The 112,532-nt window shown below is 68.2% G+C and carries 103 protein-coding genes and 4 tRNA genes (1 of these 107 cut by a window edge); 68 read left to right on the top strand and 39 right to left on the bottom strand.

Annotated features, from left to right (window positions below):
• Positions 1-200: the 3' portion of a hypothetical protein gene (locus MRBLWH3_RS18240; protein WP_363435095.1), read on the top strand. 61 nt of this gene lie to the left of the window's left edge; 200 of the gene's 261 nt are visible here — the last part of the coding sequence; the start codon falls outside the window, past its left edge; it ends in the stop codon at positions 198-200.
• Positions 201-407: 207 nt separating this feature from the next.
• Here the strand turns inward: MRBLWH3_RS18240 and MRBLWH3_RS18235 are convergent, their stop codons facing one another.
• Together MRBLWH3_RS18235 and MRBLWH3_RS18230 are read right to left on the bottom strand one after the other, a co-directional pair.
• Complete coding sequence (locus tag MRBLWH3_RS18235) at positions 408-971, bottom strand: hypothetical protein (protein ID WP_363435092.1); 564 nt, start codon at positions 969-971, stop codon at positions 408-410.
• Positions 971-1,168, bottom strand: a complete 198-nt coding sequence (locus MRBLWH3_RS18230) for a hypothetical protein (protein ID WP_363435090.1) — start codon at positions 1,166-1,168, stop codon at positions 971-973. The genes MRBLWH3_RS18235 and MRBLWH3_RS18230 overlap by 1 nt, the downstream gene beginning before the upstream one ends.
• 824 nt (positions 1,169-1,992) lie before the next feature.
• Between MRBLWH3_RS18230 and MRBLWH3_RS18225 the strand changes: the two genes are divergently transcribed.
• The 7 genes from MRBLWH3_RS18225 to MRBLWH3_RS18195 all read left to right on the top strand — a co-directional run bounded on the left by MRBLWH3_RS18225 (position 1,993) and on the right by MRBLWH3_RS18195 (position 10,475).
• A complete protein-coding gene (locus tag MRBLWH3_RS18225; protein ID WP_363435087.1) occupies positions 1,993-3,417 on the top strand; it encodes an FAD-binding oxidoreductase in 1,425 nt (474 codons plus the stop codon).
• Positions 3,418-3,500: 83 nt separating this feature from the next.
• Positions 3,501-5,162: an ABC transporter substrate-binding protein gene (locus MRBLWH3_RS18220; protein WP_363435085.1), complete on the top strand. Its 1,662-nt coding sequence runs from the start codon at positions 3,501-3,503 to the stop codon at positions 5,160-5,162.
• Positions 5,163-5,227: 65 nt separating this feature from the next.
• Positions 5,228-6,250 carry an ABC transporter permease gene (locus tag MRBLWH3_RS18215; protein ID WP_363435083.1) on the top strand — a complete coding sequence of 341 codons (1,023 nt, stop codon included), beginning with the start codon at positions 5,228-5,230 and terminating at the stop codon, positions 6,248-6,250.
• On the top strand, positions 6,247-7,092 hold the full coding sequence (locus MRBLWH3_RS18210) for an ABC transporter permease (protein WP_363435080.1): 846 nt from the start codon (positions 6,247-6,249) through the stop codon (positions 7,090-7,092). Before MRBLWH3_RS18215 ends, MRBLWH3_RS18210 begins: the two co-directional genes overlap by 4 nt.
• 22 nt (positions 7,093-7,114) lie before the next feature.
• On the top strand, positions 7,115-8,740 hold the full coding sequence (locus tag MRBLWH3_RS18205) for an ABC transporter ATP-binding protein (protein ID WP_363435077.1): 1,626 nt from the start codon (positions 7,115-7,117) through the stop codon (positions 8,738-8,740).
• A gap of 15 nt (positions 8,741-8,755) precedes the next feature.
• Complete coding sequence (locus MRBLWH3_RS18200) at positions 8,756-9,961, top strand: PLP-dependent aminotransferase family protein (RefSeq protein WP_363435075.1); 1,206 nt, start codon at positions 8,756-8,758, stop codon at positions 9,959-9,961.
• Positions 9,962-10,016: 55 nt separating this feature from the next.
• Positions 10,017-10,475, top strand: coding sequence for a protein adenylyltransferase SelO family protein (locus tag MRBLWH3_RS18195; RefSeq protein WP_363435073.1), 459 nt, complete (start codon positions 10,017-10,019; stop codon positions 10,473-10,475).
• Positions 10,476-10,573: 98 nt separating this feature from the next.
• On the opposite strand, the gene MRBLWH3_RS18190 is transcribed toward MRBLWH3_RS18195, so the two are convergent.
• Complete coding sequence (locus MRBLWH3_RS18190) at positions 10,574-10,756, bottom strand: helix-turn-helix transcriptional regulator (RefSeq protein WP_116195901.1); 183 nt, start codon at positions 10,754-10,756, stop codon at positions 10,574-10,576.
• Between the two features lie 95 nt (positions 10,757-10,851).
• Here MRBLWH3_RS18190 and MRBLWH3_RS18185 point away from each other — a divergent pair, with 95 nt between their 5' ends.
• Together MRBLWH3_RS18185 and MRBLWH3_RS18180 are read left to right on the top strand one after the other, a co-directional pair.
• On the top strand, positions 10,852-11,448 hold the full coding sequence (locus tag MRBLWH3_RS18185) for a helix-turn-helix domain-containing protein (protein ID WP_363435069.1): 597 nt from the start codon (positions 10,852-10,854) through the stop codon (positions 11,446-11,448).
• Positions 11,423-12,556: a tyrosine-type recombinase/integrase gene (locus MRBLWH3_RS18180; protein ID WP_363435066.1), complete on the top strand. Its 1,134-nt coding sequence runs from the start codon at positions 11,423-11,425 to the stop codon at positions 12,554-12,556. The genes MRBLWH3_RS18185 and MRBLWH3_RS18180 overlap by 26 nt, the downstream gene beginning before the upstream one ends.
• Here MRBLWH3_RS18180 and MRBLWH3_RS18175 read toward each other — a convergent pair.
• Positions 12,547-13,035: a YajQ family cyclic di-GMP-binding protein gene (locus tag MRBLWH3_RS18175; RefSeq protein WP_159842269.1), complete on the bottom strand. Its 489-nt coding sequence runs from the start codon at positions 13,033-13,035 to the stop codon at positions 12,547-12,549. The genes MRBLWH3_RS18180 and MRBLWH3_RS18175 overlap by 10 nt on opposite strands.
• Before the next feature lie 263 nt (positions 13,036-13,298).
• Here MRBLWH3_RS18175 and MRBLWH3_RS18170 point away from each other — a divergent pair, with 263 nt between their 5' ends.
• The 7 genes from MRBLWH3_RS18170 (at position 13,299) to MRBLWH3_RS18140 (ending at position 20,389) form a co-directional block, all read left to right on the top strand.
• On the top strand, positions 13,299-14,528 hold the full coding sequence (locus tag MRBLWH3_RS18170) for a sugar ABC transporter substrate-binding protein (RefSeq protein ID WP_363435062.1): 1,230 nt from the start codon (positions 13,299-13,301) through the stop codon (positions 14,526-14,528).
• Between the two features lie 82 nt (positions 14,529-14,610).
• Positions 14,611-16,230 carry an ABC transporter permease subunit gene (locus MRBLWH3_RS18165; RefSeq protein ID WP_363435059.1) on the top strand — a complete coding sequence of 540 codons (1,620 nt, stop codon included), beginning with the start codon at positions 14,611-14,613 and terminating at the stop codon, positions 16,228-16,230.
• A 115-nt stretch (positions 16,231-16,345) separates the two neighbouring features.
• Positions 16,346-17,242 carry a sugar ABC transporter permease gene (locus tag MRBLWH3_RS18160; RefSeq protein ID WP_363435628.1) on the top strand — a complete coding sequence of 299 codons (897 nt, stop codon included), beginning with the start codon at positions 16,346-16,348 and terminating at the stop codon, positions 17,240-17,242.
• A 106-nt stretch (positions 17,243-17,348) separates the two neighbouring features.
• Positions 17,349-17,849: an FBP domain-containing protein gene (locus MRBLWH3_RS18155; protein WP_363435056.1), complete on the top strand. Its 501-nt coding sequence runs from the start codon at positions 17,349-17,351 to the stop codon at positions 17,847-17,849.
• Positions 17,846-18,757, top strand: coding sequence for a PfkB family carbohydrate kinase (locus tag MRBLWH3_RS18150; RefSeq protein ID WP_363435053.1), 912 nt, complete (start codon positions 17,846-17,848; stop codon positions 18,755-18,757). The genes MRBLWH3_RS18155 and MRBLWH3_RS18150 overlap by 4 nt, the downstream gene beginning before the upstream one ends.
• Positions 18,758-18,846: 89 nt before the next feature.
• Positions 18,847-18,931, top strand: a tRNA-Tyr gene (locus tag MRBLWH3_RS18145).
• Between the two features lie 57 nt (positions 18,932-18,988).
• On the top strand, positions 18,989-20,389 hold the full coding sequence (locus MRBLWH3_RS18140; RefSeq protein ID WP_363435051.1) for a hypothetical protein: 1,401 nt from the start codon (positions 18,989-18,991) through the stop codon (positions 20,387-20,389).
• A gap of 11 nt (positions 20,390-20,400) precedes the next feature.
• Here the strand turns inward: MRBLWH3_RS18140 and MRBLWH3_RS18135 are convergent, their stop codons facing one another.
• Entirely contained in the window at positions 20,401-21,993 is a 1,593-nt protein-coding gene (locus tag MRBLWH3_RS18135; protein ID WP_363435048.1) for a phytoene desaturase family protein, read from the bottom strand.
• A gap of 100 nt (positions 21,994-22,093) precedes the next feature.
• Between MRBLWH3_RS18135 and MRBLWH3_RS18130 the strand changes: the two genes are divergently transcribed.
• The 5 genes from MRBLWH3_RS18130 to MRBLWH3_RS18110 all read left to right on the top strand — a co-directional run bounded on the left by MRBLWH3_RS18130 (position 22,094) and on the right by MRBLWH3_RS18110 (position 25,924).
• Positions 22,094-22,900, top strand: coding sequence for an inositol monophosphatase family protein (locus MRBLWH3_RS18130; RefSeq protein WP_363435046.1), 807 nt, complete (start codon positions 22,094-22,096; stop codon positions 22,898-22,900).
• 351 nt (positions 22,901-23,251) lie between these two features.
• The gene (locus MRBLWH3_RS18125) at positions 23,252-25,033 is read left to right on the top strand and encodes a M23 family metallopeptidase (RefSeq protein WP_363435044.1); all 1,782 of its coding nucleotides are present in this window, start codon (positions 23,252-23,254) and stop codon (positions 25,031-25,033) included.
• A 62-nt stretch (positions 25,034-25,095) separates the two neighbouring features.
• Positions 25,096-25,167, top strand: a tRNA-Thr gene (locus MRBLWH3_RS18120).
• A 34-nt stretch (positions 25,168-25,201) separates the two neighbouring features.
• Positions 25,202-25,275 (top strand) — tRNA-Met (locus MRBLWH3_RS18115).
• A 97-nt stretch (positions 25,276-25,372) separates the two neighbouring features.
• A complete protein-coding gene (locus tag MRBLWH3_RS18110) occupies positions 25,373-25,924 on the top strand; it encodes a hypothetical protein (protein ID WP_363435042.1) in 552 nt (183 codons plus the stop codon).
• Between the two features lie 128 nt (positions 25,925-26,052).
• On the opposite strand, the gene MRBLWH3_RS18105 is transcribed toward MRBLWH3_RS18110, so the two are convergent.
• Positions 26,053-26,232, bottom strand: a complete 180-nt coding sequence (locus MRBLWH3_RS18105; protein WP_363435039.1) for a hypothetical protein — start codon at positions 26,230-26,232, stop codon at positions 26,053-26,055.
• A 108-nt stretch (positions 26,233-26,340) separates the two neighbouring features.
• On the opposite strand from MRBLWH3_RS18105, the gene MRBLWH3_RS18100 reads away from it, so the two are divergent.
• Complete coding sequence (locus MRBLWH3_RS18100; RefSeq protein ID WP_363435034.1) at positions 26,341-26,844, top strand: hypothetical protein; 504 nt, start codon at positions 26,341-26,343, stop codon at positions 26,842-26,844.
• A gap of 372 nt (positions 26,845-27,216) precedes the next feature.
• Here the strand turns inward: MRBLWH3_RS18100 and MRBLWH3_RS18095 are convergent, their stop codons facing one another.
• From MRBLWH3_RS18095 to MRBLWH3_RS18065, 7 genes are all read right to left on the bottom strand, one after another.
• Positions 27,217-27,402, bottom strand: coding sequence for a hypothetical protein (locus tag MRBLWH3_RS18095; RefSeq protein WP_363435032.1), 186 nt, complete (start codon positions 27,400-27,402; stop codon positions 27,217-27,219).
• 48 nt (positions 27,403-27,450) lie between these two features.
• The gene (locus tag MRBLWH3_RS18090; protein ID WP_363435029.1) at positions 27,451-28,692 is read right to left on the bottom strand and encodes a Fic family protein; all 1,242 of its coding nucleotides are present in this window, start codon (positions 28,690-28,692) and stop codon (positions 27,451-27,453) included.
• A 365-nt stretch (positions 28,693-29,057) separates the two neighbouring features.
• The gene (locus MRBLWH3_RS18085) at positions 29,058-29,315 is read right to left on the bottom strand and encodes a hypothetical protein (protein ID WP_363435027.1); all 258 of its coding nucleotides are present in this window, start codon (positions 29,313-29,315) and stop codon (positions 29,058-29,060) included.
• Positions 29,312-29,911 (bottom strand): hypothetical protein, encoded by a 600-nt coding sequence (locus tag MRBLWH3_RS18080; RefSeq protein ID WP_363435024.1) that lies wholly within the window; start codon positions 29,909-29,911, stop codon positions 29,312-29,314. Before MRBLWH3_RS18080 ends, MRBLWH3_RS18085 begins: the two co-directional genes overlap by 4 nt.
• Positions 29,912-30,012: 101 nt before the next feature.
• Entirely contained in the window at positions 30,013-33,330 is a 3,318-nt protein-coding gene (locus MRBLWH3_RS18075; RefSeq protein WP_363435021.1) for a tape measure protein, read from the bottom strand.
• On the bottom strand, positions 33,327-33,695 hold the full coding sequence (locus tag MRBLWH3_RS18070; protein WP_363435018.1) for a hypothetical protein: 369 nt from the start codon (positions 33,693-33,695) through the stop codon (positions 33,327-33,329). Before MRBLWH3_RS18070 ends, MRBLWH3_RS18075 begins: the two co-directional genes overlap by 4 nt.
• A gap of 2 nt (positions 33,696-33,697) precedes the next feature.
• A complete protein-coding gene (locus MRBLWH3_RS18065; protein ID WP_363435015.1) occupies positions 33,698-34,117 on the bottom strand; it encodes a helix-turn-helix domain-containing protein in 420 nt (139 codons plus the stop codon).
• Between the two features lie 155 nt (positions 34,118-34,272).
• Here MRBLWH3_RS18065 and MRBLWH3_RS18060 point away from each other — a divergent pair, with 155 nt between their 5' ends.
• The 3 genes from MRBLWH3_RS18060 to MRBLWH3_RS18050 all read left to right on the top strand — a co-directional run bounded on the left by MRBLWH3_RS18060 (position 34,273) and on the right by MRBLWH3_RS18050 (position 35,489).
• Positions 34,273-34,458: a hypothetical protein gene (locus MRBLWH3_RS18060; RefSeq protein WP_363435012.1), complete on the top strand. Its 186-nt coding sequence runs from the start codon at positions 34,273-34,275 to the stop codon at positions 34,456-34,458.
• Complete coding sequence (locus MRBLWH3_RS18055; RefSeq protein ID WP_363435009.1) at positions 34,455-34,952, top strand: hypothetical protein; 498 nt, start codon at positions 34,455-34,457, stop codon at positions 34,950-34,952. The genes MRBLWH3_RS18060 and MRBLWH3_RS18055 overlap by 4 nt, the downstream gene beginning before the upstream one ends.
• Before the next feature lie 111 nt (positions 34,953-35,063).
• Positions 35,064-35,489: a hypothetical protein gene (locus tag MRBLWH3_RS18050; protein WP_363435007.1), complete on the top strand. Its 426-nt coding sequence runs from the start codon at positions 35,064-35,066 to the stop codon at positions 35,487-35,489.
• A 59-nt stretch (positions 35,490-35,548) separates the two neighbouring features.
• On the opposite strand, the gene MRBLWH3_RS18045 is transcribed toward MRBLWH3_RS18050, so the two are convergent.
• The 6 genes from MRBLWH3_RS18045 to MRBLWH3_RS18020 all read right to left on the bottom strand — a co-directional run bounded on the left by MRBLWH3_RS18045 (position 35,549) and on the right by MRBLWH3_RS18020 (position 38,181).
• Positions 35,549-36,100 (bottom strand): hypothetical protein, encoded by a 552-nt coding sequence (locus MRBLWH3_RS18045; RefSeq protein WP_363435004.1) that lies wholly within the window; start codon positions 36,098-36,100, stop codon positions 35,549-35,551.
• An 11-nt stretch (positions 36,101-36,111) separates the two neighbouring features.
• A complete protein-coding gene (locus tag MRBLWH3_RS18040) occupies positions 36,112-36,363 on the bottom strand; it encodes a hypothetical protein (protein ID WP_363435001.1) in 252 nt (83 codons plus the stop codon).
• 165 nt (positions 36,364-36,528) lie between these two features.
• A complete protein-coding gene (locus tag MRBLWH3_RS18035) occupies positions 36,529-36,933 on the bottom strand; it encodes a hypothetical protein (RefSeq protein ID WP_363434998.1) in 405 nt (134 codons plus the stop codon).
• Positions 36,930-37,712: a helix-turn-helix domain-containing protein gene (locus MRBLWH3_RS18030; protein WP_363434995.1), complete on the bottom strand. Its 783-nt coding sequence runs from the start codon at positions 37,710-37,712 to the stop codon at positions 36,930-36,932. Before MRBLWH3_RS18030 ends, MRBLWH3_RS18035 begins: the two co-directional genes overlap by 4 nt.
• Positions 37,712-37,930: a helix-turn-helix transcriptional regulator gene (locus MRBLWH3_RS18025; protein ID WP_363434992.1), complete on the bottom strand. Its 219-nt coding sequence runs from the start codon at positions 37,928-37,930 to the stop codon at positions 37,712-37,714. Before MRBLWH3_RS18025 ends, MRBLWH3_RS18030 begins: the two co-directional genes overlap by 1 nt.
• Entirely contained in the window at positions 37,930-38,181 is a 252-nt protein-coding gene (locus MRBLWH3_RS18020) for a helix-turn-helix domain-containing protein (RefSeq protein WP_363434990.1), read from the bottom strand. The genes MRBLWH3_RS18025 and MRBLWH3_RS18020 overlap by 1 nt, the downstream gene beginning before the upstream one ends.
• Positions 38,182-38,300: 119 nt before the next feature.
• On the opposite strand from MRBLWH3_RS18020, the gene MRBLWH3_RS18015 reads away from it, so the two are divergent.
• The 3 genes from MRBLWH3_RS18015 (at position 38,301) to MRBLWH3_RS18005 (ending at position 40,025) form a co-directional block, all read left to right on the top strand.
• Entirely contained in the window at positions 38,301-38,729 is a 429-nt protein-coding gene (locus tag MRBLWH3_RS18015) for a helix-turn-helix domain-containing protein (protein ID WP_363434987.1), read from the top strand.
• 71 nt (positions 38,730-38,800) lie between these two features.
• Complete coding sequence (locus MRBLWH3_RS18010; RefSeq protein WP_363434984.1) at positions 38,801-39,949, top strand: tyrosine-type recombinase/integrase; 1,149 nt, start codon at positions 38,801-38,803, stop codon at positions 39,947-39,949.
• Positions 39,940-40,025: transfer RNA gene (locus MRBLWH3_RS18005), tRNA-OTHER, on the top strand. Before MRBLWH3_RS18010 ends, MRBLWH3_RS18005 begins: the two co-directional genes overlap by 10 nt.
• Before the next feature lie 415 nt (positions 40,026-40,440).
• Here MRBLWH3_RS18005 and MRBLWH3_RS18000 read toward each other — a convergent pair.
• Positions 40,441-41,385: a DUF1254 domain-containing protein gene (locus MRBLWH3_RS18000; protein ID WP_363434981.1), complete on the bottom strand. Its 945-nt coding sequence runs from the start codon at positions 41,383-41,385 to the stop codon at positions 40,441-40,443.
• Between the two features lie 613 nt (positions 41,386-41,998).
• Between MRBLWH3_RS18000 and MRBLWH3_RS17995 the strand changes: the two genes are divergently transcribed.
• From MRBLWH3_RS17995 to MRBLWH3_RS17975, 5 genes are all read left to right on the top strand, one after another.
• A complete protein-coding gene (locus tag MRBLWH3_RS17995) occupies positions 41,999-44,725 on the top strand; it encodes a helix-turn-helix transcriptional regulator (RefSeq protein ID WP_363435625.1) in 2,727 nt (908 codons plus the stop codon).
• A 115-nt stretch (positions 44,726-44,840) separates the two neighbouring features.
• The gene (locus MRBLWH3_RS17990; protein WP_363434978.1) at positions 44,841-45,665 is read left to right on the top strand and encodes an alpha/beta fold hydrolase; all 825 of its coding nucleotides are present in this window, start codon (positions 44,841-44,843) and stop codon (positions 45,663-45,665) included.
• 23 nt (positions 45,666-45,688) lie between these two features.
• Positions 45,689-46,540 (top strand): alpha/beta hydrolase, encoded by an 852-nt coding sequence (locus MRBLWH3_RS17985; RefSeq protein WP_363434975.1) that lies wholly within the window; start codon positions 45,689-45,691, stop codon positions 46,538-46,540.
• Positions 46,541-46,549: 9 nt separating this feature from the next.
• Positions 46,550-47,353 (top strand): MBL fold metallo-hydrolase, encoded by an 804-nt coding sequence (locus MRBLWH3_RS17980; RefSeq protein WP_363434973.1) that lies wholly within the window; start codon positions 46,550-46,552, stop codon positions 47,351-47,353.
• Positions 47,354-47,367: 14 nt separating this feature from the next.
• Positions 47,368-48,198: an alpha/beta fold hydrolase gene (locus MRBLWH3_RS17975; RefSeq protein ID WP_363434971.1), complete on the top strand. Its 831-nt coding sequence runs from the start codon at positions 47,368-47,370 to the stop codon at positions 48,196-48,198.
• A gap of 837 nt (positions 48,199-49,035) precedes the next feature.
• On the opposite strand, the gene MRBLWH3_RS17970 is transcribed toward MRBLWH3_RS17975, so the two are convergent.
• Positions 49,036-50,016 carry a glycoside hydrolase family 43 protein gene (locus tag MRBLWH3_RS17970; RefSeq protein ID WP_363434968.1) on the bottom strand — a complete coding sequence of 327 codons (981 nt, stop codon included), beginning with the start codon at positions 50,014-50,016 and terminating at the stop codon, positions 49,036-49,038.
• A gap of 798 nt (positions 50,017-50,814) precedes the next feature.
• Here MRBLWH3_RS17970 and MRBLWH3_RS17965 point away from each other — a divergent pair.
• Complete coding sequence (locus MRBLWH3_RS17965; RefSeq protein WP_363434966.1) at positions 50,815-55,038, top strand: glycosyl hydrolase family 95 catalytic domain-containing protein; 4,224 nt, start codon at positions 50,815-50,817, stop codon at positions 55,036-55,038.
• Between the two features lie 828 nt (positions 55,039-55,866).
• Here MRBLWH3_RS17965 and MRBLWH3_RS17960 read toward each other — a convergent pair.
• The 5 genes from MRBLWH3_RS17960 to MRBLWH3_RS17940 all read right to left on the bottom strand — a co-directional run bounded on the left by MRBLWH3_RS17960 (position 55,867) and on the right by MRBLWH3_RS17940 (position 62,946).
• The gene (locus MRBLWH3_RS17960; protein WP_363434963.1) at positions 55,867-57,897 is read right to left on the bottom strand and encodes a beta-galactosidase; all 2,031 of its coding nucleotides are present in this window, start codon (positions 57,895-57,897) and stop codon (positions 55,867-55,869) included.
• Positions 57,890-59,650, bottom strand: a complete 1,761-nt coding sequence (locus MRBLWH3_RS17955) for a glycoside hydrolase family 35 protein (protein WP_363434960.1) — start codon at positions 59,648-59,650, stop codon at positions 57,890-57,892. Before MRBLWH3_RS17955 ends, MRBLWH3_RS17960 begins: the two co-directional genes overlap by 8 nt.
• Positions 59,651-59,721: 71 nt before the next feature.
• Complete coding sequence (locus MRBLWH3_RS17950) at positions 59,722-61,065, bottom strand: ABC transporter substrate-binding protein (protein WP_363434957.1); 1,344 nt, start codon at positions 61,063-61,065, stop codon at positions 59,722-59,724.
• Positions 61,066-61,132: 67 nt separating this feature from the next.
• The gene (locus MRBLWH3_RS17945) at positions 61,133-62,002 is read right to left on the bottom strand and encodes a carbohydrate ABC transporter permease (protein ID WP_363434954.1); all 870 of its coding nucleotides are present in this window, start codon (positions 62,000-62,002) and stop codon (positions 61,133-61,135) included.
• Positions 62,003-62,010: 8 nt separating this feature from the next.
• Positions 62,011-62,946: a carbohydrate ABC transporter permease gene (locus tag MRBLWH3_RS17940; RefSeq protein WP_414685387.1), complete on the bottom strand. Its 936-nt coding sequence runs from the start codon at positions 62,944-62,946 to the stop codon at positions 62,011-62,013.
• A 105-nt stretch (positions 62,947-63,051) separates the two neighbouring features.
• Between MRBLWH3_RS17940 and MRBLWH3_RS17935 the strand changes: the two genes are divergently transcribed.
• Together MRBLWH3_RS17935 and MRBLWH3_RS17930 are read left to right on the top strand one after the other, a co-directional pair.
• Positions 63,052-64,095 carry a LacI family DNA-binding transcriptional regulator gene (locus tag MRBLWH3_RS17935; RefSeq protein ID WP_363434948.1) on the top strand — a complete coding sequence of 348 codons (1,044 nt, stop codon included), beginning with the start codon at positions 63,052-63,054 and terminating at the stop codon, positions 64,093-64,095.
• A 149-nt stretch (positions 64,096-64,244) separates the two neighbouring features.
• Entirely contained in the window at positions 64,245-67,697 is a 3,453-nt protein-coding gene (locus tag MRBLWH3_RS17930; protein ID WP_363434945.1) for an OmpL47-type beta-barrel domain-containing protein, read from the top strand.
• Positions 67,698-68,373: 676 nt separating this feature from the next.
• Here MRBLWH3_RS17930 and MRBLWH3_RS17925 read toward each other — a convergent pair.
• The 3 genes from MRBLWH3_RS17925 to MRBLWH3_RS17915 all read right to left on the bottom strand — a co-directional run bounded on the left by MRBLWH3_RS17925 (position 68,374) and on the right by MRBLWH3_RS17915 (position 73,909).
• Complete coding sequence (locus tag MRBLWH3_RS17925; protein WP_363434942.1) at positions 68,374-69,918, bottom strand: alpha-L-fucosidase; 1,545 nt, start codon at positions 69,916-69,918, stop codon at positions 68,374-68,376.
• Positions 69,919-69,974: 56 nt separating this feature from the next.
• Entirely contained in the window at positions 69,975-72,311 is a 2,337-nt protein-coding gene (locus MRBLWH3_RS17920) for a glycosyl hydrolase family 95 catalytic domain-containing protein (protein ID WP_363434939.1), read from the bottom strand.
• Positions 72,312-72,868: 557 nt separating this feature from the next.
• Positions 72,869-73,909: a LacI family DNA-binding transcriptional regulator gene (locus MRBLWH3_RS17915; RefSeq protein WP_363434936.1), complete on the bottom strand. Its 1,041-nt coding sequence runs from the start codon at positions 73,907-73,909 to the stop codon at positions 72,869-72,871.
• A 336-nt stretch (positions 73,910-74,245) separates the two neighbouring features.
• On the opposite strand from MRBLWH3_RS17915, the gene MRBLWH3_RS17910 reads away from it, so the two are divergent.
• Together MRBLWH3_RS17910 and MRBLWH3_RS17905 are read left to right on the top strand one after the other, a co-directional pair.
• Entirely contained in the window at positions 74,246-75,262 is a 1,017-nt protein-coding gene (locus tag MRBLWH3_RS17910; RefSeq protein WP_414685386.1) for an aldo/keto reductase, read from the top strand.
• Positions 75,259-76,584 (top strand): L-fuconate dehydratase, encoded by a 1,326-nt coding sequence (locus MRBLWH3_RS17905; RefSeq protein ID WP_363434931.1) that lies wholly within the window; start codon positions 75,259-75,261, stop codon positions 76,582-76,584. Before MRBLWH3_RS17910 ends, MRBLWH3_RS17905 begins: the two co-directional genes overlap by 4 nt.
• Here the strand turns inward: MRBLWH3_RS17905 and MRBLWH3_RS17900 are convergent.
• Positions 76,542-77,285, bottom strand: a complete 744-nt coding sequence (locus tag MRBLWH3_RS17900) for a FadR/GntR family transcriptional regulator (RefSeq protein WP_363434928.1) — start codon at positions 77,283-77,285, stop codon at positions 76,542-76,544. The genes MRBLWH3_RS17905 and MRBLWH3_RS17900 overlap by 43 nt on opposite strands.
• Positions 77,286-77,477: 192 nt before the next feature.
• On the opposite strand from MRBLWH3_RS17900, the gene MRBLWH3_RS17895 reads away from it, so the two are divergent.
• Together MRBLWH3_RS17895 and MRBLWH3_RS17890 are read left to right on the top strand one after the other, a co-directional pair.
• Entirely contained in the window at positions 77,478-77,612 is a 135-nt protein-coding gene (locus MRBLWH3_RS17895; protein ID WP_363434925.1) for a hypothetical protein, read from the top strand.
• 196 nt (positions 77,613-77,808) lie between these two features.
• Entirely contained in the window at positions 77,809-78,132 is a 324-nt protein-coding gene (locus MRBLWH3_RS17890) for a carboxymuconolactone decarboxylase family protein (RefSeq protein WP_363434923.1), read from the top strand.
• A gap of 22 nt (positions 78,133-78,154) precedes the next feature.
• Here MRBLWH3_RS17890 and MRBLWH3_RS17885 read toward each other — a convergent pair whose 3' ends face one another.
• Positions 78,155-80,398: a LuxR C-terminal-related transcriptional regulator gene (locus tag MRBLWH3_RS17885; RefSeq protein WP_422656403.1), complete on the bottom strand. Its 2,244-nt coding sequence runs from the start codon at positions 80,396-80,398 to the stop codon at positions 78,155-78,157.
• Positions 80,399-80,542: 144 nt separating this feature from the next.
• Here MRBLWH3_RS17885 and MRBLWH3_RS17880 point away from each other — a divergent pair, with 144 nt between their 5' ends.
• Positions 80,543-81,157, top strand: a complete 615-nt coding sequence (locus MRBLWH3_RS17880; RefSeq protein WP_363434920.1) for a DUF1349 domain-containing protein — start codon at positions 80,543-80,545, stop codon at positions 81,155-81,157.
• Between the two features lie 13 nt (positions 81,158-81,170).
• On the opposite strand, the gene MRBLWH3_RS17875 is transcribed toward MRBLWH3_RS17880, so the two are convergent.
• Positions 81,171-81,647: a winged helix-turn-helix transcriptional regulator gene (locus MRBLWH3_RS17875; protein ID WP_363434917.1), complete on the bottom strand. Its 477-nt coding sequence runs from the start codon at positions 81,645-81,647 to the stop codon at positions 81,171-81,173.
• Between the two features lie 102 nt (positions 81,648-81,749).
• Between MRBLWH3_RS17875 and MRBLWH3_RS17870 the strand changes: the two genes are divergently transcribed.
• The 5 genes from MRBLWH3_RS17870 to MRBLWH3_RS17850 all read left to right on the top strand — a co-directional run bounded on the left by MRBLWH3_RS17870 (position 81,750) and on the right by MRBLWH3_RS17850 (position 85,253).
• Positions 81,750-82,271, top strand: coding sequence for an SRPBCC family protein (locus MRBLWH3_RS17870; protein WP_363434914.1), 522 nt, complete (start codon positions 81,750-81,752; stop codon positions 82,269-82,271).
• A 40-nt stretch (positions 82,272-82,311) separates the two neighbouring features.
• Positions 82,312-83,142, top strand: coding sequence for a zinc-ribbon domain-containing protein (locus tag MRBLWH3_RS17865; RefSeq protein WP_363434911.1), 831 nt, complete (start codon positions 82,312-82,314; stop codon positions 83,140-83,142).
• 60 nt (positions 83,143-83,202) lie between these two features.
• A complete protein-coding gene (locus MRBLWH3_RS17860) occupies positions 83,203-83,409 on the top strand; it encodes a hypothetical protein (RefSeq protein WP_341997298.1) in 207 nt (68 codons plus the stop codon).
• A 74-nt stretch (positions 83,410-83,483) separates the two neighbouring features.
• On the top strand, positions 83,484-83,717 hold the full coding sequence (locus MRBLWH3_RS17855; RefSeq protein WP_363434908.1) for a hypothetical protein: 234 nt from the start codon (positions 83,484-83,486) through the stop codon (positions 83,715-83,717).
• 165 nt (positions 83,718-83,882) lie between these two features.
• Entirely contained in the window at positions 83,883-85,253 is a 1,371-nt protein-coding gene (locus MRBLWH3_RS17850) for an MFS transporter (RefSeq protein WP_363434905.1), read from the top strand.
• 72 nt (positions 85,254-85,325) lie between these two features.
• Here the strand turns inward: MRBLWH3_RS17850 and MRBLWH3_RS17845 are convergent, their stop codons facing one another.
• Together MRBLWH3_RS17845 and MRBLWH3_RS17840 are read right to left on the bottom strand one after the other, a co-directional pair.
• Positions 85,326-85,748, bottom strand: a complete 423-nt coding sequence (locus tag MRBLWH3_RS17845) for a hypothetical protein (protein ID WP_363434903.1) — start codon at positions 85,746-85,748, stop codon at positions 85,326-85,328.
• Positions 85,749-85,752: 4 nt separating this feature from the next.
• A complete protein-coding gene (locus tag MRBLWH3_RS17840) occupies positions 85,753-86,505 on the bottom strand; it encodes a CDP-alcohol phosphatidyltransferase family protein (RefSeq protein WP_363434901.1) in 753 nt (250 codons plus the stop codon).
• A gap of 20 nt (positions 86,506-86,525) precedes the next feature.
• Between MRBLWH3_RS17840 and MRBLWH3_RS17835 the strand changes: the two genes are divergently transcribed.
• From MRBLWH3_RS17835 to MRBLWH3_RS17800, 8 genes are all read left to right on the top strand, one after another.
• Positions 86,526-87,557: a zinc-dependent alcohol dehydrogenase gene (locus MRBLWH3_RS17835; protein WP_363434899.1), complete on the top strand. Its 1,032-nt coding sequence runs from the start codon at positions 86,526-86,528 to the stop codon at positions 87,555-87,557.
• Positions 87,554-87,949 carry a 6-pyruvoyl trahydropterin synthase family protein gene (locus MRBLWH3_RS17830; RefSeq protein ID WP_363434896.1) on the top strand — a complete coding sequence of 132 codons (396 nt, stop codon included), beginning with the start codon at positions 87,554-87,556 and terminating at the stop codon, positions 87,947-87,949. The genes MRBLWH3_RS17835 and MRBLWH3_RS17830 overlap by 4 nt, the downstream gene beginning before the upstream one ends.
• Before the next feature lie 56 nt (positions 87,950-88,005).
• Complete coding sequence (locus tag MRBLWH3_RS17825; protein ID WP_363434893.1) at positions 88,006-88,959, top strand: glycosyltransferase family 4 protein; 954 nt, start codon at positions 88,006-88,008, stop codon at positions 88,957-88,959.
• Positions 88,956-89,792: an SAM-dependent methyltransferase gene (locus MRBLWH3_RS17820; protein WP_363434890.1), complete on the top strand. Its 837-nt coding sequence runs from the start codon at positions 88,956-88,958 to the stop codon at positions 89,790-89,792. Before MRBLWH3_RS17825 ends, MRBLWH3_RS17820 begins: the two co-directional genes overlap by 4 nt.
• The gene (locus MRBLWH3_RS17815) at positions 89,780-90,733 is read left to right on the top strand and encodes a lysylphosphatidylglycerol synthase domain-containing protein (RefSeq protein ID WP_363434888.1); all 954 of its coding nucleotides are present in this window, start codon (positions 89,780-89,782) and stop codon (positions 90,731-90,733) included. The genes MRBLWH3_RS17820 and MRBLWH3_RS17815 overlap by 13 nt, the downstream gene beginning before the upstream one ends.
• Positions 90,730-91,473, top strand: a complete 744-nt coding sequence (locus MRBLWH3_RS17810) for a RibD family protein (protein WP_363434886.1) — start codon at positions 90,730-90,732, stop codon at positions 91,471-91,473. The genes MRBLWH3_RS17815 and MRBLWH3_RS17810 overlap by 4 nt, the downstream gene beginning before the upstream one ends.
• A complete protein-coding gene (locus MRBLWH3_RS17805; protein WP_363434884.1) occupies positions 91,470-93,110 on the top strand; it encodes a CDP-alcohol phosphatidyltransferase in 1,641 nt (546 codons plus the stop codon). Before MRBLWH3_RS17810 ends, MRBLWH3_RS17805 begins: the two co-directional genes overlap by 4 nt.
• 69 nt (positions 93,111-93,179) lie before the next feature.
• Positions 93,180-93,674 (top strand): GNAT family N-acetyltransferase, encoded by a 495-nt coding sequence (locus MRBLWH3_RS17800; protein ID WP_363434882.1) that lies wholly within the window; start codon positions 93,180-93,182, stop codon positions 93,672-93,674.
• Positions 93,675-93,697: 23 nt separating this feature from the next.
• Here MRBLWH3_RS17800 and MRBLWH3_RS17795 read toward each other — a convergent pair whose 3' ends face one another.
• Positions 93,698-95,080, bottom strand: a complete 1,383-nt coding sequence (locus MRBLWH3_RS17795; RefSeq protein ID WP_363434879.1) for an alpha/beta fold hydrolase — start codon at positions 95,078-95,080, stop codon at positions 93,698-93,700.
• Between the two features lie 154 nt (positions 95,081-95,234).
• Here MRBLWH3_RS17795 and MRBLWH3_RS17790 point away from each other — a divergent pair, with 154 nt between their 5' ends.
• The 6 genes from MRBLWH3_RS17790 (at position 95,235) to MRBLWH3_RS17765 (ending at position 101,270) form a co-directional block, all read left to right on the top strand.
• Positions 95,235-97,454, top strand: coding sequence for a heavy metal translocating P-type ATPase (locus tag MRBLWH3_RS17790; RefSeq protein WP_363434876.1), 2,220 nt, complete (start codon positions 95,235-95,237; stop codon positions 97,452-97,454).
• Positions 97,455-97,540: 86 nt separating this feature from the next.
• A complete protein-coding gene (locus MRBLWH3_RS17785; RefSeq protein ID WP_363434874.1) occupies positions 97,541-98,410 on the top strand; it encodes a DUF2510 domain-containing protein in 870 nt (289 codons plus the stop codon).
• Complete coding sequence (locus tag MRBLWH3_RS17780; protein ID WP_363434871.1) at positions 98,407-99,246, top strand: sulfite exporter TauE/SafE family protein; 840 nt, start codon at positions 98,407-98,409, stop codon at positions 99,244-99,246. Before MRBLWH3_RS17785 ends, MRBLWH3_RS17780 begins: the two co-directional genes overlap by 4 nt.
• A gap of 9 nt (positions 99,247-99,255) precedes the next feature.
• Positions 99,256-99,705 carry an FAS1-like dehydratase domain-containing protein gene (locus MRBLWH3_RS17775; protein ID WP_363434868.1) on the top strand — a complete coding sequence of 150 codons (450 nt, stop codon included), beginning with the start codon at positions 99,256-99,258 and terminating at the stop codon, positions 99,703-99,705.
• A complete protein-coding gene (locus tag MRBLWH3_RS17770; RefSeq protein ID WP_363434865.1) occupies positions 99,702-100,115 on the top strand; it encodes a MaoC/PaaZ C-terminal domain-containing protein in 414 nt (137 codons plus the stop codon). The genes MRBLWH3_RS17775 and MRBLWH3_RS17770 overlap by 4 nt, the downstream gene beginning before the upstream one ends.
• A gap of 18 nt (positions 100,116-100,133) precedes the next feature.
• The gene (locus tag MRBLWH3_RS17765; protein ID WP_363434862.1) at positions 100,134-101,270 is read left to right on the top strand and encodes a UDP-N-acetylmuramate dehydrogenase; all 1,137 of its coding nucleotides are present in this window, start codon (positions 100,134-100,136) and stop codon (positions 101,268-101,270) included.
• Positions 101,271-101,815: 545 nt separating this feature from the next.
• On the opposite strand, the gene MRBLWH3_RS17760 is transcribed toward MRBLWH3_RS17765, so the two are convergent.
• Together MRBLWH3_RS17760 and MRBLWH3_RS17755 are read right to left on the bottom strand one after the other, a co-directional pair.
• The gene (locus tag MRBLWH3_RS17760; RefSeq protein ID WP_363434859.1) at positions 101,816-102,544 is read right to left on the bottom strand and encodes an endonuclease domain-containing protein; all 729 of its coding nucleotides are present in this window, start codon (positions 102,542-102,544) and stop codon (positions 101,816-101,818) included.
• A gap of 498 nt (positions 102,545-103,042) precedes the next feature.
• A complete protein-coding gene (locus MRBLWH3_RS17755) occupies positions 103,043-104,263 on the bottom strand; it encodes a pyridoxal phosphate-dependent aminotransferase (RefSeq protein WP_363434856.1) in 1,221 nt (406 codons plus the stop codon).
• 151 nt (positions 104,264-104,414) lie between these two features.
• Between MRBLWH3_RS17755 and MRBLWH3_RS17750 the strand changes: the two genes are divergently transcribed.
• The 7 genes from MRBLWH3_RS17750 (at position 104,415) to MRBLWH3_RS17720 (ending at position 109,149) form a co-directional block, all read left to right on the top strand.
• Positions 104,415-104,753, top strand: coding sequence for a hypothetical protein (locus MRBLWH3_RS17750; protein WP_363434853.1), 339 nt, complete (start codon positions 104,415-104,417; stop codon positions 104,751-104,753).
• Positions 104,754-104,872: 119 nt separating this feature from the next.
• Positions 104,873-105,766: an ABC transporter ATP-binding protein gene (locus MRBLWH3_RS17745; RefSeq protein WP_363434850.1), complete on the top strand. Its 894-nt coding sequence runs from the start codon at positions 104,873-104,875 to the stop codon at positions 105,764-105,766.
• On the top strand, positions 105,763-106,629 hold the full coding sequence (locus tag MRBLWH3_RS17740; protein ID WP_363434847.1) for an ABC transporter permease: 867 nt from the start codon (positions 105,763-105,765) through the stop codon (positions 106,627-106,629). The genes MRBLWH3_RS17745 and MRBLWH3_RS17740 overlap by 4 nt, the downstream gene beginning before the upstream one ends.
• 69 nt (positions 106,630-106,698) lie before the next feature.
• Positions 106,699-107,955: a sensor histidine kinase gene (locus tag MRBLWH3_RS17735; protein WP_363434844.1), complete on the top strand. Its 1,257-nt coding sequence runs from the start codon at positions 106,699-106,701 to the stop codon at positions 107,953-107,955.
• Positions 107,952-108,584, top strand: coding sequence for a response regulator transcription factor (locus MRBLWH3_RS17730; protein WP_363434841.1), 633 nt, complete (start codon positions 107,952-107,954; stop codon positions 108,582-108,584). Before MRBLWH3_RS17735 ends, MRBLWH3_RS17730 begins: the two co-directional genes overlap by 4 nt.
• Before the next feature lie 10 nt (positions 108,585-108,594).
• The gene (locus MRBLWH3_RS17725) at positions 108,595-108,837 is read left to right on the top strand and encodes a FitA-like ribbon-helix-helix domain-containing protein (RefSeq protein WP_363434838.1); all 243 of its coding nucleotides are present in this window, start codon (positions 108,595-108,597) and stop codon (positions 108,835-108,837) included.
• 189 nt (positions 108,838-109,026) lie between these two features.
• Positions 109,027-109,149, top strand: a complete 123-nt coding sequence (locus MRBLWH3_RS17720) for a Wadjet anti-phage system protein JetD domain-containing protein (protein WP_363435619.1) — start codon at positions 109,027-109,029, stop codon at positions 109,147-109,149.
• An 85-nt stretch (positions 109,150-109,234) separates the two neighbouring features.
• Here MRBLWH3_RS17720 and MRBLWH3_RS17715 read toward each other — a convergent pair whose 3' ends face one another.
• Both MRBLWH3_RS17715 and aceB read right to left on the bottom strand, forming a co-directional pair.
• Positions 109,235-110,830 (bottom strand): isocitrate lyase, encoded by a 1,596-nt coding sequence (locus MRBLWH3_RS17715; protein ID WP_363434835.1) that lies wholly within the window; start codon positions 110,828-110,830, stop codon positions 109,235-109,237.
• Positions 110,831-110,886: 56 nt separating this feature from the next.
• Positions 110,887-112,527 carry a malate synthase A gene (aceB, locus tag MRBLWH3_RS17710; RefSeq protein ID WP_363435616.1) on the bottom strand — a complete coding sequence of 547 codons (1,641 nt, stop codon included), beginning with the start codon at positions 112,525-112,527 and terminating at the stop codon, positions 110,887-110,889.
• Between the last annotated feature and the right edge of the window lie 5 nt (positions 112,528-112,532).

Here is a 112,532-nt window from a genome sequence, read left to right as displayed (position 1 = left end):
CCGTGCCCCCGCTCGTCGAACTCGAGGCGATCACGTCCGAGCGCGACGGCATCGGCATCCCCGCCCGGGTCAGCGTCACGGTCGCCGATCCGATCCGTGCGATGACGCCTCGCAGCATCGGACTTCGCCCCAGACTGGCCCAGACAAGCAGGGACCAGACGACGGCTCGCGACCGCGACCGCGATCGCGACATCGGCTAATCCGATCCCATCTCAACCCGTAGTCGACCGGCCTCCGAAATCGTGACAACGCCCGCAGGCCAACCGCTACCGGGCGCTGCCCGGACAGGGATCCCGACGCACGTGACAGTCCCGCTTGCGGGCATTGCCCGAATACGGATCCCAATGGCACGCGCTAACCCTCGCACGAATCGGACCGCATCCGTTCATTGCCCGTAGAAGGATCGGTTAACCGTCGAGGTGGATACTCGTCGCGCAGATCGCCGTCGTGTCTGGGAAGTCCATCCCCGACGACGGACCAAGTTCCGCGACGCACGCCATCACGTCCATCGGCGCGACGCCGGTGAGATTGTCCGTCACTTCTAGCACCGCGCTCCACGCGCGCGAGTAGTTCTCATCGGAGATCGGTGTGTTCGTCGCAGCGAGCGCGGCATCCGTCGCAGCCTTGACGGTGTCGTAGGAGTACGCGCCGCGGAGAACGACCCGCGCTTGCTCGATTGGATCGCTCGATCCGCCAGAGCCTCCGCCGCTGTTCCCGCCCGGCGACGGTCCGCTCGTCGTTGTCGTCGAAGAGTCGCCGCCGTTCGACGCACTCCCGATCGCGTTCCCGATGACCGGAATCAGGATCGCGAGCACGATCACGACGATCACACCAAGGCAACCGATCGCGAAGCAGCCCATGCTCTTCTTAGGCGGCACCTTGGCATTCGGCGGAACGCTCCCACCCGGAACGGCAGCGGGCGGAACCGGGCGCGCAGCGGGGCGCTCGTCGTACGGACGCGGCTCACTCATCAGATGGTCTCGATCACCGCAGTGAGTATGACGCTGTGCATCGAGCCACTGATGTGGAACGTGATGATCCGGCAGGGCGGATAGCCCTCCAGCGCCGCTCTGAGCTTCTCGACCGCCGCGCCCTCGAACGACCCTCCGCGCGCTGGCCTGTAAGGGCCGGTGATGACGAGAATGTCCTGCTGCGGGATGAGTGGCACGGCGGCCTCCTGTCGGGTGAAAACTCCTTCATCCTGCCCGATCTATGCGCTGCATCAGTTGGACATCAGACTGCGTCGGGTCGCCGCGTGCCCCAAGACCCACGTGATGACGTCGATCGAGAGAGTCGTGGTGACCGGGAGCGTCTGCAGAGGCCTGGCTTTCACTCTGCCCGGTCAGGGATCCAGCCCGCGCGTGCACTCGATGCCTCGCACCTTGCTGCCCTTGCCGTGCTGACTGTTCGCTGCTCAGACGAAGCCCCCGCTCGACCAGGTCGGGCGGGGGCTCGCTTTGGTATTTCAACGATCGTGGGTGCTCATAATCAACATCCTTCCGTTGGGGACCTTGAGGGTAGCCGGCGAGCGCCGGCATGGCAAGATTTCAAGCTCACTACGTCGAGAGGTCAGCCCGCATCTCAAGCGGGGAGAATCGGATCACGTGAGGGTGACCGGCATGCTTGACACGATTGGGCGGCCCCCTCAGCGGGCATGCAGACCGCCGTCGCGACACCTCGGCGCGCGGAGGAATCCTCGCGATTGCTGACGAGTTAGCGCGCTCCCCCAAAATCACGCATCGCCAGCTGAGCTGGTGTTCCGCGCCGCGCCCAGGACGAATTGCACCCCGGGCGCCCGACACCTGGCCAACGAGCCGAGTCCAACAGATGTCGCCGCATGACGGTGTGCGACGAGGCGTGACCTACTCGGACGTCGCGTGACATGCGTCTGCGCACGGCCCCGAGGACCTCTCGTACCTTCTGGGGAAGCCGCGGAGGGGTACCTGCTCCGCTCAGATTCCCTGCGATCAGTATCCCTGCGAAAGGCACCCCATGGCTGCTCCGGCTCCCGTCAGCGAACCCACCGCGCATACGAGTGCGCTCGGTGCCGTGCTCGACGACCTCGCCACCAGCTTCCCGCACATCGCGGTACTCGCACCATCAGTCGAGACGGTCGGCTACCTCGACGACGCCGCGACGCGGCGTGCGCACGGGGACGCGGCATCCGGTCCGGCCGTCGCGCTCCCCTCGACTGCCGAGGAGGTGCAGGACGTCGTCCGGGCGGCAGCGCACCACGGCGTGACGATCGTGCCCCGGGGCGCGGGAACGGGCCTGTCCGGCGGCGCCTCCGCGACGGCGGGACAGCTCGTGGTGTCGACGGAGCGACTCGACCGCATCGTGGAGGTCGCCCCGCTCGACGAGGTCGCGATCGTTGAGCCGGGTGTGCTCAACGCCGCGCTCAACGAGCACCTCGCCCCGTGGGGTCTGTTCTACGCGCCGGATCCCGCGAGCTACGAGATCTCGACGATCGGCGGAAACATCGCCACCAACGCCGGAGGCTTGCGCTGCGCGAAGTACGGCGTGACGCGCGAGTCGGTGCTCGCTCTGGATGTCGTCCTCGCCGACGGCGAGCTGATCACCATCGGTCACCGATCGATCAAGGGCGTTACGGGGCTCGATCTGGTGTCTCTTTTCGTGGGCTCGGAGGGGGTGCTCGGGATCGTGGTGCGCGCGACCGTGCGGCTGCGCCCGACTCCGGTCGCCCGCCGCACCGTGTCGGCGTTCTTCGACACGACCGAGGCCGGGGCATCCGCTCTGTCCGCCATCACACGCAGCCCGGTGCGTCCTGCCGTCATCGAGTTCCTGGACGGCCGCACCCTCGTGAACATCGATCGCCACCGCGGCACGGGTCTGAGCCGCCGGGGCGGCTCGCTGCTGCTGATCGAGCTCGATGGCTACGGGATCGGCGAGCAGTTCGCCGACCTCCGCGATGCGCTCGAAGCCGTCGGCGGGCGGGTGCAGCAGGAGGAGGATGCCGAAGCCGAGGCCCTCTGGGCGCTGCGCCGAGGCGGCCGCGGCTTCGACGAGCGTTCGTGGTTCGTCGGCGGCGATATCGCCGTGCCGAAGTCGCGGATTCCTGACATCTACGCCGCCCTACCGGAACTCGAGCAGCGCTTCGGCGTCGAGATCGGGGCAGTTGCGCATGCCGGCGACGGCAACCTGCACCCCGTCATCACAAAGGCGATCCCCGACGGCGCCGACCCGCTGAGCCCGCCGGCGGAGCTGCACGACGCCGCCGACGCGCTGGTGCGTCTCGCGCTGTCGCTCGGCGGGACGGTCAGCGGCGAGCACGGCATCGGCACCGTCAAGCGCGAGCTCGCCGCGCTCGAGCTCTCGCCTCGCAATCGCGAGGCGCAACTCGCGGTGAAGGCGGCCTTCGATCCGTTCGAGCTGCTCAACCCCGGCAAAGCCCTCTGACCCCTCGACCCCGGGCCGACCGGTCCCGATCACGTCGGCGACGCTCCATAGCCGATCCCCACCCCGCACAGCAAGGACACAGCATGACCACCCGAACCAGACATCCGCTCCAGCGGGCCGCGCTCACTGTCACCACGGCGCTCGCCACCATCGCCCTGATCGCGGGCTGCGCCAGCGGCATCGCGCCGCAGGCGAGCACCGGCTCCGACGAGCCCCAGGAAGGCGGCGACATCACCTTCCTCATCGACTCGCTCGGCGCCACCTGGATCCCCAACTCCAGCTCGATCTCGAGCTACCAGGGCCACGTCTGGGGGCACGTGACCGACAAGCTGATCTACGTCGACGGCGAGGGCGAGCTCAGCCCCTGGGTCGCCGAGAGCTGGGAGCAGAACGACGCCGCAACGGAGTTCACCATCCACTTGAAGGCCGGCGTCACGTTCTCCGACGGCACACCGCTGGATGCCGCGGCCGTCGTCGCGAACATCGACATCTGGGCCAAGGGCGCACCCGACAAGGGCATCGCCCGCATCGGCCTGTTCCCCTCGGCCAACTACGTCGGGGCCGAGGCCGTCGACGATACAACGGTCAAGGTGACGTTCTCCAAGGCGACGCTGAGCTTCATCCCCACGCTCGCTTACCACGGCTCGATCCTCATCTCGCCGGAGACCCTCGCCCTTCCAGCAGAGGAGCAGGCCGACCTGTCGAACGACATCGGCAGCGGCCCTTTCGTGGTGGAGTCGTGGAAGGAGGGCGACAGCGTCGTGCTCAAGAAGCGCGATGACTACGACTGGGGCCCGGAGGCGCTCGACCACACCGGCCCGGCCTACCTCGACTCGATCACCTACAAGATCGTCGCCGAGCCCACGCTGCGCACCGGGTCCGTCCAGTCCGGGCAGGCGGATGTCGCGTACAACGCGTCGCCGCAGGAGCTCGACGCCCTGAAGGACGAAGGCTTCTTCGTCTCGGTACCCCGCTACCTCGGGTTCGTCAACGGCTACGCGCTCAACGTCACGGCCGCACCGTTCGGCGAGGAAGCGGTGCGCCAGGCGTTCTCTCACGGCATCGACCGCGACGAGATCCTCTCCACCGTCTACACCGAGGACTGGCATGCCGCCGAGTCGTTCGTGCAGAGCAACGTGCCGGAGGCGACCGACCACACTGACGCGTTCGCCTACGACCCGGAGGAGTCCGCGCAGCTGCTCGACGACGCCGGCTGGGTCGAAGGCGCCGACGGCGTGCGCGAGAAGGACGGTCAGCGGCTCGCCCTGACGCTGTACGCGAACCCGTACCTCGCCACGTCGAAGGCGATCGACGAGCTCGTCGCCCAGCAGCTCGCAGAGATCGGCTTCAAGGTCGACATCGAGGCGTACGACGTGGTCACCTACGGCGAGAAAGTCATCAACAACAAGACCCTCGCCGCCACGGAGATCACCCGCAGCTTCGTCGACATCGGCACCATCCCCGGTGTGCTGACGGCCAGCAACCCGGGTGACGAGGACTGGTTCAAGGTCGGCACGAGCGACGCGACCCTCAACGACCTCTCGGCCCAGGTCGCGTCGGCCACCGACCGCGACTCCCGCGCGGCCGTGTTCGACGACCTGCAGCAGTACGTCCTCGAGAAGGGCTACTTCGTGCCGATCACACAGATCGTGCAGCGCGTGTACGTGCAGACGCCGGACCTGCACGACGTCACCTACAACGGCCTCGCCTACGCGAACTACTACACCGCCTGGGCGGACCGCTGATCCCGCTGGGGCGCCGCCGCGCACGGCGGCGCCCCAGCACCCCTTCGACTTCCGAGGATGCCGAGATGAAATCCCCTTACGCGCGGTTCGCGCTCTCGCGCACGGCGCAGGCGGTCGTCGTGGTACTGCTCGCCTACGTCTTCACCTTCATCGTGATCAGCGTGCTTCCCGGCGACCCGGTGTCGAGCACACTGAAGAGCCCCGACAGCGGGTTCACGCAGGACGACATCGATCGCATCATCGCCTACTACGGGCTCGACGAGCCGCTGCTCACCCAGCTGTGGACCGCGCTCACCCGATTCCTCATCGGCGACTTCGGCATCTCGCTGCGCTCCAACCTGCCGGTCAGCCAGCTCATCGCCGAGGCGCTGCCCTCTACGCTCATCCTCGCCACGACGGCACTCATCGTCGCGATCATCCTCGCGGCACTCATCGCGTGGGGCACGCAGGTGCTCCCCGGGGAGTACGGGCAGGGCCTGCTCCGCGCACTGCCGTCGCTGTTCCTGTCGGTGCCGAACTTCGTCATCGGCCTCCTGCTCATCCAGGTGTTCGCCTTCGGCCTCGGACTGTTCCGCATCATCGACGCCGAGAGCCCGTGGTCCACCTTCTTCGCGGCGGTGGCACTCGGCATCCCCGTCTCGGCGCAGCTCGCCGAGGTGCTCATCGCCAACCTGGACCATGAGTCGCGCCAGGAGTACGTGGCCGTGGCCCGCTCGCAAGGCCTGCGCCGCACCCGCCTGTTTGCCCGGCACCTCGTCAAGCCTTCCGCACTGCCCACTATCACGGTGCTGGCGCTCATCGTCGGCGAGTTGCTCGGCGGCTCGCTCATCACGGAGACCATCTTCGGACGCACCGGCATCGGCACGCTCGTTCAGCGGGCCGTCGCCAGTCAAGACTTGCCGGTGCTGCAGGCCGTCGTTTCGCTCGCCGCCGTCGTCTTCGTGGTCGTGAACCTCATCGCCGACCTCGCCTACCCCCTGCTCGATCCGCGCGTGAGCCTCGAGCACAGCCTCCGCTCGCGCGACTCCGACCCCACCACCGAGCAGCCGATCCGGACCACTCTCCAGGAGGAGGTGAGCGTCATATGACCGGCGCAGCCCTCACGATCAGACGCCACATCACGGCCACCCACGCCCTTGCGACGGTCGTCCCGCCGACCGTCATCGCCTCGTTTCTCGCCCTGGCGGTCGTGATCGCCTGGTCGACGGTGCCCACGCTCTTCACGTCGTACGACCCCGCGGCCGGCGTCCCGGCCGACAAGTTCCTGCCGCCCAGCCTCGAGCACTTCTTCGGCACCGACCAGCTGGGCCGCGACCAATTCGCCCGCGTCGTATTCGGCACGCAGTCCTCCGTGCTGAGCGCGCTCGTGGCTGTGGGGATCGGGGTCTTCGTGGGCGGTGCGATCGGTCTGGTCGCGGGCTTCTTCGCGGGGTGGACGGATGTCGCGCTCGCACGCGTCGTCGATGTGCTGCTCGCGATCCCCAGCTTCCTGCTCGCCGTCGTGATCGTCAGCTCGCTCGGCTTCCAGACCATCAACGCCGCCATCGCTACGGGCGTCTCGGCGGTCGCAGTCTTCGCGCGCGTCATGCGGTCCGAGGTCATCAAGACCCGGCGCGCGGTCTTCGTCGAGGCATCCGCTCTGCAGGGAGGCTCCCGCGGCCACATCCTGTTCCGACATGTGCTGCCCAACGCCTCTCGCTCGGTGCTGACGCTCGCCGTGCTGCAGTTCGGCCTGTCGATCCTCGTGATCGCGGGACTCGCGTTCCTCGGCTACGGCGATCCGCCACCCGCGTCGGACTGGGGCCTGCTCATCTCGTCGGGCAAGGACTACCCCCGCGCGCCGTGGCTGGTCCTGTATCCCGCGCTCGTCACCGTCGCCACGGTCCTCTCGATCAACCGCATCAGCCGCTGGCTGCGCAAGACCTCCTGACCGCCCGACAGAAGGATCGCCCATGACCTCTCCCGACCTCCTCCGCGTCGACGGCCTGTCGGTCTCGTACGGATCGACGCCCGTCGTCTTCGACGTCGGCTTCCGCCTGGCGCGCGGTGAGAGCCTCGCGCTGATCGGTGAGTCCGGATCCGGCAAGTCCACGATCGCGCGCTCGATCCTGCGGCTGCTGCCCGACGGATCGCGGGCGCGCGGACGCGTCGAGTTCCAGGGAACAGAGACGCTCGCGCTGCCCGAGCGCCGCTTCCGGCCGCTGCGCGGCCGGCAGATCGGCTTCGTGCCGCAGGACCCGGCGAACGCACTCAATCCGGTGCGCCGCATCGGGGCGCAGGCGCACGAGGCTGCGGCGCTCGTCGAGCCCCGCGATGCGAAGGCTCGACGGCTGCTGATCCTCGACACGTTCGAGAAGGTCGGGCTCCCCGACCCGCAGCGGGTCTACGACTCCTACCCGCATCAGCTGTCGGGCGGCATGCTGCAGCGCGTGCTCATCGGCCTCGCGCTGATCCCGGCGCCCTCGCTCATCGTGGCCGATGAGCCCACCAGCGCGCTCGACGTCACGATCCAGAAGCGCATACTCGACCTGCTGACCCAGCTGCAGACCGAGCGCGGCATCGGCCTGCTGCTGATCACGCACGACCTCGCCATCGCCGGGGAGCGCACCGACCGCATCGTGGTCCTGAAAGACGGCCGCGTCCAGGATGCCGGGGCCACCCGTGACGTCTTCGCCCAGCCCGGTTCGGACTACACGCTGCGACTGCAGGCGGATGCTCCCGCCCTCAATCCGGAGCGCTACGCGCCGCTCCGCGCGCAGCGGTTGCCCGAAGTCGGTCCGCCGCTGCGCATCGAGGTGTGCGGCCTCACGAAGACGTTCTCCGCCGACGGGAGGGCATTGAAGGCCCTTGACGACGTGTCGTTCGCCGTGCCCGCCGGCACCACCCATGCCCTCGTGGGCGAGTCCGGCTCCGGCAAGACGACCGCCCTCCGGACCCTCCTCGGCCTCGAGCGGCCGGATGACGGCGCGCTTCTCGTCGACGGGGACTCGGTCGTCGATCGCAGCGCGGAGGCGGTCCGCGGCATCCGTCGTCATCTGCAGCTCGTGTACCAGAACCCGTTCACCTCGCTCGACCCCGCGTGGCGCGTCGGCGCCATCGCGCGCGAGCCGCTCGATCGGTATCGCGTCGGCGCGCGTCGCGAACGGGCCGCCCGCGTGTCGGAGACGCTCGCCGCCGTCGGCCTGACGCCCGCCCACGCCCGGCGCCGGCCCGCCGAGCTGTCGGGTGGTCAGCGGCAGCGCGTCGCCATCGCGCGCGCGCTCGTGCTCGAGCCCGACGTCATCGTGCTCGACGAGCCGACGAGCGCCCTGGACGTCAGCGTGCAGGCCGACATCCTCGATGTGCTGCTGACGCTGCAGGCCGAGCGCGGGCTCACGTACCTCTTCGTCTCGCACGACCTCGCGCTCGTGCGGCAGGTCGCCGACTCGATCTCGGTGCTGCGCAGCGGCCGAGTCGTCGAGAGCGGCCCCGTCGAGCGGGTCTTCTCCGACCCGCAGGACGAGTACACGAAGACCCTGCTGTCGGCGATCCCGCGTCCGGAATCGCGCATCCCCACCGAACTCGCTCGCACCGCCTGAGAACTGGAGTCTGGAATGACCCTCGACACGCTGCCCGCACTCGATCGCCGCACCGCGCTGGTGAGCGCGTTCACCGCTCCGAAGGGCTTCGGCGACCAGACGCTCCGCGAGCGCCGAGCCGATGCGATCGAGCTGCTCGGCGGCATCCCGGATCCCGCCGTGCTGCCCGCGCGCGAGCTCGCCGAGGCGACCGCTCGTGTGCTGTCACAACCCGGACTGCCGGCACTGCAGTACTCGCGGACGGAGGGTATTCCGGCGCTGCGGGAGTGGATCGCGGCCCGCGAGGGCGTGCCGGTCTCGCGCATCGTCGTGACCAACGGCGGCTTCCACGGGCTCGCGCTCGCGATCCAGACGACCGTCGAGCGCGGCGACCTCGTGGCGGTCGACAACCCGATCTTCCCGCTGTTCCTGCGGGGCCTCGAGCTGTCGGCTGGGCGCACGCTTCCGGTGCGGGTGGGTGCGCACGGCATCGACATCGAGGAGCTGAGCGGGCTCCTGAAGGGCGGCGCGCGTCCGGCGGCGCTGTACACGGTGCCCGACTTCCACAACCCGACGCAGGGATCGCTGCCGCTCGAGGGCCGCCGCGAGCTGGTGCGGCTCGCGGAGCACTACGGCTTCGTCGTGTTCGCCGACAACCCCTATCGTGAGCTGCGGTTCAGCGGTCGGGCGCCGAAGGAGGAGCCGTTCAACCACTCCGAGCGCGTCATTCACATCAACACATTCACGAAGACCCTCGGCCCCGGACTGCGGCTGGGATGGCTCGTGCTGCCGGAGTCGCTGACGCCCGACATCGTCGCGCTGCGGAGCCGTCAGGACTCGCACTCGTCCACGTTCGTGCAGGCCGTCGTGGCCGAGCTGCTGACGCAGGATCCCGGCCTCTTCGATCGGACCCTCGACCGCGCGCGGGCGACGTACGCGTCGCGTGCCCGCACGCTCGCGGAGGCGATCGATCGGGAGGCGCCCGGTGCCTTCGACGTCGAGGTGCCCGGCGGCGGCCTGTTCCTGTGGCCGCGGCTGCGTGATGCGAGCGTCGACGCCGACCGCCTCGCCGCCGACGCGAGCGCCGAGGGCGTCGAATATCAGCGCGGCGCCTTCTTCCCCTCAGGACCCGGGACGGATGCTGCACGCCATCTGCGACTCGCCTTCGGGGACACTTCTCAGGACCAGCTCACTGAGGCCGCGGCGCGGCTGGGACGCGCGCTGCAGCGACAGCGCGCGTGACCCTCGCGCATGAAGCGCCGGTGCTCGAGCGCGTCTGGGCGGAGGCCTTCCCTCAGTGGGGGGGGTGTACAAGCCGATCCTCGGCGACGGTCGCGCGGCGCTTCTCGGCGATCGCCGCGACGGGTCGGGGCGCCTGCGCGATCTGCATCTGAAGGGGATCGGCCCCACCTCGATGTCACGCGTCGACGGCTTTGGCGTCGTCGGGCCGATGCTGCGCGGCCCGGCGCGAGACAGGCATCGAGACCGGCTCGGTCACCGGGCCCGCCCCGTCACTGACCCAGACGCGATTCATCACCTTCCCCGGATCAACGGCCACGACGAGGGTCGAAGGCGCCAGCGGCGCTTGAAGCAAACATCACGGACCTCCTTACCGCCCAGCGGCGGTCAGGGCCGCGTCGTCAGCGGAACTCGCACGCGATCACGACAGGCCATCGCCTCGACGGCCCATCCTCAGCCTGCGCTTGGCGAGGTCAATGTCGTTCATGCTCGCTCCGCTGCGCGTGCTCCACATTGACATCTCCCACGCTCCGGCCGTGGCTTGCCGCCTATCGAGCCGATGCCCACCCCACGACCTATCAGCAACGCTGTGGAGGTGCGGACGTCGTACCGTCCTCAGCCCTGCGAGTCAGCGAACGCGTCCGCGATGAACTTCTCCACGTCAGACTCCCGCCAGCACCGCCTGCCGGCGATCATTGCCGACTTCGGTGCCGAGCCCGTGTGCAGCATCCACCTCAGCTGCGCTGGAGTCCGCCGCAGGCGCTCGGCCACCTCGTCCAGGAACAGAATGCGATCCATCTCATCACCCGCCTTGCTAGTTGAAGCCAACTGGATAGCTTAGTGAACCACAATCTCTAGTCGCCTACAATAGCCGTGCGTAGTAGCATCCGACCATGGCGACAGACGAGCAGATCGGCACGAACCTCACCCGCATCAGAAACGGCATGAGCCAGAAGGATCTCGCCGAGGCTATGCGCGCGCGAGGTTTCAAGTGGTCCCAAGCCACTGTGTGGTCGGTCGAGAAGGGTGAGCGACCGTTGCGCCTCACCGAAGCGGAAGGACTCGGCGTTGTGCTGCGGATCAATCCGGATCTGCTGCTCGCAACACCTCAAGAGCTCGACCTCCACGCCGAAGTGGTCGACTTCGCCAACCTGCTCGACGAGATCGCCGAACTCGCCGGAGTGGCATTCGATGCACAACTGAGGCTCGCCCGCGCGATCGACGACCGACCCGAGTCCGAGTGGCCCAAAGATTCGCTCACCATCGTGACCCGAAGTGCCATCGACGCCGCGCTGGACGGGCTCGCCCGCGCCGAGGCGAACCAACGCGGCATCAGCGAAGCGGGTGGATGGTTGAACAGAACCCATGCCGCCTCCAGCGTCCACACCGACGCCTTCCTCGCGCGCGTCCGCGAGGTGATCGAGGAGGCCAAACGCGACCGCGGCGACCGGGCGGAGGAAGACGATGGCATCGATCAAGCAGAGAACTGACGGCGTCTGGCGCGCCCGCTACCGCGATGACGCCGGACGGGAGCACGCCCGTCACTTCACTCTCAAGCGCGATGCGCAACGGTGGCTCGACGAAGTCGCGGCCGCCGTCGTCACCGGGCAGTATGTCGACCCCAAAGCGGGACGAATCACCTGGGACGAATGGGCGACCCGGTGGATGGAGCGACAGTCCTGGGCGGTGGGCACCCACGAGGCGGCGGCCGTCGCGGTGCAGAGCGTCCCGTGGCGCGACGGCCCGATCGCGGGCATCAAGTCGTCGCATGTCCAGGCGTGGGTGGCCGCGGAGTCGAAACGCGGGCTGGCAGCTTCCACCATCAGGACGCGCCTCAACTACGTGCAGATGTCGTTCCGCGCTGCCGTCGCCGACAAGGTCATCGCGTCGAGCCCGGCCGTGGGCGTCAAAGCCCCTCGGGGTCGGAAGGCCGAGGCCGCCATGCGGATCATGTCCGCGGAGGAGGTCAACGCCGCGCTCGAGGCGGCCGCTGACTTCCGCGGCTTCGTCGAGGTCTGCGTCTTCGCCGGCTTGCGGCTCGGCGAGGCTGCCGGGCTGCAGCTGCGGGATGTGAACTTTCTCGGGCGCTCGATCAGCGTCGCCCGCCAGGTGCAGGGCGCGACGAACACCACCGCCCAGATCGTGCCGCCCAAGTACGAATCCGAGCGCACGGTCTACGTCCCCGACGAGCTGATGGCGTCACTGGCCGCTCACGTCCAACGCCAGAACGTCACCGATCACGACGAGCAGCTCTTCGTCACCCCGCTCGGCCGGCTCTGGCACCGCAACAACGCTGCGGAGGAGTGGCGCCGCATCCGGCAAGCCATTGGCCTCTCTGACGAGATCACCCTGCACACGCTTCGCCACACGTTCGCGTCGAACCTGATCGCGCAGGGCTGCGATGTCGTCACCGTGCAGCGCGCGCTCGGACACTCCACGCCGTCCATCACGCTGAACGTCTATAGCCACCTCTGGCCGTCCGCGGAGGACAAAACACGGTCCGCAACCGCGTCGTTCATGACGGAGATCCGCAATTCTGCGGACTCCGTGCGGACTGAAACCAAAAAACCCCAGGTCAGCGGCTCGCGTCAGCGGTAGTTGACGAACTGGAGGTCGACGTCGAGGTCGGCGGCCTTGAGCAGGCGCTGCACCTCCTGCAGGTCGTCGCGGGACTTCGACTGCACGCGCAGCTCGTCGCCCTGGATCTGCGACTTCACCGACTTGGGGCCCTCGTCGCGGATGATCTTCGAGATCTTCTTCGCGTTCTCCGACGAGATGCCGTCCTTGATGGTCGAGACGATGCGGTACTCCTTGCCGCTGGCGAAGGGTTCGCCCGAGTCGAGGCTCTTCAGGGAGATGCCCCGCTTGATGAGCTTGGACTGGAAGACGTCGAGGACGGCGTTCGCGCGGTCCTCGGTGCTCGCCTTGATGAGCACGGACTCGCCGCTCCACTCGATGGAGGCCCCGGTGCCCTTGAAGTCGTAGCGCTGCTCGATCTCTTTGCGGGCCTGGTTGAGGGCGTTCTCCGCCTCCTGGTGGTCGACCTTGCTGACGATGTCGAACGAAGAATCTGCCATGGCGGGCAGTCTATCTGCGGCTGTCGCGCGGCGCGGGAGAACGGGTGCTGCTGCACGCCATTCTCGTCGCCGCCTCCGTGCAAGCGATTCCAAACGGGCCCTGAAAGTCACGGCGAGATATCGATCCGAACCCGGTGTTGCCATATGACGAGTGCTGAGTTACAAATGTAAGCGCTTGCATTTCGCAGCGAGAGTCGAACCCGCACCGTCGCGACCGGCAGTGCGGCCGGACTCACTCAGCACTCCAGAGAGGCACTGCACCGATGAAGGTGAACAAGAAGAGCTGGCTCGCGCTCGGCGGTCTCGCCGTCGCATCGATCGTCCTCGCGGGCTGCGCGGGCAGCGCAAACGACGCCGGTTCGACCGACGAGGGCGACGCCACGTCGACGCTGACCGTCTGGGTCGACTCCGAGCGCGTCGATGCGCTGAAGGGCGCGGCCGACGCGTACAGCGAGAAGACCGGCGTCAAGGTCGACCTGGTGGGCAAGGACACCGGCAAGATCAAGGACGACTTCATCCAGCAGGCTCCGACGGGCAAGGGCCCCGACGTGGTCATGGGCGCCCACGACTGGCTCGGCGAGCTGTCGACCAACGGCGTGGTGGCTCCGATCGAGCTCGGCGACACCGCCGGCGACTACCTCCCGGTCGCGCTGCAGGCGTCGACCTACGAGGGCACGACCTACATGCTCCCGTACGCCGTCGAGAACATCGCGATCCTCCGCAACGCCGACATCATCCCCGAGCCGGCCACGAGCTTCGACGACATGATCGCGAAGGGCCAGGCCGCCGGCCTCACCTCCCCGTTCGTCGTCCAGCAGGGCGTCGAGGGCGACCCGTACCACCTGTACCCGTTCCAGACCGCGTTCGGGGCGCCGGTGTTCGGCACCGACGCCGAGGGCAACTACGACCCGGCCGACCTGCAGATCGGCAACGAGGGCGGCTTCCAGTTCGCCACCTGGCTCGGCGCGCAGGGCGCGGCCGGCAACGTCAACACCGACGTCGACGGCGACATCGCCAAGACGAAGTTCACCGAGGGCGAGGCGGCCTTCTGGCTGACTGGCCCGTGGAACGTCGGCGTCGCGACCGACGCGGGCATCAACGTCGCGATCGACCCGATCCCGAGCCCGACCGACGCCGCCGCTCAGCCGTTCGCGGGCGTCAAGGGTTTCTTCGTGAGCTCCGAGTCCGACAACAAGGTCGCCGCGAACGACTTCCTCGTCAACTACATCGGAACCGAGGACGTCCAGCTCGAGCTCTTCAAGGCCGGCAACGTGCTGCCCGCCCTCACCGCCGCTGCCGACACGGCGGCCGCCGACCCGATCATCGCCGGATTCCAGACCGTCGGTGCCGACGCCGTCCCGATGCCCGCCATCCCGGCGATGGGTGCCGTGTGGCAGTACTGGGGAATCGCCGAGGCCGCGATCATCAACGGCGCCGACCCGACGGCGACGTGGCAGAAGCTCACCGACGACGTGAGCGCCGCCATCAAGTAACACCCTGCGGTCTCACGACCGCGACAGGCGACCGGGACGGATGCCGAGGCATCCGTCCCGGTCCCGATGATGAGGATGATCGATGACCGATACTCTCTCGACCGCGACTGACGAGAAGGCCCCGCCGCAGACGCCGAGGCAGCGCAGCGCCGCCCGCATGGCCGACGCCGCCGGAGGCCGTCTCCGCTGGCTGGTCCTCAAGATCGTGATGCTGGCGATCGTGGACGCCGTCGCGCTCTATGCCGTCTTCGTCCTCTTCCTGCACAACGAGTGGCTCGTCCTCACGCTGGTGACGGCCGTGACGATCCTCGTCAACTGGATCTACTTCTCCCGCAAGCAGATCCCGGCGAAGTATCTGACCCCGGGCATCATCCTGCTGGTCGTGTTCCAGATCTTCACCCTGAGCTACACCGCCTACATCGGCCTCACCAACTACGGCACCGGCCACAACGGCTCCAAGGACCAGGCGATCGCGTCCCTCATGCGGTCATCCCTCGTCCGTGTCGAGGACTCGCCGACGTTCGACGTGACCGTCGTCGAGCGCGTCGGCGAACTCGGCCTCCTGGTGACCGACCCCACCGACGGCGAAGCGTCGCTCGGCACGAACCTGAAGCCGCTCGAACCGGTCGACGCCACCATGGAGGGCGGCAAGGCCGTCGCCGTCGACGGCTGGACCACGCTCACCTTCGCGGACGTGCTCGCGCGCAGCAACGAGGTGGAAGAGCTCGCGGTGCCGTACACCGACGACCCCAATGACGGGGCGATCCGCACCCAGGACGGCCAGAAGGGGTACCTCTACACCTCCACCCTCGTATACGACGCATCCGCCGACACGATGACCGACACCACGACCGGGACGGTCTATACAGACGATGGCGAGGGCGCCTTCACGTCCGAGTCCGGCGAACAGCTGCTGCCCGGATGGCAGGTCTTCGTCGGCTTCGACAACTTCGTGCGCGCCCTGACCGACACGACGATCCGCGGCCCGCTGCTGGCGGTGACGGCATGGACCTTCGTCTTCGCGATCGTCTCGGTGGCCACGACCTTCTTCCTCGGTCTGCTGCTGGCGATGCTCTTCCAGAACACGCGGATGCGGTTCAAGAACGGGTACCGGATCATGCTGATCCTGCCCTATGCGTTCCCGGCGTTCCTGTCGGCCCTCATCTGGGCGGGCATGATGAACAAGAGCTTCGGGTTCATCAACCAGGTCCTTCTGGGCGGAGCCGAGATCGGCTGGCTGACCGACCCGTGGATCGCGAAGTTCTCGGTCCTGCTGGTCAACCTCTGGCTCGGCTTCCCGTACATGTTCCTCGTGTGCATGGGAGCGCTGCAGGGCATCCCCGAAGAGGTCAATGAAGCCGGCGTGATGGACGGTGCGAGCCCGTGGCAGATCTTCCGCCGCATCAAGCTGCCGCTCCTGCTCGTCACGGTGACGCCGCTCTTGATCGCGTCGTTCGCCTTCAACTTCAACAACTTCAACCTGATCTACATGCTCACCGGAGGCGGTCCGCGATTCGAGGACACGGCGATACCGGCGGGACACACCGACCTGCTCATCTCGATGGTGTACAAGGTCGCCTTCACCGGGCAGAACCGCGACTACGGTCTCGCCTCGGCGTTCACGATCCTGATCTTCATCGTGGTCGCCGTCATCGCGGTGATCAGTTTCCGTAAGACCAAGGCCCTCGAGGAGCTGAACTGACATGTCGGAATCTCAGGACCGTCTCGCCCATCCCGACAAGACCGTCACGCAGAACGCGACCCTCGCCGTCGCCGGCGGCAGCGCCGCCGAGCAGTTCGAGACCGCGGCCCCGGGCATGGCGCCCTCGCCACGTGCCGAACGGCCGGTGCGCCGTCGCCCGTTCGGCAAGTGGTTCGCCGACACCGGCTGGCGGCACCTCGTCGCGATCGTGGTGTCGGCATTCGCGATCTTTCCGCTGCTCTACGTGCTGTCGGCGTCGCTGAACCCGAGCGGCACCCTCACCGGCACCAATCAGCTGTTCTCGGCGGTCGGCATCGACAGCTACGTGCGCATCCTCACCGACCCGCAGATCCCGTACCCGCAGTGGTTCCTCAACACCATGATCGTGGCGCTGATCACCGGATTCACGATGGTGTTCATCGGGGCACTGGCCGCGTACGCCTTCTCGCGCATGCGCTTCACGGGCCGCCGTGTGGGCCTCATCACGATCGTGGTCGTGCAGATGTTCCCGCAGATGCTTGCCGTCGTGGCGATCTTCCTCATGTTCAGCTCCATCAGCGACTGGTTCCCGGCGATCGGACTCAACACGCTGAGCGGTCTGATCCTGATCTACCTCGGCGGCGCGCTGGGCGTGAACACCTACCTCATGTACGGCTTCTTCAACACGATCCCGAAGGAGCTCGACGAGGCGGCGAAGATCGACGGGGCCGGCCACGCGCGCATCTTCTTCACGATCATCCTGCGCCTGGTCGCACCCATCCTCGCCGTCGTCGGACTGCTGTCGTTCATCGGCATCGTGAACGAGTACATGATCGCGAGCGTGCTGCTCATCGATCCCGACAAGCAGACGCTCGTCGTCGGTCTGACCAAGCTCGTGTCGAACCCGCGCTACGCGGACTGGTCGGGCTTCGCCGCGGGGGCGGTGATGGCCGCGATTCCGGTCGTCATCGTCTTCCTGCTGCTGCAGAGGTACATCGTCGGCGGCCTCACCGCCGGAGCCACGAAGGGCTGATCGCGCAGAGCGCGTCGCAGGACGGATGCTGCCGCTCCGCGCGCCGCGAAGACGCGGGGTGGCGGCATCCGTCGTCCTTCGTAGACTGGGCGGGCGAGGAGGTGCCATGCGCCCACTGACCGAAGATGAGTTGCGTTCCGCATTCGTGAACGCCTCCGCCGACGAGCTGCGTCTCGTCACCCTGCCTCACGACTTCGTGCTCACAGACTGGGACCATCTCGACTTCCTGGCGTGGCGCGACCCGCGCACGCGGGGCCGGGGCTACCTGGTCGCCGAGATCGACGGAGAACCCGCCGGTGTCGTGCTGCGCGGCGCGGAGGGCTCGTCCCACGCCCGCGCGGCGCTCTGCAACCTGTGCCACACGATGCAGCCGGCCGACCAGGTCACCATGTACACGGCACGCAAGGCCGGTGAGGCCGGCGTGCACGGCGACAGCGTCGGCACGTACATCTGCGCCGATCTGTCGTGCCACGAGAACGTGCGCCTGGCGCCACCGCTCGCGCCGAACGAGGTGCGCGCGAGCGTCGACATGAAGATCGACGGCACGCGCCGGCGCACCGAGGCCTTCGTCGGCCGCGTGCTCGAGACCGCAGGAGTGAGGCGATGACCGTCATCGTGGTGGGCGACGCGCTCATCGACGAGCTGCGCGACGACCACGGCGTGCGGGAGTTCGTCGGCGGGGCTGCGCTCAACGTCGCGGTCGGGCTCGCGCGGCTCGGCGTGCCGGCCACCCTCGTCGCGATGCTGGGTGACGATGAGCCCGCATCGCGCGTGCGGCGCTACCTCGCCGACTTCGGCGTGGGCCTGCTCGCGACCCCGTCGCTGCTGGGCACTGCGCGCGCCGTGAGCACCCGCTCCGGTGCGGGGGAGCCCGTGTACGAGTTCAACGAGGCGTCGCAGCGACGCCGGATCCGCTTCGGCGAGGCCGAGCGCCAGGCCTTCGCGGGCGCCGACCTCGTGGTCGTGAGCTGCTTCGCCTTCGACGACCCCGAGCAGGCGGCCGAGCTGGCCGAAGCGGTCGCCGGGGCCGACGCGTCCGTCGCGGTCGACCCCAACCCGCGCGCGGGCATGCTGCACGACAAGGACGAGTTCGTGCGGGGCTTCGAGGCTCTTGCGGCCGGTGCCGCGCTCGTGAAGGTCGGCGAAGACGACGCCGCGCTGCTGCACGACGAGAGGCTCGACGCAATGCGCGCCCGCCTCATCGACCTCGGTGCCCGCGCCGTGCTGGCGACCGAGGGTGCCGCCGGCGCCACGATCGAGGCCGGCGACATCGTGGTGACACGGCCGATCTCGAACCTTCCGGGCCGCATCGTCGACACGATGGGCGCCGGCGACGCCGCCTTCGCCGCCACGATCGCCGCGCTCGTCGCGGGGACGCCCGACAGCGCGGAGGAGTGGGACGCCGTGCTGGTCTCGGCGATGGACGCAGCCGCCGCGACGTGCCGGTTCGAGGGGGCGCTGCTGCGCACGCCGAGCGCGCTCGAGACCCTGGATCTCGACCGCATGGGCACGTGAGCGCTCTCGATTTCTGACCTCGAGGATCTACGCGTAAGATGGTGGATCGCGCCTCCGGTCGTCTGGAAAAGTCGGACGGGTGCGCACCTGGCGAGTTACCCAAGCGGCCAAAGGGATCTGACTGTAAATCAGCCGTCTTAGACTTCGGGGGTTCGAATCCCTCACTCGCCACCATCCGAAAGCGTCCCGCATCGCGGGGCGCTTCGTGGTTTGCGGCGCCGGCCTGAGGCGATGATCTGGACGGCCACGGGCGCCCTCACCCCGGAGGCCGCGACGCGGCATCCCGAGCTCGTCAGCCCTGTCGTCGCCGGCGGCCTCGCGCAGCGATCCCGCCGTGGCGGCGACCGTGCCGTCGCCGCGATCGACGCGTCGCTCGCCGACACGGCAGCGTTCCGCGAGCGGTACGGCGTCGCGCCCGAGATCGTCATCGGCGGGGGAGTGCGCGGCATCGAGCTCTTCGTTCCGTGCAGCGCCCTGCTCGCCCTCACGGGTGCCGAGCTCGTCGAGGATCTCGGACGCACCGTGGCCGAGGCATCCGTTCCCATCCAGTCGGCGACCCCGGCCGCGATCACCTCCCACGCGGCCCGGGTCGGCGTGTCAGGATGGGCGGTGCAGGCACCCCGCCCGCGTCACGAGAGGAACGCCATGACTGCGCCCGACCCCTATGCGACGCCCGCTCCGAGAGGGGAAGCCGGACGGACGGATGCCTCGCCCTCGCCGTTGCTGCGCGCCGCCATCTGGGTCGCGATCGGCGCCCTCATCGCCGCGGCGCTGGTCTGCGTCGTCTGGGTGCTGATCGGATCGCAGAACGGCCTCATCGGCCGGGCGTTCCTGACGATCCTGCTGCTCGCCGCGTTCGCCGGCGTCGCCATCCTCGACGCGCACCTGGCGCCCCGTCGGCCGAGCTGGTTCGCCCTGGCGAGCATGGCGTCGTGGATCGTCGCCCTCCTCATCGGCGCCATCATGATCTGGATGCCCGACCGCTTTCCGTGGCTGGGGGTCTCGCGGGTCATCCAGTTCCTGCTGATCGTGCTGATCCTGCAGCTCGTGCTGCTGCACGTGCGCCTGTACATCAAGGCTTTCCAGCGCCACGACACCCCTTTCACCCGCACGGTTGTCGTCCTCACGATCGCGCTGGTCGTAGGACTCGCGGCGCTGCTGATCATCCCGCTGGCGTTCTGGGAGTGGCTGTACTTCGCCGACATCTACTGGCGCATCGTCGTCGCGGTCGCGATCCTCGCCGCCGTGGGCACGGCGCTCGTTCCCCTCGTCAACGTGCTGTTCGCGCCGAAGCGGCCCCGTTCGTACGCCGTGCATCACACGGCCACCTCGCCGACGACGCCGGCCGCCATCGCGCCGGCCGCGCAGGACCTCCTGCCGTGGCCGACGTACGTCGACGCGGTCACGCCGCTCCCGATGCTCCCGGACGGCTCGCCGGACTGGAACGCGTACTACACGGGGTACCCGTCGCCGGGCGCGCACGTGTTCACGCGGATCGAGCCGGCGCCGGCGGAGCTCGCCGCGCCGACTCCCGAGCCTGCGGCCTCCGAGTCGGCGGCTCCCGAGCCGTCGAGGACGCCGTCCGGGTACGAGGGCTACCCGCCGCCTCCGCCGCTGCCGCCGCGTCCCTGAGCGCGGGACGGTCAGCGGGCGAGCAGCTCGAGCGCGGCCATGGCGGCGTTGTGGCCGCCGAGGCCGCTGACCGCGCCGCCGCGGCGCGCGCCCGAGCCGCACAGCAGCACGTCCGGATGCTCCGTCGCGACGCCCCACCGTCGAGCGGGCGTGTCGAGAGGCTCGTCATCGCCCGCCCACGGCCACGAGAGCGGCCCGTGGAAGATGTCGCCGCCGACCATACCGAGCGACAGCTCGAGGTCGGCGGTGGTCCGCGCCTCGACGCACGGCGTGCCGTCAGGGGCCTCGTAGATGCAGTCGGCGAGGGGCTCGCCCAGCACCGCGTCGAGTGAGCGCTGGGCCGCTTCCAGGAGCGCGGCGCGCGCAGCATCCGTGTCCCGTCCGTCGAGGAGGCGGTGCGGCACCTGCAGGCCGAAGAGCGTGAGGGTCTGCGCGCCCGATGCGCGGAGCCCTGGGCCGAGGATCGTCGGGTCGGTGAGGGAGTGGCAGTAGATCTCGGCCGGGAGGGGATCGGGGATGCCGCCGCTCGCGGCCGCCCGGTACGCGTCGTCGAGCTGGGTCATGGTCTCGTTGACGTGGAACGTGCCGGCGAACGCGGCCTCGGTGGCGACGCGGTCGTCGCGCAGGCGGGGGAGGCGCTTCAGCAGCATGTTCACCTTCAGCTGCGCGCCCTCGGGCGCCGGGGCGCTGCCGAGCGAGGCGCCGGCGCCGCTCGCTGCGAGCAGCCGCGCGAGCACGGCGGGGCCGACACCGCTCAGCGCCAGTCGCGCATGGATGGAACCACCATCGGCGAGCGTGATCTCGCCGCCTGGTGCCACGGCGGTCACCTCGGTGTTCGTACGCAGCTCGGCGCCCGCCTGGCGCGCGGCGCGCGACAGCTCCGCCGTCACGCCGCCCATGCCGCCGACGGGCACGTCCCAGTGCCCGGTTCCGCCGCCGATCACGTGGTAGAGGAAGCATCGGTTCTGGCGCAGGCTCTCGTCGTCGGCCGAGGCGAAGGTGCCGATGAGCCCGTCGGTGAGGGCGATGCCGCGGGTGATGTCCGTGTCGAACGATGACCGCAGCATGTCACCCAGCGGACGCTCGAAGAGGTCGGACCAGAGCCGGGCATCTCCGAGCTCCGTCAGCACCTCGTGTTCGCGAGCAAGCGGCCGCATCATCGAGGGGAAGAGGAGGCGCGCGACCGGTTCGATCCGGTGGGAGAAGTCGGCGAACCGCCGTGCTTCTGCGGGGCCCCCGGTGACTCGGCTGAACGAGTCGGCGGTGGCCGCAGCGTCCGCCGTATCGATCAGGATCCCGCGCGACGGGCTCGCCGGATCCGGGGTGTAGGACGAGTAGCGGCGGCGGAGGAGACGGATCTCGAGGCGGAGGTCGTCGATGATGCCCTGCGGCAGCAGGCTGACGAGGTACGAGTACCGCGAGATCCGCGCGTCGACGCCGGCCCACGGCCGCTCCGACACCGCGGCGCCGCCGACGTGGTCCAGCCGTTCGAGGACGACGACCGAGCATCCGGCCCGTGCCAGGTACGCGGCGGCGACGAGGGCGTTGTGACCGCCGCCGACGATGGCGACGTCATAGCCGGAGGGGCGGGCGGCAGCGACCATGCGCACCACGCTACCCAGCCCTCGTCCTCTCGCCGCGATGTCGAATGTGGTTCGCCCGCCCGGTGGCGGGGCGTCGCCGCCGGTTCGTTACCGTGGAGGCATGAGCCTCGAGCACGACCTCGAATCCCTTGCCATCGACATCGCCCGCGAAGCCGGGGAGCTCGCGCGGTCGCTCCGCGAAGCCGGCGTCGCGATCGCGGCGACCAAGACCGCCCTCGCCGACATCGTGACGGAGGCAGATCGAGAGGTCGAGGCACTGATCCGGGCCCGCCTGACGGCGGCCCGGCCCGACGACGGGTTCCTCGGCGAGGAGACCGGCGGAGCTCAGGGTGCGAGCGGCGTGACGTGGGTCGTCGACCCGATCGACGGCACCGTCAACTACGCGTACGGCATCCCGTCGTACGCGGTCAGCATCGCGGCCGTGCAAGGTGAGCCGACCCCCGGCGAGTGGGAGGCGCTGGCGGGCGTCGTCTACACCCCGGTGCTCGGCGAGATCTTCCACGCCGCGCGCAATGAGGGCGCGTGGCTGGGTGTGAACCGGCTCGCCGTCAACCCTGAGGTCGGCGGTGCCGGCGCGCTCCTCGCGACCGGCTTCGGCTACGACCCGGCGACGCGACCCGGCGACATCGAGCTCATCGGCCGCGTGATGCCCGCGGTGCCGGCGCGCGATCTGCGGCGCGGCGGATCGGCGGCGAGCGACCTCGCGTACGTCGCGGCCGGACGCCTCGACGGCTACTTCGAGCGCGGGCTCGCCCCGTGGGATCTCGCGGCGGGGTCCCTCCTCGTGACCGAGGCGGGCGGCCGGTTCGGCCGCGCGGAGCCCGATGGCGGTCCGCGCGCACCCCTCGTCGTGGCCGCCACACCGTCCATCTTCGACCGCCTGGCCGAGGCGGCGGGGCTCGAGTGATGACGCGGTTCTCATCGAATCCTCACGAAACGCGCGTCGTGAAATCCAAGCCGTACATGGCATTCCCAGGACGCCCGGGGTAGGGTTTACCCGATCGTTACCTTCGCCACCCGAACGGCGGAGGGGTCCTTTGCCCGAAGACCGCCTTGTCGCGAACACCCCCCTCGCGGCACGACCTGAGAGCCCGCTTCCGCTTTGCCTTTCGACGCCCCCCAGGCCGGATCTGCGCCAACGCGCCGCTCCAGCCGACCCTCCGCAGCGCCTGCCCAGGCGACGCCGGAGGCTCCCGGGGCAGGCCGTGCGACCGCACGGCGGCAGGCCGCGAGCACCGCTCCCGAGCGTCCCGCGGTCGTGTGGGGTCGTCCGGTCGCTTCGATTCGGGCGGATGCTGCCGCCACCCCCGCGGCGAAGCCCGAGGCGACGACGTACCTGACTTCGGCCCCTGAAGCTCCGGCACCCCCGGCGGCCGCTCCGGCAGCTCCGGCTCAGGCCCCCGCGCCGGCGACGGCGCCCGTCGCGCCGGTGGCCCCCGCCCCGTCGTCGGTCGAGTTCCCGGCCGGGACCGGCCCGGTCGTCGAGGCCGCCGCGCTCCGAGCCCGCGCCCGTTCCTCGGCGACCGCCGTGTCTTCGGCCGCACCCGGTGTCGACCAGGTGAGCCGCCGCTCCCGCCGCACGCAGACAGGTGAGCTGCCCGTCGCGGTCGTGCCGCCGATCGCCCCCGCCGCTCCGGCCCGGCCGGAGCGTCCGGCCGCGGCCTTCGAAGCCGAGCTGCCGACCCGCGTAGAGCCGGCCCCACTGCTCGAGACCGTGCTCGCTTCCGCCGAGCCGTTCGAGCTCCTCGAGCCTGTCGCCAGCGCCGAGTCGCCGGCCTCCGCCACCGCCGTCCCTGCCGCCGCGAGTGCGTCGCCGGCCGAGGGCGCCTCCACATGGATGGCCGACACGTTCGCGAGGCTCCTCGCCGCTGAGGCCGCCGAGACGGTCGCGACGACCGCATCCACCGTCGAGGCCGCCGCGCCCCAGCCGACCGCAGCGCCCGTGGAGTCACCGGCGTCCACCCCGGAGCAGGTCACGCCGCAGACGACGTCCGCGCCCCGGGCCGCAACACCGTCGCAGACCGCCACCACCGCGCAGCCGACGGCGACCGCGGGCTCTACCGCCTCCGGGGCCTCGCGGCCTGTCGAGGCGCGCGCGTCGCGCCCCCGCACGGAGCGGATCGAGCCTCTGACCGGGCCCATCCCCGAGCCCGCAGCATCCGGAATCGACGAGTTCGAAGCCGCATCCCGCCTGTTCGCCTTCACCGGCGAGACCCCCGTCCAGCAGCCCGCGCCCGAAGCGGAGGGTGAGACTGCGCCGCACACAGCGCTCCGCCGCCCGCAGGCCCGTCGTGGCTCCGCCTTCAAGCGCGTCGCCACCGCGTCGTTCTCGGTGGGCGTCTTCGGCATCGTCGGCCTCATGGCCGTCGGCATGACGACTCCGGCGGAAGCGGTCGCCGCCGTCAACGGGACGGATGCCGCGCTCTCGGTGCTCGCAGCAGGCGACGACTCCGCTCCCGTGATCGACGAGGCCGAGATCCAGGCCTACGTGGCGCCGGGGGACGCGCAGAGCGACACCCTCCAGCGCACCGAGAACTACTCGACGACGACGACGGCCCAGCTGGCGTCGGAGGCGGGCATCCGCAACTTCTCGAACCTGTTCCACAACAACCCGAACTCGAACATCCAGTGGCCCTTCGCGGTCGGCGTGACCATGTCGTACGGGTTCGGCATGCGCTCCGGACGCATGCACGAGGGCATCGACTTCACGCCCGGCAACGGCGCACCGGTGCAGGCGATCGCCGACGGCACTGTACGCGTCGCCTCCGAGGCCGGTGGCGCATACGGCGTGCACGTCATCATCGACCACATCGTCGACGGGCAGATGGTCTCGAGCCATTACGCGCACATGCAGTACGGGTCCCTGCAGGTCAGCGCCGGCCAGCGCGTCACCGTGGGCACGGTCATCGGCCGCACCGGCAACACGGGCCGCTCGTACGGCGCCCACACGCACTTCGAGATCCTCAAGAACGGCACCACCGCCATCGACCCGTGGCCGTGGCTCCAGGAGTACACCGACGGGACCCACACGGTGGGTTGACTGGTTCGGAAGGATGCCGCGGCTCTGGTATTCTCTTCTAGTTGCCTGTTGGCGGGCAGCACGCCCCGATAGCTCAGTGGCAGAGCACTTCCATGGTAAGGAAGGGGTCGTCAGTTCAATCCTGACTCGGGGCTCGCGGCATCCATTTCGTGACCGTTGGATGCGTATGGCAGGGTAGCTCAGTTGGTGAGAGCGCACGACTCATAATCGTGAGGTCGCGGGTTCAAGCCCCGCTCCTGCTACAAAACACTAGGGAGTCGGCCTCTTCGGAGACCGGCTCCCATCGGTTACCCATCGCTTTCAGCTCGGTGAGTCGTCACCAAGCGCGGGCTCAGGATCATGAGCACCCAGCGCGGGCAGACCGCCTGCATGCCAGGCGATAGGCTCCGGGTCATGGGGAATGAACCGCTCACCGATACGCCCGCGCCGATTGAGACTGCGACACCGCAGGCGAGTTCGAAGGCTCCGCTGTGGATCGCGCTTGCGGGGCTCGGGGGGCTAGTCGTCGGCGTGCTGGGAACGCTCGGGGTGGGGGCAGTGGTGACAGGTGTGAACCAAGCCGCGGCTGCCACTGCCGCCGAGGCAGCCGTGGATATGCGCCTTGCCGACGCCGTCGACGACTGCGGCAGCACCGGCATGGAACTGGGAGACGAGGACCGCACACTCGTCATCGACGTCAAGGGTGAGGACGACCTCGGTGGTGCGACCTACGAACAGCAGGCGTGCATTCTCGCTGCGCTCGATGTCCCGGCAAGTGTCGATTCGCACATCGGTCAGACGACGTCGATGGACGGCCGGCAGACAGAGTCCTGGGACGGGATCACCATCGAGTGGTCCTATCATCCCGACCGTGGGAGTGACATGGTCATCACACTCGACGACACCGAGTGAAGAGATTCGCTCTGATGTAGTTGAGCATGGCCGCCGCCGCGTGCAGCGCCTTCGACCGCCTGCTACCCGTTGCGAGGTCAGCTACCGCACCCTCGGCGAGGTACCGTCGCGCGTACGCGAGGTGGTCGTCAGCGTCCACGTCGTGCCGCCCTGTTCTGCGCGATCCGTTCGGCGAGTACTTCGACGGATGGGCCGCCCGGATGCCAGGCGCGCTGCGCGGCTTCGAGCGGGGTGAGCTTGGACGTGATCGCGTGCGTCTGAGCCACTACCCGCCCCAGCTCTCGGAGAGCCTGTTCCCTTGTCGTCATCCCAACATCATGTCGCGTGAGAACCGCGTGTACGGACTGAGGCGGTGCCGGCTGAGCCTTACGATGCGTTGTTGAGTCCCTGTTCACCCTGCTCCGTGAGGAACGCGCTTGCTCTACTTCGTGAAGCCGTCCGGCCAGCTCTCCTGGACCGGTGACGTCAACCAGACGCTCCTGGATCTAGCGCGCGCTCACGGCAAGGATCTCGGCCCAGCCGACTGGTGGGAGGCAGCGAGCCGCCCGGCCAACGCGGACGACGTGCGCGTCGCGCTGCGGTATGGGCTGGCCGCGACCGGCGGCATCGTTGTCGATGCCCGCCACGTCGTACCGATGCAACGCCCCGCCGAGCTGCGGGCGCTTGCGGCCGACAACGCGATTCGGACAGCCAAGTACCGCGAGCTTCCGCAAGTCAAGATGGTCGAGGAGTACCTCGAGCATCTGGGCCCGGGGCACAACGAGCGCAGCAGGGAGATTGATCGAGGCGTCGCTGAATCGCTTGAAGCGTCCATCGAGGAAGCCGATGAGGAGGCCGCTGACGAGCTGGCGGCACCCGTGAGTGACGACCTTGTGCAGCACTGGCAACTCGTCGGCGGCATCGTCCCGGACCCACTCTGACGCGGTTCGTACCCGTAGCATGCATGCCATGGCAATGCCTCAACCGGCTCACGCGCCTCAGCTGGCTGTCGCGCACGTCACCACGCCCACCGTGCCAGACCTCCGCCACATCTGGCTTCCGAGTCAACGCAGCCTGTGCGAGCTCGCCGTGCGCCGTGTCGTCGCTTCCGCTGACGAGGCCTCCGCCGGCAACGCGGCGTCACGGGACCTACCCGCGTGCGAGGCGTGCATTGTGGTCACCGAGATGCTGAGCGAGAGCGCCCGGCACCTGACCGCTGTTGGGCGAACCGAGACCTATCCGCCGCGTAGCGAGGCCCTGAGCTTGCTTGGAACGACGACGTGGCCGTGGGTCTCGAAGACCCTAATCCAGTCCTAGCGCGGGCGCCCTCGACGTCGCGGGACTCGTGATGCCAGCCACCCCAGCAACACGAGTCCGAGCATCATCAAGCCGACCTGGTTCCACGGGCCCGGATTGGCGGCGTACGCCTCGATCAGCACGCCAGGTAGCGCCATGATGGCGGCGATGATTGGCCCCACGAGATCGATCTGATTCCCCATGGCCGGAGCGTAGCGACCGCCACGGACACAGCACCATCGGACACAGTCTCACTCGTCGCCAGGCAGTCGCTCCAAGACGGGCGCGAAGGCGCCGAACTCCGGTCGTGGGGTGAACGCATCCATCCGCCAGATGCTGGACTCGTATCGACCCGGGGTGGTCTCTTCGATCAGCTGCAGCTCGATCAGCTTCGACATGTCGCGGCGGAACAACCGGTCTGAGGTGCCGTCGTACATCTCTGAGATTGCGGGCGTCAGGTAGCGGATCTGCTTACGCGTCAGCTGCTTGCCGTCAGGCATCGCCAGCACGACCGAACGGCGACGACGGGCCGTGTCCGTTGATGGCTCGTGCTGGAACGCCTCATGGACGTAGTTGATCCACGCCACCATTCGCTGATGCGCCTGGACGGTCTTGATCTGTTCGCGCAACTGGTCGCGATAGCCGAGTGCGCTGTATGCGATGAATCCGGCGACGTCGCCCTGCCGCGATGCCGCGTCAAGTCGCTCGTAGTACTTCGTGCGGGTGCGGTTGTAGTAGTCGGACAGGAGGTTGGTGCTGACCCATGGCACGAGTCCGCAATGTGCAAGGATCGCGCACTCGATGAGACGCGCCGTTCGTCCGTTGCCGTCACCGAAGGGGTGGATCCACGCGAGGTACAAGTGCGCGAGGGTCGCGGCGAAGAAGACGAGGAAGAACGCCTGATCTGGTGTCCGGTGGCGCTTGGACCCGGCGTCATCGAGGATGCTGTTGATCCACTTGCAGAGTTCCTCCATCAGATAAGGGACGTCCTCGGCGGGCACGCCGCGGTACGGACCGACAACGATTGGAACGTCTCGGTACGCTCCGGGGTTTACGTGGTCGGCGACGTCGAGATCGGTCATCAGCTGCGCGTGCTTGCCGAGGATCCAGTCCGGGGTGAGTCGGAAGGAGCCATCGAGTTCCCACACCTCGTTGCGGACGCTGCGCAGCGCAGCGAGAACGTTGCGAACCTCTTGCTCGAGGTACTGCTGGGACTCCGGCAGCCGATGGTCGTTGTCGAGGATGTCGTTGACTTCGTCTTCGCTCAACGTGTTGCCCTCGATGGCGGCAGACGCCAGCGCGCCGCGCCGCATGTACACGCGGGCGAGATCCCAAGCGACACGGGGCTGCAGGGGCGCGCCGATCAGGTGCTGACACTTGGAGTAGGACTCACCGAGGTGGGCCCAGACGATCTCGCTCAACGCTCGCGTCTCGAACGTGAACGTGATCCACGGGTGGGACGTTTCGAAGGCGCGCGTGGATGTGGTGGGCATGCGCGCGAATCTACTAACTCATACCGTTTTTGTCCAGACCGCTGTCCGATCTTGTGTCCGAGGCGTTATCCACGGTCATTCGTCGGTGGGCGCGGGTGCTACTGGCCGGCGCGAACCGATTCGGTACATCCGTCCGGCCCAGATGCCGGCGGGCGGCCACGCCTCTTCCGCGTACGCGGCGCAGAGTGACCGGAGCGGGCATGGGAAACAGATCGAGCCGCGCAGGTGCATGAGTTCCGCCGGGGCGATCTCGTGAGGCTCCAGGATGAATCTCGGGTCGCCGCTACATGGCGGGGTGGTGTCGGCGAGAGCCGCGTTGAGCGCCCCGTAGGACGCCGCAGCGCGCTCATCCGCTCCGGACATGGTCAGACCCTGCCGAGGTGATCCACGGCTCGGCGGGCGGCGTCCAGGCGGGCCCTGGCGAGCGCGTACCGCTCGGCAGAGACGGCCCAGCGGCTCCGTGGCCCAGAGGCCGGGTTGCGGCGCTCGTAGAGGTCCAGGAGCGCGCCGTAATCCCTCTCGGCTCGCGCCAGCTCTTCGCGCGGGTCGGAGGACGGCAGCTCGGGCCTCGGTGGGCTGGGATCGAGCTGCGGGGCGAGGTACTCGGACTGTGCCGCGCTCACGTGCGGTCCCGGAGCTGGGAGGGGTCGTCGCCGCGCAGCTGGTTCTCGATGTTCGGGTGGTAGTTCATCGAGAGGCCGCCAGTCTGCCGCGCGGTCTCGCGGATGGCCGCGAGCACCCACTGCGCCGGCTGTGCGGGCACGTGGCCGTTGCCGTCGACGGTGAGCGACTGAACCTGATAGCCGCCGTCCCAGTAGACGTAGTTCCGCTTGTCGAGGTCCTCAGGGGCTGCGTGGAACACGCTGCGCGACGGGATGCCGGCCTGATCGAACTGCTGTGCCGCGGACTGCAGCTTCTCGTTCCACGCTTCGGCCGCCGCCATGAGATCGGCGAGCGCTCGCACGGCCGCGTCGTACTGCGGCAACAGCACGTCCGTGACCCCGCCGCCGAGCATCGCAGCAACATCGCGCTTCGCCTGCGCCACCGCCTCCTGCTGTCGGCGGGCGCCGTCGGCGGCATCCCGCTCGCGCCGGCCGCGCGCGGCAAGCTCTGCGATCCGCGCCTCTTCACGGGCCGCGGCAAGCTCGCTGGCCGATACCTCCTCGCCGGCGATCGCCGCCCGCTCGAGCTCCGCCACTCGGTCCAGTGCTTCGGTCATAGCCCTTTTCCCTCTCTGTACTCCGCGCGGAGCTGTTCGATCGCGCGGTCCTGGCTCAGTCATGTGATCGTCCTTTCGCTGGTGTCGTCGGCGGGGGTCGGTCAGCCATCGGTCCTGCCTCCCCGGCGTTGATCGCCTCGGACGATGGCCGCGACCTCGCGGGCGAACTTGTGTGCGAGCGCCTCCACCGACGCGTCCGATAGATCCATTGGGCGGGGGGCGACAGCGGCAGCGCGCGCAACCGCCGTCGCCGGGCCGACCGCTGGCGCCACATCGGCCGCAGTGGATGTCCGGGCGGGGGCGAGGCTGAGCATGGTCTGCGGCAGTCGGTCGGCGCGGATCACAGGACCGCCGTCACGGAACCCGGGAATGATCTCCCCGAGGCGCCCCTGACGGGCGAGCGAACGGATGTACGCGACCTTGCCGTGACCACCGGCACCGCGCGTCTCCGCGGCCGTCCACACATGCTCGTCGTTGGACAAGTTCGCGGGGATCGAGTCCGACGTGTTCGTGCCCGGCCCCTGCACCGGGCCACCGAACGCCCGGTCCGGCTTCAGCACGGTTCCGGTGCCGACTGGCGGTCCGCTGCCAGCCCACTGGGAGAACACGGTGACCGTGCGAGACCTCGTCAGCCCCGCGAGCGCATCCGCGACGGATGTGAACGTGCCGTCATCCTTCTTCACCTTCACGGTGCCGTCAGGGAGCGTCGTGATGTCCACGCCGAGCACACGCAGCGCTTCCATGAGGCCAGGGAAGTCGTCGCTGCTGACCTCAAACTGCTTGTCCGGGGTAGCGAGGATCTGGGAGGCGAGATCGATCAGGCGCAGCTTCTGCGCATCGATCGTGCCCGAGTCATCTACCGCGTAAGCAACCACTTCGGGCGTCGCGAGCATCGTCTCGATGAGCCCTGACATCTGCTCGTCAGAGAGACCAGCCTCGTCGCCCAGACCGCGAAGCCGATCCTGATACTTCGCGGCGATCTCGCGGGCGTCGTCCATCGAGACGCCGTGCTCGCCGTTCTTCTTGGCCGCTGCGTCGGCGGCGAGGATCTCGTCGAGCATGGCGTCGTTCAGGCGCGAGACGCCATCGTAGAGCGCGATGCCGGCTGCCGTTGTGGTGTCGATCGCGCCGGCCGCACTGACTAGGGTCGGGGCGAGTCGGTTGCCGGCGTCGTCGACCTGCGCGAACGACTCCCGGAGCTGGTTCGTCTGCTCGTTGAGATCGCGGGTGAAGTCGGCCTGCGATTTCGTTCCACCGTTGAGTTCGTCGAGCGCGCCCTTGAGCGCCCTCAGCCGCTCCGTGGCGTCCTTCGTGACATCGCGGGCGATGGTCAGAGCCTCGTTCATGCGGTCGTTGGAACGCTGCAGGTCGCTCATCGCGGCGGTCGCGCGGCGCTGCTCCTCGTTGTATGCGCGCAGCTCGTCTTGGGCCTTGGCGATCGCAGCCCGCTCGGACTCGTACGACTCGATGAGATCGTCGACCGCGTCCTCACGCGCGGACCCCATCCCGCCGAGCACCGACGACTCTTCGGACGCCTCGTGCATCGCGGTCTTCATGTGCCGCAGCTTCTGGATGAGCTTGTCGTACGCGTCGCCGCCCTTGAGGATGGCGGCCGCAGCCTCGGTGTTGGAGATGCCCAGCGCCGCGGCCCACTCGTTGCCGTCCTTGTCGGCGAGGTTCTTCTCCACCTGGGCGCGGGTGGCGCGCAGGAGTGCGCCGGTCGTCTGGTCGAGCGTGTCGCGGTAGCCCTGGACGCGGTCCTTGACCGCCGCGGCTTCCTCCGCTTGCGCCGACAGCGTCGCGGTGAGGATGGCCGCGGCCGTCGAGACACCCAGGATGATCAAGCCGACGGGATTTGCGACGAATGCGGCTTTCAGCGAGTTCCCGAGCCCGGTCGCAGCCTTGCCGGCAACACCGAACGTGCCCGCCAGCTTGGAGGTGTTGCCCTCCATGCCGGCGAGGGCCGCCTGCACGGCAGCCTGCTCCGCGATCCGCTTAATGCCGTCGACGAGACCCTGGATTGCGGGCGCGCCGGACCGCATGGCCGTGAACATCCCCACGGCTGCGATGGTCGTGGCGAGCACGGGCGCGGGGATCGCTTCGAGCACGTCGACGAATGGCTCCGCGACAGCGACGACCGCCTGGATGCCGTCCGCGACGATGGGCAGAGCGGCGTTCAGCACGCCCGAGAACACGGTCGCGATGTCGACCGTCACCGGCAGCAGAGGCTTCAGCGTGCCCAGCAGGGCGCCCAGCTCGGCACGCAGTTCCGGCGACGCCAGCGCGGCGGCACCGATCGCCCCGGCGAGCGGGGAGAACGCCGGCGCGAAGCGGCCCACGATCGGGATGCTCGCGAGGAGCTGGGAGTTCACGCCGAGCACGGCGCCCGCGGTCGCGGCGATGGCCGGGCCGTGGCTGGCGATCGCGTCCAGGCCATCCTCGAGGCGGGACGAGTCCCACGACTTCACCTGCACGCGGGCGCGGTCAAGCGTCCGAGTGATGTCGGCGAATGCGGGCGCCGCCCGAGCGGTGAGGATGTTCACGACGGGTGTCGTGTGGGACTCCACGGCGCGCATGATGTCGGCGACCTGGTTGCCCCAGGTGACGAACAGACCGCCACCGTTCTTGGACACGAACGGTTCGGCGAGAGCGGCGCCGATGTCGCGCGACGCGGCCTTGATCCGGTCGACGGTGCCCGCGTACGTCTCCTTGACGTTCGCGGCGGCGCCCGCGAACTTTGCGTCCATCTGGGCCACGAGCACGTCGACGGCCTGCGCGGCGTCGAGGGTGCCCTTGGTGATGGATTCGCGGATTTCGCCGGCGCTCTTCCCGAATCCCTGTCCGAGGAGCGTCGCGGCGTCGAGGCCTCGCTCGCCGAGCATGTTGAGGTCCTCGGCGGTGAGCTTCCCGGAGGACCGGATCTTGGCGAGGATCGAGACGATTTCGCTGATCTGTTGGTTCGAGCCACCGACCGCCGCCACGGCGTTCTGCACCGAGTTGAGGATCGGGATGACCTTCTGAGCCTCGAACCCGAACCCGATGAGCTGCTGCTGTGCGGAGATGAAGACGGACTTCGAGAACGGTGACGTCTTCGCGAACGCGTCGAGCTTGTCCATCTGGGCGTTCGCGGCCTCCGCGCCGCCCAGGAGGGTGCGGAGTGCGGCGCGAGAGGTCTGCTGCAGCTGGTTGTACGCGACACCGGTGTTGAACAGGTTCGTCACGAACGCGGCCGCCGCCACCGACGCGACACCGATCGCGGTCGCCGTGCCGCGGAACACGGCGTCCGCCGACTTCGACAGCTTCGACGCCGACGAATCGGTCTGCTCGAGCTTGCCCTTGAACCGGTTGAGGTCGCGCTCCGCCGTCGAGACCCCGCCCAGCTGGATCGTTGCGACGAGTTCGGCAGCCTGGAAGCTCACGACAGCACTCCGTCCCGGAGCGCCCGCTCAATGTCGAGGATCATGGCCGCTGCCTTGGCGGAGGTGAGGTCCGTGTCGGTGCGGAGCCTCTCGATCACGGGGTGAGCACTCCCGGCCGCGACGTTGCGGAGCATCTGCAGGAGGTGCCGGATGACGAGAGTGAGCGTGACGTCGACTTGGTCCGGACCACGTTCGCCGTCACCGAGGAGAACGTTGATGGTGCTCGCGAGCACAGGATCCGTCTCGGCTTCTCCGATCCGCACTGAAGCCGACGCCAGCGCATAGGCCAGCTCGTGCGCGGTGGACTCGTACAGGTCGGCCACAGCCGCATCGGCGATGCCGAACATGTCGGCGCCGCGACCCATGGTCAGGCTGCCTTCTCAGTCAGGTGCGAGTGACGCGATGTCGTCCCGAGAACGTCCCAGGCGAGTGCGAAGAGCGTCGGTTCTCCGCCGAGCGATTCGTCGAGCCGGCCCGCCAGATCGCGCATGACGGCAACGTCGTCGGCCGTGATCGTCGCGAGGGCTCGTGCGAAAGCCTCGCGCCGGGGATCGATCGGACCTGAGTCAAGGTCAACGACATATCGCCGCTGCCCGACTCGCTCTGCTTGGATGCTGCCGGAGCGGATCCAGCTGCGCACTGTCGATTCCGACACCCCACGCTCGGCGGCGGCGTCTGCAACACTGCCGAGTCGACGTTTCCCCGCCATGCTCTTGTCCTTTCGCTGGGCGCGCCGAGCAAGGGACAAAGGCCACGAGTGTGGCTTGTCTCTTTGCTCGATCGGCACCTGGCGTCTCGGCACACTCGCGGGGATCGCGCCTGGCGATCAACCTGCGAGCGGAGCTCGGCGTGTGGAGTTCTTGGTTGCCAGTATCGCGCGCATCGCCGACATCGGCAGAATCGCCCGCTGATGTGTCGGCGTGTCGCCATACGCTGGGCGATATGGCGACATTCGACGTGCCCGGAGTCGGGACGGTCATCGTGACAATCGACGAGCAAGAGTTCTACCAGGGCGGGTACGTGCTGAGATCGCTGGAGACGGCTGTGCGCCCTGACGGCAGCCAGGTCACCGGAGAGGACCTCGAGCGCGTGACAGCGCATCTGCGAGGCGTGGGCGCCATCCAGTGAGCGCGTTCGAGGTCATCAGCCTGATCATCAACGGCGCTCTCCTGGTCGCGACAGCGGTCGCTACGGCGATCGCATGGGGCAAGGCCAACGAGGCGCGTGCTGAGCGGGGGAAGGCCGAAGACGCCGCGAACCGCGCATTGGCCGCGCAGGAGGGTGCCGCGGACGCGCTGGCGCGTTCGGCGGAGGCACACGAGGCCCTCGTCGCGGAAGCGACCCGCCGGCCGCCATGGACCGGGCCGCGACATGTGCGCGGAGAGATCCGCGCCGTGACCAACACCTCTGGCCGGCGGGTCACCGTCTCCGCCGCTCCCACGAAGCCCGAGGGCACCGAGAACTACCTGACGCTCATGCAGCCGCTGCCGTGCACGCTCGAGCCGGGCGAAGAGTTCCAGTACGCCGCGCTCACCCGCGCGTTCGGAGCGCCAACGGGCATGACACTCGTCTGGAGCTTCGACGGAGACAGCGAAGAGAACACCACCTATGTGCCGTTCTGACGGCCCTCACCGTGTCTCGATCCCGCGCGCCAGTGGACCGGTCCGGATCTGAGTCGCTGCGGAGCCAGCCAGTACGATCGAACTCGTTCGCTACAGAGATGGGGGGCCTCCATGGCAGTTGAGACCGACGAGCCGGTTTACCCGGCCGGCACGCAGTACGGCGACTTCACGGGCACCGTGGCCGCTGACGGCCACGGTGGCGTGACGCTGTTCGAGCTGGCGTGGGAGGTCGGCCTGGACCTCGAGCGTTACCAGCTCATCGGCATCGAGTTCGGCCATCGCCACCTGAAGGGGTCCGACGGCCTCACGCTGTTCGCGGTCGACAAGGCGGAGCTTGGTGGCCGGACGCTTGATGCCTATGCCGCCGAGCACGGTGAGATCCCTGTCACTGACTTCCTCGTGCACGACCTCGGCGCGCTGGACCTCTTGTCGCGGGGGCTGAAGCGTCTCGACGTGCAGCTGCTATCGAGCTACTTGCCTGAGGGTGTGCCGCTGCGACGCACCGTCCGTGACGATCTGAACTACTCAGGCGACTGAGTGGTCCGGCACCTGATCCGTCGGACTGCTCCTCGCGCGCGCGAGGTGGACCGGTCCAGCTACTCCTGGTCGACTTGCCCGTAGCGGTCAGCTGACGGGTCTGCGGCTTCCAGCTCCTCGGCGGACAGCTCGCCGAACTTCGTCTCGTACGCCTGAATGATGTTCCGAAGGCGCACGGAGTCGTGAAGCGCCCCGCGGAACGACCGGAAGGCGTCGCGGATCTCGTCGACAGTCGTATCGCCGATGGGCGACGCTCGAAAGGTTTCTCCCATTGCGCGACTGAGCGAGGCCACGGCTCGCGCCCGTTGATCTTCCTCGCGGGTCGAGGTCGGCGGCCCCGAGAGCTTCATCGACGCGAGGGTGGAGGCTACCTCGCTCAGGACGTCGATCGCCAAGGCTTCACGCTTCGCGGCGTTGTCGATGCGGGCGGCCTCTGTCGCGGCCCGTGTGCGTGACCTATCGAAGCTGAGCCCTGCGGCCTTCGCGTAGCGGGAGACGGTGCCGACGCCGACGCCGACTTCCGCAGCGATCTTGTTGCGGGCGCCGCCGGCGCGTGCCAGCTCGATGATGCGTTCGCGCTGTTCGGCGCTGATCGATGGATGGAAAGTCACTCGGGTAGTTCCTATCGGGTGCTCTGGCGTTCGATGGTGGCGCGGAGCTTCTCAATCTCGTGCTCGGCGGCGCGCAGCTCGAGGCGGCGGATGGCGCACTCGCGGTGAAGTGCGGTGAGTGCTGCCTCCACGAGGGGGATGATCTTGCGCTCAGAGCCCTGGAGGCGTCCGAGCGCCGCGCGTACGCGGGTCTCGGCGGTCCGGCGGGCGGATGAGCCGAGTTCGCCGCTCTCGGTGGTGATGGTGTGGGGGTCATTCGTCATGAGGGCTCCGGAGCGCTCGCGTGATATCGAGTACTGCGGTAACGACTGCCGGCGCCGCTGATGGGGCGTCGTTGCGATAGCCGCAGCCGTGTACGCACCAACCGCTGAGACTGTCGCACCGGTGGTTGAGGCCTCGGACGCAAGGTGTAGGGGCGAGCGCACCATTCATGGCCGGGGTCCTTCGAGTTCGCCGGCACTGAGGCGGATCGCTTCCTGGCGGTCGCGTTCGCGCGCGGCCTGGAGCTGGTACGCGGCCTCGGGGCTGAGTGGTTCGCGGCGGGGCCAATCGCCCGGGATGATGCCGCGGGCCTTCGCCGCGCGCACATCCGTCTCGACGTCCACGGCGCTGGTTCGGGCGCCGGCCTCCACGCGGTCCAGAACGTGCCCGACGCTGAGGTACGTCGTGCGGGTCGCGGGGTCGCGGTGGTGGTCGATGATCGCCCGCTCGCACTCGGCGTACGTGTGACCGTCGAGGGCGGCCGCCCAGGCGGTCGCGGTCAGCTCGTCCACCTGGCGGCGGTCGAAGCCTGACGCGACGGTCAGGAGCTTCGCGGCTTCGGACTTATTCATGCGGTGAGTCCTCTCTGCTGCTCTTCGGCCTCACGTGCCGCGAGGTCGGCGACGACGGCCATGTTCTGCTCGGTGCGCGTCATCGGGCGGGTCGGCAGCTCGTCGGTCCACCGTTCGCGCTCCAACCAAGTCGCCAGCCCCGGCGTGTACTGCCGATCCCTCGCGGAGGCATACGCGTCGCCGAACCGGATGATGTCGGCGACGAGGATGCTCACGTCACGGCGCCTCGCGGCGCTCTTGAACTTCAGAAGTGACCGCTTCCGGTCTTCCTTCTTGGGCCAATGTGCCCACGCCCGATCGAACTCCGCGTCAAGGTCAGGAGTGAGAGGCGAGAGAGAGACCTTCCTGTTACCGGCTTCCTGTTCCACTTCCTGTTCCTCTATGGGGTGGTCACTGTGACCGGTGGTCGGGGACACAGTGACCGGTGGTGAGGGACTCTCTGACCAGTGGTCATCTTGACCAGTGGTCACTGTGACCGGTGGTCGCTCTGACCGGTAGTTGTCGAACAGCAGCTCGTACGAGTCGCTGGTGCGGTACCGGCCGTTGAAGCGGATCGTCCGAGCGATGAGCGGCGGCTGGCGAGCCTCGAGTGTGGCGATCGCGCGTCGCACAGTCTTCTCCGATAGATCCGTCATCTTGACGAGTAAGTCCTGGCCGGGATAGCAGTTGCCGGTCTTGTCGTTGCGGCAGTGGGCGAGCGCGACCAACACCGCGCGTTCAGGCGCGGTGAGCTTCGGGACGCTGTCGCCATACGCCCACTCCGACGACTTGAATCCCATCAGCGTGTGCTGCGGCGGCGAATCGGAGTCACATTCGACTCCGACGACTGCGCATCGATCCACTCGCGAAGTGCGTCCGGGCGCCATCGCAAGTACTTGCCGACCTTGATGGCCGGCGGCCCGTAAGGCGCCGGCTGACGCGATCGCCATTGATAGATCGTCTTGACTGAGACGCCGAGTTCTTCGGCGACGTCCTCGACCGTGAGTAGGCGCGGCATCAGCCAACTCGCACCAGTGTGAAGAGGTGATCGAGAGACGCCTGGGGGAAGGCGGATGCGACGCGGGCGAGGAACTCCGCAGACGGCGCCGTCTTCCCTTCGCGCACACGATAGAGCGTGGCCTTGTTGACGCCGATCTTCTCTGCAAGCTCTTGATCGGAGGCAATGCCGTGCGCGGACTTGAGGGCTTCGAGACGCTCGCGGGTGATGGTGATTCGGACTTCCGATGACGATGTGCTAGTTGATTGCATGACGTCAGGGTAGTTAGAGGATTGATGTGATGCAAGTTGGATTGCATTCCTGCAATCTCTCCTACGACTGCCGTGCAAGCTACTTGCATGCATGCAAGTAGCTCGCTACGCTGACCGTCATGCCCGACAAGACCTCCTGGAGCCACTACATCGACGCAACCTCCGCAGGTGCGTACAACGCTGTCATCGCCGAGCGGATTGGTGTCGATCCGGCCACCGTCGGCCGATGGAGGGCTGGAGCCGTGGATCCGAAACCTCGCCAGGTGGTTGCATACGCACGCGCGTTCGAGTTGAGCCCAGTGCAGGCCTTGGTCGCAGCTGGCTACCTCGACGAGGACGAGCTTGATCTGCCGACCACACCGCCCCGTGCATACGCTCTGAACGACTTCTCGACGTCCGAGCTGCTGGAGGAGGCGCTTGCTCGTGTTGCGCACGGGGAGGGGTACTCGTACGAGACGCGCCGTGGCGAGCCCACGGTGGTTGCGGTCGACGCCACCGGCAACCTGATTCCGCTCCTCGCCGCAAGCACCGATGAAGCGGGGCAATGATGGCCCGTCCGCCGCTGCCAATCGGGACGTGGGGGCGCATACGCCGAAACGAAGTGGGGCCCAAGCACTGGGTGGCGTACGCCCGTTTCCGGGACTACGACGGGGTAACGCGAATCGTGGAGCGGACCGGGGCAACAGGGGCGAAGGCCGAGAACGCACTGAAGGAAGCTCTCGTCGAGCGAGCGAAGGTCCACGGCGACGACATCTCCGGTGATACTCGGCTCAAGGCGGTCGCCGAGCAGTGGTTCGCCGACGAGATCATGGGGGCGAAGGCCTACAACACTGAGCGGCGCTACCGCGAGGTTCTTGACCTCATGGTTCTCCCCGGCGTTGGAATGCTCGCCCTCAGGGAAGTGACAGTCGCGCGCTGTGACCGATTTCTCAAGCTCACAGCCGAGTCGCACGGCCCGTCCGCGGCCAAGCACGCGAAGACCGTCCTCTCTGGGGTGCTCGGCCTCGCGACCCGCCTCGGCGCGCTCGAGGCCAACCCAATCCGTGACGTCGCGCCGGTGCGAGTTGAGACGAAAGACGTCGAGGCGCTTACGCTTGAAGACGTGCAGCTCATGCGCACGCACCTGTACGCCGACGAGGACGCGATTGCGCGAGACATCCCTCACGGCGTTGACTTCATGCTCGGCACGAGCGCGCGTATCGGCGAAGCCATGTCGCTGCGGTGGTCGGATCTGAATCTCGATGCTGACTTGCCAACGGTCTTGATCCACACCACCGCGATCTTCGTGAAAGGGAGCGGCATGCTGATTCAGCCGCACCCGAAGCGAACCGCGTCACGCCGTGAGATTCCGCTGCCCGGATTCGTCGTCCGAGTGCTGCGCGAGCGCGCAGCCGACCCCAGTCACGAGGATCTCGTGTTCCCATCCGCGCGAGGCAAGGTCCGAGATCCGAACAACTTCCGCAAGGGCTGGGATACGTTCAAGAAGCGCGCGGGCTACGAGTGGGTCCACCCTCACGTGTTCCGCAAGACGGCGGCCGCGCTCGTCGAGGACCCGGAGCTCGCAGCGGGACTGCTGGGACATGCCGACTCCCGGGTGACCAAAGCCCACTACCTCCCGCGCACGACACTCGCCCCGGACGTCCGCGACCGGCTTGAAGCGATGGGCGACGATCCATCTCCTACCCATCGGAATCAACGAGCGGTATCGCCAATCAGAGGGAAGAATCGGGAACGTCCGGGTGCGTTCCGGGCTGATCAGGCGGGATAAACGAGGAGAACCGGGAGTCACAGGGATACACCGGTTGAGAATCGTGAGGTCGCGGGTTCAAGCCCCGCTCCTGCTACAGAATGAAGCCCCCGGATCTCCGGGGGTTTTGTCGTGTCGAACCCGTGTTCGCCGCGCTCTCACCCCCTCGAAAAGTGAATCTCACGATTCGCGCCGCGGATCACGCGCCAGCGGAGAGCGCGTGCGAGGTTGCCGCTGTCGACGGTCCGCCGAGTTCGCCGGTGAGACGTGCTCGTGTCCCCGCACGCACGCGTCGTCGAGCCCAGGCTTCAACCCTTCGAGAATCGGGACTTGCCGCGACTGGCCACTCTTCGTCGACCGCTCGACGAGTCGACCGTGATCATCCGGTGAGATGTCCGACGTACCGTCAGGATCCTTCGGTGCTCGTCGAGATCCTCCCCCCGCAGCCCCCAAGCTCGCCGAGCCGCAGGCCGGTGAAAGGCGAGTCCAGTGAGCGCTCGCGCGCACTTCAGTCAGCTGTGCTGCACCAGCTGGGGGAAGGTCCAGGAGTCGTCGCGAATCTCGGGGCGAGGGCGATATAGGCGGATGAGATAGTTCCAGCCATCGGTGATGGGCAGCGCGTTGGGGGTGCCTTCGGGGTATGTGCCGAAGCGGACGGTGATGGTGTCGTCCGGGTTGCGGACGCCGGTGATGTTGTTGATCGTGTACGCGTCCTGTTCGTTCGGTTCGAAATACCCGGCGGCGTTGTACACCGAGATCGACCAGAACCCGTCGACCGGAACGTCGCCGACGGTCAGTTCGTACTGGCCGATGGGCAGCCTCGGGTTCACGCCGATGTAGCTCGCCTCGCTCGAAGGCAGCCCGCCCCAGCCGGCCGCGGTGCCGATCAGATGGCGCACCGGATCGACCTCGTCGCGCGCGCCGAAGGTCCGGTCGAACCCGGTGATATTGCTGGCAAGCGCGAGTAGCGCGTTGCGCGTTTCATCAAACGTCGCGCCGTCGTACGCCGGCATCTCGAACGGCTGCGAAGACCGCGCTTCGAGTCGGATGCGATCCTGGATCTCCGCCACGGCGGCCACGTCATGAGGGTCGCTCGGATCGACGAGGATGCGGGTCGCGATCACCACGTGCGGTGTGCCGAACTGTTCGATCGACAACTCGTACGTGCCGGGGTCGTGGAAAACAGCGTCGATGTAGTGATGCTCGTTTACGACCATGGTCGACAGATACCGCTCGCCGTGCTCGGGAACAGTGAGCGTCGCCCCGGCGCTGATGTCGGCTACCGCGTAGCTGTACAGGGTGTCACGATTCATCCGGATGACGGTCTGGTGATCGATGGCCGCAGGTTCGCGGTTGTGGAGCAATCGATTGACACCTCCGGCGTTCGCCTGGAGGTCGTGCATCATCCGGTGCGTCTCAGCGAGCGCGAAGTTATCCACATTGACGAGGGTGGTCATGGAGTCGATCATCGCAGGGTCGAGCCGTAGAAGTGAGGTGTCCTCGACCGCCTGTAGGTAAATCACGCGATGGCGCCGGCTATCGCCAGTGTTCTCGAGAAGGAACCGCGCTCCACGGGTATCTTCTGGGGAGTCCGCGTCGACGCGGCTGTGGCAGCATCCTCGGGAGTGTTCCGATCTGAGCGGCAGGGATCAGACGGCCGAAGGAACGAGGACGACTCCCGCGCACTAGCGATCGGCCTCCATTCGAGCTCTTGCAGCCGGCCATGCCACGGGTTGGTTCAACCTTCGCTCATCCAACCAGCTTGGGGCGGCGCGAACCTCGGTCGGCCACGGCTCACTGCCGTGCAGACCCGTCGTCGCGCCAAGTTGTAGGTTGCTGCGGGAAATGGCGGATGGCGCGCGTTGCCTGCGTGAAACGCGGCGTGCTATGCCTGAGTCATCCACCGCCGACCCGAGGGTGTGTCCTGACAACCGGAGATCGCCATGCCCCGTGCGCGCCGTGCCAATCGCAGACACCACGTCCAGCGTCGGCGGGGTTGCGATGCCTGAGACCCCGAAGGATCGGTTGTTGTCCGGGATCTTTGCCGGCGGATACGGTGATCGCGTGGTCATGCCCCCCACGCCGCTTCTCGGACGCGCAGACGAGATGAGCCGCCTCCGTGCGCTGGTATCCGGCGCGCGCAATGGGGCGGCGGACGCACTTCTCCTGCTGGGTGACCCGGGTGTCGGCAAGAGCACGCTCCTCGCCGAGGTGCAGCGTCTCTCTTCGAACTCGCGGGTGCTGCCATTGGCGGGCTTCGAAGCGGAGTCTGACTTCGCCTACGGCGGGTTACAGCGACTCGGCCGGATGCTCGGCGCGCAGCTCGACGGTCTGCCGCCCCGACAGCGTGATGCGCTCCTGATCGCGGCGGGCCTTTCGGACGGCGAGCCGCCCACACGGCCTCTGGTGGCCCTCGCCTCCCTGTCGCTCCTCGCATCCGCGAGCGAGGCCCATCCGCTGGTGATCCTCGTCGACGATGCGCAGCACCTCGACGCCGAGTCCCTCGGGGTGCTCGGATTCGTGGCGAGGCGCCTGTCGGCTGAGTCGGTCGCGATGATCTTCGCTGCCCGGGACGACGAGCGCGTGCAGCTGGCGCTTGCGGGTGTACCGTCGCTGCGGCTCGCAGGTCTGCCGGCCTCTGAGGTGGCGGAGCTGATGACCCGGTTGACGGGAGCGGCACTGGACCCGTCGGTCGTGGCGGCGCTCGTGGCAAGCACGGGCGGAAACCCGCTGGCTCTGACCGAGCTCGCGCTGGAAGCGGATCCTCAGCGGCTGACTCTCACCGCGATGGCGCAATCGCCGGCGCCGATCGGGAGGCGGCTCGAGGCGCATTACACCTCCCGCGTGCACGAGCTTTCGACTGACGCCCGAATGTGGCTGCTCGTCGCTGCGGCGGAATCGGCGGGCGATGCCGGGGTGGTACGAGCGGCGAGTGCGAGGCTCGGACTGGCCGCTGCGGCATCCGGTGAGCTGGAGGCGCAGCGGCTCGTGGAGGTTCGCGACGCGGTGCGGTTCCGGCATCCGATGATTCGTGCGGCGGTGTACAACTCGGCGTCCGACGTGGATCGCAGGGCGGTCCACGCCGTCCTCCGGGTCGAGACGGCCGACCGGGGGTTCGAGGACTTCAGCGCCTGGCACGCGGCGGCCGCAGCCGCCGGTCCCGACGCGGAGCTTGCGGAAGAGCTCGTCGGGCTGGCGGACCGGGCCGCGACGCGAGGCGGATTGTCTTCGCGCGCCAGACTACTGGCGCGCGCGGCCGAGTTGAGCCCCGAGCCGCGCCAGCGGGACGAAAGGCTGGTCGCAGCGAGCGAGGCCGCCATCGGGAGCGGTGCCGCACGATTGGCACTCGATCTCCTCACCGGCGTCGACATCGACGCTCTCGCGCCGGTCGTCCGGGGCCGGTTCCTGTTCGTGCGGGCCATGAGCGGCCTGTTCCTCGGCGACGCGTCGTCACTCCTCAGCGGCGCCACGATGATGCTGGCTGCGGCCGACAGCTTTGGCGATGATGCGCCGCAGCTGCAACAGCGGGCTCTGTTGCACGCTTTCAACTTCGCGCAGACCGCCGAGCACATGATGGCGTCGGTGACCGTCGAAGAGCTGGGGCGCAGGTTCGAGCGCGGTGCCCGTGCCGCGCCCGGCCCCTATGCCGTCCTGCTGCGGGCTCTGGGCAGCCTGACGCTCGACCCCTACGACGTCGCGGTTCCCCGTCTCCGAGAGGCGCAGGCGATGCTCGAATCAGTCGACGACGCGACACTCCTGGAGTTCAGCTTCTGCTCGGTGGTCCCGGCGATCGGGCTGTGGGATCCGGACGCCGCGGCCCGGGTGCTGGGACGCACCGCTCGGGTGGCGCGCGAGACGGGTGCGATCCGTGAGGCGGACGCCGTCCTGTGGGTGTTGAGCGCGGTCGAATTGACGCGCGGCAATCCCGCCCGGGCCGGCAACCACATGGACCAGGCCGCCGAGCTGCGACGGGCGGTGGGCTACGCGGACGAGCAGGTGGTCAACGCCGCACTTCTCGCGTGGATGGGGGCGCCGGAAGCGACGGTCCAGCAGATCGCGGATGCCATGGCCGAGGCGGGCTGGTACGGGGTGTGGCGTATGGCCGCGGCGGCCCTTGCCATCGGCGACATCGCCGACGGGCGTTTCCCAGAAGCGTACGCGCGACTGAGTTCCCTCGTCTCGCGGCCGTTCCTGCACACGGGATTTCACCAGCTGACCGAGTTCGTCGAGGCCGCGGCCAAGAGCGGGCACCGCGACGAAGCGGAAGTCGTGGCCGAGCGGGTGCGGCGATTCGCACAGGACTGCGCGAGCCCCTGGGCGATGGCGATGGCGGAGCGATGCGCGGCGCTGCTGGCGGAAGACGTCGATGCCGAGCGCCATTACGTCGCCTCCCTCCACCACCTCGCGGCAACCGGCATGGTGGGGGAGCTCGGACGCGCTCAGCTGATGTACGGCGAGTGGCTGCGGCGATCCCGCCGGCGGAGGGACGCCCGGCACCATCTGCGTGAGGCAGCCGAACTCCTCGTTCGCGTCGGCGCCGCACGGTTCGCCGAGAGGGCGCGCCGTGAGCTCGTGGCGCTCGGTGACACGCCGGCCGATGCGGAGCGACCGGCATCTGCGCTGACCGCGCAAGAGACGGTGATCGCCCAGCTCGCCGCCGACGGCGCGACCAACGCGGAGATCGGCGCGGCACTGTTCATCAGCAGGAACACCGTCGACTATCACCTGCGGAAGATCTTCCGCAAGCTCGGCGTGAGCTCGCGCCGGCAACTCGCGGACGCCACGCGCCGCTCCTGATCCGCGTAGCGGACAATCCGGGATCCCTCTCACGACTACGCGCCGTGCGTGGTGCGCGTCGGGACGCCCGAACGCCACCATGGCGTCATCCAGCAGTGATCGCGAGGAGGACGCCATGGCATACATCACCGCCGACGACGGTGCGCAGCTCTTCTACAAAGACTGGGGAGGTGACGGGACCCCCGTGCTGCTCAGCCACGGGTGGCCGCTCAACTCCGACGCCTGGGAGGCCACCGCGCTGTTCCTCGCGCAGCACGGCCACCGCGCCATCGCCCCCGATCGACGCGGGCACGGCAGATCCAGCCAGACCTGGAGCGGCAATGAGATGGACACCTACGCCGACGACCTGGCCTGCCTCATCGAGCACCTGGACCTCACGGAGCTGACGCTCGTGGGTCACTCGACCGGCGGCGGCGAGGTCGTGCGCTACATCGGCCGCCACGGGAGCGCGCGCGTCGCGAAGGCGGTGCTCGTCTCCGCCGTGCCGCCGCTGATGGTGCGCACCGACGACAACCCCGGTGGCCTGCCGGTCGACGTATTCGACCAGATCCGTGCCGGCGAAGCCCACAACCGGTCCCAGCTGTACCGCGACCTCGCCGACGGGCCGTTCTTCGGAAACAACCGGTCGGGCGACGTGTCGCAGGGAACGCGTGACGCGTTCTGGCTTCAGGGTCTGGCATCCGGAACCCGCAACGCCTACGAGTGCATCGCCGCCTTCTCGGCCACCGACTTCCGTCCCGACCTGGCGCTGGTCGACGTACCCACGCTCGTCATCCACGGCGACGACGACCAGATCGTGCCCTTCGAGATCAGCGGCAAGCTGTCGGCCGAACTCGTCGCCGACGCACAGCTGATCGTCTACGAAGGGGGCGCGCACGGTCTGCCCGACACCGCCCGCGAACGGCTGAACGCCGACCTGCTCGCATTCATCGAATCCTGATCGAGAGAGACGAGGCGAGATTCATGTCCGAATCGACTGACAACAGCGACCGTCCGCCGATCGTGCTGGTGCACGGGTTGTGGATGACACCGTCCAGCTGGGACACGTGGGCGCAGCGCTACCGCGCGCGAGGGCATCGCGTGCTCGCACCGGGGTGGCCCGGGATCGGCGACCGCACGCCCGCGGAGGTTCGACGGGACCCACGGGCTCTGGCGAACGTCTCGATCACCGAGATCGTCGACTCCTACGACCGGGTCATCCGCACCCTGCCCGAAGCTCCCATCATCATGGGCCACTCGTTCGGCGGGATCTTCGCGCAACTGCTCCTCGACCGAGGGCTCGGCGTGGCAGGCGTCGGAGTCGAGCCCGGGCAGCCTGCCGGGGTGCTCACGCTTCCGCTCTCAACCTTGCGGACGGGGCTTCCCATCCTGGCCAACCCGTTCCGAATCCGGAAAGCGAACCGCTTCACCAAGCGTCACTTCCACTACACCTTCGGAAACGACCTGCCGCGTGAGGAATCGGACCGCGAGTGGGAGAAGAGCGCCGTCAACTCGGTGAATCGGGTGTTCTTCGAAGGCGTGCTGTCGCTGCCGCGCCCGAAGACCGGAGTCACCCGGGTCGACTTCCGCAAGCCCGACCGCGCGCCGCTGCTGCTGATCTCGGGAGGGATCGACCACGTCGCACCTCTGGCGATCCAGCGCGCCGCACTGAGGCGCTACGCCCAGGGCACCGCCCTCGTCGAGCGGATCGAGTTCGCCGGTCGCACCCACCGCATCGTCAGCCAGGACGGGTGGGAAGAAGTGGCCGACTACGCGCTCGACTGGGCGCTCGCACAGTTGCGCGTCCCCTCGGCGCCGACACACGAAGCGTCGTGAGCACGCGCCGTGCTGGTCACCCGCATCGGAGGACCCACGGTCCTCGTAGAACTCGCCGGCTGGCGCATCCTCGTCGATCCCACCTTCGACCCACCCGGACGCCGCTACGCCTTCGGACTGGGTACCTCGAGCACGAAGACCCGCGGTCCGGCCATGCAACCGGGCGACCTCGGCCCGGTCGACGTGATCCTGCTCAGCCACGACCACCACGCTGACAACCTCGACCAGCTCGGCAGGGCGCTCCTGCCGTCCGCCGGCCGGGTGATCACGACCGCGAGCGGAGCAGGCCGCCTGCGCCTACCGAACGTCACGGGCCTTGAGCCGGGCGAGAGCACACGCCTCGAGAGCAACGGCAAGGAGACGCTGAGGGTCAGCGCGACGCCGGCACGACATGGCCCGCCCCTCAGCGGTCCGGTGGTGGGCGACGTGATCGGATTCCTGCTGGATCGCGGGTCTCAGCCCCGCCCCGACCTCTGGGTCACCGGCGACACCGTCCTGACCCGCCGACTACGCAGGTTCGCGCGCGGACTCGACGTCGATGTCGCGATCGTCAACGCCGGCGGCGTGCGGTTCGGACTCACGGGCCCGATCCGTTACACGATGACGGGCACTCACGTCGTACGGCTCATCGACGAACTGCGGCCCCGTGTGGCGGCGCCCGCCCACTATGAGGCCTGGTCGCACTTCCGCGACGGCGAGCAAGGAATCCGGGCCGCCATCGGCGACGCACCCCCCGACATACGCCTCCGATTCCGCTGGCTGCCCGCCGGCTCGACGGTTGACCTGACCGCACCATCCGCAACACCCATCTGAAAGGAACGTCCCTCATGAACATCCGAAAGCGTCGAGGACTCCTCGGCCTCGCCGCGGCCGCCGCGGTCGCGCTCGTCGCGGTCATCGGCGTCGCCGCTCCCGCCACCGCAGAACCCACCCCGGCCGCACGCCCCAACCCGGGGCCGAAGCCCACCATCGTCCTCGTCCACGGGGCGTTCGCCGACTCGAGCGGATGGAACCTGGTCGCGCCCGCGCTTCACGCCGACGGGTACCCGGTGATCGCGTTCTCCAACCCGCTGCGCGGGGTGCAGTACGACAGCCAATACCTCAGGGACTTCCTGACCACGATCGAGGGACCGGTCGTGCTCGTCGGCCACTCCTATGGCGGGGCGCTCATCACCAACGCCGCCACCGACAACAGCAACGTCAAGTCCCTGGTGTACGTCGCCGCGTATGCGCTCGACGAGGGCGAATCCGTGGCCGCAGCCAATACCCTCGGGGGCGGACACGCTGTCATCACTGATCACCTCGTGATCCGGCCCTTCCCCGGTGCCACCGAAGGCGACGCCGATGCCTACATCGATCCCGCGTCGTTCCCCGACCTGTTCGCGCAGGACGTACCCAAGATCGTCGCCAAGTCGATGGCGGCTGCGCAGCGCCCCGGCTCGTTCGCGTCGTTGGTCACCCCGTCGGGCGTTCCCGCCTGGAAGACCATTCCCAGCTGGTACATGGTCGCGAAGCAGGACCGTATCATCCCCCCGGAAGCCGAACGGGCCATGGCAGCCCGCGCGAACGCGACGACGGTCGAGGTCGACTCGTCCCACGTCCCGATGATCAGCAAACCGCAGTCGGTCATCGCGCTCATCAAGCAAGCCGCAAAGTGAGGAACCGGCCGGCCCTCCGCAGTCCAGAGGGCGTCGAGCGGGAGGACGCGGCAACGCGGCTCATCCGCCACAGCGACCGGGAGGGTTTCCCCAGCCGGGCCGAAAACCGCTGAGCTTCCGCCTCCGTATCGGGAGCCCCCGCTCAGGTCGCCTGGGCGGGGGCTCCCGCACGTCTGCTCTGCTGCGAGGTCAGTCGACCAGAGGGCGGCGTTCGCATCCCGAGAGGCCTCGCGGCTTGCGATGGTCGACGCGTCCAGGTCGGGTTGCCTTGGTCGCGCTTCATTGGGGAGTGAGCAGAAGCGCGGCGAGCATTGCGAAGATCGCGGAAATCCACAGGGCAACGGTCGGACCCCGCCACGTACATCACGCCCGCGGGCTGCGACAGCGACGCTACCCACCCGATGACACCGGCGGGGTCGTACACGGATCGTCGCCGGAGCACCTCTCCGTCTGTTCATCGATCGCGGCCGCGACCACGCTTCGCGCGTGCACATCCAGCCCGACGCTCGTACTCTGAGAAATCAACTGGCGCCTCCATTCGCCCGTCGGATAGGCCAGCGCGCTCTGCGTGCTGGCAACCCACGCTTACTCGAATCGAAGCCCCAGCCTCACGCTTCTCGACGACCTGATGGCTCGAGCGACCGAGGATCGCCTGATCGCCGTCGTGGAACGTCACGGCCCGCGGAGGTGGGAGGAGAGCACAGGCCCCGGGATGCTCAGGTTCGCTTCGACATCCTGGGTGCGCTCATCCGACCCGGTCTCCTCTCCGTCGCTCCAGGCGCCGAAGAGCGAGCCCAAGTGCATCACGCCGAAACGACCGGTGTCCCTCAGATCGCATCATGCGACGGTGCTCCAAGCGTTGCTCAGCCGCCGGTACTCCACAGCGGTCAGTGGCAGCACGACGCCATGGCACGGATCGCTCGGTAGCCTGACGTCCGTTGCCAAGGTCCATTCGCCGGCGGCCAAGCTGGTCGTCTCGAACGGCACATAGCGGCGTTCAGGAGTGAACTCGTCGATCCAAAGGAACCACTTCTCCTCGCGGTTCGACTTGTACACGAGGGGACCTTCGCCTCGGCTGATCGCCCCCAGGCCGATGCCCTCTGTGAGGGGGGTCCAGTCTCCCGCCGTCAGTGAGGCGGAGGTCTCCGAGAAGACGGACTTGCCGTGAGGGGCATCCACGGACCGGGTGCGCTCGTCTTTGACGAAGCGGTAGTAGAGGCCGTCGTGTTCGATCACCGTGGCATCGATCGTCTGCCATCCCCGGTCGATCCAGACCCTAGGTGCGGAGAAAGTGCGGAAGTCGCGAGTCGTGGCGTACATGATGCGGTTGTAGCTGTCGCCTTCGTGTTCGGGGTCGTCGTAGAGGGTCGAAGACCAGTGCACGAGGAACGCCTGCTGCTCGGGATCCCAGATGGACTCGGGAGCCCAGGCGTTCCCGGCCTCCGGAGGCGCGACCTCGACGAGCCGACCCTCTCCCCAGTCGACGAGATCCTCCGACTCCCAGATCATGATTGAGCGGCTGCCCCGTCGCTGGAGGCGTTCCCAGTCGTCATTGCCGTAGACACGCAGATCGGTCGCCACGAGGTAGAACCGGTCGCCTGTCGGCGACCGGACGATGTGCGGATCTCTGATGCCGCGATCGCCAAGCGTGGAGCAGAGAACGGGCTTGCCGTCGTTGAGGTCGTCGAAGTGCAAGGGATCGTCGCCGTCGCTCAGGGCGAAGTAGACCTGCTCCCCGTGCTCGGTCTCCCTTTTGAAATGCACGTAGAGATAACCTGCGTACGTCGACGGGCGGCCTGCGTCATTCTGCGTGATCATTGTGTTCCTCATTATCTGATTCATGCGTTGACCGTCCGTGCTGCTGGTCAGTCCCTGGAGGACTTGGCTCGGCCCCCGCCTCCGCGACGACGGTGATCGCACCATTTCGGAGCATGGCTGGTTTGCTGGCGAGCGCGATGAGCGCATCGCTCGGTGCGGGATCCAGAACCGCCCAACGATCGTCGATCACGGTTCGGTTTCGGCTCGGTGGCCACGGACGCTGTCGGTGCCCCACGCCTCCACGGCGATCACCTCGCCGCTCCTCGCCATTCGATCCGGGACCCGTCGACCGGGGAGGAGGTGACTGCCTCTGCGCCGGCCTGAGGAGACGACGGAAGTGTTTCGTCGGAGGTCATTCCTCGTAAGCCTTTCAGGCGTTTGCGGGACCCACCCAGCGATCAGAGGCGCTTCGTCGGCGCAGGTGAAGACGATCGACGGCCTGCGAGGCGATCGAACGGTAGATCGTCGGTGTTTGTCTGTCGCTTCACCGCGCCGATCCTTCCAGCGCAGAAGGGGACCTGCCGGCCTCGTCAGTCGGAGCAGATTAATGTGATGAATAGCTGCCAGCATACGTCAAGCGAACGACCCTCCGCCAAAACAGATGACCTCAGTCTATGGATTCGGCGAGATTCATCAGATTATTATGCTGATGACGGCACCGCGCGGTGTTGCACGATCGCCATCAGACGAAGGACGTTAGACATGCCCAATCGCCTCCACCGAAGCCTCCATAGAGTCTTCTTCAGTCCATCGCGCTCCCGGAGGACGCCGCCAGGGCGAGCACCGATCGCGCTCGCCGTGTCAGTAGCGCTCGTCGCGGGTGCGGTTGCGGCGACCCCCGCGGCAGGCGCCGCCCCGGATGGTTCCGCGGAGCCGGAAGTGCTCGTGCACTATGACATGTCGTTCGAAGGCAGTGTCCTCAAAGACATGTCGGGCCGTGGGAGGGATGCCCGCCTCGTGGGCCTCGGTGCGGCCGACTTCGTCACCGATGGTGATGACCAAGCACTCAAGTTCAATGGAACGGGCTACATCGAGCTCCCGAATTTCATCGGCAACGAACAAGCGGTCGTCGTCGAACTGCGCTACAAGGTGGGCACGCGCAACAACGAGGGCTTGTTCTCGACGGGTACGAGCAGTTCGCAGAACCACCTCCGCTTCCATCCACTCGTCACCGGACAGGCAGTGTGGGAGTCGAGGTTCGGAAGTCGCTGGGCCAAGATTCAGGGCCCCGTGACCTACGCGTCCGATGCCTACGCCACAACGACAGCGGTGCTGAAGAACGATGGGTCCTACGACGCGTACGTCAATGGCGCTCTCCTGGGCAGCGCGAACATGGGTACCACCGCACCGCAGCTGAACAATGGCTCCGCTGTCTTCGGCTATCTCGGCCGCCCGGTCTGGACCACCGACCCCTACTTCACCGGCACCCTGACCGACGTGATCGTCCGTAAGCACGCGTCGATCCCGCCGCCGCCGAGCACGAACAGCAGAGTCGTCTCGACCACGTTCCCCACCAAGTCGTCGAGCCCGAACACGTGGTGGCGAGCAGGGATGGTCACCGGAAATGGAGAAAACGGTGCGGTGATCGCGGGCAACCCGCTGGCCGACACGATCATCTACCAGAACATGGCATTCAACATGCCGACCAACGACAAGCGCGACACTCCGAACCTGGCGTCCCACCTGCCCAGCGTGCGACAGCAAGTCTTCAACGGTCAGGACCCTCGCACCGACACGCCGTGGGCCCTGCAGTTCGATTACACGTACCACCCCTCCCATCAGCTGAACCTCAGGCCTCGGTCGTCCGGTCCGCTCAGCGGGAATTGGCGATGGACCGACTACGAGACCGGTGAGGTCGGGGTGGACTACGTCGACGACGGAGGAAAGTGGGAGCGTACGACCTTCGCATCTCGCCCCGACAATGTCGTCGTGACTCGACTGTCGAGTTCGTCCACAGGAGCGAAGGTCGACCTCGACTTCGATGTCACGCCTATCGACGAGATGGCGGTCGAGGGTGGCACCCTCAACACGGCGCTTCGCTACAAGCAGTTCGTCGATCCGGAAGCCGACTACATCGGCCAGGTCGCGCATTACCCGTCGTTTGCCAACAGCGAGCTCAAGAACGGTGGATTCGCCGGTGTGACGTATGTTGTCGCGAAGGGTGGCCACAAGGAGCCCTACGAAGTCACCAAGCCGCTGGGGGCCCGCGCGGTGCCGGGTTCGAAGTACTACGGCATCTCGATCACCGACGCCGACGAGGTCTTCCTCATCTCGAAGTCTGCGCGGGACACGAACATCGGCACGATCGACGAATTCGCCGCTCAACAGGACTTCGGCGTGGTCGACCAATTGCGCAACGACATCGAGGCGGTGATCTCCAAGCCGGAGTACATCGTTGGCGGGGCGCTGGACTACGACGCTCTGCTTGCGCCGCACGCCGCCGGTCAGAGAGAGGAGTTCAATGCCGTCAAGCTGGATCTGCCCGGTGCGGAAGCCGACTCGGCCCTGAGCAACGAAGCGCTCATCGCCAAGCAGCAACTGAACGCCGGGGCGCTCAACCCCGCTATGGTCGAGCGCGCATTCAACGCCGGGCGCTACGCGACGATCAGCTCGAGCGGCTTCAGTACCCCACGCCTTGGCGGAATGTGGGCAGGCGGATGGAACTCGGCCTGGCAGGCCGACTGGACGACGGACGCGAACGTGAACCTGCAGATCGCCGGTGCCAACATCGGCAACCTGCAGACGCAGATCGAGGGCTACGCGAACTTCATCCTGCGCACTGCGCCCGACTGGGAGATCAACGCCCAGAAGATCTACGGCATGACAGACGCCCTGCTCGCCCCGCCGCGCACCGACTCCGACCGCGCAAGCCTCGTCCACTTCACCTGGAACGGTGGTGTGTACCCGTTCGAATACTGGAACGCTGGAGCCAGCTGGCTCATCCTGCCCCTCTACGAGTACTGGATGACCCGCGGTGACGCCCACATCCCGCTGGCCGACGACATCGACGTGAGCTCCTTGGCATCGGTGCTGAGTCCCGACGAGACCGACCTCACCGAGGCCCAACTCGCGGCGATCGAGGATCGTGGATACCTGCGCCTGGTCGAAGACCTGCTCCTGCCACTCCTGCGCAAACAGTCCAACTTCTGGGAGCAGTTCGTCGACCCGCAGTACTACGGCGACGCGGCCCAGGAAGCCCGCTACCAGCCGGGGAAGACCGCACTCGCCGACGGCGAGCACTATCTCCTCCTCCCGTGCTACTCACCCGAGAATCGTCCTCTGGGGGGCAACTCGGCCATTGCGATCAACTGCACGATGGACATCGCGGCGGCGCGCGATGGTCTGCGGATGACGATCGAGGCTGAGAAGTATGCGAACGAAGCGGATGCCGAGAGCGCGGAGCGCATCGCGGGCTGGGAGTCACTGAGGGCAAAGCTGCCGCCCGAGACGTACGACGGCACGGGCGCACTTCGCGAGTGGTCGCTCGGCCGCTACACCGAGAACCACGCTCACCGTCACGTGAGTCACGCGTACTTCGCATGGCCCGCGCACGACCTCACCCCCGAGATCATCGACGGGCTGAAGACTGCGATGGAGCTGCGCAAGACCACCGCCGGTGACAAACAGTCCGGTCACGGATGGTTGCACATGGGGCTGGTCGACGCGCGCCTGAAGAACGCGCAGGGGGCGACAGAGTCGCTCCTGCAGCTTCTCGGCGGAAACGCGTACTACTCGAGCTTCACGACCAACCACAACGTGAACGGAGCCTCGGCCTACGCATCCGACATCCTCAACACAGTCCCGACACTGCTGCTCGAGACGCTCGTCTACTCTGACGAGGGCGAGATCGAGATCCTCCCTGCGCTCCCCACGGGGATGAACGCCGGATCCGTGTCCGGCTCGATGGCACGAACCCAGGCTGAAGTCACGAACCTCGAGTGGGATGTCGACGCCGGTTCGGCGACAATGACCCTCACCTCGTTGCGCGAGCAGACCATCGATGTCCGCAGCGGAATCCCGTGGGCCTCTGCCATGGTCGACGGCGTGAAGGTGCACAACAACGGAGAGCCCCTGAAGGTCGCGTTCGACGAAGGCGAGAGCAAGACGATCACCTTCGCTCTCGGTGAGCCGGATACGGTGGCGCCGGTGGTGTCGGCGAGTACGTTGCCGGTGGTGGCGGATGGTGCGGGTGGTTGGTTTGTGTCGCCGGTGTCGGTGAGTGTGTCGGCGTCGGATGCGGATTCGGCTGTGGCGAGTGTGGAGTATCGGTTGGGTGAGGGGGCGTGGAGTGCGTACTCTTCGCCGGTGTCGATCCCGGAGGGTGCGGCGACGTTCAGTTATCGCGCGACTGATGAGGCGGGCAATGTGTCGGAGGTGGGGCAGTTGCCGGTCTCGGTGGACACGGTTGCGCCGGTGACGTCGGCGGTGGTGTCGCCGGGTTCGGGGGCTGTGCTGGCGGGGTCGGCGGTGTCGGCGACGTTCTCGGCGTCGGATGAGACGTCGGGTGTGGCGTTGACGGAGTATTCGACGGATGGTGGAGCGAGCTGGGTTGCGGCGACGGCGGCGGGTGTGTCGTTCACGGAGGTGGGCGCGTATGTCGTGAAGTTCCGGTCGGTGGATGCGGCGGGCAATGTGGAGGAGGCTCGGGAGGTGACCCTCAGTGTTGTTCAGCCGCGGACCTTCAGGGGTTTTTATGCTCCGGTGGATATGGCGGGTGTGGTGAATGTGGTCAAGGGCGGTTCGACGGTTCCGTTGAAGTTCGAGCTGTTCTTCGGTGAGGAGGAGCTGACGTCGACGACGGCGATCGAGTCGTTGCGGACGGTGCAGCATTCGTGTGATCCGGCGGCGCCGTCCGATGAGATCGAGTCGCTTGTTGCGGGTGGTACGTCGTTGAGTTACGACGTAGAGGCGGGGCAGTTCCAGTACAACTGGAAGACTTCGAAGGGGACTACCGGGTGCTTCGACGTGATCGTGCGCAGCACGGACGGGGTCGAGCTGAAGGCGCAGTTCCGTTTGAAGTAGACCGCACGGGCATCCAGCGTGGGCCGGCCGGGACACCCGGCCGGCCCACCAGGGCTTCCGTCGGGCGGGCGAGCCTCTGTCGAGGCGTTCGCCCGCCGCCGGGATGACCCGCCGGGGCGAGTCGTGTACCCGGTGGTCGTCACCGAACTGCGCACAGCGACCGGCAGGCGCCCATCGACTGGCGCGGGAACCGCTACTCCGTCCCATCCGAGCTGGCCGCCGCGAAGGTCGAGGTCCGCAGCGGCTCGGCTCCGACACCATCGACATCGCCACCGTCGCCGGCATGGTTGTCGCCCGACACCGGGTCGCCGAATCAGGCCTGGGTATCGCCATGCGAGACTCCGGCCACGTCACCGCGCTCGAGGCGATCGCTCTCGCATCGGCCGGCGCCGCCGAGACCCCCACACCGGTGCAAGGAACGCATCCCGCCCGGCCAGGCCGCCCTCCGCGCCGCGCACGTGCTCACCGACACGGGGCAGCCCGTCTCGACCGTGATCAGCTTGGCCGCTTACGAGCAGGCCGCTCGTCAAGGGCGTGCTCTCGGCATCCAGGAACTCAGGTTCCTCCTGGCGCAGTCGTATTCCGCGTGACGCGGGGGAGGGACAGTGTCAGACTCTCTCGCCGACCTCGAACTCCAGGTTGCTCGGCTTCCCGACAACCAGCTCACTCGACATCCAGGAAGTGCGGCTACCGGCCCGCAAGGTGATTCGAATCGTATCGTCGTCGAACGGGGATCAACCGAAGCTGTACCCCGATTCTTCGACGATCACTCCGCCGGGTCAGGCGCCCAGGGCGTGAGATCATCAACGCTCACACGTGCTCGCAGCGCTAGATCTCCCCTTCGGACGGGATCAACGTCGGCCCGGCACTCGTCCACGTGATTTCGATCGGTTCTTCTCGTGTCCCGATCCATGTGCAGTCGTAGCCAGACAGCTCGATGCGGCGATTGTCGACACTCAGATGCACAGGTGCTTCGGAATGGTTGGCGACGAATCGTCGGCCTCCGCGGAGGACCGTCTCGACGCCTGCGGCGGCGTGCTCGAAGACTGCGGGGATATTGCTGTCGGCGAGCCAAGCGCTGACAAGCTTGTCCACCAGTGCTGTCGACGGCCGGGTGCCGACATACCAGGCTGCCCCGGCGCCGTCGACACCACGTTTGACCGTGATAGCGGGAGAGCCCGCCGCGAAGCCGCTCGCAAACGACGACACCACCTCGACGTGCGGGTCGTCGACCCGGATCAGCTCCTGCCAGAAGTCCGACGCGCCTGCGTAGTCGCCCGTGACGTCGAAGGCGGTGCTGTCCGGAGCGGGGGCGAACTCCTCGACTCTGACGCCGAGGGCGCTGCGCAGAGCCCCCTCGCCGCCCAGGTACCCTCCGAGCCGGACGTGGAGATTCTCGTCCACGACGCCACTGAGATAGGTGACCACGAGCGTGCCACCGCGAGCGGGGACAGACGCGAGCGCGTGCACGGCATCGTCAGAAAGCACGTGTGCCGCGGGTGCGACCACGAGCGAGTACGCCGTCGAGTCCGCCTCCGGATGCAGGAAGTCCACCGTGACGCCACGGCGGAGGAATCCCTCGTAGAACCGCAGAACGGTATCGAGATAGTCGACCGTAGCCGGGGTGCCGTCCTGCTCGATCGCCCGCCACGAATCCCAGTCGAAGCAGAGCGCGACCCTCGCGGGCACTCCTGCGCCGACCAGATCCCCCAGCTCGCGCAGCTCCGCGCCGAGGGCGCGCACGCCCCGGTGCACGCGCGTGTTCTCGCCCGCATGCGGAAGCATCGCGGAATGGAACTTCTCTGCGCCCGCGGCGGACTGTCGCCACTGGAAATGGAGGATGCCGTCAGCGCCGCGCGCGACGGCTTGAAGCGAGTTCAGACGGTGCCGACCGTCCGCGAGCGGCACGTTGGGTGGCCGCCAGTTGACCGCGGATGTCGCCTGCTCCATGAGTAGCCACGGTCTGCCCGCGCCGAGCGATCTCATGAGATCCCGCGCGGCTGCGGAGAGCACATGGCTGCGCGGGTCCGCAGGATCGGGATAGAGGTCGTCCGAGACAACGTCGACGTGAGGTGCCCACGACCAGTAGTCGATGTCCTTGAAGAAGCCCATGAAGTTGGTGGTGATCGGGCTTTCCAAGGTATGAGACCGAATGATCTCCGCCTCCGCGCGGTACAACTCGAGGAGGGCGTCGGAGCTGAACCGGTCGAAGTCCAAGACCTGTGTGGGGTTGCGGATCATCGGTGCCGCGGATGGGACACCCACCTCTGCGAAGCTCTGGTACGTCTGCGACCAGAATGCCGTGCCCCATGCTGCGTTCAGCGTGCCGATGTCGCCATAGCGGTTCTGCAGCCAGATGCGAAAGGCCTCCGCCGACTCCGGGTCATAGCTGCGCGTCACGTGGTTGCCGTACTCGTTGCCGACGTGCCACCCCTCGACAGCGGGGTGCTGGGCGTACCGGGATGCGAGCTGGGTGACCAACCGCATCGCGTGGTGGCGATACGCCGCCGAGCTGGGACTGAACTGCTGGCGGGATCCGAACGCGAGCCGCACTCCGTCGATCGACAGAGGCAGCGACTCGGGGTGCCGGTGGGCAAGCCATGCCGGTGGCGACGACGTGGCGGTGCCCAGTATCACGCGGATGCCGCCGGCGTGCAGGCGGTCGAGCACATCATCGAGCCAGGCGAACTCGTACCGGCCCGGCGCGGGCTCGAGCTTGGCCCACGCAAACACCGCGACGGTCGCCGTGGTCACGTGCGCTTGCTGCATGAGCCGGACGTCCTCGTCCCAGACGTGGACGGGCCATTGCTCCGGGTTGTAGTCGCCGCCGTAACGGATGCGCGGGTCCTTCTCAATCATCGACGGGTCCCAGGTCGAGAGACGGGTGGAAGCTCAGCTGGCGCGAACGCGGCGGCTCCTGTGTGAACAAGACGACCGTATTGCGTCCCGACTGTGTGGCGGGCCGCGGCACGTAGAGCGTCCGCTGAGGACCGCGCGGCCGGAATCGGCCGAGGGCGAACCCATTGACCCACGCAACACCCCATCCGAGGTCGCTCGTCACCATGGCGAGATCAGCGGGCTCGTGCAGCTCGAAATGGGCGCGGATGAGGCCCGCGCGAAGCGGCAACGGCGATGCCGGCGAGCATTCGGCGATAGCGGGCAGGTCGTGGATCGGTACAGGGGCGACCTCCCAGCCTGCGATCTCGAGCGCGCCAAGGGTGATCGGTCCGATGAGACCCTTCGGCTCGCCGATGCGTCGACCATAGTTGACTCGGCCTTCGTCCTCCACCAGGACGTCGAGGCGACCGAACCCGCGCGGAAGGGCGATCGAGTGATCGCCGGCAGCGCGGGACAGGACACCCACGGCAATCCCGTCGAGGAAGACCCACGCGCGATCGCGCACCTCCCCGAGATCCAGCACCGTCGGTTCGTCACCACCGGAGAGGAAGGCTCGATAGCGGAGGAAGCCGCTTGCCATGCCGAGGTCGTCCATCGTCGGTGCGCTCTCGAAAGCCGACCACTCCCCGGGCGCGACATCGTCCAGAAGGCCCGCGCCGATCAGCGGCACCGATTCGGGAACCACGAACTCCGAAGCGACCCGTACATCTGAGGGGAGCGGCGGAACAGCACTGTGCCGCGCGATAGCTTCCCGGAACTTCCAGAACTTCTCGGTGGGACGGCCGGCCTCATCGAGAGGGGCGTCATAGTCGTACGACGTCACGGTCGGCTGATAGACGCCCTTGTCGTTCGCTCCGTTGGTGAGCCCGAAGTTCGTGCCGCCGTGAAGCATGTAGATGTTCACCGACGCCCCTGCTTCGAGCAGTCTGTCCAGGTTGCGGGCGGACTCCGCAGCGTCCGTCACATGGTGGAATCCTCCCCAGTGGTCGAACCACCCGCACCAGAACTCCGAGCACATGAGCGGGCCGCTCGGCTGGTGCGCCCGGAGGGCGGCCAGACGCTCGTCGACGCGCGAGCCGAAGGACCCGGTCGACAGCAGCTCGGGAAGGCTTCCCTTCTCGAGCATCCCGTCTCGAGGCTGATCGACGGTCGTAAGGGGGACGGTGATGCCGTTGCGCCGGTAGGTGTCGGTCAGCGACCGAAGGTAGTCGGCGTCGCTGCCGTAAGCCCCATACTCGTTCTCCACTTGGAGCAAGATTACGGGACCGCCGCTGTCGACCTGCCGGGGGGCCACGACGGCCAGCGCCGCCTCCAGGTACTCGGTGACGGCGGCAAGATAGCGAGGCTCCGAGGAACGCAGGCGGATTCCAGGCGTTGTCAGGAGCCACGCCGGAAGACCGCCCCCGTCCCATTCGGCACAGATGTATGGCCCCGGCCGCACGATCGCGTGCATCCCGGCCTCACCGACGAGATCGAGAAACCGGCCCAGATTGAGACCGCCGTTCGTCTCGAAGGTCCCGCGTGTCGGGCTGTGCGCGTTCCACGGGATGTACGTCTCGATCGTGTTCAAGCCCATGAGGTGCGCCATCGCGATGCGATCGGCCCACTGGTCGGGATGGATCCGGAAGTAATGGAGGGCGCCGGAGAGGATGCGCAGTGGCTCACCGTCGAGGAGGAACGTCTCATCGTCGTACGCGAAGCGGGAGGCGGTCATACGTGGATACTCCTTATTAACCGATCAGGGTGCGGGTCGCTCTCGGAGGAACGACCCGCACCCATCGGGTCCTACTCTCCGACAGTGAAGCCCTGCTCCTGGCCGTAGCTGATGTTGGCGTCCTGCCATGCGGTCAGCCCGTCCGCGAGGTCGCCTCGGTCTGCGTAGATCGGCCCCATCGCGTCACCGTAGATGCTGTTCGCATAGGCCTGCCACGGCAGGTACTGCCAGCCGGGGAGGACCGACTTGGCCGCCTCGACCAGGACCTGGTTGATCTGCTGGCCGCCGAAGAACTCCGGCTCGGCGTCCAGGAACTCAGACGACTCGAGCTGAGCCGTCGTGGCGGGGAAGCCGCCGGCACCCACGAAGATGTCGATCGACTCGTCGGACGAGTTCAGCCACTTCAGGAAGCCTGCAGCGAGCGCGGGGCTCTTGGACTGCTTCGTGACGGCCATCGTGCTGCCGCCGTTCTCCGCTGTGGCGGGCTCACCGCCGTCGTACGTCGGCATCGGCGCGACGCGCCAGTTGCCGGCGCCGTCTTCCGCGCCGGCCTCCAGCACGCCAGCCATCCAGGCGCCGGCGGGGAGCGTCGCGATCTTGCCGCTGGCGAGGCCTGCGAACCACTCGTCACTCCAGCCGCCGATGCCGTCGAGGAGACCCTCGTCAACAAGTGTCCCCCACGTCTCGGCGTAACGCTGGGCGCCCTCGTCCTGCAGATCGATGGTGACCTCGTCACCGTCGGTCTGGAAGGCTTTCGAGCCCGCCTGCCAGAGCATCGCGGAGCCGAATCCGCCGTCGAGTCCGGAGTCGTTGGTGATGAAGTACTCCGGGTCGGCGGCGTGGAGCTGGCGTGCCGCGTCGATGTACTCGTCCCACGTCGTGGGCACGGTGAGGCCGAACTTGTCGAAGGTGGCCTGGTTGTAGAAGAGAGCCATCGGACCGGAGTCCTGGGGGAGACCCCAGATGCCGCCCTGACTGATGTTCTGCCACGACGAGGCCGTGTACAGGTCCTCGAGGTCCGCGAAGCCGTAGTCGGTGAGATCGACGAATGCGTCGGCGAGCACGAACTGCGGGACCGACATGTACTCGAGCTGGACCACGTCGGGCGCGCCCTTGCCGGCGGCCAGCGCGTTCTGCAGCTTCAGGTTGCTGTCTCCCGCGCCGCCGGAGTTGACGAGGTTGACCTTGACCTTCGGGTAGGCCTTCTCGAACGCCGCGACCTGGTCCTCAGATGTCGTGTTCCAGCTCCAGAAGGTGATCTCGCCACCTTCATTCAACGCGTTCTCGACGGCGTCGGCCCCCTTCTCTCCCGATGACTCGGGCGTGCCGGTGCTGGCGCAAGCGGCGAGGGTGACGCCGACCAGGGCGGCGGCGACGCTCGCGGCGACGCTGCGCACGATCAGACGACGGTTCATGCTGTGTTCCTTTCGTTGGTGGTGATGTATGCCCCGGGCAGGGGATCGAGGTCATCAGCCGAAGCGGTCATGCCTTGACGCTTCCGGCCGCAAGACCGGACTGCCAATACCGCTGCATGAGCAGGAATGCCCCGACGATCGGAATGATCGTGAGCAGCGCTCCGGTGATGACGAGGTTGTAGATCGGATCGGCGCCGATGCCCTGCCCCTGGACGTTCCAGAGGTTGAGTCCGATCGTCAGGGGATAGAGTTCCGGGTCGCTGAGCATGATCAGGGGGAGGAAGTAGTTGTTCCACGAAGCGACGATGGAGAAGAGTCCCACGGTCGCCACCGCGGGGGCGAGCAGCCGAAGGGAGATGGTGAAGAAGGTGCGGAGTTCTCCTGACCCGTCCACCCGCGCAGCCTCGAGCAGTTCCGTGGGAATCGCGTCTCGTGCGTAGACCCAGATCAGGTAGAGCCCGAACGGAGACACCAGCGATGGGATGATCACGGACCACACCGTGTTCGTGAGGCCCATCTGGCTGAAGAGGAGGAACGTCGGCACGGCAAGGGCTGTGCCCGGGATCGCGATCGCGGCCAGGATGAGGGTGAAGACGGCGCGCTTGCCCGGGAACTCGAACCGCGCCAGACCGTATCCGCCGAGGGTCGCCAGTAGCGTGGCGCCACCTGCACCGGCGATGACGTAGAGGACGGTGTTGCCCAACCACTGAAGGAAGATGCCGTTGTCGAAGGTCAGTGTCTGCCAGATGTTGTCGAAGAGGGCGAACGGGCCCGAGAACCATAATCCGAATGACGTGAAGAGTTCCGGCTGCGTCTTGGTGGCGCTGATGATGAGCCACGCCAGTGGCACGAGCGAGTAGAGCACGAAGAAGGCCATGATCACCGTGAGGGCGACCGACTTGCGCGGGGTGGTGGAAAGGCGACGGCGACGCGTCATGGTGTGACTCATTGGATCTCCTGGCGGGTACCGCGAACCTGGACGATGTAGGCGACCACCGCCGTGGCGATGCCCATGATGATGGCCAACGTCGCCGCATAGTTGGCCTGCTGCCCGATGAAGCTCAGGTTGTACGCGTACATGTTCGGGGTGTAGTAGCTCGTGATCACGCCTGGCGCGTTCGGCCGCAGGATGTTCGGTTCGTTGAAGAGCTGGACGCTTCCGATGATCGAGAAGATCGTTGCGATGACGATGGCGCCGCGAAGGGCGGGGAGCTTGATGCTTGTCACGATCCGCCACGAGCCCGCGCCGTCGATGGCGGCGGCCTCGTACAGCTCCTCGGGGATGGTTCGCAACGCCGCGTAGAAGATGACCATGTTGTAACCCAGGAACTCCCACGTGACGATGTTCCCGATGGCCACAAGGATCCATTCCGCGGCGAACGGCGTGATCAGCTCGAAACCGACGAGCGAGTTGATGTTCCCGACCAGCCCGAGACGGCCGGAGTAGAGGAATCCCCACATCAGGACGCTCACGATCCCCGGGACCGCGTACGGCAGAAACATCGTGACGCGGGAGAAGGCCGGTCGCGCGACACGGCGGGAGTCGATCGCCATCGCGGCGAGGAGAGCCAGCGCCAGCATGATCGGCACCTGGATCACCAGGAACGCACCCACGCGCAGGAGGCCCTCGAGGAACTTGGGGTCGGTGAATGCGGCGAGGTAGTTCTCGAATCCGACGAAGGAGTTGCCACCGATCAGCCGCTGACGGAACAGGCTGAGCACGATCGCATAGATGACCGGTGCGAGGATCGTGAGGACGAATACGCAGAGGAAGGGTGCCAGGAAGGCCAGTCCAGCCCACCCGTGGCGTGATCGGCGGCGTGATCGGCTGGGTGTCAGTCGGCTTGCGGTGAGTTCCGCGGGCCGTGCCATGGTCGACATCGATGTCCAATCTTGCGGTGACGCGAATGTTTACGTGATCATCCGCGAACTCATATTAGATTGTTGACGTCACCACTTGTCAAGTTCGAAGCGAAAGAAGGTCTGATGTCTTCGCAGACTGAACGCGTCCGATCGGTCTCGATGCGTGACGTCGCGGAACTGGCCGGCGTCTCTGGGCAGACCGTGTCGCGGGTGGTGAACAGAATGGGCAACGTCGCGAAGATGACCCAGGAGCGGGTCGAACAGGCGATGGCAGAACTCGGCTACCGCCCGAACATCGCCGCGCGCGCCTTGCGATCGGGGGAGTTCCGCTCCATCGCCGTCGTCGCTTTCGACGCCGACTCCCTGGGGAACGTGCGCACGATCAGTGCCATCGCCAACGAGGCGGCGCGACGCAACTACGCGATCGAGCTCATTCAGATCCAGTCGACGGGAGGTACGTCCGGCGCCGCGGACTTCTCCTGGGCTATGCGGCGCCTCGGGCAGGAGGCCGTGGACGGCATCATCCTCATCCTGGAGACGACCGATGCCACGGCAGCGGCCCTGGGAGTTCCTGAGAACGTCCCTGTTGTGATCGTTGACGCAGGGCCGGACCACCGTTACCCGACGGTCGATGCCCATCAGGAGCAGGGCGCCCTCCTCGCAGTTGACCATCTCCTGGAACTCGGGCATCCCACCGTGTGGCATGTCGCCGGACCTGAGATCTCCAATGCGGCGGCCGCACGTCGACGGGCGTGGCAGTCGCGACTCGAGGGGCTGGGACGAGAGGTGCCCCCCGCGCTCTCCGGCGATTGGACGCCGGAGTCGGGATATCGAGCCGGTCTGCAACTGGCCGACCGACCCCACGTGAGCGCAGTCTTCGCCGCCAACGATCAGATGGCGCTCGGCGTGCTGCGCGCCCTCCACGAGAAGGGTGTATCGGTCCCCGACAGAGTGAGCGTCGTGGGCTTCGACGACATGGCAGAGTCCGGTCAGTTCTGGCCGCCGCTCACGACGGTGCGACAGCAGTTCGCCCTCGTAGGGGTCACCGCCGTCGCGCTCCTGGTTGACGAGATCGAGGGGCGCGAGGTCGCACCGGGCGTCTGGAAGGTGGACACCGAACTCGTTGTCCGGGAGTCCACCCGGCGCTGGAACCGGGCCTCGCGCTGACCATACGGGTTGCTCGCCCGGCCTGTCTGATCACGTCGTGAATCGTTTCCGCGGTGGGCGACAGATGCGTCCTTCGAGCTGTTGACGTGAACAGTCATCAGACCTATCATCGCTTTGTTGACGCTAACAGTTCGACGAGTGAGGAAGCAATGACGAAGAAGTCACCGTGGGCGATCATCGCCACGATAACCGCCCTTGTGCTCGCACCATTGATCTCTGCGGTGCCCCCGGCCTCCGCGGAAGTCGAGCCGCTGGTACACGCCTACCGGGACACCCCGGGAGACGTCCCTTCGGATCGGTACCTCCTCTCGGCGAATGGCACCGACGTGTTCGTCGCGAAGTACGCGAACCGATCCAACAACCGAATGGCAGTCGCCCGATTCGCTTCCGAGGATGCGACGCCGGTCCTGTCTGTGACGGCGAACGCGCCGATCACCTCGTGGAAGATCTATCCGGAGCGCTACTATCCCAGCTCCGCCGTCACGGTCTCCGGCAACACCCTGACCTTCGAGATGTCGGATGCGCTGCGGTACGCGATCGTGGAGGTCAACGGATCCGCGCCGGGTCTTGCCATCGTCAACGACCCCCCGGAGAACCCCGCCAACATCCCTGATCCGACGGCACCGAACGTCGTCAATGTGATGGACTTCGTCACGGATGCCACCGGCGCCACGGATCAGACGAGCCAGATCGCTGCGGCGATCGACGAGCTGTACTCCGACAGCACCAAGGACACGCTGTACTTTCCGGACGGGTGGTACACCCACCGCGGTATCGATCTGCACGGCCGCACCAAGCCCGTGACGATCTACACCGAAGAAGGGGTTCTCCTGAAGAACCGCATCCAGCCGACCATGGAGGCGATGGAGCCGACGATCGGCATCTGGGACTCCGCGAACATCACGTTCTCGGGTCGTGGAGTGTACGACGGGAACGGGTTCGCGAACTACGACACCGGCGCGGGCGGATGGCGCCACGATGCCGCGACGTCGCAGCACCAGGGCGGTGTCATGATCGTGCGCTCGCAGAACATCGTGTTCAACGACACCCTCGCCCGCGATGCGAAGCAGTGGAACTGGGAGACCCACACCGCCAAGAACGTGACGTTCAACAACATCAAGGGACTCACGCCGTACGCCAACCCCTGGGTCGACGGCGTCAACCTGGCGAGCGGTCAGAACGTCACCGTCAACGGGGCGCTGACTCTCGGGAACGACGACAATTTCGCCAGCGGCCACTACAACCCGAACGACAAGTTCCTGCCCGACCCGGACCGTCTGACCTGGGACACGGCAGACACCTTCGGCATCTCGGTGAAGAACCACCTCGGCTGGACCGTGGGCGCGGGCAACGGCACCCGGATCGGAAACGGAGGAGGGTATTTGCAGCGTGACTTCACCTTCGACAACGTCAACTACGTCGGTACGACGAACCAGGGCCTCGCGCTGAGCGGCGGGACTGAAGTCACGAGCCTGACCTTCCGGAACAGCTCCTGGGACACCTCGAAAGTGAACAACAACTTCGCAATCGGCGGGAGCGGAAGCACCGCTTCGGCTCGCCTCGGGTCGCTCGTGTTCGACAACGCGTGGTTCTCGAAGAACCTTCCGATGCAGGTGTCGAACACGACGAATCTCTCCATCCATGGTCTGACGGTGGCCGGAACGCCCGTCACGAGGGCGACGCAGATCAAACTCTCGTTGAACAACGTCACGAACGTCGACTTCGACTTCGTGCGGGACGTGGCACCGGTCTTCGGTGCGATCGCAGATGCGGAGGTGCAAGTTGGAACCGAGCTCGTCCTTCCGATCCCCGTCAGCGACGGAGACGGAGACACCGTCGTGGTGTCCTCCGATGCCCTCCCCGCCGGCGCCAGCATCACCGGCAACGTGCTGCGCTGGACGCCGACGGCTTCTCAGGCGGGCCCCAACGTCATCCCTCTTCTGGCCACGGACTCCCGCGGCGCGACGGCCACGGGCTCGGTGCGGGTCACAGTCATCGACCCGAATGCCGAAAGGATCGATATTCCGGTCTCCGCTGACGCGAGCGTGCAGAGCTGGAATACCGAACAGAGCCAGAACTACGGCGACAACGAGCTGCTGCGTCTGCTGAACTTCAACGATGCCACGCTCGGCGGGGTGCTCGGCGAGAAGTACGCGGGCAACCAGTCCAACCGCGACGCCAAGCTCGCGCTGCTCTCCTTCGAGTTGGGAGATCTCGCCGAGCGGGTGCGGCAGGGCGAACTGCTCTCGGCAGAGCTGACCATGACATACGCGGGACCGGCGAAGACCGCGCTGACCGGCACCAATGCCCTGGTCGCCGCTCGAGCCACCCCTGGATGGATCGAAGGCAACGGCAAGACGACGCCCACGACGCGGACCAACACGGTCGCGGGAGCCGTCACGTGGCTGACGAAGCCGACGATCGACACCTCGGTAACGGCAAGCTCGGCGCCCTTCGACGTCACTTCGGCCAAGGTCGGTAGCGACGCGTCGTACAGCGCGACGCAGAAGCCGGTCGGGGTCAACGCGAAGGTCAACATCCTTCCGCTGCTGAACAACCTCCCGACCAACACCTCCGTGCTCTCCCTTGCGGTCAACGAGACAAAGAAGCAGGACATTCTCTTCGTGTCGCGGGAAATGGCTGCACGCAACCCGAACGCGGCCGGCATGGCGCCGCGCCTCACACTGACGTTCAAGGTTGCGCCCTCGCCGGATACGGTGGCGCCGGTGGTGTCGGCGAGTACGTTGCCGGTGGTGGCGGATGGTGCGGGTGGTTGGTTTGTGTCGCCGGTGTCGGTGAGTGTGTCGGCGTCGGATGCGGATTCGGCTGTGGCGAGTGTGGAGTATCGGTTGGGTGAGGGGGCGTGGAGTGCGTACTCTTCGCCGGTGTCGATCCCGGAGGGTGCGACGACGTTCAGTTATCGCGCGACTGATGAGGCGGGCAATGTGTCGGAGGTGGGGCAGTTGCCGGTCTCGGTGGACACGGTTGCGCCGGTGACTTCGGCGGTGGTGTCGCCGGGTTCGGGGGCTGTGCTGGCGGGGTCGGCGGTGTCGGCGACGTTCTCGGCGTCGGATGAGACGTCGGGTGTGGCGTTGACGGAGTATTCGACGGATGGTGGAGCGAGCTGGGTTGCGGCGACGGCGGCGGGTGTGTCGTTCACGGAGGTGGGCGCGTATGTCGTGAAGTTCCGGTCGGTGGATGCGGCGGGCAATGTGGAGGAGGCTCGGGAGGTGACCCTCAGTGTTGTTCAGCCGCGGACCTTCAGGGGTTTTTATGCTCCGGTGGATATGGCGGGTGTGGTGAATGTGGTCAAGGGCGGTTCGACGGTTCCGTTGAAGTTCGAGCTGTTCTTCGGTGAGGAGGAGCTGACGTCGACGACGGCGATCGAGTCGTTGCGGACGGTGCAGCATTCGTGTGATCCGGCGGCGCCGTCCGATGAGATCGAGTCGCTTGTTGCGGGTGGTACGTCGTTGAGTTACGACGTGGAGGCGGGGCAGTTCCAGTACAACTGGAAGACTTCGAAGGGGACTACCGGGTGCTTCGACGTGATCGTGCGCAGCACGGACGGGGTCGAGCTGAAGGCGCAGTTCCGTTTGAAGTAGACCGCACGGGCATCCAGCGTGGGCCGGCCGGGACACCCGGCCGGCCCACCAGGGCTTCCGTCGGGATGTGCTCGATCTGGTGAACCAGCTCGGCGTGACGATCGTGCTGATGTCTGCCGTCGACCCGGGGCACGCGCGGCGCGGCGGAGGCACTCCGACCTCCTGAAGCACTGCAACGTCCCGGGACACTACCCTGTCCGAGCAGCGTCGCGGAACGGCGCCGACGAGCCATTCGCCGTCTGGAGCATACCCGCGAGGACGTCGAGTTCATCCCGCGCCATGCGTACCCCGCGGGACCGACGGAGACAGGGCAAGCTTCCTCGCCTCGGCCGTCGACATGGACGGTTTCATCGAGACGGTCGTCACCACCGCGGATCACGTGACGTCGGTGGTGCGCAGCACACGACGATCGATATCTCTTCGACGAGCGGAACTCTGGTACGCGGAGCGCTGGGAGAACGAGGAGCGCATCACGACATGGAGACGTGGCCGATTGCCCCTCGCCTGCTCGAGGACATGTATCCGGTGACGGACGTCTTCGTCTCCGGCGGCCTGCTGATCTCGCTGCGCGTGACCCGCGGCTGACCCGCGCCGCGCACGGCGGATGAGCCGGCTCATCGAGCCGCTCATCCGCCGCAACGGATTCACCGTTTCGGGTGAGAGTACCGGGCGTGGCTCAGCCGTGCAGGAAGTCCTGTCGCGGGAGCACGACGGCGTCCTCGAGGAACAGCTTGACGACCGGTCCTCCGGCGAGAGGAGAGCGCGGCGGCAGTGTCACGCTCAGTTCCGAAGAGGTACGCTCCCACGCCACCGGGCCGGCGACCCCGAGCACGCTGACCTCGCGTATGCCGCGGTCGAGCAGACCGGCGTTTGTGCCGAGCGCGCGGACGCGCGCGACCCCGTCCTCGGGCTCTGCGAGGAGGATCGCGTACAGATAGTCGCCCGTGACGTCGTGTCGAGTGGTGAAGCGGATGTCTGAAGACTCGTAGGCGGGGGAGTCGGCGTCCACGAAGGAGCCGACGACAGGCTGTGTCGGTCCCTCCTGCGCGATTCGCCAGGGCCGCGTGCCGTAGATCGCCTCGCCATTGCGGAACAGCCAGTCTCCGAGGCCCTCGAGGACCCGCTTCTCGGCATCCGGGATCGTCCCATCAGGCTTGGGGCCGACGTTGAGTAGGAGCAGGCCGTTCTTCGACACTGTGTCTGCGAGCTCGGCGACGAGGGTGTCGACCGTCTTGTACTCGTGGTTCTCGATCCAGCTCCACGACGTCTTCGAGACGGCGGTGTCGTTCTGCCACACAGCCGGTCGGATCCCGCCCATGGTCCCGCGCTCGATGTCGTAAACGGCGCTGCCGTCGGCGAAGGCGTCCCACTTGTAGTTGATCACGACCTCACGCCCCCACTCGGCGGCGCGGTTGTAATAGTAGGCAGCGAGCATGAGCCGGTACGGCTCGAACGCGGGCTGCTCGAGCCACCAGTCGAACCACAGCACCTGCGGTCGGTACTTGTCGATGACCTCCACGGTGCGCAGCAACCAGTCCTCGAGGAAGCGCTCGTTGGGCGCCACCTCTTCACGCTGAGCGGGACCGTAGAAGTCTGCGTAGGCCGGGTCGCGTACGTCCGAGTCGAACCGTGAGCCCCCGTTCATGAAGAACCAGTGCTCCGCCCTGTGCGATGAGGCGCCGGGCACCATCCAGGCCTGGTCGACAGCCTCCGTGAGATCGCCGAAGACATCACGGCGGGGGCCGATCGCCGCGGCGTTCCATCGCGAGCGCTGAGTCTCGTACATCGCGAAGCCGTCGTGATGCTCAGCGACTGGAACGACGAACTGCGCCCCGGCGCGCTTGAACAGAGCCGCCCATTCGTGCGGATCGAAGTCATGCATAGTGAAGTGAGGGATGAAGTCCTTGTACCCGAAGTCGCGGTGTTCGCCGAAGGTCTCGCGGTGGTGCGCGAAGTCGGGGGACGCCTCGAGGTACATGTTTCGCGAGTACCACTCGTTGTGGAACGCGGGTACGGAGTAGACGCCCCAGTGGATGAAGATGCCGAGTTTGGCATCGATATACCATCGCGGCGGCTCGTACGCACGGAGGGACTCCCAGGTGTCGGAGTACGGGCCGGCTTCGATCACCGCACGTACTTCCGCTAACGCCGCCGAGTTGTCCGACACGTCGACGGGGGCGGGCAACGAGTTCGGGTCGAGCGGCGAGAAGGGGCCGGTCATCTGAAATCTTTCTCCTTGTTATCGGTGGAACATCTTGCGGGGTCGCGGGCTGGTGATCATGTGACGAGGACCGAATAGCGGCCGGGTTCGCCGCGCCAGGTCAGCCGTCGGCGTTCCCCGAGGCCGAGCGTCTCCTTCAGCACGTCCACGAGGCCCTGAGGGCCGATCACGCGCGTCTCGAGGTGCGCGGCGAGTTCGATCGTCGTCTCGATGCCCGGTTGGTGGATCGTGGCCGATTCGAGCGTGTGGTCTGTCCACGTGAGCCCGACGGTGTAGCCGCCGCGAGCACGCAGCCCTCGAACGGACCCCGCGGACCAACTCGGCGGCAGGGTCGGCAGAAGGCTGATGGCATCGTCGTGGCTCTGTACGAGCAGTTCCGCCATGCCGGCGCTCCCACCGAGGTTCCCATCGATCTGGAACACTGGTGCGCGTCCATCCAGGGGGTGCGTATCGAGGAGTGATTCTGAACTGAGCTCCTCAACGAGCCCACGGATCGACTCCTCGGCAAGCGCGGCATCGCCCAATCGGGCTGCAAGACACAGCGCCCATGCCCTGCTCCAGCCGGTGTGGCCTCCGCCGTTCGCGAGCCGGACCCGCAGCGCCCGTGCAGCAGCCTCGAGTAGCTCCGGATTGCGCCTCGGCGTGATGCGGGAGCCCGGGAACACCCCGTACAGATGAGACACATGACGATGACCGAGCTCCATGGGGACGCGTTCTGAGTCCCATTCGAGCAGGTCGCCGGCCTCGCCAACGAGCGGTGGGCGAACCCGAGCAAGCGCAGTCGCCACCTCGTCCATCAGGCCGGCGTTTGCGTGGCCCGCGATACGGCCCGCCACCAGGTAATTGGTGAATGCCTCGAGGACGAGCTCCTGATCCATGGCGGCGCCGCGTGAGACGGCGTGGTACGCGCCGTCGAGTTCGAAGGCGTGCTCCGGTGATGTCGAGGGGCTGAAGACGAGCCATCCGTCCTCGTCCTCCTCCAGCATGTCGAGCGCGAAGCTGATCGTGGCCTCGAACACCGGCACGGCCTTTGCGGCCAGAGCTTCCGCGTCAGCAGGATCGGCGAAAGCGATGTGCTCGGCAAGATGCGCCGACAGCCAGAGCAGGCCCGACGGCCAGTTCGCCCACTCGGGCTTCCCGCTGACGGCGGGAGTGAATCGCCAGAGATCTGTGTTGTGATGGACGGCCGAACCGCGCGCGGAATAGACCGTTCGAGCCGTCTCGCTGCCGGCAACAGCGAGATCGGAGACAAGGCTCAGCAGCGGGAGATGCAGCTCCGCAAGGCCCGTCACCTCCGCTGGCCAGTAGTTCATCTGCGCGTTGATGTTCGTGGTGTAGTTGCAGCTCCAGGATGGGCGGCGGGTGGTGTTCCAGATGCCCTGCAGATTCGCCGCCTGGGTGCCTTCTCGCGAACTCGCGATCAGCAGGTACCGCCCCAGAGCGAAGTAGCGCTCGGCCGCAGTGGCGGATTCATTGTTCGACGGTGACAGATCCAGCTCGACGCGATCGAATAGCGCTCTGTGATCCAAGATGTGCTCGCGCAGAAGATGCTCGGTCGTGTGGTCAAGCGCCGCCGTCACGAGAGAGCGCGCCTCATCCGCGAGCGCCGAAAGGTCAGCCACCGGGCTCTGGTCCCATCCACGGAATCCGGTGACGGCGGAAGCGATCAAGCGTCGGCTCCCGCCCCGCTCCTCGCACGCGATCGTGATCGCCCAGCCCATCCCGGCGGCTACGGTCCCCTCGGGGCCGGGCGTCGATTCGTCGTAGATCAGATCCTCGCCGGCCGCCATCACGTACTCCGGCAGGGCGTGACTCGGCGCGCGGCCCGTTGCCACCAGCCAGCTCGTGTCTCCGACGACCCACTCGATGACGCTGTGGGGGTGTTCGCTTTCGAACGTCACCGTGCCGTCGCCGACTTGTCCCGTCGCCTCGGCGACCAGGACTCCGTGTGGCGAAGTGACGAATGTGCTCAGCTCGGCTGGACCCGTCTCGCTCAGATAGCGCACCGCGGCCACGGCAGAATCGAGGTCCAGCTCCCGTGAGTAGGCGGTCGCGTCTGCCTGCGCATCACTCAGCGCGGCTCCATACCGCCACGTGATCCGTCCCAAGGGCTGGTATGACTGTGTCCACCGATCGCTTTGGAGGCCAGTGGCGAGCCGGTCTGCGTCGGCGTAGCGGTGATGGCGGATCGCGGCGCGCACCTCCTCGATCGCGGTCGAGGAGGACACCGGGGCGACGGTCTGCGGTCCGCCCGACCACAGGGTGTCGACGTTGACGTCGAACGACTCTGCGACCGGCTGCCCTCCGACGGCTGCTCCGAGTGACCCGTTGCCGAGCAGGAAGCAGTCCAGGAACTGGCGGGCGGGGCTGTCGAGCGTGATTCGCTGTGTCATCGGGGTTCCAAGTCCGGGGGAGGGGGGTCTGTCGCGGCAGGCTACTGATTCTGAAATCAGGAGGCGCCGCGGGGGGTTCTGCCAGATCTACACGTACCGGGCCGCCACGACGCTCTCGAGACCGGTGAGAATCTGCGGATTCTGAAGCGCACCTTCGCCCTCAAGAGAGAAATCGACCTGCCAGAAAGTCACCGGTCCAGCGGATACTGCTGATGAATCGCTCACCCGAGTTCGCCCGACTTTCATCGTGTTGCGCCAGCTTCGGGGCGCTAGATGTGCTGATCGGGGACATCTTCGTCTTTCGTGCTCGAGGTGCGTCAGGCATCGGCATAATGCGAATGTTTACGTAATCATCCGATGTTTAGATTATGCTCTCAAGGTCAGCAAGTGTCAAGCTGCCCGGGGTAGGACGTCCAATGTGGTGTCCCGGCGGGTGTACGCGTCAGATGCCCCCGCTCGTCAGCCTCGACCCCGCGCTCATTGAAGCGAACCGACACGTCAGACACCACTGCTGCGCGCCAGCAGCCCGCCGAGCAGTCGCGGCGCCGCTCGGCGGGTCAGGAAGCTGGGCGCTCGCGGAAGGGGCCGGTCGATGCTCGGAGGATGAACTCCGTATCGATCAAGCGTCTTCCAGCTGGGACTTCACGCCGCTCGATCTGGTCCACGAGCAGCGTCACAGCGGTCGCGCCTGCGATCTCGAAATGCTGGCGTACTGTCGTGAGCGGGGGCCAGAATTGCGCCGACTCAGCCATGTCGTCGAACCCGACGACGCTGACGGCTGCGGGAACGGCGACTCCGCGCTCGTGAAACGCGCGAAGCGCGCCGAGCGCCATCTGGTCATTTGCGGCGAAGACCGCGCTCACTCCGCCGCGAGCCGCGAGTTCGAGACCCGCCGCATAGCCCGAATCCGGTGTCCAATCGCCGATGACCGGGTCGGGGACGAGGCGATCAGCGTCCTCGAGGCGAGAACGCCACGCTCTCGCACGTGCAGCTGCGGCGTTCGACTCCGGTGGTCCAGCGATATGCCACACCGTTGGGTGTCCGAGGGACAGGAGATGGTCGACGGCGAGTCGGGCGCCTTGCTCCTGATTCGCGTCCACCGACGGGTGCTCGAAGGCCGCCCCGGCATCGACGATCACCGCGGGGACCCCCGAGGGCAGCTCGAGCGCAGCAGTGGCCGACTTGCTCGTCTCCAGGATGAGGATGATGCCGTCGACGGCGTCCTGTCCGAGCCTCCGCATAGCCCAGGAGAAGTCGGCCGTGCCCGGTTCGTCGGGGGCGTGTTGTATTGAGATCAGTTCGACCGCGTAGCTCCTCCGCGCGGCTTCGTCGGCGATCGCGCTCACGGTTCGAATGTTGCCGAGGGTCTCGAGTCCGAATGCGACAACGGCGATAGAGCGGAACTCGCCACTGCGCAGGGCCCTCGCAGCGATGTTCGGACGGTAGCCGAGTTCCTCCATCGCCAGTTCCACACGTCGGCGGGTTCGCTCGGCGACGTTTCCGATGTTGTTGGCGACTCGCGAGACGGTCTGACCGGACACGCCTGCGAGCTCGGCCACGTCGCGCATCGACACCGAGCGAGTGCGCTCTGACGGCATCGGCACCCTTTCCAACCGGCTTGCTATCCGTTGACGTCAACAGGCTACCCGTTGGTACGTGCACGTGGTCGTCTCCGTTCGGTTTTCGAAGAGCTCCTGCGAGCGGATAAGCGGGTACGGAGCCAGCTCGATCAATGGGCGACAGTCCGGATCCTGTGGGCTTGAATGACCGACGTACACGATTGCGAGCCTGACGTCTCCGCAAGTCATCAGATGTATTGTGGCGAATCGCGGAAGAATGCGGCGAAACGTCGGCGGAACAGTGGCCGATTGATATGATCTACGCTGCACCAGGTCAGTCCGCAGGCCGGGGCTGTCTGCCGTGAGGAGGTTCGGATGTCTGTCGTGCATTCGCCTTGGTCAGTGAGGTCATCGGGTCCACTCGGATTCGGGGCGGCCCAGCTCGGCAATCTGGGGCGGGAGACCACGAAGGAGGAGGCGCGGGCCGCCGTTGATGCTGCGTGGGACGAGGGCATCCGGTATTTCGACACTGCCCCGCATTATGGTCTCGGGCTGTCCGAGTGCCGTCTCGGCGCGGCGCTTGCGGATCGTCCGCGAGACCAATTCGTCCTGTCCACCAAAGTCGGCAGGCTCATCGTGGACGACCCGGCAGATGTCGTGCGTCCGGACGATGAAGGGTTTGTCGTGTCCGGCGTGCGACGGCGTCGCTGGGATCTGAGCCGCGACGGCATCCGTCGCTCGATCGACGAGAGCCTCACGCGCCTTTCTCTCGACAGGGTGGACATCGCATACCTGCATGATCCGGATGCCTTGCGGACGCAGGCCCTCGATGAAGCGCTGCCCGCTCTTATCGAGCTTCGCGATGAAGGAGTGGTGCGGGCAGTCGGAGCCGGCATGAATCAATCGGCGATGCTCGCCGAATTCGTTCGGGAGTTGCCGATCGACGTGGTGATGCTCGCGGGTCGCTTCACCTTGTTCGAGCAGACTGCGCTCGACGATCTCTTGCCGCTCGCCCTCCAGCGCGGAACAAGCGTCGTGGCCGCCGGCGTCTACAACTCCGGACTGCTCAGCAACTCGACGGTTCCCGACGGTGCGTCCTACGACTACGGCCCCGCGCCGCGTCCGATAATCGAGCGAGTCCGTGAGATCGCTGCGATTTGTGCACGTTACGGCGCAGACCTGCCGACTGTCGCTCTGCAATTCCCGTTCCGGCACCCCGCCATCTCGTCCGTCGTGATCGGAATGAGGACGGCATCCCACGTGCGCAGCAATATCGAGCGGCTCCACGCCGCGATCGACCCGGAACTCTGGTCGGCGCTCGCCGACGCCGACGTGATCCCCGCCGAACTCGCCACTCCGTCCATTTCTTCGATCGAACAGGCATCCCCATGACGACCATCACCGCTGTGCGCGTACACGACGTTCGCTTTCCGACCTCGCTGAGCATGGACGGCTCCGACGCGATGAACAAGGACGGCGACTACTCAGCCGCGTACGTCGTCCTGGAGACGGACGAGCCAGGACTGGCCGGCTACGGCTTCACCTTCACCATCGGTCGCGGCAACGACCTCGCGGTGGAGGCCGCGCGCCAGCGTGCCCTCCCTCTCATCGGGCTCGATGTCGACGAAGCGGTCGGCGACCTCGGCGGGGTGTATAGCCGTCTCGCGAGCGACTCGCAGCTGCGCTGGCTGGGTCCGGAGAAGGGCGTGGTGCATCTCGGGATGGCGGCCGCGATGAACGCGGTGTGGGATCTCGCTGCTCGTCGAGCCGGCAAGCCTTTGTGGCGCCTCCTCGTCGACATGACTCCCGAGCAGCTGGTCGACGCCGCGGATCTCCGTTATCTCTCCGACGCCCTGACCCGTGACGAGGCCATCGCGATCCTCTCCGAGATGGCTCCGACACGGGCCGAGCGGATCGCCGCGCTCGAGGCACGCGGCGGCTATCCGTGCTACACGACGAGCGCTGGCTGGCTGGGCTACAGCGACGACAAGCTCCGCCGCTTGCTGCAGGAAGCGGTCGACGCGGGCTATCGGCACCTCAAGCTCAAGGTGGGCGCCGACCTGCAGGACGACATCCGTCGCCTCCGCATCGCGCGCGAGGTCATCGGGTGGGACACGCACCTGATGATCGATGCGAATCAGGTATGGGATGTGCCGGAGGCGATCGAATGGATCAGCGCCCTGGCGGAGTTCAAGCCGCTATGGATCGAGGAGCCGACGAGCCCCGATGACGTGCTCGGCCACGCTGCCGTCCGGAGGGCGGTGGCGCCGATCGGCGTCGCGACCGGAGAGCACGGCATGAATCGAGTGCTGTTCAAGCAGATGTTCCAGGCGGAGGCCATCGACTTCTGCCAGCTCGACTCCGCCCGCCTGGCAAGCGTAAACGAGATCCTCGCCGTGTATCTCATGGCGAAGAAGTTCGACGTACCGGTGTGCCCGCACGCAGGAGGGGTGGGGCTCTGCGAGCTCGTCCAGCATTTGTCGATCTTCGACTATGTGGCCGTCTCCGGCTCGCTGGAGAATCGAGTCACCGAGTTCGTCGACCACCTGCATGAGCACTTCGTCGATCCGTGCATCGTCGACAACGGGCACTATGTCCTGCCCTCCCGACCCGGATACAGCGCGCAGATGTTCGAGTCATCGGTGGCGGAGTGGGACTTCCCCTCCGGCGGCTACTGGGCGTCACCGCGTGACGAGGGATTGTCGGTCGCATGATCGACCGCGAACTGTTCGACTCCGAGGATGTGGGCCGCCATCCTGATGCGGGCGCCGTCGGGACTTCCCGCACGTAACTGATCGACGATGGCACGGTGCTCGGCCTGGGTCGCGGCGATGGAGCCCCCCTCACGCACAGCGCGCCCGATCCGGATGCGCATGGTGCGTCCGACCAGCGAGTCTATGAACGCGGCGAGCGTGGGGTTCTCAGTCGCTTGTGCGATGCGGGAGTGGAATTCCGAGTCGCCGTCGATGAACGCCTCGACGTCCATCGCGTCGAGATCGGCGGTCGATGCGTCCATCCGGTCGAGGATGGCCTCGAGCTCGGACAATCCAGACTCGTCGATGCACGTCGCCGCCAGGGCAGCGCTCTCGACCTCGAGAAATCGGCGCACCTGCAGCAACTGGCCGCTCGTGGAGGGATCTCGCAGGTCGGCCAGGAACGCCAGCGAACTCATGAGCACAGAGGGGTCCAACGAGGTCACGTACGTTCCGTCGCCCTGGCGCGTCTCAAGGACCCCCAGGATCACGAGCGCGCGCACACCTTCGCGGAGCGGTCCGCGCGACACGCCGAGCGCTGCGGCGAGTTCCTTCTCGATGGGAAGGCGCGAGCCGGCCGAAAGGCTGCCGTCAACGATCATCGCCTTGATGCCATGGATGACAACGTCCGTCTGCGAACGGTTCGGCTCGGGGGTGGTCATTTCCCCAGTGTACGAACGGGGCGTCGGCGAGGCGTGCTAGCCGCACCCGGTTTGACCGGCGACCGATGATCATGGTCAGTCACCCACATCGGCCGGTGTGGGCCAGATCGAGCCGAGGGTGCTGGGCCATGGAGGGCATCAGTGCGATGGTCGTCTATGACGACCTTGGGGGTAGGAAGGGACGATCGGCGGGTGGGCACCGAGACGAGTGCGAAGTGGGAGGGCACGCCGAGCGTCTTGGCGAACAAGGGGAGGGAAGAGAGCTGTCCGCGGGTCCGCATCACCGCCCCGATCATCATCCCGCCGAACACGATGGTGCTCGTGTGACGGCTGCTCATCGCCTGGCCGATGTAGGGAAGCGCCGCCACCGAGATTTCGATGGTTGCGGCATTCGGTGCCATGATGCCGCGCGTCACCTTGCCCCCGGGCGGTTCACGCTATCTATGTGGTGCGTCGACGACCGCTGCCGTGTGAATGTGGGGGGATCATTCCGCAGCTTGTTCGCGAAGGTGGGAGACCGGCGTTGGATGGATCTGAGCTTCTCCGGCGGTTCTGCATCGGCGACCCCGCCCTCGCAGATGATTCCGGCGAACTCTGGTCGCGATGTCTCGATCACCGCACTCGAGACCTCATCCGGATCGGTGCGCTCATCGCGATGTCGGCACCGGACGTGTCGTTGCGGACCGCCATCGACGACGCGCTCTCCGCGGGCGTCGCCGCCGAGGAGATCATCGCCGTGATGGATGGACTGGTCACCGTCGTCGGCCTGCCCAGGGCGGTTGCGGCGGCCCCGCGCATCGCGTCCGCGCTCGGCTACACCGAGGACCTGCAGAACGACGAGCGCTGAGCGGCGGGCGGCGACCTGTCGCCTACGCGCCGAGGAGGCCGATCGCGACGGCGCGTTCGACCGCGCCGCCTCGGGTGGTCACTCCGAGCTTGCGGTAGATCGAGCTGAGCTGCGAACTCACCGTGTTCCGCGAGACATACAGACGCTGGCCGACCTCGGCGATCGTCAGGTGCGTCTGCAGGTACGGCAGCAGGCGCAGTTCGGCAGGCGTCAGCGGCACCGTTCCTTCGGCGTGCGGTTCGACCGCGAGCCCGGCCCGGAACTCCTCGATCTGCGTGGCGATGCTGCCGACGTCGGGCCGCTTCTCCAGCAGGCGGCCGCACTCCGCGAGGAGATGGAACGCTGCTGAGCGGTCGCCGAGCATGACGTGGGCCTTGGCGAGCTGGAGGCGCACGCGCAGGGACAGCCAGGGGAGCAGATGGGTGCAGCCGATCCGAGCCCGCATGCCGCGAGCGAGGAGGCGCTCGCCGCGCTCGCGGTCGCCGCCGTGCACGGCCACGCGGGCGGCGACCGCGAGGGCGAGGGCCGTCGTCGGGTAACCCTCCATGTGGCTCGCGTCGATCGCGTCGACACCGCGCCGAGCATGGGCCGCGGCGGCGACCCAATGGCCGTCGTCGATTGCGATCAGCGCGAGCTCGGGCTCGCTCAAGATGACGGTGTCGGGGTTCTGCATGACCGTCGCCAGTTCGACCGCCTGTGCGAAGACGCCGCGCGCGGTGCCCGGATCCCCCGACAACAGGAGTGCTGAGCCCCAGAGGTGAAGGGCCTGATCGCGCCACGGGCTTTCCACGGGCTCATTCTCGAGGGCGTAGGCCGCGTCGACGATCACCTGTTCGTACCCGTGGACGCACATCGCGGCGCGCACCATGGCACGTGCGGATTCGAACAGCACGCGGTCTTCGTCGGGGAAGCCGCTCGCGTCGACCTCGTCGAGCAGTCGCGCCCACTTCTCCCCTTCCCGCACCTCGCCGAGCAGAACGGCGGTCCACGTCCTCGACACCACGAGCGCGGGATTGGCGATGAGCACGTCGTCGCCCAGGTCGTCCAGCCAGCGCCGCGTCGTCATGACCTGGCCCTGCCCGTACATGGCGAGGCCCAGGTCCGCGACGAGTGCGGCAGCACGTGCGGACTCCTTCGCTTGGAGGAGGTGCTCGACCGCGAACGCGGGCGCGCCCCGTTCCTCGTGCCAGGTCGCTGCGCGCCGATGCAGGTCGGCTGCAGCCTCGGAGCCTTCCGACTTTTCCAGCTCCGCGAGGAGATACTCGCGGAACAAGGCGTGGAAGCGGAACCAGCTGCGTTTCCTGTCCATCGGGACGAGGAACAGGTTCGCCTCTTCGAGTTCGTAGAGCCGGTTGCGGGCGTCTTCGATCTGCAACACGGCGTTGCACGCCTCCGGTGAGACCTGTTCGAGCACGGCGCTGCGGCGCAGGAACCGCTGGGTCGGCTCAGGGAGCCGCGAGATGCACTCGCGGTAGAGGTAGTCGGCAACGTACCGTTCCTCGCCCGTGACGGTCGTGGCGTCGCCGCCCGCACGCGCGACGAGCGCGCACAGGTATAGGCCGGTGGGCCAGCCTTCGCATTTCGCCACGATCCCGGCGAGGTCGGTCGCGGCGACACCGGAGGCTCCGGCCTCGTCGAACAGCAGGCGGGCGTCGTCGACGTCGAGCGACAGATCCTCGGCCGAGATCTCCCAGACGACACCCTGGGCCCGCAGCCGGGCGAGAAACGGAGGCGCCTGCCGGCCCGCGAGGACGACCTGTGAACCGGCCGGCACCCGCGCCAGGATCACTTCGAGGGCGTCCTGGCACGCCGTGGAGGCGACGAGGTGCAGATCATCGATGAAGAGGACGAAGTCGTCGGTTGTGGAGGCCACCGCTGCGGCGAGCAGCGGAGCGGAACGCCCGAGCGCGGTCGCCCCGATGCCGCGCATCTCGTCGACGACGGCCGCTGCGACCGCCGAGAAATTGGAGCACGCGGATGCGAGGATCGGCAGCAGTGTCGCGGGATCGTCGTCGGTGCGCTCGAGCGAGGCCCAGGCTGCCGCGCGAGTCTCGGTGGAGGCCCATTCGGCGAGCATCGTGGACTTGCCGTACCCGGCAGGAGCAGCGATCGAGACGATGCGGGCACCGCTCGCCCGGGCACGATCGATCTCGTGGTGTCTGCTGACAGCATTGGTCCGCCAGGGCGGGACCTGGGTCTTGCTCTCGAGCAGCACCGCCTGCAGATCGCGTCCCCCCAGGAGCGACTCGCGGAGCATGTCCGGCACGGTCCGAATCATAGGGGGCGGGGTGAAACCACCACAAACGGTGCGCGCGACGGGGGGCGCCGATCCCTCCAACGTCGTCGCGACAGATACGGTCGTAGTCTGCTGCCGGGCGCCCGCCGCAGCGTCAAGCGAGAGGGAGCGATGATGTCGACGCCGAGTGTGGAGGGACTGCCCGACCTGGAGTGGACGCACGGCCCGTCCATGGCGCAGTACGACGAACCGGGCCGTGCTCTCGAGCTGACCTGCGGTGCCGGTGTCGACTGGACGAACGATGCGACCGGCGCACCGCCGCAGCACGAGGCATCCAGTCTCTCCTTCGTCGCACCGGGTTCGCCGTTCATGCTGCAGGCGCGGGTCGAGGTCGTCGGCGAGCGCACGACCTTCGACGCCGGGGTGCTGACGATCTGGCGTGACAGCGACCACTGGGCGAAGCTCTGCTTCGAGTACTCGCCGCAGGGCGACGCGATGGTGGTCAGCGTGGTCACCCGCGGCTCATCGGATGACGTGAACTCCGCAGTGGTCGCCCACCGCGCGGTGTGGCTGCGGATCGCGCACCTGGGCGGGGACGCCTGGGCGTTCCATGCTTCACACGACGGCGTGCGATGGGATTTCGTGCGGCTGTTCTCGCTCGCCGAGGGCGCCTCGCCCGCCCGCGTAGGCTTCATGGCGCAGGCGCCGCTCGGCGAGTCGTGCACGGCGCGGTTCGACGAGATCGTCCTGAGGGAGGCCCTGGTGTCGAACCTCCGCGACGGATCGTAGACGGATGCTGCGCCTATGAGTGAGCGCGCGAGCCACCGCGCCGCGCGGCCAGGTACTCGGCGGGCATGCCGGGCCCGATCTGGATCGCGACCTCTTCCGCCGGCACCACGCCGCACGCGACGCACGTCGCCGCGGCGTGGACCGCGTTGTCGCACACCGAATGGCGGTAGAGGATCGGGGGATCGATCGGTGACGCCCAGTCGTCGCCCCACTCCGTGAGTGCGATCAGCGAAACAGCCAGCGCCCGGCCTTTCGGCGTCAGCACGTAGTCGACCGCACCGTCCCGCTCCATGATGCCGGCGGCGACGAACGACTCCAGCCGCGAGGCGAGGATGTTCGTCGCGATGCCGAGGTTGTGCTGGAAGTCGCCGAACCGCGTCACCCGAGCGAACAGGGCGTCGCGGACGATGAGCAGGCTCCAGCGCTCCCCGACCATCTCGAGGGAGCGCGCGATCGAGCACACCTGCGTGTCGTAGGTCTTGCCGAGCATGCGTCGAATCTACCACTTGCGTGATGCAAGCAGCACGACTAGGGTCACTTGCGTCACACAAGTCATCGACTCGAACGGGTCGCGAGCAAGGGAGCAGGAAGCATGACCGCGAGCTTCACCACGACGATCACCGTGGATGCCTCGGCACAGGACGCTTTCGACGCGATCAATGACGTCGCAGGATGGTGGGGACGGACCACCGGTTCGACCACCGAGGTGGGCGGCGAGTTCGTCTACGTCGTCCCGGGCCTGCACTACAGCGGATTCCGGGTCACCGAGCTGGAGCCCGGCCGCCGGGTGACCTGGCTGGTCACCGGCAGCCATCTCGACTTCGTCGCCGACAAGCAGGAGTGGAACGGCACGACCGTCCGGTTCGACATCCTCGAGGATGACGCGCGCACGCGAGTCGTCTTCACCCACGACGGGCTCACGGCAGACGATGACTGCTACGACATCTGCACCAACGCGTGGGGCATGTTCGTGAACGGCAGCCTCAAGGCGCGGATCGAGACCGGCGAGGGCGCGCCGTACGCGTTCGGCGGCGCCGAGGAACTGACCGCCGCGGACCATGTTGAACTCCACAACCAGGTCGCCGCTGCAGCCGAGGTCCGCGACGGCCGCTAGCCGTCGCGGCCGTGTCGGGGGTCCCGCCTAGAGTGCGCCCATGCCGGAGAGGGTGGAACTGTGGTGGGCGAGACGCCAGTTCTCGAAGGGCGTCGAGGTGCCGTACCCGGTGGGCACCTACCGGACGCACTGGGCGGCGTATCCTGCGCTCATCCGGCAGTACCACCCGGATCTGAATGCCGGCATCACCTTGACTCAGGTGCCCCCGGCCGCTGACGTGCTGCTGCTGTGGCAGTGCGAGGCCGGACATACGTTCGCGGCCACCCCGTCGGAGCAGCGCGAGCGCCCCGACCGCGAGCGCCGCCGCTCGGCCTGGTGTCCGGAGTGCTCGGCTCTGGCGAACCCACCGCGCATCGCGACGCGGCCGTCCGGAGCCGAGCGTGTGCCGCACCGCAAACCGCCGCGCAGGCTGTGTGCCAAGACCCCGGAACTGCCGGCGGGGGAGCCGTTCGTGAGCGTGTGCGCCCCGAAGCCGGCGTCGGCTGTCGAAGCGCGGGTGCGCGCAGACGTGTTCGCGAAGCTCGCGGTCACACCGGGCTTCACGGCGATCCGCACCTCGCGGCCGTTCTTCGACCACCTCGAGGTGTGGCCAGACATTCTCCTCCCGGAGCTCCGGATCGCGCTCGAGTACGACACCGTCGGCAAGCACGGGCTGGAGCACGTGGGCAGGCGCGAGGAGGCGGACCGCCGCCAAGACCGCGTCATCCGCGCAGCCGGATGGGAGGTGGTCCGCGTGCGGACGGGGAAACTCGAGCCGATCGGTCCGCACGACATCGTGATGTCGTCCTGGACCACGCGTGGCAGTGGACTCGTCATCGAGGCACTGCGCGGGATCCGTGGTGCACTCATCGTCGATGCGTACCTGAGGTGACTCCGCGCGTGCGGCGCGCGCGTGTCCGAGGTCGTCGTTACGGTAGTGGGCGGAGGGGACATGAAGACGAAGAGACTCGCCCGCACCGCGTCGCGCCTGCCACGCCGGGGCCACGTCCTGGTGACCGTGTCGGTGGTCGACGAGAACGGGTTCACGTCCCAGTACGAGACCGTCGAGGTGCCCGTGGGGGCACTGCGCGACGGTGTCGCCGCGATCCACCTCGCAGCGGTGGATGCCGCGGCCGACGCTGACAGCCGAACCGCCTAGTCCGACGCACGCACTGTTGCGCCCGGGTTCCTCGCGCTCTACCATCGAACATAGATTCGATGAAGGAGCGCATCATGCGGATGGTTGCACGTGAGGATGTTCAGGTCTGGTGCGAGCAGGGGCGGCCGGTGCGCCTCGTCGTCGACCATGAGCGGTGGCGCATCATCGACACGCCGACTCGGAGCGACGGCGGCCGGTTGTTCCAGAGCTGGCGGTTCACCGCGCGCAGCGACGTCGACCACCGGACGCGCGTGATGGACGTCGAAGAGGTCGACGGTCAGTGGATGCTCGTCGCTGCGTGGGACTGACGGAGGCCCGCCGGTCGGCGGCCCTCTGCCGAAGCGAGAAGATCCGTCGAACTTCACTCGCCCTGGCCGGATCAACCCCTTGAAACCTGAATCGTGCGTCAGGTAACGTCCCGCAAGGCGGTTCTCCCCGAGTCGCCACCGCGCTCTACAAGGAGGTACCGGCGCATGGCATCACCCCAGACACCCCCGGTCTCGATGAAGCAGTCGAGCCTGCGGCGGGTCGTCACGGCCTCGATGGCGGGCACCGTCGTCGAGTGGTACGAGTTCTTCCTCTACGCCACTGCCGCGACGCTCGTCTTCAACAAGATCATGTTCCCGCCGTCGGACGACCCGTACGCCCCCATCATCGCGGCGTTCGTGACCTACGCGGTCGGCTTCATCGCCCGTCCGCTGGGCGGCATCGTCTTCGGCCATTTCGGCGACAAGTACGGGCGCAAGAAGCTGCTGCAGTTCGCGATCATCCTGGTGGGCGTGGCGACCTTCCTGATGGGATGCCTCCCCACGTTCGACATGATCGGCTACTGGGCTCCTGCCCTTCTGGTGGCACTGCGGTTCGCGCAGGGGTTCGCCGTCGGCGGTGAGTGGGGCGGCGCGGTCCTGCTCGTCGCGGAGCACTCGCCGAACAAGACGCGCGGCTTCTGGGCGTCGTGGCCGCAGGCAGCCGTGCCCATCGGAAACCTGGTGGCGACGGTCGTCCTGCTCGTGCTCAGCCGCACGCTCACCGAGGAGCAGTTCCTCTCGTGGGGCTGGCGGATCGGCTTCTGGCTGTCGGTCGTCATCGTCGCGATCGGCTACTACGTCCGCACGCGCGTCACCGACGCGCCGATCTTCCTCGAGGTGCAGAAAGAGGTCGAGCAGTCGACGGCACTGCGCTTCGGTGTGCTCGAGGTGCTCAAGCGCTACCCGCGCGGCGTTCTCACGGCGATGGGCCTCCGGTTCGCGGAGAACATCATGTACTACCTCGTCGTGACGTTCTCGATCACGTACCTGGCTGTGGCTCTCGAGGTCGACACGGCCGAGATCCTGGGTCTCCTCGTCATCTCGCACATCGTCCACATGATCGTCATTCCGCTCATCGGCGGCCTGACCGACAAGATCGGCCGCAAGCCGGTGTACCTGATCGGCACGCTCGGGGCGGCCGCCTGGGGCTTCATCGCCTTCCCCATGTTCGACACGCGCAACCCTGCGATCATCGTGGCCGCGATCAGCCTGGGCCTGTTCATCCACGCCTTCATGTACGCGCCACAGCCGGCGATCATGTCCGAGATGTTCCCGACGCGCATGCGCTATTCGGGCGTCTCGCTCGGCTACCAGGTGACGTCGATCGTCGCGGGCTCGCTCGCGCCCATCATCGCGACGGCGCTCCTGGCCAGCACCGGCTCGTACATCCCGGTCGCCGTCTACCTCGCGATCGCCGCGGCGATCACCCTCATCGCGGTCATCTCCATGCGCGAGACGAAGGGGTCGTCGCTCCACGAGCTCGACCGTCTCGACGAGGAGAAACTCGCGGCCGAGAAGGTGCCCGCGGGCGCCTGAGCCTCACCCGGACCGCCCCGCCACCCCGGTGGCGGGGCGGTCCGCGGTTCTCGCGACCCGGTCGGTCGTCGACTAGACGCCCGTGGCGTGCCGGCGCATGCCTGGCACCGGCTGCGGGCGCAGCACCATCGCCGTCGTGATCCCGAGGATCACGATGCCGATCGACTCGACGATCACGGTCTGGGGTACGAGCGTGAAGTTCCACGCCTGGTGGATGCCGAACAGCCCCACCGTGAGTGCCAGGACGAGGGCTCCCAGCGTCGCGATGAGGAACAGCAGGCTCAGAACGGTCACGAGTTGCAGGAGGCGACCGCGAAGGAGCAGCATCCCCGCAGCCAGGACGAGCCCGGCCACGCCGTTGAGGATGAACATCACCCCCAGGAAGCCGCCGACGCCGTTCAACGCGAGATAGACGTGGATGCCGCCTGCGGCGAGGAGGGCGATCGCGCTGAGGATGCGCATGGTCCAGAGCGCGCGCCCACTGGATTCGGTCATGGTCCTACCTGCTCTCTTCCGGAGGTGAGGTGGTCGACGCCTTCTCGAGGGAAACGAGCCGGGCGCCCGCGAGGTTCACACGGATGAGCCAGAGGACGTCGCGTCCGAAGGACTCGAGCACCAGCAGGAGCGCCGCCACAGCGACGACGGCATTCACCGCGGCGGGCAGCAGCTGGGACGCGACGATGGCCAGGGCGATGCCGCAAGCGGCCGTGACGACCTTGCGCCAAGAGCGCGGGGGCAGCGTCCGCCTCATCCACGGCAGCCACAGGCCGGCGATGACGAACGCGTACCTGAGGAGGCCGATCGTGAGCACCCACCAGCCGACGTACCGTGCGTCATACACGCACAGGACGAGCAGCAGGAAGGCGTCGACCTCCATGTCGAAGCGCCCGCCCAGCTCGCTCTCGCTGCGGGTCCGACGGGCGACGTACCCGTCGACGCCGTCCAGCGCGAGCGCCACGGCGACGAGCGTGACCAGCAGCGCAGTCGACACCGCGTCCGCGAAGGACGCCACCACCAGAGCGGTCACGAGCCCCACGAACATCGATCGCGTCGCGGTGACCGCGTTCGCGGGTCCGAAGCGTTCGACCCGCCCGCGGCGGATGCCCCGGCTCAGCAAAGCCGTCGACACCACGAGATACCCGATGCCTGTCGTCCACGCCGCCGCCGTCAGCGCCGTCGCCATGCCGATCGCGATCATCCCGGCGAATCCGGCCGCGACCCACCACCAGGGCACCCACTGAACTTTTCCCATGCGCGCTCCGTGTACTCCTCATGGCGGTCACGGGGAACACGACGCAGGGACCCGCTGAGGTTCACCACGAGATTCCGGATGCTGCGACCGCATGGTGGTCGATCGCCCCGGGGCAGGGCGAGTTCCGCAGTGAGCCGGTGCCCGATGTCTCCGACGGTGAGGCGTCGGTGCGGACGCTCTACACCGGCGTCAGCCGGGGAACCGAGTCGCTGGTCGCCCGGGGAGAGGTGCCGGAGTCGGAGCACGAGCGCATGCGCGCGCCCTTCCAGGCAGGCGAGTTCCCGTTCCCGGTGAAGTACGGGTACCTCAGCGTCGGAACGGTCGAACACGGGCCCGCCTGGCTCCGCGGCCGCACCGTGTTCGCCCTGTTCCCGCACCAGTCCCGTTTCGTCGTGCCCGCCGACGCCCTCCATCCGCTGCCGGATGGTGTTCCGCCGCGCCGGGCGGTGCTCGCCGGGGCGGTCGAGACCGCGGTCAATGTGCTCTGGGATGCCGCCCCGCTGGTCGGCGACCGGGTGGTCGTCGTCGGCGCGGGCATGATCGGGTGCGCGATCGCGCGTGTGGCGCGCGGCATCCCGGGTTCCGATGTCACTCTCGTCGATGTCGACCCCGCGCGCGCGATCACCGCCGAGGCGCTCGACGTCGGCTTCGCCCTCGCGTCCGACGATGTCCCGCAGGCCGACGTCGTGATCGAGGCCAGCGGCGCAGGTGCCGGTCTGAACCTGGCGCTGGCCATCGCGCCCACCGACGGCGAGGTGGTCGTCGCCAGCTGGTACGGCAACCGTCCGGTCTGGCTCGAGCTCGGCGCGGACTTCCACTCTCGCCGCATCGCTCTCCGGCCGAGTCAGGTCGGCGCGGTCGCGGCACGCCGGAGAGGCTCCCGCACGACGCGCAACCGGCTTGCGCTCGCCCTGCGACTGCTCGAGGATCCCGCATACGACGCGCTGCTCAGCGGCACCTCGTCCTGGCGGCAGCTGTCCGAGGTCACCGCGGCGCTCGCCGACGGCACCGCCGATGAACTGTGCCACACGATCGATTGGACTGCCGAATGAGCTTCAGCCTCACCGTCCGCGACCACCTCATGATCGCCCACAGCCTGCGCGGCGAGGTCTTCGGACCCGCGCAGCAGCTGCACGGCGCGACGTTCCTCGTCGACGCGACGTTCCGTGCCGACGAGCTCGACGAGCACGGCGTCGTCGTCGACATCGGCCGCGCGAGCGAGGTGCTTCGCGAGATCGTGGGCGCCCTGACCTACCGCAACCTCGACGAGGAGCCCGACCTGCAGGGGGTGAACACCACGACCGAGCGACTGTGCCAGATCATCGGCGACCGCCTGGTCGCGCGCGTACGCGTCGGCGATGTCGGCGAGGCGCGGCTGAGCGGGATCGTCGTCACGCTGCACGAGTCGCACGTCGCGTGGGCGTCCTACGAGGTGGCGATGTGACGGATGCTCCGTCCCTCCGCTTCGTCGTCCCCGCGGGGGTCGACGATCCCCGATGCGTGAGCGGAGGCAACGTCTACGACCGCCACCTCCGCGACGGGCTCCGGCGCCGCGGCTGGGACGTCGACGTGTGCGAGACGGCGGACGCGGAAGGCGCAGCATCCGTCCTCCGTGACGCGGCTGACGGATCGCGGCTGCTGGTCGACGGACTGGTGGCGGGGTGGGCGCCGGCAGCCGTGGAGGAGGCGGCGCGGCGGCTGCGACTCACGGTGCTCGCCCACATGGTCACGGCAGCCTTCCCGGATGCGACGGATGCCGCGATCGACGCCGAGAGGCGGTCCCTCGCGTCGGCGCACCGCGTGATCGTCACGAGCGCCTGGACGGCGGCCGAGCTGGCCCGACGGGAACTCGCGGACCCCGATCGCACGGTCGTCGCCGTCCCAGGGACCCTTCCTGCGGACCCCGGGCCGCCGGCGGACGACGGAGAGCTGCTGTGCATCGGCGTGATCGCCCCCCACAAGGGGCAGGACACGCTCCTCGCCGCGCTCAGCCGGCTGCGCACCGAGGACTGGCGCTGCACCATCGTCGGGTCGACCGAGGCGTTTCCGGAGTTCGCCGCGGGCATCGCCCGGCAGGCGACCGCGCTCGACGGCAGGGTCCGGCTCACCGGAGTGCTCGAGGACAGCGCCCTCGACGACGCCTACCGCCGCTGTGCGCTGCTGGTCGCGCCGTCGCGCGTCGAGAGCTCGGGCATGGCGATCGCAGATGCGCGGGCGCGGGGGATCCCGGTGCTGGCCGCCGAGACCGGGGGCATCCCCGACGCGCTCGTGGGCGGCGGAGGGATGCTGGTACGACCGGGCGATCCCACGGCTCTCGCCGCGGCGCTCGAGGCATGGCTGGCGGATCCCGCGCTTCGGGCGCGCCTGCGCCGCGAAGCGCGCGCCGCTCGGGCGACGCTGCCGGCATGGCATGACACGGTGACCCGCGTGGCGGATGTCTTGGAGGTGGCATGACGTCGATCTCGACAGCGACGGCGGACTGGCTCGCGCTGAGGGCGCCCGCCGACGACGACGCGCGCTCGGCCGACCTCGCCCACGAGCTCGCACGCCTGCTCGCTCCGGGCTCGGCGTCGGCGCCCCTCGTGCTGCACGACCTCGGCGCGGGCACCGGATCGATGACCCGCTGGCTCGCTCCGCGCCTCCCCGGCCCGCAGCGGTGGGTGCTCCGCGACGGCGACGCCGACATCGTCGAGCATCTCGATCTGCGCACCGTCGTCGACGCGTCGGGCCGCCCCATCGCCGCGGACACCGTCGTGGAGCACCTCGCCTCGCTGCCGATCGACGCCTTCCACGGTGCGGCGGCGGTGACGGCATCCGCTCTCCTCGACGTCATCACCGAAGCCGAAGCCGCCCATGTCGTCGCGGCCTGCGTCGCCGCGGGCACGCCGGCGCTGTTCAGCCTCTCGGTCACGGGCTCGGTGCGGCTTCGTCCCGCCGAGCGGCCCGACGAGGTCGGGCGGGCGATCGAGTCCGCCTTCAACGCGCATCAGCGACGCGACGCGTCAGGGCGGCGGATGCTGGGACCCGACGCGGTTGCCGCGGTCCGGGCCGTCTTCGCCGATGCCGGCTGGAACGTCCGCATCGCGGCGACCCCGTGGCGCCTCGCGCGCCGGGACACCGCGCTGATCGGCGAATGGCTGGACGGCTGGATCGGCGCCTCCGTCGAGCAGCGTCCCGAGCTCGCGGCGCTCGCCGCAGACTACCGCGAGCGCCGTCTGGCGCAGGCTGCCGCCGGGCGACTGCACGTCACCGTCTCACATGAGGACCTCCTGGCATGGCCGCGCTGAGCAGGATCCCGCCGCGCCTGCGCACCGTGCTGCGGATCGCGGCGGCGCTCGCGGTCGTCGCGGGAACGGTCGCCGTCGTCGGCATCGGGCCGTTCCTGCACGGCCTGGCGTCCATCTCGCCCGTGACGATCGTCGCCGCCGTGGCGCTCGCGTCCGTCGCCACGGCGGCCGCCGCGTGGCGCTGGCGCATCGTCTCCGCGGGATTCGGGCTGCCGCTCCCCTGGAGAGAGGCGATCGCCTCGTACTACCGCTCGCAGTTCCTCAACACCGTGCTGCCCGGCGGAGTCATGGGCGACGTCCACCGGGCGTATGCGCACGGGCGGCACCACGAGCGTGTCGACCTCGCCGCCCGGGCGGTCGCCGCGGAGCGCGTCGCGGGACAGCTCGTGCAGATCGTGGTCACACTCGCGATCCTGCTGCCGCTGGGCCTGGCGTCACCGCTCGCGCCGCTGGCCCGGATCAGCGGTGCGATCGCCGCGCTGGCGCTCGCGGTCCTCGGTGTCGTCGCCGGCACCCGGCGTGGGCGCGCTGCGCTGCGACGGGAGTACCGGATGCTGCGACCCGTCCTCACGCGGCCCGCCGCGCTGCTCGCGATCGCGGCCGCGTCGGTCGTCGTGATCGCGGCGCACGCCGCGACTTTCGTGATCGCGGGGGTGGCGGCGGGAGTGCATGCCGGTGCGGACGAGCTGGCCGTCGTGGCGCTGATCGTGCTCGGCGCGGCCGCCATCCCGGTCAACGTCGGCGGCTGGGGTCCGCGCGAGGCGGTCGCGGCCTCCGCGTTCGCACTCGCGGGACTCGGGGCGGGCGCGGGGATCGCCGTGTCGACCGGGTTCGGCGTGCTCACCGTCGTCGCGGTTCTTCCCGGCTGCCTCGCACTGCTCGCGGACCGCTTCCGATCGCTGCCCGCAGCGGGCATCATCGGGAAGAGGAGATCCGCATGAGCGAGCGACCGTATGTCACCCTCAGCTGCGCGATGTCGATCGACGGCTACCTCGACAGCCTCGAGCCCGCCCGGCTCGCGATGTCCAACGCCGCCGACCTCGACCGCGTCGACGACGTGCGCGCGCTGCACGACGCGATCATGGTCGGAGCGTCCACGGTGCGCCGCGACAACCCGCGCCTGCTGGTGCGGGATGCCGCGCGTCGCGCTCGGCGCCTGGCCTCGGGGCGTCAGGAATCGCCGGCGAAGGTGACGGTGACCGCGAGCGGCGACCTGTCACCGGACGCCGCGTTCTTCACGACGGGGGAGGGGCCGCGCATCGTCTACTGCCCGCGGGATCGCGCGGCGGATCTCGGCGTACGGCTGGGCCATCGCGCGGTGGTCGTCGGGATCGGCGATGACTGCGTCACGATGGACGCTCTGCTCGACGACCTCGGCGCGAATCACGGAGTGCGAAGCCTCATGGTCGAGGGGGGCGGCACGGTGCTGACCCAGTTCCTCGGTGCCGACCTCGTCGACGAGCTCCACCTGGTGGTCGCGCCGTTCTTCGTCGGTGAGACCGGCGCCCCGCGCGTCGTCGGACCGGGCGCCTTCCCGTGGACGGCATCCCGCCGTGCGCACCTCGCCGACACACGCCAGATCGGCGACGTCGTGCTCCTGCGCTACGCCCTGTCGGACCGCTTCGGCATGCTCCACGCCGAGCCGACGGGAGCCGGACGCGCCGCCGCCGAGCGTCGGTGAGCACGATGCCCGGCGTGCGGGTCGTTCCGGTCGGGCGTCGGCGGCTCCTCCTCGGCGGCGCGATCGCCGCTCTGGTCGTGCTCCCCCTCATTCCCGGGGTGCTGGCGACAGGCTCGATCGCCGACCTCGTCCGCATCCCGGTCGAGTCGATCGTCACGCTGCTGGTGCTCGCGCTGATCCCGTGGCGGATGCTGCGCCTCGCCGTCGCGACCGCGTTCGGCGTGTTCGTCGCCCTCGCCGTCCTCCTCGCGAGCATCGATCGCGGCTATCAGGCGGCGCTCGGCATCCACTTCGTGCCGCTGGATTGGCCCCAGCTGGGCGACGCGTACGGGGTCCTGGCCTCGGCGATCGGAGCGGCTCCCGCCACCGCGCTGTTCGCCGGGGCGGTCGCGCTGGTCGTGACGGTCGGGGCCGCGGTCGGATGGGGTTCGCTGCACGTCGATGCCGCGCTGCGGCAGCGCGGCGACCGCGGACGGGGTGCCCTCGCCGCCGTCACCGTGGCGTGGATCGCGATGGCGGCGGTGGCGTCGCCGCTGCGCATTCCGGACCCGGTCGCGGCCGCGGCATCCGCCACGTCCCTCGGCACCGCGGTCTCGCGAGCCGTGTCTGCGCTCGAGACGCGGGCCCGGGTCGCCCGCGAAGTCGCCGACGACCCGTTCAGCGACGTGCCGGCGACAGACCTGCTGAACGCTCTCGAGGGCAAGGACGTGCTGTTCGTGTTCGTCGAGAGCTACGGCAGGGTCGCTCTCGAGGGCGACGGCATCTCGGATGGCGTGAACGACGTGCTCCGCCGTGGCGACCGGACGCTCGCGGCCGACGGCTTCACCACGCGGAGTGCCTGGCTGACGTCACCGACCTTCGGCGGGGTGAGCTGGCTCGCGCATGCGACGTTGCAGACCGGCGTGTGGGTCGACTCGCAGGCGGTGTATGACCTGGTGGTGCGGACCGACCGCCTCACTCTCAGCTCGGCGTTCGGCCGTGCCGGCTGGCGCACCGTCAGCGACGTCCCATCGAACCGGCATCCGTGGGATGTCGGCTCATCGTTCTACCGCTACGACACGATGCTCGACGCGACGAACGTCGGTTATCTCGGGCCGTCGTTCGGGTACGCGCGCATCCCCGATCAGTACACGCTCAAGCACTTCGCCGACCACGTGCTCGCGGACTCCGACCGGCCGGTGATGGCGGAGATCGACCTGGTGTCGTCGCATACGCCGTGGGCGCCGCTGCCCGAGCTGGTGCCGTGGAACGACGTCGGCGACGGGTCGATCTACGACGCACAGCCGGACCGTGGTGAGCAGGCGAGCGAGGTCTGGAAGGACCCGGAGGCGGTCCAGCGCTCCTACGGGAGATCGGTCGAGTACTCCTTGGGGTCGGTGCTCTCCTTCCTCGATAACGTCGACGACCCGAACCTGGTCGTCGTCCTGCTCGGCGACCACCAGCCGGCGGCGATCGTGAGCGGCGAGGAGGCCGGTCGGGACGTGCCGGTCAGCGTCATCGCGAGAGATCCGGCGGTGATCGACGCGATCGCCGACTGGCGCTGGACGGCGGGTCTGCGCCCGGCGGACGCGTCGCCGGTGTGGCGCATGGACGCCTTCCGGGACCGCTTCTTCGCGACGTACGGCTCCGTCGGGTGACGCCGGCTCCAGCCTGGGGCGATCGTCGTGCACCTGTCCGGCCGCCGCGCCCGCTGGCAGGATGACGGCATGACGTTCACCCTGCGCGTGCCCGAACCGCGCGACGCGGCCGAGATCGCGGCGCTGCACGTGGCGACGTGGCGGGAGACGTACACGCACCTCCTGCCCGCCGGATTCTTCGACGACGAGTTCGTGCAGGGGCGACGGAGCATGTGGACCCGCATCCTCGACAACCCCCGCGACGAATGGCGCGTCTGGATCGCAGAGAGCGACGGCCGCATCATCGGCTTCGCGACCTCCGGGCCGGGCCTCGAGTTCGGCGGCGCGGCGCCGCCGCGCGAGCGCCAGCTCTACATGCTCTACGTCGCCGCCGCCGATCACGGTGGAGGAGCCGGACAGGCGCTCCTCGACGCGGTGCTGGAGGAGGGGCCGGCCGTGCTGTGGGTGGCGAAGGAGAACCCGCGCGCCATCGCCTTCTACCGGCGCAACGGGTTCGAGTTCGACGGCGCCGAGCAGACCGACCCGATGGTGCCGTCGATCGTCGACGTCCGCATGCTGAGGTGACGGCAGGCCGGTCGCGGGGGAGCTCAGCCGGAGAAGTCAGAGTCGTCGGGCCACGCCGCGATGTCGACGCCGTGGTTGTCGGGCGACGTCAGAGTCCACCACTCCGGCGCGTGCGAGTCGTCGGCCATCCGTCCACCCGCGGCCAGCGCCGCCGCCACCCGCGCCTCGACCTGGTCACGCGGCACCGAGATGTCGATATGCGTGCGCCCGCGGCCCGGCTTCGGCGGCGCGAGCGGGTGGAACCACACATGTGGGTTGCGGCGCAGGGGATCGATCGCGTCCTCGGCGCCGAGCGGGTCATAGCCGAGCGCGGCGCTCCAGAACGGCCGGACGTGCGTGTCGGGCCCCTGCGCCACGGCGATGCCGACGACGGTGAGCACGGACGGATCGGCTTCGAGACCGAGCTCGCGGGCGGCGCGTGAGACGGATGCTGCGAGCTCGGTATCCGTCCGGCTCAGTGCGCCGTCGCGACGGCTGAAGGTCTTGACGAAGACGCCTTCGGGTCGGAGGTCGATGTCGGGGTAGTGCTCGAGGCGCTCCGCGATGGCGGCGACCTCCGCCACCAGGCGCGCGCCCTGGGAGAGCGAGTCGGCGCGGAAGAAGGCGTGCGCGCCCCAGTACAGGACCCGCCAGTCCTCCACGCCCTCGGACGCGTGGAAGGCGACCGGGCTGATCGTCTCGACCTCCGGGGCGATCTTGCCGTCGCCCAGCGGCGGCTGCGCGAGGATGACGCGGGCCAGCTGCTGCGGACGCGTCAGCTGCGGCCAGTGCCCCGTCGGCAGGTCGACGTACGTGACGTCGCGCAGGCGCGCGAACTCCCGCACCGGCGGTGCCCCCGCGTCGATCCAGCCCTGCAGGTCGGCGACCGTGTACTCGGTCGCGACGGCGGTGACCGGAATGTCGAGCCGGCGTTCGTCGCCGAGGCGCTGGATGCCGGTGACCACACCCGCGGGTGAGGGGATCGCGTACGTGCGGAACGCCGTCATGCCGCCCTCGCCGAGATCGCGGAGATCGGCTTCCTCGAACTCGCTCCACGGGGGCAGGGGAAGCTCGCCGCCCTCCGTCGCGAACCCGTCGAGCAGCGGGTCGCCGTCAGCGGTCGGGAATCCGCCGACGAGGATCAGCCGGGCGACACGGTCGGGGCGCGCGTCGGCAGCCGCGTAGACGATGCCGGCGCCGGCGGAGTGCCCGACCAGAACGACCTTCTCGCCGGGTGCCTCGTCGATCGCGGCGACGACGGCCGCGACGTGGTCGGCCAGGGTGATCGCGGAGCGGTCGGCATCCGCCGACCCCATGCCGGGAAGCGTGAGCGCCACCGGCCGATGCCCTTCCCGTTCGAGGGCGGGCGCGATCTCGTACCACGCCCATCCGCCCATCCACAGACCTGAGACCAGGATGATGTCCATTCATGCTCCTCGCGACTCCGGGTGCAGTCAGTGTCGCGCGTCCCGCCGAGATCCGCCACGATTCGGCGGGAGCCGGAATACGTCACTCGCGAGCGCGATTGAAGTTGATACCCCTAGGGGGTATAACGGAACGTACTTCGACGAGGAGAGCACCGTGACCGATCCGCATCACGACCACGACCACGCGGCGCACGACCCTGCTGGACACGACCACACGGCGCACCATGCGGTCAGTGCCACCGCGGCGACGGACAGTACCGCCCCCGCACAGCACGACGACCATTCACCGCACGACGACCACGCCGATCACGGTGCCCACACGGATCACGACGCCCACGCCGCCTCTGCCGGGCACGGCGCGCACACGGGCCATGGGGGTCACGTCGGCCACGGCCCGGACCACGTCGCCCGCTTCCGCCGGCTGTTCTGGATCAACCTCTTCCTCGCGGTGCCGGTCGTCGCGTTCTCGGGCATGTTCGCGATGGTTCTCGGCTACACGCTGCCCGACGCGCCGTGGGTCCGCTGGATCTCGCCGCTCGTCGGCACCGTCATGTACTTCTGGGGCGGCTGGCCCTTCCTGTCGGGTGCCGCGTCTGAGCTTCGTGCGCGCAAGCCCGGCATGATGCTGCTCATCGGGCTCGCGATCACGGTCGCGTTCTTCGCGTCGTGGGGAGCGAGCCTCGGTCTGCTGCACCACGAACTCGAGTTCTGGTGGGAGCTGGCCCTCCTCATCGTGATCATGCTGCTCGGCCATTGGATCGAGATGCGCTCGCTGGCCCAGACGACGTCGGCGCTCGACTCGCTCGCGGCGCTCCTTCCCGACAAGGCCGAGCGCGTGGACGGAGACCGCATCGTCACGGTGGTGCCGTCCGAGCTGCGTCTCGGCGACGTCGTGGTGGTGCGTCCCGGGGGCAGTGTTCCCGCCGACGGGCGGATCGTCGACGGCGCCGCCGACATGGACGAGTCGATGGTCACAGGCGAGTCCCGTCCGGTCGCCCGCAGTGCCGGCGACCACGTGACGGCCGGCACCGTCGCGACCGACTCGGGCCTCCGAGTGGAGGTCACCGCCACCGGCGACGACACCACCCTCGCCGGGATCCAGCGGCTCGTCGCCGCGGCGCAGAACTCGACCTCGCGCGCACAGCGCCTCGCGGACCGCGCCGCGGGCTGGCTGTTCTGGTTCGCGCTGATCGCCGCGGCGCTGACCGCGATCGTCTGGACCGCGTTCGGACTGCCCGACGAGGCGGTCGTGCGAACGATCACCGTGCTCGTGATCGCGTGCCCCCATGCGCTGGGCCTCGCGATCCCCCTCGTGGTGTCGATCGCGACCGAGCGCGCGGCGCGCGGCGGCGTGCTCGTCAAGGACCGCCTCGCACTCGAGAGCATGCGCACGATCGGCGCCGTGCTGTTCGACAAGACGGGCACCCTCACGAAGGGCGAGCCGACGGTGGTCGACGTGGCCGCGACGGGCGATCTCGATGCCGAGGGCGTGCTCGCGCTCGCCGCGGCTGCCGAGGCCGACAGCGAGCACCCGCTGGCGAAGGCGATCGTGCGCGCCGCCCGGGAGCGCGGTGTCGCTCTCGCTCCCGCGTCCGGCTTCCAGTCCTCGCCGGCGGTCGGCGTGACGGCGACGGTCGACGGGCACGTCGTCCGGGTCGGCGGCCCACGTCTGCTCGAGGAGGTCGGCGCCAGGGATGTCGCGGTCGCGGGCCTCTGGCGGCGCCGGGGCTCGATCGTGCTCCACGTCGTACGCGACGGCGCCGTCGTCGGCGGGCTCGCTCTCGCCGACGAGATCCGCCCCGAATCGCACGAGGCCGTCGATGCGCTGCACAAGCTCGGTGTCGAGGTCGTGATGATCACGGGCGATGCCGAACCCGTCGCGCAGTCGGTGGCTCAGGCGCTCGGCATCCGTCGCGTCTTCGCCGGGGTGCGCCCCGAAGACAAGGAGCGCAAGGTCGCCGAACTGCAGGGCGAGGGTCTCAAGGTCGCGATGGTGGGTGACGGCGTCAACGACGCGCCGGCGCTCGCGCGTGCGGACGTGGGCATCGCGATCGGCGCCGGAACCGATGTCGCCATCGGCTCGGCGGGAGTGATCCTCGCTTCGAGCGATCCGCGGTCGGTGCTGTCGGTCATCGAGCTGTCGCGTGCGAGCTACCGCAAGATGACTCAGAACCTGTGGTGGGCCGCGGGGTACAACCTGATCTCCGTCCCGCTCGCGGCCGGAATCCTCGCCCCGATCGGCTTCGTGCTGCCGATGTCGGTCGGCGCGATCCTGATGTCGCTGTCGACGGTCGTGGTGGCGCTGAACGCACAGCTGCTGCGCCGGCTCGATCTCAGCCCCGACCGGAGCGCCCGCGCCGTCCTCGATCGCTGATCCGGACGCGGATGCTGCGACCCGAAGCACCGGGTGGCAGCATCCGTCGTCCCTTGCCCGATATGTCGCGGGGATAGGGTTTGAGGATGACGACGACTCCTCCCGGCTGGTACGACGACGGTCACGGCGCGATGCGCTGGTGGGACGGCACGCAGTGGACGGATCACGTCGCGCAGCCCGATCCGGAGACCTCGCCTGCGCCGTCCGAGGCGGAGATCGTTGCCTCCCGGCTCGGCTTCGACCAGCAGGCCGAGGTGACCGTTCCGGCCGATGCTGCCGCCCGTCCCGAGGGTTCGGCCGAGTCCGACGCCGTCGGTCGGTCCGGCCGTCCCGTCGCGTCGGGGGAGTATCCGGCGGTGGACGGGTATGCGCCGGTCGAGGGGTATCCGCAGGGGGTCTACCCCGGAACGCCCGCCGGCGTCGCCCCGGCCGGGGGCGGCTTCTCCGCGGCGACCGAGCCCCGCAGCAAGTCGAAGCTGTGGATCGTGTGGGTCGTGCTCGGTGTCGTGCTGCTGGGCATCGTGATCGCGGCAGCCGTCGTGATCCCGCTGCTGATTCTGTCGGCATCGACGGCGAACTCGGGCGGCCAGTCCGACGACGAGCGCACAGCGGTCGCGACCGTCGGGCTCTACGACGACGCCTGGCAGGAGGGCGACTGCGAGAAGCTCATCGCTGCCACGACCGAACAATTCCGTACCGAGTCGGAGCTGAGCGATTGCGCGGCCTTCGCCGATCAGGCCGCGGCCTTCAGTACCGGGATCGAGGACTACACGGTGAACATCACCGACGTGGAGACTGTCGGCGACGAGATCACCGTGACGACGAACGAGACCTTCCTGTCGCTCGTCGACGAGAACGGCGAGCCGACCGAGCCCACCGAGGTCGCACAGGTCTACGAGTACACGTTGGTCGAGTCCGACGGTGACTGGCTGATCGACTACTTGTACTCGGAATGACCCCGCACGACGCAGCGCGCCCCACCCACGGTGCTCGCTTCATCCTCACCTGCGTCGGCATCGGTCTGCTCGCCGGGCTGTTGTCGGGCCTGTTCGGTGTGGGTGGCGGCACGGTCATCGTGCCCTTCCTCGTGCTGTTCCTCCGCTTCGACCAGCGCCTCGCGGCCGGTACGTCGCTCGCGGCGATCGTGCCCACCGCGACGGTCGGCGTCATCTCGTACGCCGTGCACGGCTCGGTGGCGTGGATCCCCGCGCTGCTGCTCGCCGCCGGTGCGGTGTTCGGCGCCCAGATCGGCACCTGGCTGCTGCCGCGCCTCTCGCTGACGGTGCTGCGGTCGGCGTTCGTCGGCTTCCTCGCCGCCGTCATCGTGAGCCTGTTCATCGTCATCCCGTCCCGCGACGCCGAGCTCTCGCTCACCTGGCTGAGCGGAGTCCTGCTCGTCGTGTTGGGCGTGGTCACCGGCATCCTGTCCGGGCTCATCGGCGTCGGCGGCGGCATCATCGTGGTCCCCGCGCTCATGGTGCTGTTCGGCACGAGCGACCTCGTGGCCAAGGGAACATCGTTGCTCATGATGATCCCGACGGCGGTCTCGGGTACGGTCGGCAACATCCGCCGGCACAACGTGGACCTCGTCGCCGCGGCGATCATCGGCGTCGCGGCGTGCACGACGACGGCGCTCGGCGCGTGGGCGGCGACCCTCATCGATCCCTTCGTCGGCAACATGCTGTTCGCGGCCTATCTGGTGATCATCGCGGTGCAGATGGGCCTGCGGGCCTGGCGCGGCCGCCCTCGCCCGGCGACCGGCCCGGCCGGGCCGGCGGAGCCGGCTCGGTAGGATGGCCTGGTGCCAGTGAACCCCGAGCTCGTCGGCCGCGACTTCCCGCCGACGACCCCCTACCTCGTGGGTCGCGAGAAGGTGCGCGAGTTCGCGCGCGCCGTCTTCGCCGATGACCCGCAGCACACCGACCCCGCCGCCGCCCAGGCGCTCGGCTACGCCGACGTCGTCGCGCCGCCGACCTTCGCGATCGTCGTGACCGACGCCACGCTCCAGCAGCTGCTGGGCGAGCCCGACTCGGGCATCGTCCTCAAGAACGTGCTGCACGCCGAGCAGAGGTTCCGCTACTCGCGGCCGATCGTGGCAGGCGACGAGCTGACTGCGAAGCTCTCCGTCACCGGTATCCGGGGCATGGCCGCGGCGGCGCTGGTGACGAGCGAGTCCGAGATCACGGATGCCGCGGGCGTTCACGTCGTCACCGCGACGTCCGTCCTGCTCGTGGGGGAGGACGACCAGTGAGTGCGCTCCAGAACCTGACCATCGGCGACGTCGTCGCCGATCGCACCGTGCACCTCACACGCGAGTCCCTCGTGCGCTACGCCGGGGCCTCCGGGGACTTCAACCCGATCCACTACCGCGACGATGTGGCTTCCGCGGTGGGCCTGCCCGGCGTCCTCGCCCACGGCATGCTCACGATGGGCCTCGCCGTCGGCACGATCGAGTCGTGGGTCGGCGACACCGGCCGCATCCTCGAGTACGGCGTGCGCTTCACCAAGCCCGTCGTCGTCGACCCGGAGACCGGCGCCGATGTCACCGTCGTCGCGAAGGTCGGCGCGGTCGACGAGGAGTCGGCGCGCATCGACCTCACCGTGTCATTCGAAGGCACCACGGTGCTCGTCAAGGCGCAGGTGCGCGTCCGGACCGTCTGACACACGCCCGTGCATGAAATGACCACAGTGACCCCCGTCCCGCTTGCGCGGCTCACGACGCTCCGCACCGGCGGCACACCGGAGCGCATGATCGACGCCGCCACCACCGCCGAGCTCGTCGACGCCCTGCGCGACGTGTGGGCCACCGGCGACGAGTGGCTCGTGCTGGGCGGCGGATCGAACCTGTTCGTCGGCGATGAGCCGTTCGAGGGCACCGTCGTGCGCGTGCTCACGACCGGCATCGAACGAATGGCGTCCCCTGTCCCCGGACGCGTGCGGCTCACGGTCCAGGCGGGGCACGACTGGGACGACCTCGTCGCGTTCGCGGTCGCCGAAGGACTCGGCGGGATCGAGGCGATGTCGGGGATCCCCGGAACCGTCGGCGCCGCCCCGGTGCAGAACATCGGTGCGTACGGCCAGGAGATCGTGCAGACCCTCAGCGAGGTCGAGCTGCTCGACGAGTCGACGGGCGAGGTGTCGACCGTTCCCGCCGCCGAGCTGGGGCTGGGCTTCCGCACCTCGGTTCTCAAGCACCACTACGGCTCGGTTCCCGCGCGGCGCGCGGTGATCCTCTCGGTGACGCTCGACCTCCCCGACATCGGTCAGGGCGCCCGTCGCATCGCCGGCGATCAGCTCCGTACCGCGCTGCGCCTCGGTCCCGACGACGAGGCGACCCTCGCGTGGGTGCGCGAGCGCATCCTCGAGACCCGGCGCAGCAAGGGCATGGTGCTCGACGCAGACGACCCCGACACGTACAGCGCCGGGTCGTTCTTCCAGAACGCCGTGGTGTCGGCATCCTTCGCCCGCACGCTCCCCGAGGCGTGCCCGCGCTGGCCCGTGCACCCCGACCTCGACCCCGTGCTCGTCATCCCGCTGGCGAACTTCGACGGCTACGTGCCCGCGCCCACGACCGTCGAGTCCGACGTGAAAGTGAGCGCCGGCTGGCTCATCGAGCACGCCGGCGTGCGCAAGGGCTTCAAGCTGCCGCGCTCGCGCGCCGGCCTGTCGACCAAGCACGCCCTGGCGCTCACGAACCGGGGCCACGCGACCGCCGCCGAGCTCGCCGAGCTCGCGCGCTTCATCCAGGGCCGCGTGCAGTCCGAGTTCGGCCTGATCCTGCAGCCCGAGCCCGTCCTGGTGAACGTCGAGCTCTGACCCAGGGGCGAAGCATCCCACCCGCCCCGCGCTCGCGGGCTCGCGGGCTCTCGGGCTCGCGGGCGCTCGGGCTCGCGGGCGCTCGGGCTCTCGGGCTCTGGGGTTTTGGCGAGTCGCCAGAACACGCGGCATTCGTCCTGGGTTTTGGCGAGTCGCCGGAACGCGCAGCATTCGTCCTGGGTTTTGGCGAGTCGCCGGAACACGCGGCATTCGTCCTGGGTTTTGGCGAGTCGCCAGAACACGTGGCATCCGTCCTGGGTTTTGGCGAGTCGCCAGAACACGCGGCATCCGTCCTGGGTTTTGGCGAGTCGCCGGAACACGCGGCATTCGTCCTAGGTTTTGGCGAGTCGCCGGAACACGCGGCATTCGTCCTGGGTTTTGGCGAGTCGCCGGAACACGCGGCATTCGTCCTGGGTCTTGGCGAGTCGCCGGAACACGCGGCATTCGTCCTGGGTTTTGGCGAGTCGCCGGATATTCGACAGGACGCATCCGACGGCCGCCGGATCGTGTCGCCAGGGCACGCGCCTGGGCGGCCTGATTGCAGATCAGCTTGCGGTCGATACAGAAAGGAGTCGGCGGATACGGGCCGTGAGGGCGGGCAGGTCGTCGAAGTCGCGCCGTGTGACCACGGTGAATCGGTAGCCGAGAGACTCCAGTTCGGCGCGCCGCATTTCATCGCGGCTCCACTGATCCGGATCGCGATGGTAATCGCCGTAGTACTCGATGATCAGTTTCTGCGCGCGGTAGAGCATGTCGACGCGGGCGACCAATCGTGTGCCGTCATGGATTTCGACATTGCACTCAGGCCGCGGGAGTCCGGCCAGTTCGAGAACGCAACGGAGCTCGGACTCACGGGGTGACTCCGAACGCTCCGAACAGAGTTCGAGGGCGCGGCGACGAGTTCCAGCGCCAGGCGAGCGCGGCGCTCGGGTGTGCTCCGCCGTCAGTTGATCGATCGTGCAACGGCGTCGGTTGCGCGCAATGAGGAAGTCCGTCACGGCGACGAACGCAGGAAGGTCCAGCTCGGCGGAGAGGTCGCGCCACGTCCGCGATGGACGAGTCACACGGATGCGACGCCTCGTCAGCACCTCATCGTCCGCGATCTGCAGAGATCGTCCGCGAACTCGCCGCCCTCGGATTCTGTTGTTCGGATACGGCACCGCGATCGTCGGTCGTTCGAACGCGTCGTTCTGGAGAGCGACGGGGAGCGGCACGCCGAGTACGACGCCCGCAGTCGGGCCGCAGGCGAAAGCCTGTGAGGGCAGGGCGCGCATCAGGAGCTCGAGGCGCGCTACCGGGCTCAGTTCCCTCGTCGTTCGAGCGCCATGGAATGGGTGCAGCAGCGACCTCGCCGAAAGCTGCGAGGGGGCGACCCCGGCGTCGCGTGCCTCGCGCACGGTGAAGCTTGGAAGCAGGTGGGGCGGGAGGTTCCAGTCGCGCATCCCTCGATCGTCACCACATTGGGTGCGGTGCCCGCAACGAACCGACGTTTCCAAGGAATCTCGCCCACCCGCGGGCGCTGGGGAGGAACAGGCGTGGATGTGCGCCGCGCTCAGCTCACTCGCCAGAAGCAGGGTGATTGAGTGACGATTCTGGCGACTCGTCAAAATCTCTGCCGGTGAAGACGTCGCTTCCTTTGGCGAGTCGCCAGAAGGTAGCGGTCGTTCTAGCGATTCGTGGCGACTCGCCAAAACCGCGTGATGCGCGAGCCGCAGACGGAGGAACGCGGATGCCTCTGGGCCGAGGCATCCGCGTTCAGAAGGGTGGGTGCGTTACGACGCGAAGAGGCGCTGCAGGCGCTGCACACCCTCGAGGAGGGCGTCGTCGCCGAGCGCGTACGACAGGCGCAGGTAGCCGGACGGGCCGAAGGCCTCGCCCGGAACGACGGCGACCTCGGCCTTCTCGAGGATGAGGTCGGCGAGCTCGAGAGAGGTCGTTGGCGTGATCCCGGCCCACTCGCGACCGAGGAGGCCGCGCACGTCCGGGTACGCGTAGAAGGCGCCGAGCGGGGTGGGCACCTGGACGCCGTCGATCTTCGATAGTTCGGCGACGATGAGCTTGCGGCGGCGGTCGAAGGCTTGGCGCATCTGCTCGACCTCGTCCTGCGGACCGGTGAGCGCGGCCAGCGCCGCGCGCTGCGCGATGTTGTTCACGTTCGAGCACAGGTGCGACTGCAGGTTGCCGGCGATCTTGATCGCGTCCTGGGGGCCGACCATCCATCCCAGGCGCCAGCCGGTCATCGCGTAGGTCTTCGCGACGCCGTTGACGAGGATCGTCTGGGCCGCAGCATCCGGAACCGCCTCCACGATCGACACGGCGCGCGTGCCTTCGTAGACGAGGTTCTGGTAGATCTCGTCGGAGATGATCCAGACTCCGTGCTCGACGGCCCAGCGGCCTATCGCCTCGGTCTCTTCGAGGGTGTACACCGAGCCGGTCGGGTTCGAGGGCGACACGAACACGAGGGCCGTGGTCTTGTCGGTGCGGGCGGCCTCGAGCTGCTCGACGGTCACCTTGTAGTCCTGGTCGGCACCGGCGAACACCTCGACGGGGATGCCGTCGGCCAGGGCGATCGCCTCGGGGTAGGTCGTCCAGTAGGGCGCCGGCAGCAGCACCTCGTCGCCGGGGTTCACCACGGTCTGGAAGGCCTGGTAGACGGCCTGCTTGCCGCCGTTGGTGACGATAACCTGCGACGGGTCGACCTCGAGGCCCGAGTCGCGGAGCGTCTTCGCGGCGATCGCCTCGCGCAGCACCGGGAGGCCGGCTGCGGGCGTGTAGCGGAAGTTCGCGGGGTTGTGCAGCGCCTCGGCGGCGGCGTCCACGATGAACTGCGGGGTCGCGAAGTCGGGCTCGCCGGCCGCGTACGAGATCACGGGCCGGCCGGCGGCCTGCAGCGTCTTCGCCTTGGCATCGACCTTGAGGGTCGCGGACTCGGCGATGGCACTGAGCTTCTTGGAAAGCGTGGGCTTGCGGGAGAGCGGTGGGCGTTCGGTCACGCTTCGAGCGTAGTCGGCGCCTCGCGACGTTTCAGCCGCCGATCGCGCACGCGTGGCCCGCTCGTGTGCGCGATTCGGGCGCGACACGACGGAGCGTCCGATCGGTAAGCGCACTTCCGGATCGGCCCGGGGGCGCGGTACCCTATGCGTCGTGGACGCCTGGATCTGGGGAGCCGTCGTGCTCGCCATCGTGCTCGTCATCGCCGGTGGCATCGCGTGGTGGCTCGCGCGCGGCTGCGTGCTGACGATGATCGGCGCCACGGGCGCTGTCGTCGGCGGCGTCATGTCGCTCATCGCCCTGGTGGTGCTGCTCGACCCCGACGTCGGCCTGCGCGTCGCATTCATCGTGACGGTCGGTTCCGGGGTGTGGCTGCTCGCGTGGGCGCTCGCGGGAGGCATCCGCGGTCAGCGCCTGCTGCGCGCCGAGGAGCGGGCGGCCGGCGCGGCGGCTCCGGCTCCCGTGCCGGTGACGACTGCACAGGGTCACTGACCGGATCGCGCCGCGGGCAGCGGGAGCGCACGGTGGACGACGGCATCCACCGAATGGGGGATGCCTTCTCCTGCGGATGACGGCTGGGCGCAGCATCCGTTCCCGGCGACGCTGGAAGCATGCAGACACTAGCGGTGCGGGTGCGGAACCTGCGCAAGACGTACGGCGATCGCACGGTCGTCGACGGGGTGTCGTTCGAGATCGAGCGCGGCGAGACGTTCGCCCTCCTCGGGCCGAACGGCGCCGGCAAGTCGACCACCGTCGAGATCCTCGAGGGGTACCGGCGGCGCACAGGCGGCGACGTCGAGGTGCTCGGCGTCGACCCCGCCACGGGTGGCCTCGACCTCAAGGCGCGACTGGGCATCGTGCTCCAGTCGACCGGCCAGTCCGGCCTCGTCACGGTCCGCGAGCAGTTGCGGCAGTTCGCGGGCTTCTACCCGGATCCGCGCGACGTCGACGACGTGATCGCCGCCGTCGGCCTCGAGGCGCAGGCGAAGACCCGCATCTCGAAGCTCTCGGGCGGACAGCAGCGACGGGTCGACGTGGCCCTCGGCATCATCGGTCGCCCCGAGCTGCTGTTCCTCGACGAGCCCACGACAGGCTTCGACCCGCACGCCCGTCGCGAGTTCTGGGAGCTCATCCGGCGCCTCCAGGCCGAAGGCACGACGATCGTGCTGACCACGCATTACCTGGACGAGGCGGCGCAGCTCGCCGACCGCGTCGCGGTGATCGCCGCCGGACGGCTGCAGGCGATCGGCCCCGTCGCGGGGTTCGGCGGTGAGGCTGCGCGGGTGCCGATCGTGCGATGGGTGGAGAACGGGATGCTGCGCCACGAGCGCACCGAGGACCCCTTCGCGTTCGCGACCGCCCTGGCGGCGCGGCTGGGCGGCGCGCCCGCCGAGCTCGAAATCGTGCGGCCGAGCCTCGAGGACGTCTACCTCGAAATGGTCGGTGAGACCACCGCGGAGGCGACCGCGGGTGCGGCCGCCGAGAAGAAGGGAGCGGTGCGATGAGCGTCACCGTCGAGGGGTCGCGTGCCGTCGGTATCCGTTCGCGTCGCCCGCGGCGCAATGTCCTGAGCGTCGGCATCTGGCGCACGCGGTTCGAGCTGGCGCAGTACTTCCGCTCGGGCGACACGCTGTTCTTCACGTTCCTCTTCCCCGTCTTCATGCTGGGCCTGTTCAGCGTCGCGTTCGGGTCGGACGGCGACGTGCAGATCGCTCCTGGCGTGCCACCGATCTCGATGGCCGAGCTGTATCTGCCCGGCATGATCGCCGCGGGCCTGCTGCTCTCGGGCTTCCAGAATCTGGCCATGGACATCGCGATCGAGCGCTCCGACGGCATGCTCAAGCGACTCGGCGGCACGCCGCTGTCGCCGGTGAGCTACTTCATCGGCAAGATCGGGCAGGTGCTGGTCACGGGAGTGCTGCAGTCCGCACTGCTGCTGGTGTTCGCCTCCGCGGTGCTCGGCGTCGAGCTGCCGACCGAGCCGGAGCGCTGGATGACCTTCGCCTGGGTGTTCGTCCTCGGGATCACGACGTCGGCCCTCCTCGGTGTCGCGCTGTCGTCCGTGCCGCGCACCGCGAAGAGTGCCACCGCCGTCGTCGTTCCGATCGCCCTCGCGCTGCAGTTCATCTCGGGCGTGTACCTCACGTTCTCGCAGCTGCCGGACTGGCTGCAGAACGTCGCGGGGCTGTTCCCGCTCAAGTGGATGGCACAGGGCATGCGTGCGGTGTTCCTGCCCGACGCGTACGCGGCACTCGAGCAGAACGGCGAGTGGAACCTCGCAGGCGTCGCGATCGCTCTCGGAATCTGGTTGATCGTGGGTCTGGTGCTGTCGCGCGTCACCTTCCGCTGGATCCGGCGCGACGCATAGCCTGACGGTGCCCCGCCTCCGCGGATCGCGCGGAGACCGGGCGCCGATCGCCGAAACGGGAGAGGGAAGATGCTGACGAAGCGGGGATGGGACGCGATCGTGTCGATCGTGTCGGCCGTCATCGCCATCGCGCTCGTCTTCCTCTTCCCGCCCGCCAACGCCGCCCGCACGGCGATCGCCCTCGCGGCGATCGGCCTCTTCGTCCTGGGCTATGCCCTGATCGGTCGCGGCGCGATCGAGCCTCCGCGCGCGGCATGGCGGTACCCCGCCTTCCTGTCGGTGGCAGCGGTCGCCGCGGGGATCGGCGCCGGCGCGGCGCCGTTCATGGCGATGCTCCAGACCTTGGCGTACCCCCTGGTGTGGGTCATCGGCGACTCCCGGCGTCGCGGCATCGGCGGATCGGCGGTCATCGCGGGGAGCGTCTTCGTGGGGGCGAGCTTCGGTTACGGCCTGAACCTGGATTCCCTGCTCGCCGGCGCGACCACCGCGGTCTTCTCCCTCTCGTTCGCGATCGCCATCGGCCTGTGGATCGCCCGCATCGCCGAGTACGGCGAGGAGCGCGAGCGCCTGCTGGCCGAACTGACCGCGGCGCAGACCCAGGTCGAGGCGCTCAGCCGCGAGCGCGGCGCGTCGGCCGAGCGCGAGCGTCTCGCCCGCGACATCCACGACACCCTGGCGCAGACTCTCGCGGGCCTCGTGATCTTCGCCGAGCGCGCGGGGCGGCAATCCAGGGACGGGCAGACGGATGCTGCCGCCACCACGATCGCGACCGTCGAACGGGTCGCGCGCGACGCCCTCGCCGAGGCCCGGGCGCTCGTCGCCCGCACGGCGGCCGTTCCCCGCGAGCCGGCCTTCGGCGCCGCGGTCGAGCGTCTCATCGATCGGTTCCGCGAACACGGCGCGGCGCGCATCGCGCTCGACACCGCCGGCGTGCGGGGCGACCTGGACCGCGAGGCGCAGGTGGTGCTGCTGCGCTGCCTGCAGGAGGCGCTGTCGAACGTGACGAAGCACGCCGGCGCCGCGAAGGTGACCGTGCGCGTGGAGGTCGCGGCGGACGGCGCCGCGGTGCTCGAGGTGCGCGACGACGGACGAGGCTTCGACGTCTCCCGGCCGGGAAGCGGCTTCGGGCTGGACGGCATGCGCGAGCGCGTGGCGCTGGCCGGGGGCGCGTTCGATGTCGCCTCCGTGCCGGGCGAGGGCGCGACGCTGACGGTCAGGCTTCCTGCGGCGTCGGGCGACGCGCAGGGCGAGGCGGTCCCGGCGGCCCCGGCCACGACGGGCGATGCCGCGGCCGACGCGATGCCGACGATGGGGGAACACCCATGATCAGGCTGCTCATCGCCGACGACCACCCGGTCGTGCGCGCCGGCCTCTCCGGGCTGCTCTCGGACGAGCCCGGCTTCGAGGTCGTTGCCGAGGCATCCGACGGCGACGAAGCGGTCCGCCTCGCGGCCGCGACCCGTCCCGATGTCGTGCTGATGGATCTGCGCATGCCGAAGGTCGACGGCGTCGCTGCCACCGCGCGGATCGCGGGGGGAGAGGCGGGCGACCCGCCGCCGCGCGTGCTGATCCTCACCACCTATGAGTCCGACGACCAGATCCTGGCGGCCATCGAGGCGGGCGCCACGGGGTACCTCCTGAAGGCCGCACCGCAGGCCGAGATCGTCGCGGGAATCCGCTCGGTGGCGGCGGGGCAGTCGGCGCTGTCGCCCCAGGTGGCGGTGCGGCTCGTGGAGCGGATGCGGCGCCCCGCGCCCGAGACCGTGCTCACCGTGAGGGAACTTGACGTGCTGCGGCTGGTCGCCACCGGCCACAGCAACAAGCAGATCGCCGCCGTGCTCGGCATCGGCGAGTCCACCGTCAAGACGCATCTGCTCAAGGTGTTCGAGAAGCTCGGCGTCGCCGACCGCACCCGCGCCGTGACCCTCGCCATGGAGCGCGGACTGCTGAGCTGACGACCTTCACATGCGTCATGATCGCAGGTCGAACCTCCAGGTCCGCGACGTGCCCGAATGCGTCCACCGCACGCTGAAGGCCCGCGCGGCCGCGTCGGGACGCAGCCTGTCGGATGACGTCCTCGAGATCCTCGAGCGCGAAGCGCAGCACCCGACCCTCGACGAACTCCTCGACCGCGTGCGTACCCGCGGCGCTGTCGATCTCGGCGACGAGGCTCAGAAGATCCTGCGGGCAGAACGCGACGCCGCGTGACGGCGGTGATCGCCGCGTCGGTGCTCGTCGAGCTGTTGGCGATGAGCCCGCTCGGCGAGCGGGCCGTCGAACAGTCGCGCGGTCACGCATTCGCCGGTGCCGGGGCTGTCTCCTCGCCTGGACGCAGAATCGACGTCGAAGAACTCGATCGCCTGAGGGAGCGGCACGCCGCATGGCGGGTTCTGCGACATCGCCGACCACGACCTGTACGACGATCTCGTGACTGACCGGCTCGGTCCCGCGGTCCGCCTGGAGCAGGCGCGCATCGACTGGGACTGGGCTCTCGCCCGCCTGCGAGAGCGTTTCGTGTGAGGCGCTCGTCCCGGCGACGGGGAGGGACGACGGATGCCTCGACCCGGCGGGTTCGCCGGGTCGAGGCATCCGCTCTCTTGAGAACTCAGCTGAACTGGTTCATCGTGTTGTGCTGCCCGCCCGCCTTGAGGGCGGCGTCGCCGGCGAAGTACGCCTTGTGGTTGTCGCCGATGTCGCTTCCGGCCATGTTCTGGTGCTTGACCGTGGCGATGCCCTCGCGGATCTCGCGACGCTGGACGCCCTTCACATACGCGAGCATGCCCTCGTCGCCGAAGTAGCCCTTCGCGAGGCTGTCGGTCGACAGCGCCGCCGTGTGGTACGTCGGGAGCGTGATGAGGTGGTGGAAGATCCCGGCGCGCGCCGAGCCGTCGCGCTGGAACGTGCGGATCTTCTCGTCGGCCAGCCGCGCCAGCTCGGTGTCGTCGTAGTCGACGCTCATCAGGTCACCGCGGTCGTAGGCCGAGACGTCCTCGCCCTGCTCGGCGAGCAGGTCGTACGCCTGCTGGCGGAAACTGAGCGTCCAGTTGAACGACGGGCTGTTGTTGTAGACGAGCTTCGCGTTCGGGATCTCCTTGCGGATCGCGTCGACCATGCCGGCGATCTGCTCCACGTGGGGCTTCTCGGTCTCGATCCACAGCAGGTCGGCGCCGTTCTGCAGCGACGTGATGCAGTCGAGCACGACGCGCGCCTCGCCGGTCCCCGAGCGGAACTGGTACAGGTTGCTGGCGAGGCGCTTCGGCCGCAGCAGCTTTCCGTCGCGCTTGATGACGACGTCGCCGTTGCCGAGGTCGGCGCCTGAGATCTCCTCGACGTCGAGGAAGGCGTTGTACTGGTCGCCGAGGTCGCCGGGCCGGTGCGTGACCGCGAGCTTCTGCGTGAGTCCGGCGCCGAGCGAGTCGGTGCGGGCGACGATGATGCCGTTCTCGATCCCGAGCTCGAGGAACGCGTAGCGCACCGCGGTGAGCTTCGCGATGAAGTCCTCGTGCGGAACCGTGACCTTGCCGTCCTGATGGCCGCACTGCTTCTCGTCCGACACCTGGTTCTCGATCTGGATCGCGCACGCGCCCGCCTCGATCATCTTCTTCGCCAGGAGGTACGTGGCCTCGGGGTTGCCGAAGCCGGCGTCGATGTCGGCGATGATCGGCACCACGTGGGTCTCGTAGTTGTCGATCTGCGACTGGACGAACTCGACGGCGGTCTCGTCGCCGGCGACGCGAGCCTGGTCCAGCTTGGTGAAGAGCAGGTCGAGCTCACGCGCATCCGCCTGGCGGAGGAACGTGTACAGCTCCTCGATGAGGGCGGGCACCGCCGTCTTCTCGTGCATCGACTGGTCGGGAAGCGGGCCGAACTCCGAGCGGAGCGCGGCGACCATCCACCCCGAGAGGTAGAGGTAGCGCTTGTTCGTGCTCTTCAGGTGCTTCTTGATCGAGATCAGCTTCTGCTGGCCGATGAAGCCGTGCCAGACGCCGAGCGACTGGGTGTAGACCGACGAATCGGCGTCGTACTCGGCCATGTCGCGGCGCATGATGTCGGCCGTGTACTGGGCGATCTCGAGCCCCGTCCGGAAGCGGTTCTGCGCCCGCATGCGGGCAGCGGACTCGGGGTCGATGGCATCCCAGCCGCGGCCGTGCTGCTCCTTGAGCGCCCGGATGGCTTCGATGTCGTCTTGGTAGGCAGTCATGTCAATTCCTTCTGTCGGTGGGGAGGGTGGCTCGCACGAGCCATGGCTGAAGCGCGTCACTCGGTCTCGACGAGGTACTTCGCGTAGGCGGGCAGCGTCAGGAACGCCGGGAAGTCCTGGCCGAGCGCGACCTCGCGGAAGATGTCCGCGGCGTCGTCGAACCGGTCGCCCTCGCGGCGGTCCGCCTCGGCCAGCACCTGGGAGATGAGAGCCTCGATCGAGTCCCGCGTGATCGCGGTGCCGTCCTCGGTGGTGCGGTCCTGGTGGATCCACTGCCACACCTGGCTGCGGCTGATCTCGGCGGTGGCGGCATCCTCCATGAGGTTGTCGATCGCCACCGCGCCGAGGCCCCTCAGCCACGCTTCGATGTAGCGGATCGCCACCGACACATTGCCGTGCACGCCTGCCGCCGTGATCGGACGCCCGATGTGGACGTCGATCAGGTCGGAGGCCTTCACCTCGACCTCGGGACGCTGGCGGTCGAGCTGGTTCGGCCGCTCGCCCAGCACCGCGTCGAACTCCGCGCGGGCCACCGGGATCAGGTCGGGGTGGGCGACCCACGTGCCGTCGAAGCCGTCGCCGGCCTCGCGCTTCTTGTCGGCGGCGACCTTCTCGAAGGCGCGCCGGGTGACCTCGGGGTCGCGGCGGTTCGGGATGAAGGCGCTCATGCCGCCGATCGCGAAGGCGCCGCGCTTGTGGCACGTCTTCACGAGCAGCTCGGTGTACGCCCGCATGAACGGCACTGTCATCGTGACCTCGCTGCGGTCGGGCAGCACGAAGCGTGCGCCGCGGCCGCGGTAGTTCTTGATGATCGAGAAGATGTAGTCCCAGCGACCCGCGTTGAGGCCCGCGATGTGGTCGCGCAGCTCGAACAGGATCTCCTCCATCTCGAAGGCGGCCGGCAGGGTCTCGATCAGCACGGTCGCGCGGACGGTGCCGTGCGGGAGACGCAAGTACTGCTCGCTGAACGTGAAGACGTCGTCCCACAGCTTCGCCTCTTCGCTCGACTCGAGCTTGGCGATGTAGAAGTAGGGGCCGCGGCCGTTCGCGATGAGCTGCTGCGCGTTGTGGAAGAAGTACAGGCCGAAGTCCACCAGCGAGCCCGACGCGGCCATCGTGCGGCCCGTGCGGTCGGTGAAGCGGATGTGCTGCTCGGGCAGGTGCCATCCGCGCGGACGCATCACGATCGTCGGCGTCTCGGTCGCCGTGACCTCGTAGTGCTTGCCTTCGGGGCTCGTGAACGACAACTCGCCGCGGATCGCGTCGCGCAGGCTCAGCTGGCCCTCGATGACGTTCTTCCAGGTCGGGCTCGTGGCGTCCTCCTGGTCGGCGAGCCACACCTTCGCGCCCGAGTTCAGTGCGTTGATCGTCATCTTCGGGTCGGTGGGGCCCGTGATCTCGACGCGGCGGTCCTCGAGGCCCGGGCCGGCGCCGGCGACCTTCCATTCCGCGTCCTCGCGGATGTGGCGGGTGTCGTCGCGGAACTGCGGGTCGTGCCCGTTGCCGATCTCGAAGCGGCGGCGCATGCGGTCGGCGAGCCGGTCGTGGCGGCGGGCGCCGAAGCGGTGGTGCAGCTCCGTGAGGAACGCCAGCGCCTCCGGCGTGAGGATCTCGTCGTAGCGGGGCGCGAGGCCTCCGGCGACCTCGATCGAGGGCTCGTGGGTCTGCGTGGGGATCGGGCCGGTGCGCGTGCGCATCGGGG

This window comes from Microbacterium sp. LWH3-1.2, assembly GCF_040675855.1.
Taxonomy (GTDB): Bacteria; Actinomycetota; Actinomycetes; order Actinomycetales; family Microbacteriaceae; genus Microbacterium.
This window is presented reverse-complemented; position numbering and strand designations above follow the sequence as displayed.

Coding starts and splice junctions, on each gene's coding strand:
- MRBLWH3_RS18235 (WP_363435092.1), bottom strand. CDS start 971: ATGAGTGAGCCGCGTCCGTACGACGAGCGCCCCGCTGCGCGCCCGGTT.
- MRBLWH3_RS18225 (WP_363435087.1), top strand. CDS start 1,993: ATGGCTGCTCCGGCTCCCGTCAGCGAACCCACCGCGCATACGAGTGCG.
- MRBLWH3_RS18220 (WP_363435085.1), top strand. CDS start 3,501: ATGACCACCCGAACCAGACATCCGCTCCAGCGGGCCGCGCTCACTGTC.
- MRBLWH3_RS18215 (WP_363435083.1), top strand. CDS start 5,228: ATGAAATCCCCTTACGCGCGGTTCGCGCTCTCGCGCACGGCGCAGGCG.
- MRBLWH3_RS18210 (WP_363435080.1), top strand. CDS start 6,247: ATGACCGGCGCAGCCCTCACGATCAGACGCCACATCACGGCCACCCAC.
- MRBLWH3_RS18205 (WP_363435077.1), top strand. CDS start 7,115: ATGACCTCTCCCGACCTCCTCCGCGTCGACGGCCTGTCGGTCTCGTAC.
- MRBLWH3_RS18200 (WP_363435075.1), top strand. CDS start 8,756: ATGACCCTCGACACGCTGCCCGCACTCGATCGCCGCACCGCGCTGGTG.
- MRBLWH3_RS18190 (WP_116195901.1), bottom strand. CDS start 10,756: ATGGATCGCATTCTGTTCCTGGACGAGGTGGCCGAGCGCCTGCGGCGG.
- MRBLWH3_RS18185 (WP_363435069.1), top strand. CDS start 10,852: ATGGCGACAGACGAGCAGATCGGCACGAACCTCACCCGCATCAGAAAC.
- MRBLWH3_RS18180 (WP_363435066.1), top strand. CDS start 11,423: ATGGCATCGATCAAGCAGAGAACTGACGGCGTCTGGCGCGCCCGCTAC.
- MRBLWH3_RS18175 (WP_159842269.1), bottom strand. CDS start 13,035: ATGGCAGATTCTTCGTTCGACATCGTCAGCAAGGTCGACCACCAGGAG.
- MRBLWH3_RS18170 (WP_363435062.1), top strand. CDS start 13,299: ATGAAGGTGAACAAGAAGAGCTGGCTCGCGCTCGGCGGTCTCGCCGTC.
- MRBLWH3_RS18165 (WP_363435059.1), top strand. CDS start 14,611: ATGACCGATACTCTCTCGACCGCGACTGACGAGAAGGCCCCGCCGCAG.
- MRBLWH3_RS18160 (WP_363435628.1), top strand. CDS start 16,346: ATGGCGCCCTCGCCACGTGCCGAACGGCCGGTGCGCCGTCGCCCGTTC.
- MRBLWH3_RS18155 (WP_363435056.1), top strand. CDS start 17,349: ATGCGCCCACTGACCGAAGATGAGTTGCGTTCCGCATTCGTGAACGCC.
- MRBLWH3_RS18150 (WP_363435053.1), top strand. CDS start 17,846: ATGACCGTCATCGTGGTGGGCGACGCGCTCATCGACGAGCTGCGCGAC.
- MRBLWH3_RS18140 (WP_363435051.1), top strand. CDS start 18,989: ATGATCTGGACGGCCACGGGCGCCCTCACCCCGGAGGCCGCGACGCGG.
- MRBLWH3_RS18135 (WP_363435048.1), bottom strand. CDS start 21,993: ATGGTCGCTGCCGCCCGCCCCTCCGGCTATGACGTCGCCATCGTCGGC.
- MRBLWH3_RS18130 (WP_363435046.1), top strand. CDS start 22,094: ATGAGCCTCGAGCACGACCTCGAATCCCTTGCCATCGACATCGCCCGC.
- MRBLWH3_RS18110 (WP_363435042.1), top strand. CDS start 25,373: ATGAGCACCCAGCGCGGGCAGACCGCCTGCATGCCAGGCGATAGGCTC.
- MRBLWH3_RS18105 (WP_363435039.1), bottom strand. CDS start 26,232: ATGACGACAAGGGAACAGGCTCTCCGAGAGCTGGGGCGGGTAGTGGCT.
- MRBLWH3_RS18095 (WP_363435032.1), bottom strand. CDS start 27,402: ATGGGGAATCAGATCGATCTCGTGGGGCCAATCATCGCCGCCATCATG.
- MRBLWH3_RS18090 (WP_363435029.1), bottom strand. CDS start 28,692: ATGCCCACCACATCCACGCGCGCCTTCGAAACGTCCCACCCGTGGATC.
- MRBLWH3_RS18080 (WP_363435024.1), bottom strand. CDS start 29,911: ATGACCGAAGCACTGGACCGAGTGGCGGAGCTCGAGCGGGCGGCGATC.
- MRBLWH3_RS18070 (WP_363435018.1), bottom strand. CDS start 33,695: ATGGGTCGCGGCGCCGACATGTTCGGCATCGCCGATGCGGCTGTGGCC.
- MRBLWH3_RS18060 (WP_363435012.1), top strand. CDS start 34,273: ATGGCGACATTCGACGTGCCCGGAGTCGGGACGGTCATCGTGACAATC.
- MRBLWH3_RS18050 (WP_363435007.1), top strand. CDS start 35,064: ATGGCAGTTGAGACCGACGAGCCGGTTTACCCGGCCGGCACGCAGTAC.
- MRBLWH3_RS18040 (WP_363435001.1), bottom strand. CDS start 36,363: ATGACGAATGACCCCCACACCATCACCACCGAGAGCGGCGAACTCGGC.
- MRBLWH3_RS18035 (WP_363434998.1), bottom strand. CDS start 36,933: ATGAATAAGTCCGAAGCCGCGAAGCTCCTGACCGTCGCGTCAGGCTTC.
- MRBLWH3_RS18030 (WP_363434995.1), bottom strand. CDS start 37,712: ATGGGATTCAAGTCGTCGGAGTGGGCGTATGGCGACAGCGTCCCGAAG.
- MRBLWH3_RS18025 (WP_363434992.1), bottom strand. CDS start 37,930: ATGCCGCGCCTACTCACGGTCGAGGACGTCGCCGAAGAACTCGGCGTC.
- MRBLWH3_RS18020 (WP_363434990.1), bottom strand. CDS start 38,181: ATGCAATCAACTAGCACATCGTCATCGGAAGTCCGAATCACCATCACC.
- MRBLWH3_RS18015 (WP_363434987.1), top strand. CDS start 38,301: ATGCCCGACAAGACCTCCTGGAGCCACTACATCGACGCAACCTCCGCA.
- MRBLWH3_RS18000 (WP_363434981.1), bottom strand. CDS start 41,385: ATGACCACCCTCGTCAATGTGGATAACTTCGCGCTCGCTGAGACGCAC.
- MRBLWH3_RS17995 (WP_363435625.1), top strand. CDS start 41,999: ATGCCCCCCACGCCGCTTCTCGGACGCGCAGACGAGATGAGCCGCCTC.
- MRBLWH3_RS17990 (WP_363434978.1), top strand. CDS start 44,841: ATGGCATACATCACCGCCGACGACGGTGCGCAGCTCTTCTACAAAGAC.
- MRBLWH3_RS17985 (WP_363434975.1), top strand. CDS start 45,689: ATGTCCGAATCGACTGACAACAGCGACCGTCCGCCGATCGTGCTGGTG.
- MRBLWH3_RS17975 (WP_363434971.1), top strand. CDS start 47,368: ATGAACATCCGAAAGCGTCGAGGACTCCTCGGCCTCGCCGCGGCCGCC.
- MRBLWH3_RS17970 (WP_363434968.1), bottom strand. CDS start 50,016: ATGATCACGCAGAATGACGCAGGCCGCCCGTCGACGTACGCAGGTTAT.
- MRBLWH3_RS17960 (WP_363434963.1), bottom strand. CDS start 57,897: ATGATTGAGAAGGACCCGCGCATCCGTTACGGCGGCGACTACAACCCG.
- MRBLWH3_RS17955 (WP_363434960.1), bottom strand. CDS start 59,650: ATGACCGCCTCCCGCTTCGCGTACGACGATGAGACGTTCCTCCTCGAC.
- MRBLWH3_RS17950 (WP_363434957.1), bottom strand. CDS start 61,065: ATGAACCGTCGTCTGATCGTGCGCAGCGTCGCCGCGAGCGTCGCCGCC.
- MRBLWH3_RS17945 (WP_363434954.1), bottom strand. CDS start 62,002: ATGACGCGTCGCCGTCGCCTTTCCACCACCCCGCGCAAGTCGGTCGCC.
- MRBLWH3_RS17940 (WP_414685387.1), bottom strand. CDS start 62,946: ATGTCGACCATGGCACGGCCCGCGGAACTCACCGCAAGCCGACTGACA.
- MRBLWH3_RS17935 (WP_363434948.1), top strand. CDS start 63,052: ATGTCTTCGCAGACTGAACGCGTCCGATCGGTCTCGATGCGTGACGTC.
- MRBLWH3_RS17930 (WP_363434945.1), top strand. CDS start 64,245: ATGACGAAGAAGTCACCGTGGGCGATCATCGCCACGATAACCGCCCTT.
- MRBLWH3_RS17925 (WP_363434942.1), bottom strand. CDS start 69,918: ATGACCGGCCCCTTCTCGCCGCTCGACCCGAACTCGTTGCCCGCCCCC.
- MRBLWH3_RS17920 (WP_363434939.1), bottom strand. CDS start 72,311: ATGACACAGCGAATCACGCTCGACAGCCCCGCCCGCCAGTTCCTGGAC.
- MRBLWH3_RS17915 (WP_363434936.1), bottom strand. CDS start 73,909: ATGCCGTCAGAGCGCACTCGCTCGGTGTCGATGCGCGACGTGGCCGAG.
- MRBLWH3_RS17910 (WP_414685386.1), top strand. CDS start 74,246: ATGTCTGTCGTGCATTCGCCTTGGTCAGTGAGGTCATCGGGTCCACTC.
- MRBLWH3_RS17905 (WP_363434931.1), top strand. CDS start 75,259: ATGACGACCATCACCGCTGTGCGCGTACACGACGTTCGCTTTCCGACC.
- MRBLWH3_RS17900 (WP_363434928.1), bottom strand. CDS start 77,285: ATGACCACCCCCGAGCCGAACCGTTCGCAGACGGACGTTGTCATCCAT.
- MRBLWH3_RS17880 (WP_363434920.1), top strand. CDS start 80,543: ATGTCGACGCCGAGTGTGGAGGGACTGCCCGACCTGGAGTGGACGCAC.
- MRBLWH3_RS17875 (WP_363434917.1), bottom strand. CDS start 81,647: ATGCTCGGCAAGACCTACGACACGCAGGTGTGCTCGATCGCGCGCTCC.
- MRBLWH3_RS17870 (WP_363434914.1), top strand. CDS start 81,750: ATGACCGCGAGCTTCACCACGACGATCACCGTGGATGCCTCGGCACAG.
- MRBLWH3_RS17865 (WP_363434911.1), top strand. CDS start 82,312: ATGCCGGAGAGGGTGGAACTGTGGTGGGCGAGACGCCAGTTCTCGAAG.
- MRBLWH3_RS17860 (WP_341997298.1), top strand. CDS start 83,203: ATGAAGACGAAGAGACTCGCCCGCACCGCGTCGCGCCTGCCACGCCGG.
- MRBLWH3_RS17855 (WP_363434908.1), top strand. CDS start 83,484: ATGCGGATGGTTGCACGTGAGGATGTTCAGGTCTGGTGCGAGCAGGGG.
- MRBLWH3_RS17850 (WP_363434905.1), top strand. CDS start 83,883: ATGGCATCACCCCAGACACCCCCGGTCTCGATGAAGCAGTCGAGCCTG.
- MRBLWH3_RS17845 (WP_363434903.1), bottom strand. CDS start 85,748: ATGACCGAATCCAGTGGGCGCGCGCTCTGGACCATGCGCATCCTCAGC.
- MRBLWH3_RS17840 (WP_363434901.1), bottom strand. CDS start 86,505: ATGGGAAAAGTTCAGTGGGTGCCCTGGTGGTGGGTCGCGGCCGGATTC.
- MRBLWH3_RS17835 (WP_363434899.1), top strand. CDS start 86,526: ATGGCGGTCACGGGGAACACGACGCAGGGACCCGCTGAGGTTCACCAC.
- MRBLWH3_RS17830 (WP_363434896.1), top strand. CDS start 87,554: ATGAGCTTCAGCCTCACCGTCCGCGACCACCTCATGATCGCCCACAGC.
- MRBLWH3_RS17820 (WP_363434890.1), top strand. CDS start 88,956: ATGACGTCGATCTCGACAGCGACGGCGGACTGGCTCGCGCTGAGGGCG.
- MRBLWH3_RS17815 (WP_363434888.1), top strand. CDS start 89,780: ATGGCCGCGCTGAGCAGGATCCCGCCGCGCCTGCGCACCGTGCTGCGG.
- MRBLWH3_RS17810 (WP_363434886.1), top strand. CDS start 90,730: ATGAGCGAGCGACCGTATGTCACCCTCAGCTGCGCGATGTCGATCGAC.
- MRBLWH3_RS17800 (WP_363434882.1), top strand. CDS start 93,180: ATGACGTTCACCCTGCGCGTGCCCGAACCGCGCGACGCGGCCGAGATC.
- MRBLWH3_RS17795 (WP_363434879.1), bottom strand. CDS start 95,080: ATGGACATCATCCTGGTCTCAGGTCTGTGGATGGGCGGATGGGCGTGG.
- MRBLWH3_RS17785 (WP_363434874.1), top strand. CDS start 97,541: ATGACGACGACTCCTCCCGGCTGGTACGACGACGGTCACGGCGCGATG.
- MRBLWH3_RS17780 (WP_363434871.1), top strand. CDS start 98,407: ATGACCCCGCACGACGCAGCGCGCCCCACCCACGGTGCTCGCTTCATC.
- MRBLWH3_RS17765 (WP_363434862.1), top strand. CDS start 100,134: ATGACCACAGTGACCCCCGTCCCGCTTGCGCGGCTCACGACGCTCCGC.
- MRBLWH3_RS17760 (WP_363434859.1), bottom strand. CDS start 102,544: ATGCGCGCCCTGCCCTCACAGGCTTTCGCCTGCGGCCCGACTGCGGGC.
- MRBLWH3_RS17745 (WP_363434850.1), top strand. CDS start 104,873: ATGCAGACACTAGCGGTGCGGGTGCGGAACCTGCGCAAGACGTACGGC.
- MRBLWH3_RS17740 (WP_363434847.1), top strand. CDS start 105,763: ATGAGCGTCACCGTCGAGGGGTCGCGTGCCGTCGGTATCCGTTCGCGT.
- MRBLWH3_RS17735 (WP_363434844.1), top strand. CDS start 106,699: ATGCTGACGAAGCGGGGATGGGACGCGATCGTGTCGATCGTGTCGGCC.
- MRBLWH3_RS17730 (WP_363434841.1), top strand. CDS start 107,952: ATGATCAGGCTGCTCATCGCCGACGACCACCCGGTCGTGCGCGCCGGC.
- MRBLWH3_RS17725 (WP_363434838.1), top strand. CDS start 108,595: ATGCGTCATGATCGCAGGTCGAACCTCCAGGTCCGCGACGTGCCCGAA.
- MRBLWH3_RS17715 (WP_363434835.1), bottom strand. CDS start 110,830: ATGACTGCCTACCAAGACGACATCGAAGCCATCCGGGCGCTCAAGGAG.
- aceB (WP_363435616.1), bottom strand. CDS start 112,527: ATGCGCACGCGCACCGGCCCGATCCCCACGCAGACCCACGAGCCCTCG.